At 66.2% G+C, this 109,000-nt stretch carries 111 protein-coding genes; 63 read left to right on the top strand and 48 right to left on the bottom strand.

Annotation, left to right across the window (positions count from 1 at the left end):
• Positions 1 to 99: 99 nt before the first annotated feature.
• The gene (locus tag HZR14_RS01220; protein ID WP_181691040.1) at positions 100 to 1,389 is read right to left on the bottom strand and encodes an amidohydrolase; all 1,290 of its coding nucleotides are present in this window, start codon (positions 1,387 to 1,389) and stop codon (positions 100 to 102) included.
• A 143-nt stretch (positions 1,390 to 1,532) separates the two neighbouring features.
• Between HZR14_RS01220 and HZR14_RS01215 the strand changes: the two genes are divergently transcribed.
• Together HZR14_RS01215 and HZR14_RS01210 are read left to right on the top strand one after the other, a co-directional pair.
• Positions 1,533 to 2,810: a hypothetical protein gene (locus HZR14_RS01215; RefSeq protein ID WP_181691039.1), complete on the top strand. Its 1,278-nt coding sequence runs from the start codon at positions 1,533 to 1,535 to the stop codon at positions 2,808 to 2,810.
• A gap of 137 nt (positions 2,811 to 2,947) precedes the next feature.
• Positions 2,948 to 3,397, top strand: a complete 450-nt coding sequence (locus tag HZR14_RS01210; RefSeq protein WP_181691038.1) for a thioesterase family protein — start codon at positions 2,948 to 2,950, stop codon at positions 3,395 to 3,397.
• A 99-nt stretch (positions 3,398 to 3,496) separates the two neighbouring features.
• Here HZR14_RS01210 and HZR14_RS01205 read toward each other — a convergent pair whose 3' ends face one another.
• The 3 genes from HZR14_RS01205 to HZR14_RS01195 all read right to left on the bottom strand — a co-directional run bounded on the left by HZR14_RS01205 (position 3,497) and on the right by HZR14_RS01195 (position 5,305).
• Complete coding sequence (locus HZR14_RS01205; protein WP_181691037.1) at positions 3,497 to 4,177, bottom strand: DJ-1/PfpI family protein; 681 nt, start codon at positions 4,175 to 4,177, stop codon at positions 3,497 to 3,499.
• Positions 4,178 to 4,311: 134 nt separating this feature from the next.
• Complete coding sequence (locus tag HZR14_RS01200) at positions 4,312 to 4,497, bottom strand: hypothetical protein (protein WP_181691036.1); 186 nt, start codon at positions 4,495 to 4,497, stop codon at positions 4,312 to 4,314.
• A 28-nt stretch (positions 4,498 to 4,525) separates the two neighbouring features.
• Positions 4,526 to 5,305 (bottom strand): enoyl-CoA hydratase/isomerase family protein, encoded by a 780-nt coding sequence (locus tag HZR14_RS01195; RefSeq protein WP_181691035.1) that lies wholly within the window; start codon positions 5,303 to 5,305, stop codon positions 4,526 to 4,528.
• A 483-nt stretch (positions 5,306 to 5,788) separates the two neighbouring features.
• Between HZR14_RS01195 and HZR14_RS01190 the strand changes: the two genes are divergently transcribed.
• Positions 5,789 to 6,748: a formyltetrahydrofolate deformylase gene (locus tag HZR14_RS01190; RefSeq protein WP_181691034.1), complete on the top strand. Its 960-nt coding sequence runs from the start codon at positions 5,789 to 5,791 to the stop codon at positions 6,746 to 6,748.
• An 87-nt stretch (positions 6,749 to 6,835) separates the two neighbouring features.
• On the opposite strand, the gene HZR14_RS01185 is transcribed toward HZR14_RS01190, so the two are convergent.
• From HZR14_RS01185 to HZR14_RS01175, 3 genes are all read right to left on the bottom strand, one after another.
• On the bottom strand, positions 6,836 to 7,009 hold the full coding sequence (locus HZR14_RS01185) for a hypothetical protein (RefSeq protein ID WP_181691033.1): 174 nt from the start codon (positions 7,007 to 7,009) through the stop codon (positions 6,836 to 6,838).
• An 86-nt stretch (positions 7,010 to 7,095) separates the two neighbouring features.
• Entirely contained in the window at positions 7,096 to 7,512 is a 417-nt protein-coding gene (locus tag HZR14_RS01180) for an iron-sulfur cluster assembly scaffold protein (RefSeq protein ID WP_181691032.1), read from the bottom strand.
• Between the two features lie 269 nt (positions 7,513 to 7,781).
• Positions 7,782 to 9,023, bottom strand: a complete 1,242-nt coding sequence (locus HZR14_RS01175) for an aminotransferase class V-fold PLP-dependent enzyme (RefSeq protein ID WP_181691031.1) — start codon at positions 9,021 to 9,023, stop codon at positions 7,782 to 7,784.
• On the opposite strand from HZR14_RS01175, the gene HZR14_RS14545 reads away from it, so the two are divergent.
• On the top strand, positions 9,016 to 9,333 hold the full coding sequence (locus tag HZR14_RS14545) for an ATP-binding protein (RefSeq protein WP_220132391.1): 318 nt from the start codon (positions 9,016 to 9,018) through the stop codon (positions 9,331 to 9,333). The two genes, HZR14_RS01175 and HZR14_RS14545, sit on opposite strands and share 8 nt — an antisense overlap.
• 26 nt (positions 9,334 to 9,359) lie before the next feature.
• Here HZR14_RS14545 and HZR14_RS01165 read toward each other — a convergent pair whose 3' ends face one another.
• From HZR14_RS01165 to HZR14_RS01150, 4 genes are all read right to left on the bottom strand, one after another.
• The gene (locus HZR14_RS01165) at positions 9,360 to 10,421 is read right to left on the bottom strand and encodes a hypothetical protein (protein ID WP_181691029.1); all 1,062 of its coding nucleotides are present in this window, start codon (positions 10,419 to 10,421) and stop codon (positions 9,360 to 9,362) included.
• Positions 10,418 to 11,413 carry a S49 family peptidase gene (locus tag HZR14_RS01160; RefSeq protein WP_181691028.1) on the bottom strand — a complete coding sequence of 332 codons (996 nt, stop codon included), beginning with the start codon at positions 11,411 to 11,413 and terminating at the stop codon, positions 10,418 to 10,420. Before HZR14_RS01160 ends, HZR14_RS01165 begins: the two co-directional genes overlap by 4 nt.
• Positions 11,414 to 11,511: 98 nt before the next feature.
• Positions 11,512 to 11,802: a DUF424 domain-containing protein gene (locus HZR14_RS01155; RefSeq protein ID WP_181691053.1), complete on the bottom strand. Its 291-nt coding sequence runs from the start codon at positions 11,800 to 11,802 to the stop codon at positions 11,512 to 11,514.
• A gap of 5 nt (positions 11,803 to 11,807) precedes the next feature.
• On the bottom strand, positions 11,808 to 12,551 hold the full coding sequence (locus HZR14_RS01150) for a tetratricopeptide repeat protein (protein ID WP_181691027.1): 744 nt from the start codon (positions 12,549 to 12,551) through the stop codon (positions 11,808 to 11,810).
• Positions 12,552 to 12,684: 133 nt separating this feature from the next.
• Here HZR14_RS01150 and HZR14_RS01145 point away from each other — a divergent pair, with 133 nt between their 5' ends.
• From HZR14_RS01145 to HZR14_RS01135, 3 genes are read left to right on the top strand one after another with little or no spacing between them, the layout of a single operon-like run.
• Positions 12,685 to 13,116, top strand: a complete 432-nt coding sequence (locus HZR14_RS01145) for a hypothetical protein (protein ID WP_181691026.1) — start codon at positions 12,685 to 12,687, stop codon at positions 13,114 to 13,116.
• A 25-nt stretch (positions 13,117 to 13,141) separates the two neighbouring features.
• Positions 13,142 to 13,396, top strand: coding sequence for a carotenoid oxygenase family protein (locus tag HZR14_RS01140; RefSeq protein ID WP_181691025.1), 255 nt, complete (start codon positions 13,142 to 13,144; stop codon positions 13,394 to 13,396).
• Positions 13,396 to 13,557 (top strand): hypothetical protein, encoded by a 162-nt coding sequence (locus tag HZR14_RS01135; protein WP_181691024.1) that lies wholly within the window; start codon positions 13,396 to 13,398, stop codon positions 13,555 to 13,557. The genes HZR14_RS01140 and HZR14_RS01135 overlap by 1 nt, the downstream gene beginning before the upstream one ends.
• Before the next feature lie 91 nt (positions 13,558 to 13,648).
• Here HZR14_RS01135 and HZR14_RS14295 read toward each other — a convergent pair whose 3' ends face one another.
• The 4 genes from HZR14_RS14295 to nasA (HZR14_RS01120) all read right to left on the bottom strand — a co-directional run bounded on the left by HZR14_RS14295 (position 13,649) and on the right by nasA (HZR14_RS01120) (position 20,201).
• Positions 13,649 to 13,777, bottom strand: a complete 129-nt coding sequence (locus tag HZR14_RS14295) for a hypothetical protein (protein ID WP_255479131.1) — start codon at positions 13,775 to 13,777, stop codon at positions 13,649 to 13,651.
• Positions 13,778 to 13,939: 162 nt separating this feature from the next.
• A complete protein-coding gene (locus tag HZR14_RS01130) occupies positions 13,940 to 15,310 on the bottom strand; it encodes an MFS transporter (protein WP_370464937.1) in 1,371 nt (456 codons plus the stop codon).
• Between the two features lie 577 nt (positions 15,311 to 15,887).
• Positions 15,888 to 17,996 carry an assimilatory nitrate reductase NasA gene (gene nasA / locus HZR14_RS01125; protein ID WP_181691023.1) on the bottom strand — a complete coding sequence of 703 codons (2,109 nt, stop codon included), beginning with the start codon at positions 17,994 to 17,996 and terminating at the stop codon, positions 15,888 to 15,890.
• An 87-nt stretch (positions 17,997 to 18,083) separates the two neighbouring features.
• Positions 18,084 to 20,201, bottom strand: a complete 2,118-nt coding sequence (gene nasA, locus HZR14_RS01120) for an assimilatory nitrate reductase NasA (protein WP_181691022.1) — start codon at positions 20,199 to 20,201, stop codon at positions 18,084 to 18,086.
• 719 nt (positions 20,202 to 20,920) lie between these two features.
• Between nasA (HZR14_RS01120) and HZR14_RS01115 the strand changes: the two genes are divergently transcribed.
• From HZR14_RS01115 to HZR14_RS01090, 6 genes are all read left to right on the top strand, one after another.
• A complete protein-coding gene (locus HZR14_RS01115; RefSeq protein WP_181691021.1) occupies positions 20,921 to 22,681 on the top strand; it encodes a nitrite/sulfite reductase in 1,761 nt (586 codons plus the stop codon).
• A 118-nt stretch (positions 22,682 to 22,799) separates the two neighbouring features.
• Positions 22,800 to 23,222: a universal stress protein gene (locus tag HZR14_RS01110; protein WP_181691020.1), complete on the top strand. Its 423-nt coding sequence runs from the start codon at positions 22,800 to 22,802 to the stop codon at positions 23,220 to 23,222.
• Between the two features lie 364 nt (positions 23,223 to 23,586).
• Positions 23,587 to 25,638, top strand: a complete 2,052-nt coding sequence (uvrB, locus tag HZR14_RS01105; RefSeq protein ID WP_181691019.1) for an excinuclease ABC subunit UvrB — start codon at positions 23,587 to 23,589, stop codon at positions 25,636 to 25,638.
• A 36-nt stretch (positions 25,639 to 25,674) separates the two neighbouring features.
• The gene (locus HZR14_RS01100) at positions 25,675 to 26,418 is read left to right on the top strand and encodes a hypothetical protein (RefSeq protein ID WP_181691018.1); all 744 of its coding nucleotides are present in this window, start codon (positions 25,675 to 25,677) and stop codon (positions 26,416 to 26,418) included.
• Between the two features lie 121 nt (positions 26,419 to 26,539).
• Entirely contained in the window at positions 26,540 to 26,890 is a 351-nt protein-coding gene (locus tag HZR14_RS01095; RefSeq protein ID WP_181691017.1) for a dihydroneopterin aldolase family protein, read from the top strand.
• Between the two features lie 79 nt (positions 26,891 to 26,969).
• Entirely contained in the window at positions 26,970 to 27,392 is a 423-nt protein-coding gene (locus HZR14_RS01090) for a DUF5790 family protein (RefSeq protein WP_181691016.1), read from the top strand.
• 16 nt (positions 27,393 to 27,408) lie between these two features.
• Here the strand turns inward: HZR14_RS01090 and HZR14_RS01085 are convergent, their stop codons facing one another.
• Complete coding sequence (locus HZR14_RS01085) at positions 27,409 to 28,458, bottom strand: S1C family serine protease (protein WP_181691015.1); 1,050 nt, start codon at positions 28,456 to 28,458, stop codon at positions 27,409 to 27,411.
• Between the two features lie 155 nt (positions 28,459 to 28,613).
• A complete protein-coding gene (locus HZR14_RS01080) occupies positions 28,614 to 29,381 on the bottom strand; it encodes a hypothetical protein (protein WP_181691014.1) in 768 nt (255 codons plus the stop codon).
• A 130-nt stretch (positions 29,382 to 29,511) separates the two neighbouring features.
• Between HZR14_RS01080 and HZR14_RS01075 the strand changes: the two genes are divergently transcribed.
• The 6 genes from HZR14_RS01075 to HZR14_RS01050 all read left to right on the top strand — a co-directional run bounded on the left by HZR14_RS01075 (position 29,512) and on the right by HZR14_RS01050 (position 33,535).
• A complete protein-coding gene (locus HZR14_RS01075) occupies positions 29,512 to 29,799 on the top strand; it encodes a WNWW family protein (RefSeq protein ID WP_181691051.1) in 288 nt (95 codons plus the stop codon).
• A gap of 74 nt (positions 29,800 to 29,873) precedes the next feature.
• Positions 29,874 to 30,305, top strand: coding sequence for a universal stress protein (locus HZR14_RS01070; protein WP_181691013.1), 432 nt, complete (start codon positions 29,874 to 29,876; stop codon positions 30,303 to 30,305).
• A gap of 54 nt (positions 30,306 to 30,359) precedes the next feature.
• Positions 30,360 to 30,545 (top strand): DUF5786 family protein, encoded by a 186-nt coding sequence (locus HZR14_RS01065; RefSeq protein WP_181691012.1) that lies wholly within the window; start codon positions 30,360 to 30,362, stop codon positions 30,543 to 30,545.
• An 81-nt stretch (positions 30,546 to 30,626) separates the two neighbouring features.
• Positions 30,627 to 31,877, top strand: coding sequence for an MBL fold metallo-hydrolase (locus HZR14_RS01060; RefSeq protein ID WP_181691011.1), 1,251 nt, complete (start codon positions 30,627 to 30,629; stop codon positions 31,875 to 31,877).
• A gap of 113 nt (positions 31,878 to 31,990) precedes the next feature.
• Positions 31,991 to 32,560, top strand: coding sequence for a 5' nucleotidase, NT5C type (locus HZR14_RS01055; RefSeq protein ID WP_181691010.1), 570 nt, complete (start codon positions 31,991 to 31,993; stop codon positions 32,558 to 32,560).
• Between the two features lie 147 nt (positions 32,561 to 32,707).
• Positions 32,708 to 33,535: an aldo/keto reductase gene (locus tag HZR14_RS01050; protein WP_181691009.1), complete on the top strand. Its 828-nt coding sequence runs from the start codon at positions 32,708 to 32,710 to the stop codon at positions 33,533 to 33,535.
• Between the two features lie 198 nt (positions 33,536 to 33,733).
• Here the strand turns inward: HZR14_RS01050 and HZR14_RS01045 are convergent, their stop codons facing one another.
• The 3 genes from HZR14_RS01045 to HZR14_RS01035 form a co-directional block, all read right to left on the bottom strand.
• Positions 33,734 to 34,015, bottom strand: a complete 282-nt coding sequence (locus HZR14_RS01045) for a DUF6360 family protein (RefSeq protein WP_181691008.1) — start codon at positions 34,013 to 34,015, stop codon at positions 33,734 to 33,736.
• A gap of 65 nt (positions 34,016 to 34,080) precedes the next feature.
• On the bottom strand, positions 34,081 to 34,950 hold the full coding sequence (locus tag HZR14_RS01040) for an esterase/lipase family protein (RefSeq protein ID WP_181691007.1): 870 nt from the start codon (positions 34,948 to 34,950) through the stop codon (positions 34,081 to 34,083).
• A gap of 155 nt (positions 34,951 to 35,105) precedes the next feature.
• Positions 35,106 to 37,766 carry a valine--tRNA ligase gene (locus HZR14_RS01035; protein ID WP_181691006.1) on the bottom strand — a complete coding sequence of 887 codons (2,661 nt, stop codon included), beginning with the start codon at positions 37,764 to 37,766 and terminating at the stop codon, positions 35,106 to 35,108.
• A gap of 897 nt (positions 37,767 to 38,663) precedes the next feature.
• Here HZR14_RS01035 and HZR14_RS01030 point away from each other — a divergent pair.
• The 4 genes from HZR14_RS01030 to ppk1 all read left to right on the top strand — a co-directional run bounded on the left by HZR14_RS01030 (position 38,664) and on the right by ppk1 (position 44,256).
• Positions 38,664 to 39,416, top strand: coding sequence for an IclR family transcriptional regulator (locus tag HZR14_RS01030; protein WP_181691005.1), 753 nt, complete (start codon positions 38,664 to 38,666; stop codon positions 39,414 to 39,416).
• Between the two features lie 207 nt (positions 39,417 to 39,623).
• A complete protein-coding gene (locus HZR14_RS01025; RefSeq protein WP_370464935.1) occupies positions 39,624 to 40,523 on the top strand; it encodes a ZIP family metal transporter in 900 nt (299 codons plus the stop codon).
• A 237-nt stretch (positions 40,524 to 40,760) separates the two neighbouring features.
• On the top strand, positions 40,761 to 41,468 hold the full coding sequence (locus HZR14_RS01020; protein WP_181691003.1) for a metallophosphoesterase family protein: 708 nt from the start codon (positions 40,761 to 40,763) through the stop codon (positions 41,466 to 41,468).
• Positions 41,469 to 41,691: 223 nt separating this feature from the next.
• Positions 41,692 to 44,256: a polyphosphate kinase 1 gene (gene ppk1, locus HZR14_RS01015; RefSeq protein WP_181691002.1), complete on the top strand. Its 2,565-nt coding sequence runs from the start codon at positions 41,692 to 41,694 to the stop codon at positions 44,254 to 44,256.
• Between the two features lie 73 nt (positions 44,257 to 44,329).
• Here ppk1 and HZR14_RS01010 read toward each other — a convergent pair whose 3' ends face one another.
• From HZR14_RS01010 to HZR14_RS00985, 6 genes are all read right to left on the bottom strand, one after another.
• The gene (locus HZR14_RS01010; protein WP_181691001.1) at positions 44,330 to 45,391 is read right to left on the bottom strand and encodes a sensor histidine kinase; all 1,062 of its coding nucleotides are present in this window, start codon (positions 45,389 to 45,391) and stop codon (positions 44,330 to 44,332) included.
• Positions 45,392 to 45,570: 179 nt separating this feature from the next.
• Entirely contained in the window at positions 45,571 to 46,326 is a 756-nt protein-coding gene (locus tag HZR14_RS01005) for a TOBE domain-containing protein (RefSeq protein WP_181691000.1), read from the bottom strand.
• 111 nt (positions 46,327 to 46,437) lie between these two features.
• Positions 46,438 to 47,202: an amino acid ABC transporter ATP-binding protein gene (locus HZR14_RS01000; RefSeq protein WP_181690999.1), complete on the bottom strand. Its 765-nt coding sequence runs from the start codon at positions 47,200 to 47,202 to the stop codon at positions 46,438 to 46,440.
• Positions 47,199 to 47,918, bottom strand: coding sequence for an ABC transporter permease (locus HZR14_RS00995; RefSeq protein ID WP_181690998.1), 720 nt, complete (start codon positions 47,916 to 47,918; stop codon positions 47,199 to 47,201). The genes HZR14_RS01000 and HZR14_RS00995 overlap by 4 nt, the downstream gene beginning before the upstream one ends.
• 3 nt (positions 47,919 to 47,921) lie before the next feature.
• Complete coding sequence (locus HZR14_RS00990) at positions 47,922 to 48,884, bottom strand: ABC transporter substrate-binding protein (RefSeq protein ID WP_181690997.1); 963 nt, start codon at positions 48,882 to 48,884, stop codon at positions 47,922 to 47,924.
• 550 nt (positions 48,885 to 49,434) lie between these two features.
• Positions 49,435 to 49,716, bottom strand: coding sequence for a helix-turn-helix transcriptional regulator (locus HZR14_RS00985; RefSeq protein WP_181690996.1), 282 nt, complete (start codon positions 49,714 to 49,716; stop codon positions 49,435 to 49,437).
• Positions 49,717 to 50,079: 363 nt separating this feature from the next.
• Here HZR14_RS00985 and HZR14_RS00980 point away from each other — a divergent pair, with 363 nt between their 5' ends.
• The 4 genes from HZR14_RS00980 to HZR14_RS00965 all read left to right on the top strand — a co-directional run bounded on the left by HZR14_RS00980 (position 50,080) and on the right by HZR14_RS00965 (position 53,903).
• Positions 50,080 to 50,397 (top strand): EMC6-like membrane protein, encoded by a 318-nt coding sequence (locus tag HZR14_RS00980; RefSeq protein WP_181690995.1) that lies wholly within the window; start codon positions 50,080 to 50,082, stop codon positions 50,395 to 50,397.
• Positions 50,397 to 52,235, top strand: a complete 1,839-nt coding sequence (locus HZR14_RS00975; protein WP_181690994.1) for a ribosome biogenesis/translation initiation ATPase RLI — start codon at positions 50,397 to 50,399, stop codon at positions 52,233 to 52,235. The genes HZR14_RS00980 and HZR14_RS00975 overlap by 1 nt, the downstream gene beginning before the upstream one ends.
• A gap of 86 nt (positions 52,236 to 52,321) precedes the next feature.
• Positions 52,322 to 52,846, top strand: coding sequence for a Holliday junction resolvase Hjc (gene hjc, locus HZR14_RS00970; protein WP_181690993.1), 525 nt, complete (start codon positions 52,322 to 52,324; stop codon positions 52,844 to 52,846).
• 79 nt (positions 52,847 to 52,925) lie between these two features.
• Entirely contained in the window at positions 52,926 to 53,903 is a 978-nt protein-coding gene (locus HZR14_RS00965; protein ID WP_181690992.1) for an NOG1 family protein, read from the top strand.
• Between the two features lie 39 nt (positions 53,904 to 53,942).
• On the opposite strand, the gene HZR14_RS00960 is transcribed toward HZR14_RS00965, so the two are convergent.
• The gene (locus HZR14_RS00960; protein ID WP_181690991.1) at positions 53,943 to 54,689 is read right to left on the bottom strand and encodes an SIMPL domain-containing protein; all 747 of its coding nucleotides are present in this window, start codon (positions 54,687 to 54,689) and stop codon (positions 53,943 to 53,945) included.
• Between the two features lie 59 nt (positions 54,690 to 54,748).
• A complete protein-coding gene (locus HZR14_RS00955) occupies positions 54,749 to 56,062 on the bottom strand; it encodes a TIGR00341 family protein (protein ID WP_181690990.1) in 1,314 nt (437 codons plus the stop codon).
• Between the two features lie 91 nt (positions 56,063 to 56,153).
• On the opposite strand from HZR14_RS00955, the gene HZR14_RS00950 reads away from it, so the two are divergent.
• Together HZR14_RS00950 and engB are read left to right on the top strand one after the other, a co-directional pair.
• The gene (locus tag HZR14_RS00950) at positions 56,154 to 57,209 is read left to right on the top strand and encodes a hypothetical protein (RefSeq protein WP_181690989.1); all 1,056 of its coding nucleotides are present in this window, start codon (positions 56,154 to 56,156) and stop codon (positions 57,207 to 57,209) included.
• Between the two features lie 144 nt (positions 57,210 to 57,353).
• Positions 57,354 to 57,971 carry a GTP-binding protein EngB gene (gene engB, locus HZR14_RS00945; protein WP_181690988.1) on the top strand — a complete coding sequence of 206 codons (618 nt, stop codon included), beginning with the start codon at positions 57,354 to 57,356 and terminating at the stop codon, positions 57,969 to 57,971.
• 498 nt (positions 57,972 to 58,469) lie between these two features.
• Here the strand turns inward: engB and HZR14_RS00940 are convergent, their stop codons facing one another.
• Positions 58,470 to 58,838 (bottom strand): DCC1-like thiol-disulfide oxidoreductase family protein, encoded by a 369-nt coding sequence (locus HZR14_RS00940; RefSeq protein ID WP_181690987.1) that lies wholly within the window; start codon positions 58,836 to 58,838, stop codon positions 58,470 to 58,472.
• 253 nt (positions 58,839 to 59,091) lie between these two features.
• On the opposite strand from HZR14_RS00940, the gene HZR14_RS00935 reads away from it, so the two are divergent.
• On the top strand, positions 59,092 to 60,105 hold the full coding sequence (locus HZR14_RS00935; protein WP_181690986.1) for an arsenic resistance protein: 1,014 nt from the start codon (positions 59,092 to 59,094) through the stop codon (positions 60,103 to 60,105).
• 76 nt (positions 60,106 to 60,181) lie between these two features.
• On the opposite strand, the gene HZR14_RS00930 is transcribed toward HZR14_RS00935, so the two are convergent.
• Positions 60,182 to 61,471, bottom strand: coding sequence for an MFS transporter (locus tag HZR14_RS00930; protein WP_181690985.1), 1,290 nt, complete (start codon positions 61,469 to 61,471; stop codon positions 60,182 to 60,184).
• Positions 61,472 to 61,675: 204 nt separating this feature from the next.
• Between HZR14_RS00930 and HZR14_RS00925 the strand changes: the two genes are divergently transcribed.
• From HZR14_RS00925 to HZR14_RS00915, 3 genes are all read left to right on the top strand, one after another.
• The gene (locus HZR14_RS00925) at positions 61,676 to 62,002 is read left to right on the top strand and encodes a transcription factor S (RefSeq protein WP_181690984.1); all 327 of its coding nucleotides are present in this window, start codon (positions 61,676 to 61,678) and stop codon (positions 62,000 to 62,002) included.
• A 270-nt stretch (positions 62,003 to 62,272) separates the two neighbouring features.
• Entirely contained in the window at positions 62,273 to 63,502 is a 1,230-nt protein-coding gene (locus tag HZR14_RS00920) for a DUF3179 domain-containing protein (protein WP_181690983.1), read from the top strand.
• On the top strand, positions 63,499 to 64,158 hold the full coding sequence (locus HZR14_RS00915; protein ID WP_255479129.1) for a hypothetical protein: 660 nt from the start codon (positions 63,499 to 63,501) through the stop codon (positions 64,156 to 64,158). Before HZR14_RS00920 ends, HZR14_RS00915 begins: the two co-directional genes overlap by 4 nt.
• A 126-nt stretch (positions 64,159 to 64,284) precedes the next feature.
• Here the strand turns inward: HZR14_RS00915 and HZR14_RS00910 are convergent, their stop codons facing one another.
• The 4 genes from HZR14_RS00910 to HZR14_RS00895 all read right to left on the bottom strand — a co-directional run bounded on the left by HZR14_RS00910 (position 64,285) and on the right by HZR14_RS00895 (position 66,855).
• Complete coding sequence (locus HZR14_RS00910) at positions 64,285 to 65,016, bottom strand: methyltransferase domain-containing protein (RefSeq protein ID WP_370464938.1); 732 nt, start codon at positions 65,014 to 65,016, stop codon at positions 64,285 to 64,287.
• A 134-nt stretch (positions 65,017 to 65,150) separates the two neighbouring features.
• Entirely contained in the window at positions 65,151 to 65,543 is a 393-nt protein-coding gene (locus tag HZR14_RS00905; protein ID WP_181690981.1) for a nascent polypeptide-associated complex protein, read from the bottom strand.
• 274 nt (positions 65,544 to 65,817) lie between these two features.
• Positions 65,818 to 66,306 carry a molybdopterin-dependent oxidoreductase gene (locus HZR14_RS00900; RefSeq protein WP_181690980.1) on the bottom strand — a complete coding sequence of 163 codons (489 nt, stop codon included), beginning with the start codon at positions 66,304 to 66,306 and terminating at the stop codon, positions 65,818 to 65,820.
• A gap of 90 nt (positions 66,307 to 66,396) precedes the next feature.
• Complete coding sequence (locus HZR14_RS00895) at positions 66,397 to 66,855, bottom strand: PUA domain-containing protein (RefSeq protein WP_181690979.1); 459 nt, start codon at positions 66,853 to 66,855, stop codon at positions 66,397 to 66,399.
• A 232-nt stretch (positions 66,856 to 67,087) separates the two neighbouring features.
• Here HZR14_RS00895 and HZR14_RS00890 point away from each other — a divergent pair, with 232 nt between their 5' ends.
• The 3 genes from HZR14_RS00890 (at position 67,088) to HZR14_RS00880 (ending at position 68,974) form a co-directional block, all read left to right on the top strand.
• Entirely contained in the window at positions 67,088 to 67,270 is a 183-nt protein-coding gene (locus tag HZR14_RS00890) for a hypothetical protein (protein WP_181690978.1), read from the top strand.
• Positions 67,271 to 67,421: 151 nt separating this feature from the next.
• Positions 67,422 to 68,414, top strand: a complete 993-nt coding sequence (gene sppA, locus HZR14_RS00885; protein ID WP_181690977.1) for a signal peptide peptidase SppA — start codon at positions 67,422 to 67,424, stop codon at positions 68,412 to 68,414.
• Between the two features lie 134 nt (positions 68,415 to 68,548).
• Positions 68,549 to 68,974, top strand: coding sequence for a truncated hemoglobin (locus HZR14_RS00880; RefSeq protein ID WP_181690976.1), 426 nt, complete (start codon positions 68,549 to 68,551; stop codon positions 68,972 to 68,974).
• Positions 68,975 to 69,155: 181 nt separating this feature from the next.
• On the opposite strand, the gene dnaJ is transcribed toward HZR14_RS00880, so the two are convergent.
• A complete protein-coding gene (gene dnaJ, locus HZR14_RS00875; protein WP_181690975.1) occupies positions 69,156 to 70,298 on the bottom strand; it encodes a molecular chaperone DnaJ in 1,143 nt (380 codons plus the stop codon).
• Positions 70,299 to 70,399: 101 nt separating this feature from the next.
• Here dnaJ and HZR14_RS00870 point away from each other — a divergent pair, with 101 nt between their 5' ends.
• Entirely contained in the window at positions 70,400 to 70,570 is a 171-nt protein-coding gene (locus HZR14_RS00870) for a hypothetical protein (RefSeq protein ID WP_181690974.1), read from the top strand.
• A gap of 136 nt (positions 70,571 to 70,706) precedes the next feature.
• Positions 70,707 to 71,138 carry a universal stress protein gene (locus HZR14_RS00865; protein ID WP_181690973.1) on the top strand — a complete coding sequence of 144 codons (432 nt, stop codon included), beginning with the start codon at positions 70,707 to 70,709 and terminating at the stop codon, positions 71,136 to 71,138.
• A 259-nt stretch (positions 71,139 to 71,397) separates the two neighbouring features.
• Here the strand turns inward: HZR14_RS00865 and HZR14_RS00860 are convergent, their stop codons facing one another.
• Both HZR14_RS00860 and HZR14_RS00855 read right to left on the bottom strand, forming a co-directional pair.
• Positions 71,398 to 72,411, bottom strand: coding sequence for a carbohydrate kinase family protein (locus HZR14_RS00860; protein ID WP_181690972.1), 1,014 nt, complete (start codon positions 72,409 to 72,411; stop codon positions 71,398 to 71,400).
• Positions 72,412 to 72,477: 66 nt separating this feature from the next.
• Positions 72,478 to 72,624, bottom strand: a complete 147-nt coding sequence (locus tag HZR14_RS00855) for a hypothetical protein (protein ID WP_181690971.1) — start codon at positions 72,622 to 72,624, stop codon at positions 72,478 to 72,480.
• Between the two features lie 353 nt (positions 72,625 to 72,977).
• Here HZR14_RS00855 and HZR14_RS14290 point away from each other — a divergent pair, with 353 nt between their 5' ends.
• From HZR14_RS14290 to HZR14_RS00845, 3 genes are all read left to right on the top strand, one after another.
• Positions 72,978 to 73,103, top strand: coding sequence for a hypothetical protein (locus HZR14_RS14290; protein ID WP_255479128.1), 126 nt, complete (start codon positions 72,978 to 72,980; stop codon positions 73,101 to 73,103).
• Positions 73,104 to 73,346: an SHOCT domain-containing protein gene (locus HZR14_RS00850; protein ID WP_255479127.1), complete on the top strand. Its 243-nt coding sequence runs from the start codon at positions 73,104 to 73,106 to the stop codon at positions 73,344 to 73,346. It begins immediately after the preceding gene.
• Between the two features lie 172 nt (positions 73,347 to 73,518).
• The gene (locus HZR14_RS00845; RefSeq protein WP_181690970.1) at positions 73,519 to 73,962 is read left to right on the top strand and encodes a hypothetical protein; all 444 of its coding nucleotides are present in this window, start codon (positions 73,519 to 73,521) and stop codon (positions 73,960 to 73,962) included.
• A 1-nt stretch (position 73,963) separates the two neighbouring features.
• On the opposite strand, the gene HZR14_RS00840 is transcribed toward HZR14_RS00845, so the two are convergent.
• From HZR14_RS00840 to HZR14_RS00815, 6 genes are all read right to left on the bottom strand, one after another.
• The gene (locus tag HZR14_RS00840; RefSeq protein ID WP_181690969.1) at positions 73,964 to 74,665 is read right to left on the bottom strand and encodes a TOBE domain-containing protein; all 702 of its coding nucleotides are present in this window, start codon (positions 74,663 to 74,665) and stop codon (positions 73,964 to 73,966) included.
• A gap of 56 nt (positions 74,666 to 74,721) precedes the next feature.
• A complete protein-coding gene (locus tag HZR14_RS00835) occupies positions 74,722 to 75,630 on the bottom strand; it encodes an ABC transporter permease (RefSeq protein ID WP_370464933.1) in 909 nt (302 codons plus the stop codon).
• Complete coding sequence (locus tag HZR14_RS00830) at positions 75,627 to 76,574, bottom strand: ABC transporter ATP-binding protein (protein WP_181690968.1); 948 nt, start codon at positions 76,572 to 76,574, stop codon at positions 75,627 to 75,629. The genes HZR14_RS00835 and HZR14_RS00830 overlap by 4 nt, the downstream gene beginning before the upstream one ends.
• 90 nt (positions 76,575 to 76,664) lie before the next feature.
• Complete coding sequence (locus HZR14_RS00825; protein ID WP_181690967.1) at positions 76,665 to 76,931, bottom strand: DUF8139 family protein; 267 nt, start codon at positions 76,929 to 76,931, stop codon at positions 76,665 to 76,667.
• Between the two features lie 134 nt (positions 76,932 to 77,065).
• Positions 77,066 to 77,494, bottom strand: coding sequence for a universal stress protein (locus HZR14_RS00820; protein ID WP_181690966.1), 429 nt, complete (start codon positions 77,492 to 77,494; stop codon positions 77,066 to 77,068).
• 121 nt (positions 77,495 to 77,615) lie between these two features.
• Positions 77,616 to 78,683, bottom strand: coding sequence for a zinc-dependent alcohol dehydrogenase family protein (locus tag HZR14_RS00815; protein ID WP_181690965.1), 1,068 nt, complete (start codon positions 78,681 to 78,683; stop codon positions 77,616 to 77,618).
• A gap of 331 nt (positions 78,684 to 79,014) precedes the next feature.
• On the opposite strand from HZR14_RS00815, the gene cbiT reads away from it, so the two are divergent.
• Genes cbiT through HZR14_RS00760 form a run of 11 tightly spaced genes read left to right on the top strand, consistent with a single transcriptional unit; the run spans position 79,015 to position 87,999 of the window.
• Positions 79,015 to 79,554 (top strand): precorrin-6Y C5,15-methyltransferase (decarboxylating) subunit CbiT, encoded by a 540-nt coding sequence (gene cbiT, locus HZR14_RS00810; protein WP_181690964.1) that lies wholly within the window; start codon positions 79,015 to 79,017, stop codon positions 79,552 to 79,554.
• Complete coding sequence (locus HZR14_RS00805; RefSeq protein WP_181690963.1) at positions 79,551 to 80,336, top strand: cobalt-factor II C(20)-methyltransferase; 786 nt, start codon at positions 79,551 to 79,553, stop codon at positions 80,334 to 80,336. The genes cbiT and HZR14_RS00805 overlap by 4 nt, the downstream gene beginning before the upstream one ends.
• Positions 80,329 to 81,300 (top strand): cobalt-precorrin-4/precorrin-4 C(11)-methyltransferase, encoded by a 972-nt coding sequence (locus tag HZR14_RS00800; protein WP_181690962.1) that lies wholly within the window; start codon positions 80,329 to 80,331, stop codon positions 81,298 to 81,300. Before HZR14_RS00805 ends, HZR14_RS00800 begins: the two co-directional genes overlap by 8 nt.
• A 2-nt stretch (positions 81,301 to 81,302) precedes the next feature.
• On the top strand, positions 81,303 to 82,283 hold the full coding sequence (gene cbiG, locus HZR14_RS00795) for a cobalt-precorrin 5A hydrolase (protein WP_181690961.1): 981 nt from the start codon (positions 81,303 to 81,305) through the stop codon (positions 82,281 to 82,283).
• Complete coding sequence (locus tag HZR14_RS00790) at positions 82,283 to 83,227, top strand: precorrin-3B C(17)-methyltransferase (protein ID WP_181690960.1); 945 nt, start codon at positions 82,283 to 82,285, stop codon at positions 83,225 to 83,227. Before cbiG ends, HZR14_RS00790 begins: the two co-directional genes overlap by 1 nt.
• Before the next feature lies 1 nt (position 83,228).
• Complete coding sequence (gene cobJ / locus HZR14_RS00785) at positions 83,229 to 84,200, top strand: precorrin-3B C(17)-methyltransferase (protein ID WP_181690959.1); 972 nt, start codon at positions 83,229 to 83,231, stop codon at positions 84,198 to 84,200.
• The gene (locus tag HZR14_RS00780) at positions 84,200 to 84,439 is read left to right on the top strand and encodes a ferredoxin (protein WP_181690958.1); all 240 of its coding nucleotides are present in this window, start codon (positions 84,200 to 84,202) and stop codon (positions 84,437 to 84,439) included. Before cobJ ends, HZR14_RS00780 begins: the two co-directional genes overlap by 1 nt.
• Entirely contained in the window at positions 84,436 to 85,152 is a 717-nt protein-coding gene (locus tag HZR14_RS00775; RefSeq protein WP_181690957.1) for a cobalamin biosynthesis protein, read from the top strand. The genes HZR14_RS00780 and HZR14_RS00775 overlap by 4 nt, the downstream gene beginning before the upstream one ends.
• Entirely contained in the window at positions 85,152 to 86,339 is a 1,188-nt protein-coding gene (locus HZR14_RS00770) for a CbiX/SirB N-terminal domain-containing protein (RefSeq protein WP_181690956.1), read from the top strand. Before HZR14_RS00775 ends, HZR14_RS00770 begins: the two co-directional genes overlap by 1 nt.
• Positions 86,340 to 86,354: 15 nt before the next feature.
• A complete protein-coding gene (locus tag HZR14_RS00765) occupies positions 86,355 to 86,726 on the top strand; it encodes a DUF3209 family protein (protein ID WP_181690955.1) in 372 nt (123 codons plus the stop codon).
• The gene (locus tag HZR14_RS00760) at positions 86,719 to 87,999 is read left to right on the top strand and encodes a PQQ-binding-like beta-propeller repeat protein (RefSeq protein WP_181690954.1); all 1,281 of its coding nucleotides are present in this window, start codon (positions 86,719 to 86,721) and stop codon (positions 87,997 to 87,999) included. Before HZR14_RS00765 ends, HZR14_RS00760 begins: the two co-directional genes overlap by 8 nt.
• A 97-nt stretch (positions 88,000 to 88,096) precedes the next feature.
• Here HZR14_RS00760 and larE read toward each other — a convergent pair whose 3' ends face one another.
• Positions 88,097 to 89,026: an ATP-dependent sacrificial sulfur transferase LarE gene (gene larE / locus HZR14_RS00755; protein ID WP_181690953.1), complete on the bottom strand. Its 930-nt coding sequence runs from the start codon at positions 89,024 to 89,026 to the stop codon at positions 88,097 to 88,099.
• 249 nt (positions 89,027 to 89,275) lie between these two features.
• On the opposite strand from larE, the gene HZR14_RS00750 reads away from it, so the two are divergent.
• Both HZR14_RS00750 and HZR14_RS00745 read left to right on the top strand, forming a co-directional pair.
• Complete coding sequence (locus HZR14_RS00750) at positions 89,276 to 89,671, top strand: prefoldin subunit beta (RefSeq protein ID WP_181690952.1); 396 nt, start codon at positions 89,276 to 89,278, stop codon at positions 89,669 to 89,671.
• Between the two features lie 10 nt (positions 89,672 to 89,681).
• The gene (locus tag HZR14_RS00745) at positions 89,682 to 90,011 is read left to right on the top strand and encodes a DUF3194 domain-containing protein (RefSeq protein WP_181690951.1); all 330 of its coding nucleotides are present in this window, start codon (positions 89,682 to 89,684) and stop codon (positions 90,009 to 90,011) included.
• 44 nt (positions 90,012 to 90,055) lie between these two features.
• On the opposite strand, the gene HZR14_RS00740 is transcribed toward HZR14_RS00745, so the two are convergent.
• Entirely contained in the window at positions 90,056 to 91,819 is a 1,764-nt protein-coding gene (locus HZR14_RS00740; RefSeq protein WP_181690950.1) for a DUF2070 family protein, read from the bottom strand.
• A 296-nt stretch (positions 91,820 to 92,115) separates the two neighbouring features.
• On the opposite strand from HZR14_RS00740, the gene HZR14_RS00735 reads away from it, so the two are divergent.
• Positions 92,116 to 93,522, top strand: a complete 1,407-nt coding sequence (locus HZR14_RS00735; protein ID WP_181690949.1) for an ATP-binding protein — start codon at positions 92,116 to 92,118, stop codon at positions 93,520 to 93,522.
• Between the two features lie 159 nt (positions 93,523 to 93,681).
• Here HZR14_RS00735 and fer read toward each other — a convergent pair whose 3' ends face one another.
• Positions 93,682 to 94,071 carry a ferredoxin Fer gene (gene fer / locus HZR14_RS00730; RefSeq protein WP_181690948.1) on the bottom strand — a complete coding sequence of 130 codons (390 nt, stop codon included), beginning with the start codon at positions 94,069 to 94,071 and terminating at the stop codon, positions 93,682 to 93,684.
• 208 nt (positions 94,072 to 94,279) lie between these two features.
• Between fer and hisA the strand changes: the two genes are divergently transcribed.
• A complete protein-coding gene (gene hisA, locus HZR14_RS00725; protein WP_181690947.1) occupies positions 94,280 to 94,996 on the top strand; it encodes a 1-(5-phosphoribosyl)-5-[(5-phosphoribosylamino)methylideneamino]imidazole-4-carboxamide isomerase in 717 nt (238 codons plus the stop codon).
• A 25-nt stretch (positions 94,997 to 95,021) separates the two neighbouring features.
• On the opposite strand, the gene HZR14_RS00720 is transcribed toward hisA, so the two are convergent.
• Together HZR14_RS00720 and HZR14_RS00715 are read right to left on the bottom strand one after the other, a co-directional pair.
• Positions 95,022 to 97,007: an aconitate hydratase gene (locus HZR14_RS00720; RefSeq protein ID WP_181690946.1), complete on the bottom strand. Its 1,986-nt coding sequence runs from the start codon at positions 97,005 to 97,007 to the stop codon at positions 95,022 to 95,024.
• Between the two features lie 142 nt (positions 97,008 to 97,149).
• On the bottom strand, positions 97,150 to 97,761 hold the full coding sequence (locus HZR14_RS00715; protein WP_181690945.1) for a translation initiation factor IF-2 subunit beta: 612 nt from the start codon (positions 97,759 to 97,761) through the stop codon (positions 97,150 to 97,152).
• A gap of 126 nt (positions 97,762 to 97,887) precedes the next feature.
• Between HZR14_RS00715 and pheA the strand changes: the two genes are divergently transcribed.
• From pheA to HZR14_RS00680, 7 genes are all read left to right on the top strand, one after another.
• A complete protein-coding gene (pheA, locus tag HZR14_RS00710; protein ID WP_181690944.1) occupies positions 97,888 to 98,691 on the top strand; it encodes a prephenate dehydratase in 804 nt (267 codons plus the stop codon).
• A gap of 284 nt (positions 98,692 to 98,975) precedes the next feature.
• Positions 98,976 to 99,203 (top strand): DNA-directed RNA polymerase subunit H, encoded by a 228-nt coding sequence (locus HZR14_RS00705; RefSeq protein ID WP_181690943.1) that lies wholly within the window; start codon positions 98,976 to 98,978, stop codon positions 99,201 to 99,203.
• A gap of 28 nt (positions 99,204 to 99,231) precedes the next feature.
• Positions 99,232 to 100,797 carry a DNA-directed RNA polymerase subunit B'' gene (locus HZR14_RS00700; protein ID WP_181690942.1) on the top strand — a complete coding sequence of 522 codons (1,566 nt, stop codon included), beginning with the start codon at positions 99,232 to 99,234 and terminating at the stop codon, positions 100,795 to 100,797.
• Between the two features lies 1 nt (position 100,798).
• Positions 100,799 to 102,625, top strand: a complete 1,827-nt coding sequence (rpoB, locus tag HZR14_RS00695; RefSeq protein ID WP_181690941.1) for a DNA-directed RNA polymerase subunit B — start codon at positions 100,799 to 100,801, stop codon at positions 102,623 to 102,625.
• A complete protein-coding gene (locus HZR14_RS00690) occupies positions 102,625 to 105,801 on the top strand; it encodes a DNA-directed RNA polymerase subunit A' (protein ID WP_181690940.1) in 3,177 nt (1,058 codons plus the stop codon). Before rpoB ends, HZR14_RS00690 begins: the two co-directional genes overlap by 1 nt.
• Entirely contained in the window at positions 105,794 to 108,478 is a 2,685-nt protein-coding gene (locus HZR14_RS00685) for a DNA-directed RNA polymerase subunit A'' (RefSeq protein WP_181690939.1), read from the top strand. The genes HZR14_RS00690 and HZR14_RS00685 overlap by 8 nt, the downstream gene beginning before the upstream one ends.
• A 94-nt stretch (positions 108,479 to 108,572) precedes the next feature.
• Positions 108,573 to 108,998 (top strand): NusA-like transcription termination signal-binding factor, encoded by a 426-nt coding sequence (locus HZR14_RS00680; RefSeq protein WP_181690938.1) that lies wholly within the window; start codon positions 108,573 to 108,575, stop codon positions 108,996 to 108,998.
• The last annotated feature ends 2 nt before the right edge of the window (positions 108,999 to 109,000 follow it).

Below are 109,000 nucleotides of genomic sequence, written 5' to 3'. Positions count from 1 at the left end.
GATGGAGCGATACGACCTCCTGCTCGACGTCATGCTCCGGGCGCCGTTTCTCACCGCCAAGTACGCCATGCCGCACATCCGGGCGACCGAGGACGGTACTCATTGGGCCCGCTCGATCAGCGACGTGGCGCGCCGTTCGGCCGCACGTTTGACAGCGGCCTCATCGAGGGTCACCACGTCCCGGTCGCGGACGACGACCTCGCCGTCGACGACGGTATGTCGGACGTCGGAGCCCCGGACGGCGTAGGCGAGGTGGCTGAGGAGGTCGTGTGCCGGCGTGAGGTGCGGCCCGTCGAGGTCGACGACGGCGAGGTCGGCGAGGGCTCCGGGGGCGATCCGCCCCGAATCGAACCCGAGCAGTTCGGCCCCGCCGTCGGTCGCCGCCCGGACGACGTCGGGCGCGGCGACCGCCGCCGCGTCGCCGGTTTCGAGTTTGCCGACCATCGCGGCATCGCGAAGTTCGTCGAAGACGTCGAGGTCGTTGTTCGAGGCCGCGCCGTCGGTTCCGATCCCGACGGGTACGCCCGCCTCGAGCATCGCCTCGACGGGAGCGATCCCGCTCGCGAGTTTCATGTTCGAGGCGGGACAGTGGGCGACGCCGACGCCCCGGTCGGCGAGCAGTTCGATTTCGGCCCCGTCGGTGTGGACGCCGTGAGCGATGAAATCGCCCGGTTCGAGCATGCCGAGGTCGTCGGCGTACTCCAGGGGGCGAACGCCGTGTTCGTCGACGATCGGATCGACCTCGTCGCGGGTCTCGTTGGCGTGATAGTGCAACGGGATCCCTGCATCCCGCGCCCTGGGGACGTACTCTTCGAGCAGAGCGGCGTCGACAGTCGTCAGCGAGTGGGGCATCAACGCGGTTTCGATCCGGCCGCCGGCCACGCCGTCGAGTTCGCGGGCGACCGCGAGCCCCTCCTCGAAGTCCGCCCGCGCGTCGGCCTCGTCCTTGCCGACGGTGACGATCCCGTGGCCGACCCGGGCGCGGAGTCCGGCCTCCGCGAGGGCGGCGGCGGCTTCGGGGACCTCGAAGTACATATCCCCGAGCGTCGTGACGCCGTTCTTCAGGAGTTCGACGGCACCGAGACGGGTTCCGGCGACGATGTCCTCGGTTTCGAGGGCGGCCTCGGTCGGCCAGACGTCCTCTCGAAGCCACGCGTCGAGCGGTTTGTCGTCCGCATAGCCGCGCAACAGGGTCATGGCGGCGTGACAGTGGGCGTTGACGAGGCCGGGGATGACGAGCCCGCCCGCGGCATCGAGGGTCCACTCGCCGCGTGCGGTCGCGCCCACCTCCAGGATACGCCCCGTCTCGCGGTCGGCGAGGACGTCCGCCTCCCGGACAGTCATATCCGGCCGGAGGACCTGCCCGCCGACGATCTGTAGCGTGCTCATGTCGCCGTGTTCGGATCGGGTCGGGTTGAAACTGCCGGGACGGGAGCGTAGCGAGGCGACACGGGCGAGACGGTGGTGCGGCCGGGCGGTCCGGAGCCGATCGCCCGCCGAAGTTTCTTGTCCACGCCACCCGAGAACGGGCCATGGCCACGACGGCGTCACTCTCCGAGCCTCGCGTTCTGGCCCACGCCAAACGCCGCCTGTTTCCGGAGTCCAAGGGGGTTGATACGGACACCTACGCCGTCTGTGACACCCAGTTCGCGACCGAGGAGTGGCTCTCCGGACGGCGGGTCCCGGCGGAGGTCCGCGATCGGCTCGCACCCTTCAACCACGTCCGGGTCGGTTCGGGCTATCCGGACCTCGTGGGGGCCGGCCATCCGGACGGAGAGCTCCTCGCCGTCGAGCGTCTCGGGGATCGGCCCCCGCTCGTCGTCGTCGAGGCGAAGGGGTACACCGAGGCGGGCGGCGTCGACGTCGAACGCGGGATCGTCCAGGCGTACGACCGGCTCAACGGGGCCAACGCCGCCTACGTTGCGGCCCCGGCGGCGGCGGTCTCACAGTCGGCGCGGACGCTCGCGAACGAACTCAACGTCGGCGTACTGGGCGTCGCCGACGATGGTACCGTCGACCCGCTCGAAACCCCCCGCCTCGTCGGCCACCGGAGCGACGACGACGCGACCGCGATCCGGTTCCAGGCGAGCGCCCAGGGCGTCACGGACGATTCCTTCGGGCTCAACCACCCGAAGAACTACCTCGCGTATCCGATCGCGCTCGCACACGCCGGCGGGACGGAGGCGGCGATGCGAGACCACGTCGTCGGAGCCATCGACGACGCCCGCCGGGGGGCGGCCGCACTGGGGTTGATCGAGGTCCGACCCCATCGGACCGACCTCGCGCCGCTGGGAGAGGAGGTGGTCCGGTTCGCGCTGTCGCGGTACGGATCGACCGGCTCCGCGCTCTCCGCCGTCGAGGGCTTTCGGCGCTCCCGAAAGCGGTTCTGCGAACTCGCTCCGGCGTGGGGACAGCTGACCAGACGCGTCGTCTGGGCGTACCCGGCGACCAAACTGCTCGTCGAGGAACTACAGACGATGGCCGACGACGGGATCGGATCACCCTCGCTCGTCGAGTTCGTCGAGTGGCTCTTCGTCCACCATCCGACGTTCACCGTCGAGTTGTTCGTCCGGGGGACGACCGACGCCCGAAGCCGGGTGCTCGACGGGGCGGGCGAACTCCGAGCCGACGCGCTCGGGGACGGAAACGTCTATCACGCCCCGACGGTTTTCCAACTGAAGGCGATGCTGTATCACGCCGGGATCGTGACCGAGCGGGGTGCGGAGCCGAACCGGCTCGATCCGACGGCGGACCGGTGGGCGCTTCGGGAGCCGGTGTCGGCCGTCCGGGGCGATCCGGCGGATGGGTAGCCGGCGGATGGGTAGCCGGCGGCGGATGGGTAGCCGGCGGCGGATGGGTAGCCGGCGGCGGATGGGTAGCCGGCGGCGGATGGGTAGCCGGCGACTCGACCGCCCGGCTTTTTGTGTTCTCGCCCGTGTCGGCCGTCATGGAGGAGGAACTCCCGGAGCCGGGACTCACTGCCGAGCGGACCGTCCGGGTCGAGCCGCGACACGCGACCGTCCTCTTCGGCGAACAGGACGAGCCGCCCGGGTTGCCCGCCGCGACGGATGCGGCCGACGGCGAGGCGGTTTCGGTGTTGGGGACGCCGCAGTTGCTCGCCGAGGTCGAGTTCCTCGGACGCGAGTCGCTGCGTGGACACCTGCCGGCGGGGACCGGTGTCGTCGGTATCGACGCCGAGGTGACCCACCGACGCGCCGTCCCGGTCGGTCAGTCGGTCCGGGTTCGGACCGAGATCGCCGACGTGACGGACCGGACGATCACCGTCGAGGGCGAACTGTCGCGTGCCGACTCGGGTGCCCCGGTCGGTACCGTCCGGAACCGCATGCGCGTAGTGCGACGCGAGGCGTTTTCCGAACGGGTCCGGACGCAAGAGTGACGCCCCGCGCTCGGTGGCGGTCTCGTACTGCCGGCTATCCGTCCGTAACGCCTGTCTCACCCTGGGGTCGCGACTCGCGTGCACCGGGGACAGCCAGTATCAATCGTCGAGGGCGTCGAGGAGCGTGTCGGCGGCGGCCGACGACGAACCGGGACCGCGTGCGGTGATCAGATCGCCGTCGACCGTGACGCTCGTCTCGGCGTCGAGTTCGGCGTCGAAGTTCCCGCCGGCGGCGTTGACCTCGTCTTCGACCCAGTAGGGGAGCTTGCGGCCGCCGAAACAGTCGTTTTCGTCGACGATGCCGTCCTCCCAGGCGTTCGGAAACCCGGTCACGTTGCGGTCCGCCACCAGGAACGAACCGTCCGCCTCGCGGGTGAACGCGAGGATGCCGACGGCGTGACAGACGACGACCGCGAGACCGTCCTCGCCCCCGACGGCGTCGAGCAGGAGCTGGCGGGCGTGTCGGTCCTGGTTGACGTCCCAGACGGTCCCGTGTCCGCCGGGGAAGACAACGGCGTCGTAGTCGGCGGCGTCGGCCCGAGCGAGCGGGATCGGGTCGTTGAGTTCGGGATGGTTCTCGTCGATATCGCAGACCCATTCTGCGAGCCCCTCGCCGACCTCCTCGGGGTCGGCCGAGCGCTCGTCGACGACGGGGGGCGAACCGGTCGGTGTTGCGACCGTCACCACGACGCCGGCGTCCTCCAGCGTCGTCAGCGGCTCGACGCACTCTTCGCCCCAGTAGCCCTCCTCGCTCACGACAAACAGCGCTGTTGTCGACATGTGAGCGGACGTTCGCCGGCGACCCTGAAAAAGCACCGGGCGGCGGCAGGAACGGGATCGAAGCGTGGGAGGTGTTTGTACGGCGGCGGTCGGAGCGCGGGAGACCGTCAGGCACCGACGGCGGCCGCCATCGCTCACGTCGACTGTGCTTTCCCCTCGGAATCGCCGGCGAAGATCGACTGTAGGAGAAACACGACACCAAGTATCATCATCGGGACACCGATCATCGCGCCGACGATCGTGATGGTAAACACCGCGCCGACGGCGACGAGTGCAGCGCCTCTACCGATGAGCCGCTTGCGCTCGGTAAATTCGACCATACGTGTGTTGTACGCCACGGGAGTCAAATCACTTCGTGTTCCGTCGCCCGGCGAAGTCCGGCTCGCGGTCCTCTAAGAACGCTTTCGCGCCTTCGCGGGCGTCATCGCCGGCATAGAGGTGTCCGAGCCCCGTTCGCATCCCGACGCGCTCGCCCGCCGAGCGAAGCGGGGCACCGAGCCACGCTTTCGTCGTCGCCAGCGCCTCCGGTGCGGACTGTTCGAACGCCGCGACGGTTTCGGCGACGATTGCCTCGAGGTTGGCCTCGGGGACTGCCCGAGCGAACAGCCCCCACTCGACGGCGCGTTCGGCGGAGATCTCCCGGCCGACCAACGCGAGCTGTGACGCGCGCTGTCGGCCCACGAGTAACGTGAGCCGTTTCGCCGCATACAACGGGATCGCCCCGATCTGTGTCTCCGGAAGCGCGAACGTTGTCCCCGTCGGGACGATCGTGACGTCCGCCGCCATCAGGAGTTCGAAGCCGCCGCCGTACGCCGAGCCGTTGGCCCACCCGACGACGGGGACGGGTGAGCGCTCGATGGCGTCGAAGCAGTCGGCGAGCGTGTCCGCCAGCGCCCTGGCGTCGCGGTCGTCCTCGATATCGGCCAGCGACCTGATGTCGTCGCCCGAACAGAAGAGTTCCCCCTCGCCGGTGAGGACGACCGCTCGGGCTCCGTCCTCGTCCGCCCGGCGGATGCCGTCGGTAACGGCACGCCACATCTCCGGGGTCATGGCGTTGTAGCGATCGGGGCGTTCGAGCCGGATCGTACTCACCGCGTCGTCGAAGACGTAGCTGACGTTGTCGGTCATGCGGCCGAACGTGCGTCAGCGATCTACAAATAATACTGGTGGACGAAATCAAATGAAACCGACTCACGAGTGATCCGCCGTTCGCTCCGTCGAACGGCGTGATCCTCGTGCGTCGTGTGTACATTCTTTTGTCCGTCAGTATCAGCAAGGCGAGTGCCTCGGGGTCGTACGGAAGACGACGTCTTTCGTGATCACGAGAGACGGAGTCTCTCGAACCACTTGACCCCGAGGCGGTTCACATACCGGTGGTGACACCGAACACCGAGTCCCGGCGTGGCCGTCGGTGGTGCCACCGAACACCGAGTCCTGGCGTGGTCGTCAGCCGTTGTCACGCCGTCGAGGCCACGCGTCGCCCGCCGTGTCGGTGCCGAGCGGTTCGCCCCACGGGGGAGGGGGTCGTCGCTTTTTCGAGTCGCTTTTCATAACCCGCCCCCCAGACGGTAGTATGACTTCGTCCGTCCCGACGCCGCGGAGGTGGCTGCCGTGAGCCGAGAGTACACCGAGATCACCGTCATTGGCGAGGACGACACCGGCCTCATCGCCCGCGTCACGACGCTGCTTTTCGAGCGGGACATCAACATCGAGGACCTCGACCAGGCCGTCCGGGATCAGCTCTTTCGGATGACGATGACCGTCGACACCGACGGGATGAGCTGTACGCGCGAGGAGCTTCGCGAGGCGCTCTCGGAGCTCGGCGACGACCTCGGCGTCGACATCCAGGTCCGGTTCCCCGCCGACCGCGAGACGCGGACGATCGCCGTCCTCGTCACCAAGGAATCACACTGTCTCGAGGCGCTGTTCGAGGCGTGGGCCGACGGGAAACTCGGGGCCGATATCAGCGTCATCATCGGCAATCACGACGACCTCGAGCCGCTGGCCGACCACTACGGCGTCGATTTCCACGACGTCGGCGACGAGAAGGGCTCCCCCGACGAGGAACGGCTGCTCGAACTCCTCGACGAGTACGACACTGATTTGATCGTGTTGGCCCGCTACATGCGGATCTTGAGCCCCAACGTCGTCTTCCGCTATGAGGATCGGATCATCAACATCCATCCCTCGCTTTTGCCCTCGTTCCCCGGCGCGGAGGCCTACCGGCAGGCCAGAGACGAGGGGGTCCGGATCGCGGGCGTGACGGCCCACTACGTGACGACCGACCTCGATCAGGGGCCGATCATTACCCAACGGGCGTTCAACGTGCCGCCCGGAGCTGACGTCGAGGAGATCGAGCACCGCGGCCAGCCGCTGGAGGCGGAGGCGCTCCTGGAAGCCGTTCGACTCCACCTCGATACGGCCGTCTCGGTGTATCACGGTCGGACGGAACTGCGCGGCGACGCGGACGCCGACCGCTACCGCTTCGGGCTGTCCGACGCCGTCGAGGAAACCCTCCCCGACCGCCCCGTCGACGGGCTCGGCGAGGCCGTCTCCGGACACGAGGGCTAAGCACGCGAGGGCAGAGGACGCAAGGGCTAAGCACGCGAGGGCAGAGGACGCAAGGGCTAAGCACGCGAGGGCAGAGGACGCAACGACCTAGCGGAGCTCCCGCAGCGAGCACACCGTATCAGAAATGAGCCACCTGTCCTCGTCGTCCGGGTCCTCGATACAGAGCGCATAGAACGAATCGCGGCCGTCGTCGACGGAGACGTGGTAGCCACTGCTCGTCAGTGAGTCGTCCCGCCGAGGTGCGTGTGCCGATCTGGTCACGGGACGTGTACGCTCCCGAGACGCATGAACCGCCTGGTTTCGACGGGAGCGCTCCGGACCGATAGAACCGTCGGCCCGAAGCCGGGTCACTCGGTGGTCGTCTCTACGGGGTCGGCCTCGCCCTTGTGGATGGCGATCGCGTCCTGTGCTACCTTCTCCGCGAGGACCGCACACTTGATCCGCATCGGGCTGAGTTCGACGCCGAGCATGTCGGCGACGTCGTCTCGATCCATCGCTTCGACCGTTTCGAGTGATTTCCCGTGGAGCTCCCCCGAGAGCATGCTCGCCGAAGCCTGGCTGATCGCACAGCCGTCGCCGACGAAACGCACGCGCTCTATGGTGTCGCCGTCGTCGGCCAGCTCGACGAACATCTTGATGGTGTCCCCACACATCGGATTCTCCCCGACGTGTTCGATGTCCGGATCCTCGAGTTCCCCGTAGTTACGGGGGTTTTTGTAGTGGTCGAGGATCTGCTGTCTGTACATATCGGATCCAAGTCCCATTGTTGTCCGAATGAAGGGGTGTGAAACGCAAAAGCCCACCGGTCACGGGGGTGTGAGACACGACGGACCGCCGTTGGCTGGTCTCGGCGAGCGCCGGCCCGCCACGGATTGAGACCCGGCGAACGCCGCCACGGATTGAGACCCGGCGACGCTGGCATGAACCGCCGGACTGGGGCGTCGATACCGCCGGACTGGGGCGTCTGCCGGACTGAAACCACCTTCCGTCGGGCAGAGCAGCCGTTCCGCCCGACGGTACACGACGACCCCCCTCAGGCAAACAGCTGGCGCGCGTCGTCGACCGCCTCGACGAGCCTGTCGACTTCCGCCCTCGTGTTGTAGACGTAAAAGGAGGCCCGAGCCGAGGCCGCGGTGCCGAGGACGTCGTGGAGTGGCTGTGTACAGTGATCGCCGGCGCGGATCGCCACCGCGCTGTCATTGAGAATGCTCGAGAGGTCGTGGGCGTGGACGCCGTCGAGGTTGAACGCGACCAAGCCGCCGCGGTCGTCGGCGGGCGGACCGTATACCTCGACGTCCGCGTGCTCGCGCAGTCGGTCGTAGGCGTAGGCCGCGAGGTCGGCCTCGTGGCGCTCGATCCGTTCCATGCCGATGTCGTCGAGGTAATCGCAGGCCTCGGCGAGGGCGATCCCCTGACAGATGACGGGCGTGCCGGCCTCGTACTTCCAGGGGAGTTCGTTCCACTTCGAGTCCTCGAAGGTGACCTTCAGGATCATCTCGCCGCCGTAGAGGTACGGCTCCATTTCCTCCAGGATGTGCTGTTTCCCGTAGAGGACGCCGATCCCGGTCGGACCGGCCATCTTGTGCCCCGAAAAGGCGAGGAAGTCGGCGTCGATCGCCTCGACGTCGACCGGGCGGTTCGGCACCGACTGAGCGCCGTCGACGAACACGTAGGCGTCGTGGTCGTGGGCGATGTCGGCCAGTTCGGAGACGGGGTTGATCGTCCCGAGCGTGTTCGAGACGTGGACGACGGACACCATCGCGGTGTCGTCGGTGATCAACTCGCGGGCCGCCTCCATGTCGAGGCGACCCTCGTCGGTGATGGGAACGTACTTGCACTCCGCGCCCGTCCGCTTTGCGATCTGTTGCCAGGTGACGAGCGAGGCGTGATGTTCCATCTCGGTCAACACGACCTCGTCGCCGGGACCGAGTTCGTTGAGCCCCCACGCGTAGGCGACGAGGTTCATCGACTCGGTGGTGTTCTTCGTGAAGACGATCTCCTCCCGGCCGCCGGAGGCACCGATGAACTCCGCGACACGGTCGTGGGCCTCCTCGTAGGCGACCGAGGCCTCCTGGCTCAGCTGGTGGATTCCCCGGTGGACGTTGGCGTTGTACGTGCGGTAGTAGTCGGTGATCGTCTCGACGACCGGCTCGGGCGTGTGGGTCGTGGCCGCGTTGTCGAGATAGACGAGTTGTGTGCCGTCGAACTCCCGTTCGAGGATCGGGAAGTCCTCTCGAATCCGCTCGACATCGAGCGTTTCGGCCTGTTTGCTCATTGACGCCCGTTGGGATCGAAGGCTGGTTACTCCTTCGGTCGGGGAGAGACACGACGGCCCCGGTATCGACTCCGACGACCGCGAGCGGATCTTCGACGTCGGCTACACCGACCACGAGGACGGCACCGGTTTCGGCCTTCCGATCGTCAGACGGATCGCGGACGCACACGGGTGGTCGATCCGGCTGACCGAGGGCTCCGCGGGCGGTGCACGGTTCGAGATCCGCCCCGACGGAGCCGAAGGCCGCTCCGATGGAGACGAAACGACAGGCGGGGACGAAACGACGGACGGCCCCGGAGCGTCGTTATAGGCGGCGATTGGCTGCCTGCAGTGCCATCAGGACGCCGTATCCGGGCCGTCAGTCGGGTCCGCGTCGGACGACGTCTGCGTCGATTCCGAACCGACAGGCGGTCTGGCCCCGCCGTTTCCGGACGTCACCAGCGCGTCGGCCAAGTTTCCGATCAGCACGTCGTTGTCGGCCCGCTGTGCGTTCTCCGGGGAGAGGAAGTCGGCGTCGCCGATCTTGATGACGCCGCCGTTTTCCACCAGCAGGGGCGCGTCGGTCGGCGCACGGCTCGTCGAGAGTTGGCTGCCGTCGATCGGTCGGAACGCCTCCTCGCCGCCCGCGGCCCCGACCGGCGTTGCCGTCGGGAAGACGGCCCGGTCGACACCGTCGGTGAGCGCCGAATCGCCGGCCGGTTCGGCGTACACCCGCTGGTAGTTCAGGTCGTTTTCGGCCAGATTGTAGACGTAACCCGGCTCGGTCGAGACGCCGAGGGTCGAATCGAACGCGGCGGCCCCGGGCTGATCGAACGCCTCGTCGGGGTCCGTCATCGAGACGACCGTCCCGCCACCGTCGACGAACGACTCGATGGCCTCGCGCTCGGCCGCGGAATACTCCGAGTCGAACGTGACGAAGGCGTCCGCCTCCTCGAGTTCGGAGTCGAGCGGTATCTGGGTGCCCTCGGCCCCGTTCTGGTTGGGGGCCGGCCGTGTTGCGCCCGGCCGCGGCGCGGTCGGCTGGCCGGCCGGCGGCGTGTGTACGCGGACCTCGTGACCGTTCTCGATCAGGGCGTTCGCGAGCGGCCGGATGTCGCGGTCTGCGACGTCGGGGCCGCCGAGGCCGAGCAGCGCGAGCGGATTGGCGGGGACGGTGCCGGCGGTCTCGATGCCGGGGTCGACGAGAACGGTTCGGGGCGGCTGGGTGCTCGACATCGTCACGTCGGCCTCACCCGGCGTCCGGTCGTGGGTCAGGTTCTCGTCGGTGAAGTGTTCGTTCTCGATCTCGGGGGCCGGCGCAGCGCCGTCGGTGGCGACGAAGCCGGCGACCGTCGCCGCGAGGACGATCACCGCGAACGTCGCGACGAAGGCGGTCGCAAGCCGTTCGGCGTGGTTCACGCGCCGACACCTCCCGAGGCGGGGGCGGTATCACTCGTCGTGTTCGGATCGGCGGTTCCGGCGGTTCCGGCCTCCCCGTCCACCGGGAGCGATCCCTCGGAGAACCGCTCGACGGTGTCGATGTGGGGGACCGACTCCAGGTGGACGTAGGCGACCCCCATCGGTTCGACGTCGCCGTAGCCGGGGTCGTTCGAGTAGACCGCAAAGACCTGCTCGTCGGTCCGGATCAAGAAGGGAATCCCGCCGTCGGGGCCAGTTTCACGGGTATCGACGCTGTACGATTCGAGTCCCGCTCTCGTTGCGGCCTCGTGGACCGCCTCGGTGAGCGAGCCGATCTCGTCCGCGAACCCGTTCTGGACCGCCTCGGTGCCGAGATAGACGTCGGCGTGGGCGACCTCCTCGCGGGACAGTTCGAACCTGTCGCCGCGTTCGGCCATCATCGCGTTGATGAACGTATCGGCGAGCGTCTGCTGTCTCGCCCATCCCTCGATCTCGTTGCCGCCGGCTTTGTCGGGGCCGCTCGGCCCCTCGACGGGCGGCGACGTCTGTGGTGCCCGGGCGTTCAGCCCGATGCTCCCGACGATCGACGTCGGCAGCACGTAGATGTCGTCGGCGGGTGCCATCGCGTAGTAGCCGCCGGAGGCGCTGATCTCCTGGACGGCCGCGAGGACCGGCATCTGCTCGCTCGTTCGCTGGACGGCTTTGTACATCCGTTCGGAGGCGACGGGTGCGCCGCCGCCCGTGTCGATCTTGAGGACGACGGCCTCGACGGAGCCGTTGTCGCGTATCTCGGCGAGTTCGTTCTCGACGTCGTCCGCGAGGGCCGTGTTGACCGGCCCCTCGATTTCGACGACGGCGACCGTTCCGCTCGGTTCGTTCGCGTTCGCATAGACGATCGGAGCGAACACGGCTCCGATCAGCGCGGCGGCGACCACGACCACGGCGAGTTGGTGCCGCGGCGTGAGAGGGCTGTCGAATCGGTTGGAAGACATTTCCAGGCGTGGCTATGTGTCACAGCCCTTAATAACAGGGGGATCGCGGCGGGGCGGGCGAACGACTCGGACGGGTCCGTACCCGGTCGCGGCGGGCGTCACATCCGGAGGTACTGCGCGTGTAAAGTCCCATCGAGTTCGAGGACGTTCGCCTCGTCGATGAAGCCGGCCTCGATCGCCGTCTCGACGGTCTCGGTCCCGACGAGGTTCGCGACCGACGCCTCGGCGAGACGGGAAGCGACCTCCGCTTCGGTCGCCTCGTCACCGTCATAAAAGTCCGGATCGACCGTCAACGAGAGTTCGCCGTCCTCGAAGGTGTCTCCGAGGACGTCGGCGTCACAGACGGAGAGCAACAGCCCCTCCGGGGTCGAGCGCTCGCGGAGGAGCATCGCCGTCATCGCTCCCGGTCTTCGACGAGTTTCTCCTCGGCCGCCCCACGGAGCTCCTCCGCCTCCTCGGCGAGTTCCTCCGCGCGTTCGTCCTCGCCGAGTTCCTCCAGGGCGCGGGCTTTCTCCTCGAGGACGTCGGCGTTACGGTAGCCGAGCCGGACCGCGTTGTCGAAACAGGAAACGGCGTCCTCGGCGAGCCCCTGTTCGAGCAAGAAGAAGCCGCGGTTGTACCATCCCTGCGGAAAGCGGGGATCGAGTTCGACCGCCCGTTCGGCGTGTTCGAGCGCCTGTTCGCTCTGGCCGGCGTTCCACAGCGCGTACGCGAGGTTCGTCTCCGCGCTCGCGGCGTGTTCGGAGTCGCTGTCGATCCGCAACGCCTCCCGGTAGGCGTCGATCGCCGCCTGGAACTCCTCCATCTCGGCGTGGGCCGCCCCCTTGTTGGTCCAGGCCTCCTGTCGGATGCCGTCGTCATCGGCGAACTGCGCGGCCCGTTCTAGGGCATCGGTCGCCTGCTCGAAGCGCTTGATCCGCATGTACTCGATACCGACGTCGAGTAGCTCCTCGGCGTCGACCGCCTCGGTCGGGATCTGGCGGCGATCGAGCGTGTCCGCGACGACGCGGGAGTCGACCGGGTCGACCATCCCCGGATCGACGTCGAGCTCCGGGGGGTCGAGGTCGAACCCGTCGTAGGGGTCCTCGAACCCCTGTCCCTCGGAGAACTCGTGGTCGGATGGCTCTTCGTCACTCATACCGATCGGTTGGCCGCGAATACGCCTAAGGGTTGCGCTCCGGGCTCCGGCCCACGGCCGAATAGAACACGGAGGCCGAGGGCCGCGACCGCATGGCTTACCCGTCCGCCATTCCAACGGAGACTCACTCGTGATGTCCCCGGGAGAGCCACAGCAGCCGCGGCCGGACGCCGACGACGCCCCGGCGATCCGATGTGAGGCGTGTCGCTCCGCCCTCGACGCCCCCGGACGGGAGGCGGTCGCCTTCCTCCTCTTCGAGGGACTTACCGTCCCCGTCGTCGGCTGTGCGGACCACCTCGAACGGTTCAGAGCCACCTGTGGGTTCGCGACCGAACGGACGGTCGAACTCCTCCAGCATCGTCCGGCCGGCGGCGTCCCGTGCCCGGGATGCCGACTCGCGCCGCACAACCCCCGCCAGCCGGTCGTTCCGATCGACGACGGTGTCGTCGCGGTGCTCGCCTGTTCGACGCACAACACGGAGATCGTAGAGCGGTTCCGGACGGGACGTCGTACCCGCCAACAGCTCACGACCCCGCTGGATCCGCCGGGATCGACCCAGTATTGATACTCGTTCCGTCCCGAACGGGCGTATGGAGGAATCCGCCGGCCCGGGCTTTCGCTCGCTGCGGACGGAGCTCGACGACCACCACCCGAGGGTCGAGGGGTCGATCCCCGAGTGGCTCTCGGGGACGCTCGTCCGCAACGGGCCAGGGCGCTTCGAGGCCGGCGACAGCCGCGTCAACCACTGGTTCGACGGGCTGGCGTTGGTGTTGGGCGCGGTACTGGTCGCGACCGTTCTCACGATCAACGGGATCGTCCTTCGGTTCGGCGGGGGGCGGACCTGATGCAGCGACAACAGCGTCGGGAACGACGGCGGCCACGCGACAACGCCGGCGGCATCGCCCTCTCCGAGGTCCACCACGGGTTCGGGGGGACCGACGTCCTCGAGGACGTCACGCTCACCCTGTGGCCGGGGGAGACCCTCGCGGTGATCGGCCTACTATAGCGTCCCCGACAGGACGGACGCTCCCGGCCGTGGCTTCGGCCCGTTCGCGGGCGGTCTCGACGTCAGCGCGGTCGGAAAAACAGTGTCGTGTTCACGTCTCCTCGGTGTCGCCACAACGGATGCACGTTCCGGCGGGATCGAACTTGCAACCGAGGGTCGCACAGAGCTCGTTCCCGACCGGCGTCTCACCGGCCGCATCGCCGGCGTCACTGTGTACCATACATAGCAATTGGTATCTGTATATAAAAATCCAGCAGTCTCGTCTACGACTCTGGGACGGCCGCTGTGGTGGGTTCTCGGGGGCGAGGGGAGTGGTCGGCCGTCGTTGCCGCTCTCCGGGACGGGGCCGCCCCGGCGCTCGCCGTCGGGACACCGATCCGTATCAGTCGTCGTCCGCACCGACGCCCTCGGCCGTGGTTCTAAACCGGTCGCGGTCGCCGGAGACGAGCCACCCCTCGTCGTTGGCGCGGGCGGCGATCCTCGGCTGAAACGCCCACGCGGTGAGCGCGATGATGGGGATCATCGTTGCCCCGACGACGGCGTAGCCGACGTGGAGGTTCGGCAGGAACGTCGCCGAGAAGACGAGGGGATAGATCGCGCCACCGGAGGAGCCGATTCCGCCCACGATTCCGGCCACCGACCCCGAGTTGTCGGGGAACATCGCCGGCACCTGCGCGAAGATCGCTCCCTCGGCGAACGCACACCCCATCCCGACGAAGAAGCCGGCGACGACGGCGAGATAGACGCTGCCCGACAGCCCAGCCAGGGTCATCACGAACATCGACACCATCACGAACACGAGCGTGGCGAACGTCCACTGGTTTCGGTATTCGCCCTCGAAGTACGGGAGGATATCCCGCTCGGTGCGGGCGACCACGTCGCTGACGTAGCCCCCGATCGGGCGGAGAAGTCCCGCGGCAATCGAGAACGTCGCCGCGAACGTCGCTGCGATCACGACGTCGCCCTGTCCGAACGCCTCCCGGTAGTACGTGCCGAGCCAGCCGTTCATCGCCAGTTCGAGCCCGAACGTCATGACGTACGCGACGGAGAGCACGACGGCCCCGTAGCGGGTGGCGATGAACGTCCACTGGTCCAAACTGACACCGGCCTTGGTCGCCTCGCGTTTGGCCTCGGACCGGGCGGCCCCGCCAAAGACGTAGTAGGTGATCCCGAGCAGGATGGCGACGATGCCCGTATAAAAAAAGGCCGCCCGCCAGTTCGACGACGTGGCCAGAAACGCCGATCCGAAGATCGGGTCGACGTATCCCTCACCGAAGATCCGCGGGAGCGTGAAGTACGCCCCGAGGCCGGCACCGGCGTTGCCGACCCCGGCGAATATTCCCTCGGCGGTCCCGAGGTTCTCCTCGTCGAACCACTCGGCGACGTGCTGGATACCGATCACGAACGTGATACCGGCCAGCGACGCGACGATCCGCGAGGCGGTAAACACCTCGTAGGTCGTCGCGAAGGCGCTGATCACCGCGAAGATCCCGACCAACACGAGGGTGAATCCGCCCGTGACGTCGGCCCCGAATCGGTCGGTCATCGGACCGACGACGATCCGCCCCAGCGGGACGGCGATTATCGCGGCGCTTGCGACGACGCCGAGTTGGGCGACGGAGAGCCCGAACTCCTCGGCGATCTCGCCAGTGAAGGGGGCGAACGAGAACCAGATGACGAATCCGAGGTTGAACATCGCCGTCGCGAGCAACAGGTTCCGGTATTTTCCGTACAACAGGTCCGTCGCCTTCACGCTCGGAGCCCTCCCATCCGTCGGTCCCCGATCGTGTAGGGCCCCCCGACGGGGCCGTTTCGTCCGCCCGCTCCCGGTTTATGTCGCCGGAGGGTGGCCCCGGTACTGTCGGCTTGAAACGGCTCCGCGTCGAACGCAGCGGCCGTTCCGTCCGATGAGAACGCCGTTCCGTCCGATGAGAACGCCGTTCTCGGACCGCCCGAGAACTGACGATCCGACCACCGTTCGGGCGGGGTCGGGATCGATCCGTCCGCCGTTCGCGTCCAAAAACTGCCGAATTTGTTTTTCAACACAGATATACCGAATGCACTGTTGTTTAATAAACTAATTGCTTTGTGTATGGCCATAAATAGTACTGAAAGTTGCTTTTTGTCCAAATACTGTATCCAGCGGCGGCGGATTCCCCCTGCCGAGGGGGAAATTCGAATATCGGATTTTTTATCGCGAAACGGTCGAGGGCCGAGGCCCGCCGTCGGCGCGCCGCCGTCCGGGGCCACGCGTCGCTCCGGTATCGTTCGGGAGAGGGCCTCCGGCCGACCCTTCGACGGCGGCGACGTCCGGATCGAGCGCCGCGAAATCAGGGATCAGGGAGGGACTGTGATCGGCCCCCCCGACCGTCGGCTGTCGCCCCGGTCGGCTCCGACGGCGCACACAGACCGACCGCACACTGTTTGAGGTTCGGTTCGGCGGAGTCGGGGTCGGTGGCCGACAGTGTCAGTTCGTTGATGATGGCGTCGTGTATCGGAAGCCAGACGACCCCCGGCGGGACCGTTTCGGTGGGATCGACGTCGACCGCGACGCGTGAGCGGCGGGACTCGATGACGGTTCGCCCGTGGTCGAACGCCGGGAGGTACTCCCCGACGGTCTTGGGATGCATTCGGGCGGTCGGCAGTCCTCTCTCGTGTCCCCCACTGGTTCGGACGCCGGTGTTGTACGCGTCCGGGCGACGGCCGGTCGTCAGGGTGAGGGGGTACGCCCCGTCGGTGGGCTCCGGGACGCTACGAGGGGTGGCGTTCGAGAAGCGTGCCCGGCCCGAGTCGGTCTCGAACGACCACGCCCCGTCGTCGACGTAGCGATAGCCCGCCTCCGCGTCCCCGGTCGGTGCGGGCCACCGGACCGCCAGTTCCGCGTCGAGTCGGTCGTAGGTGACGCCGGAGACGTCCGCCGTCGTGTCGGCGGTCAGCGCACGGATCTCATCGAAGAGCGACTCGGGGGCCACCGGGACCGACCCGAACAGCCCCGGCTCGATGCGATCGGCGACGGCGGCGATGACGTCGACGTCCTGCCAGACGGTGTCGGGTGGGTCACGAGCCGCGGCAACGCGGGAGATCCGTCGTTCCATGTTCATCACCGTCCCCTCGGATTCGCCCCACGTCGCCGCCGGTAACACCACGTCGGCACACGCAAGCGTCTCCGAGTGGAACGCGTCCTGTACGACGAGGAAAGTATCTTCGAGGGCGTCCTCGACGTAGCCGGCGTCGGGCATCCCCGCGACGGGGTTCGTCGCCACCGTCCAGCAGACGTCGACGTTCCCCCGAGCGAGTTCGTCGATGATGCCGACGAATCCGGGGCCCGTGGAGTCGGGCAGGCGGCCGAGCGGGACGTCCCAGGCGTTCGCCACCGTCTTGCGGTGTGCCGTCGAGGTGAACTCGCGGTAACCGGGCCAGGTACCCGTCGAAGCACACACCCGGTTGCCCATCGAGTTGGCCTGTCCGGTCAACGAGAACGGGCCGCTGCCGGGGCCGAGGTTGCCGGTCGCCAGACAGAGGTCGATGAGCGCCCGCGCCGTTGCGGTGCCCTGGACGCTTTGGTTGACGCCCATCCCCCAGTAGACGATCGTCCGGTCCGCGAACGCGGCCGCCAACTCGGTGATCGTCTCCGTCGGGACGTCTGTGACGTCCGCCGGAACGTCGGCGTCCGGGAGCGTGGCAATCATACGGTCGAATCCCGTGGTGTGGTCCTCGACGAACGACCGGTCGACGTTTCCGGACTCGACGGCGCGAGCGAGGACCGCACGGGCGAGTGCGAGGTCGGTTCCCGGATCGGGCCGGACGTGGACGTCGGCGTCGCCGGCGGTCTCCGTCTCGATTGGATCCACGACGACCAGCTGACCGCCCTCCTGAGCCGCGCTCTCGGCGATCCACTCGTACAGGACGGGGTGAGCAACGGCGGGGTTGGCCCCCCACACGACGTGGGTGTCGGCGGCCGGGACGTCGTCGTAGGTCGGCGGCGGCGCGTCGCTGCCGAACGCCTGCCGGTAGGCCTGTACGGCCGAGGCCGTACACAGCGTCGTGTTCGAATCGTAGTACTGCGTCCCGAAGCCGCCGCGGGCGAGTTTGCCCAGCGCGTAGGCCGCCTCGTTCGTCTGTTGGCCGCTCCCCAACACGGCGACGTTGTCGCTACCGTCCCTGAGCGCCTCGACCAGACGCATCGTCACGACCCCGAGGGCGGTATCCCAGTCCGTCGGCCGCAGTTCTCCACCCCGACGGAGCAACGGCTCGTTCAAACGCTCACCGGCCGGATCGACCGTCTCCCGGACGCCACGGGTACACGTGGTTCCGCCGTTCGTCGGGTGACGGTCGTGGGCGTCGATGTCCGCGACACCACGTCCGTCGTCAGTGCCTTCCTGAAGGAACCCACATCCGACGGCACATCTCATGCAGGTGCTCGGTATACGGTCCGCCATTATGCGGCGGATATCCCGTCCGATACGGCGGGTATCCCGTCCGATACGGCGGTTCCAGTTGCGACTCCGTGATATTCTTGCATCTTGTTACTCGTCGCCAGCCGAGGTATCGTCCCCCATCGGGTGGCTGAACCCGTTGTGGGTGATCGGGGCCGACGCCCGTGGTGGACGGACGTCGACCGCACACTGTTTGAAGTTCGGTTCGTCGGATTCGGGATCGACGGCCGGAATGGTAAGCGCGTTGACTGCCGGATGGTGAATCGGGAGCCAGAGCATCCCCGGCGGAACCCCGGTATCGGGCTGGACCGTCACCCCGACCGAGGCCCGTCGAGAGGCGACGACCGTCCGCCCCCGGTCGAGGGCGTCGGCGTACTCGGTGGCCGTCTCGGGGTGGAGCCGCGCGATCGGGGGCTCATCAGCCGCCCCGCCGCGGGTCCGGACGCCGGTGTTGTACGCGTCTGGCTCCCGGCCGGTGGTCAGCGTGAGGGGATACGTCCCATCGGGCGGTTCCGCGAGGCCGCCGTGCGTCGCCGTCGAGAACCGTGCGCGACCGGAGGGCGTCGGGAACGACCACGCCCCGTCGTCGACGTACCGGTAGCCGCCTTGGGTATCGGTGTCGGGGGCCGGCCACCGGACCGCCAGTTCCGCGTCGAGTCGGTCGTAGGAGATCCCCGAGACGTCCGCCGGCGTGTCGGCCGTCAGTCCGCGCAGTTCCTCGAACACCGAGCGGGGATCGAGCGGCGGTCTCTCGAAGAGGTCGGGGGCGGTCTCGGCTCCGATGGCGGCGATGATGTCGATGTCCTGTCTGATCTTCGAGGGGATGTCCGTGGCCGCACGGACCCGAGAGATCGTCCGTTCCATGTTGGTGACGGTGCCCGCTGATTCGCCCCACGTCGCCGCCGGCAGGACGACGTCCGCCAGTTCCGCGGTCTCGGTCCGGAAGGTGTCCTGAACGACGAGGAAGGTGTCCTCGAGCGTCTCCCGGACGTGATCGGCGTCCGGCATCCCCGCGACGGGGTTCGTCGCCACCGTCCAGCACACCTCGACCGGGCCGTCGGCGATCGCGTCGACGATCCCGACCGGGCCGGGGCCGGGGTCCTCGGGCAGTTGATCCACGGGTACGTCCCAAGCCGCCGCCACGGTCTCCCGGTGATCGGGGTCCGTGAACTCGCGGTGGCCGGGCCAGGTGCCCTTCGAGGAACAGAGCCGCGTCCCCATCGAGTTGGCCTGTCCGGTCAACGAGAACGGGCCGCTGCCGGGGCCGAGGTTGCCGGTCGCCAGACAGAGATCGATGAGCGCCCGCGCCGTTGCGGTGCCCTGGACGCTTTGGTTGACGCCCATCCCCCAGTAGATGAGTGTCGGAGCCGAACACGCCGCCGCGACACGCTCGACGGTGTCGACGGGAACGCCGGCTGTCTCGGCGGCCGCCTCGACGGACGGAAGCGCCCCCGTCAGCGCGTCGACCCCCGTCGTCGCCGTGTTTATAAACTCCCGATCGATCGCCCCCGCCCTGAAGAGATGTGCGAGGACCGCCCGAGCGAGCGCGAGGTCGGTTCCCGGATCGGGTTGGACGTGGACGTCGGCATCGTCGACGGTCCGAGTCTCGACCGGGTCGACGACGATGAGTTCGCTGTCGTCGTCGCCCGCGCTCGCCGCGATCCAGCGGTACAGGACGGGGTGGGCGACGGCGGGGTTGGCCCCCCACACGACGTGGGTCCGCGCTTCGGGAACGTCGTCGTAGGTCGGCGGCGGCGCGTCGCTGCCGAACGCCTGATAGTAGGCCGTGACTGCCGAGGCCATACACAGCGTCGTGTTCGCGTCGTAGTATCGCGTCCCGAAGCCGCCGCGGGCGAGTTTGCCCAGCGCGTAGGCCGCCTCGTTCGTCTGTTGGCCGCTCCCCAACACGGCGACGCCGTTCGGGGTGTCGTCGAGCGCCTCGGCGATCCGCGTTTGGACGACGTCGAGGGCGGTGTCCCAGCTACTCGGGAGGAGCTCGCCGTCCTTCCGGACGAGCGGTCGGTTCAGCCACTCCCCGTCGGGGTTGGCGGTTTCGTTGACGCCACGCTGGCACGCCAGCCCCCGGGAGACCGGGTGGTTCGCGTCGCCGCGCACCGAGTCGAGCCCGTGGCCGCTGTCCGCACCCCGCTGGAGGTGACCGCACCCGACCGCACATCGCATGCACGTCGTCGGCGTCCACTCACTCATCAGGTCCCCCCGTCCGGCCCGACGTCTCCGATCGGATCGACGCTACCGCCCGACGTTTTCGGAGGCCCCAGGGACGGGGGCGGGTCAGTAGTGTCGCCGTCGGGCCACGCCGGTGGGGTACCTCGGGGACAAGCCTCTGGGTACTCGGCCTGTCCCGCCTGTAGGTGTGATATCGCATTGTACAGTATGTTCCAGATATTAGTTCAGTAATTAGTCGTATAATCGTTTCGATACGAGGTGTTTTCGCATATATCACTAAAGATCAGTAGTTAATAGAGACAAAAGTAAAAGTTGTAAAACAAAGGGTGGTAACGGCTGGCGAGCGCGCCCACCCGTCCGCGTACTCGGCGCCTCCGACGTGGTCGGCACGGGCGGCGGTACGCTCGACGTCGCAGAGAACGAACATCCGACGTCGCAGAGAACGAACATCCGACGTCGGCGGAAGCTGTCTTCGCGGAAATAACTCCGCGCCGATGGCGTCGTTGGGGTGTACAGTTTTCCGCGGCTATTCGACGCGAATAAAATTTCTATCTCGAAGGGGCGAAAAATACTCGCGTTTGCGGAGCCGAGTTCCCGGACGTTCGGATCCGGCCACTAGTTATTTATTTATTAAAACGCAAACTATTTTATGATATCCTGCTAAGATAAACCCGTGTTAACCAATCAATCGACAAAATATGTGCCGTCGAACTGTACGGTATTTCCCGAGGTGATTCAGAATGGCGCATAAAAAGGAGGCGTGGAAATCGGAGTTGTACGGCGACGACGTCCGCGAGAAAATCCTCGAGTTCGCCGAGGTGGGCTGGCAGTCGGTCCCCGAAGACGAGCGGGAGAAGTGGTTCTCGCGGTTCAAATTCTGGGGGATCTTCCACCAGCGATCCGGTCAGGAGGGTCACTTCATGATGCGGTTGACGAACGCCAACGGCCGGCTGGAGCCCGGTCAGCTGCGTGCGATCGGCGAGGTCGCCCGCGAATACGCCGAGGGACCGGTATCGAACCCGGAGTTCGGCGACGGCTGGATCGACCTTACGACCCGGCAGTCGATACAGCTCCACTGGATCAGCCTGGAAGACGTCCCCGACATCTGGGAGAAACTGGAGGCCGTCGGCGTGACGACCAGGTCCGCCGGTGGCGACACGATGCGGAACATCTCGGGAAGCCCGGTCGCGGGCAAGGACAAAAACGAGGTCGTCGAGACCCTCCCGCTGCTCGAACGGTTCCAATCGGAGATCCGCGGCGACGACGCCCTCTGCAACATGCCCCGGAAGTTCAACATCAGCGTTTCCGGGACGCCGGAGGGAGGTGCTCAGGACTCCCTCAACGACATCGGACTCGAACCCGCAAAGACGGAGGTCGAAGGCGAGACGGTCACCGGCTTCAACGTCCGCGTCGGGGGCGGCCTCGGGGGCCGCGAGCCGCGGGTCGCCCGACCGCTGGACGTCTTCGTCGAACCGGAGGAGGCCTACGAGGTCGTCCGCGGCTTCGTCGAACTCTACCACGACCACGGGGACCGACAGGTCCGCTCGAAGAACCGCTCGCGCTTTTTCGTCGACGAACACGGGACGGAGTGGATCCGGGAGCTGCTCCAGTCGGAGTACGTCGACTTCGATCTCCGAACCGCGGGCGAGGACGTCCGCGAGGGCTACACCTACAACGCGGGACGGCCCAGCGAGGACGGAAAGATCGACTATACCGGCGTCCACGAACAAAAGAACGGCGAGCGCTACGTCGGATTGAGCGTCGCCGTCGGTCGCCTTCCCGCCGAAGAGGCGATCGAACTGGCCGACCTCGCCGAGGAGTACGGCTCCGGGGAGGTCCGGCTCACGCGGCGACAGAACCCGATCATCGTCGACGTCGACGCCGACCGCGTCGACGAGTTGCTCGCCGAGCCGCTGCTCGCGAAACACCGCCCCGAGGCGAACCCCTTCGTCCGGGGCGCGATGGCCTGTACGGGCACCGAGTTCTGTTCGCTGGCGCTCGTCGAGACGAAAACCCGGATGGCGACGATGCTCCGGTGGCTACGCGACAACGTGGCGTTGCCCGACGACGTCGAACAGCTGAAACTGCACTTTTCGGGCTGTACGGCCGACTGCGGACACGCCAATACGGCCGACATCGGGCTGCTCGGAATGCGGGCGCGCAAGGACGGCGAGATGGTCGAAGCCCTCGACATCGGGGTCGGTGGCGGCGTCGGCGAGGAGCCGTCGTTCGTCGACTACGTCCGACAGCGCGTCCCCGCCGACGAGGTCCCCGGCGCGATTCGGAATCTCGTCGAGGCGTTCGCCGACGGCCGAGCAGACGGCCAGACGTTCCGCCAGTGGGTCGACGCGACGGACTCGGAGACGCTGGCCGAGTACTGTATCCCCGAGGAGACGACCTACGAGGACCCGTGTCTCACGGACGGGAAGCAGTCGTGGTATCCCTTCGCCGAGGCGGAAGCGGACGTCCCGAGCCAGGAGGCCGCGTCCTCGGATGACTGACCGGCGCCCGGGGCGAACGGCCGAGGGGCACACGGCGGAGGGGGCCGTGGGGGCACCCACGGCTCGAACCGGTACCGCACCCCCCGATACAGGAGGGATCGGCGGGGTCCGTCTATAGATGTACGACGACATCCTGTTCCCGACCGACGGCAGCGAGGCCGCGACGGAGACGTTCGAACACGCGGTGAGCCAAGCGCGCGCCTTCGACGCCCGGATCCATCTCCTCTACGTCGTCGACACGACGCACGCCGGTGTCGGCGTGGCCGGTGACACTACCGTCAACTCCCTCCGTAAGGAGGGCGAGCGGGTGCTCCAGGAGTTCGAAGCGAAACTACACGGGGAGGACGTCTCGGTCGTCTCACGGATCGAGGAGGGCGACCCCTACACCGAAATAAAGTCATACAGCGACGGGACGACGGACATGATCGTGATGGGAACGCGGGGGCGAAGCGGCATCGAAAAGTACCTCCTCGGAAGCGTGACCGAGAAGGTCGTTCGGGCGGCCGACGTGCCGGTCGTCACCGTCCGCACGCCGGATTGATACTGGTGGACGAAATCAAATGAAACCGACTCACGAGTGATCCGCCGTTCGCTCCGTCGAACGGCGTGATCCTCGTGCGTCGTGTGTACATTCTTTTGTCCGTCAGTATGAGGCGGCCGTCCCGCCGTCAGGGCGTCGTTCTCACCGCTTTCTCATACTGCCGGCGATACCGACGTCGAGCTGTTCGCGCGACGGTGACGCGGCCGCGTCACGAACGTATCGCCGGCAGTGCCACGCCACGTTCCACCCCGACCTCCTGTTCCACCCCCGCCGACCCGTCGTCGAAGCGGGCACGGCCCGCCCGATCGAAGAGCCGACCGCCGCAAACGCACGGCTCAAGTGCCCGAGTCCCCACTGCCCGACAATGAGCGACAGCGGCCCTCTCCAGCCCGACCGGCCGGATCTCGACCGACCGTTTCGGGTCGACGCACCGTTCGAGCCCGCGGGCGACCAACCCGAGGCGATAGAGGAGCTGGTCGCGGGCTACGGTGCGGGTGCGGAAAAACAGACCCTACTCGGTGTCACCGGCTCGGGAAAGACGAACACCGTCTCGTGGGTGATGGAGGAGCTCCAACAGCCGACGCTCGTGCTCGCACACAACAAGACGCTCGCGGCCCAGCTCTACGAGGAGTTCAGAAGCCTGTTCCCGGACAACGCCGTGGAGTATTTCGTCTCCTATTACGACTACTACCAGCCGGAGGCCTACGTCGAGCGAACCGACACCTACATCGACAAGGACATGTCGATAAACGAGGAGATCGACCGGCTCCGACACTCCGCGACGCGGTCGCTGCTCACGCGAGAGGACGTGATCGTCGTCGCGTCGGTGTCAGCGATCTACGGTCTCGGCGATCCGGGCAACTACGAGGGGATGGCGATGCGGCTCGAACCCGGCGACGATGTGGGCCGGGAGGGCCTCCTCAAGCGGCTCGTCGATCTGAACTACGAGCGCAACGACGTCGACTTCCAGCAGGGTACCTTCCGGGTCCGGGGTGATACCGTCGAGGTCTACCCGATGTACGGTCGCCACGCGCTCCGGGTGGAGTTTTGGGGCGACGAGATCGATCGGATCATGAAAGTCGACGTGTTGAACGGCGAGGTCGTCTCGACCGAACCGGCGGCGCTCGTCCACCCCGCCGAGCACTACTCGATTCCCGAGGAGAAACTCCGGCGTGCGATCGACGAGATCGAGGAGCTAAAAGACCAGCGCGTGGGCTACTTCGAGCGCCAGGGCGACCTCGTGGCCGCCCAGCGCATCGAGGAACGGACGACGTTCGACGTCGAGATGCTCCAGGAGACCGGCTACTGCTCGGGCATCGAGAACTACTCCGTCCACATGTCGGATCGCGAATCGGGGGATCCGCCCTACACCCTTCTCGATTACTTCCCCGACGACTTCCTGACCGTCATCGATGAGTCCCACCAGACGATCCCACAGATCAAGGGCCAATACGAGGGCGACAAATCCCGGAAGGACTCGCTGGTCGAAAACGGGTTCCGGCTGCCGACGGCCTACGACAACCGCCCCCTGACCTTCGAGGAGTTCGAGGACAAGACCGACCGGACGCTGTACGTCTCCGCGACGCCCGGCGACTACGAGCGCGAGCACTCCGAGGCGATCGTCGAACAGATCGTCCGGCCGACCCACCTCCTCGACCCCGAGATCGAGATCTCCCCCGCCGAGGGGCAAATCGAGGACTTGATGGATCGGATCGAGGCGACCCCGGAAGGCGAACGCGTCCTCGTGACGACGCTCACGAAGCGGATGGCCGAAGACCTCACCGAGTACCTGGAGGGTGCGGGCGTCGACGTCGCGTATATGCACGACGAAACGGATACCCTCGAACGCCACGAGCTGATCCGGTCACTCCGGCTCGGTGAGATCCAGGTGCTCGTCGGCATCAACCTCCTCCGGGAGGGCCTGGACATCCCGGAGGTGAGCCTCGTGGCAATCCTCGACGCCGACCAGGAGGGCTTTTTGCGCTCGGAGACGACGCTCGTCCAGACGATGGGCCGGGCCGCCAGAAACGTCAACGGCCGGGTCGTCCTCTACGCCGACGAGACGACCGACTCGATGCGGTCGGCGATCGAGGAGACCCGCCGCCGTCGGGCGATCCAAACCGAATTCAACGGGACCCACGGCCACGAGCCCCGGACGATCGAGAAGGCCGTCGGCGAGACGAACCTCCCCGGTTCGAAGACGGACACCGACGGCGTTTCGGGCGTCGACGCCGATTCGCCCGAGGAGGCCGAAGCGCTCATCGAACGGCTCGATCGTCGGATGAACGAGGCCGCCGACAACCTCGAGTTCGAACTCGCCGCCGATATCCGCGATCGGATCCGCGAACTCAAAGAGACGTTCGAGGCGCTCGATGATCCCGACGACGGGGTCCCGGTACCCGATGAATCCAGCTGAAACGGGTTTTTATACCATCGCGCCGAACCGTTCGGTATGGGCGTCCGGACCTACCTTCGTTCCCCGGTCGCGCTCGCGTGGACGCTCCTCGGAATCGCCGGCGTCGGCACGGTCGTCGCCGCCGGGTGGCGACTGGCCGTCGTCCTCGCTTCGAGTACGGCCATCGCCGATCCGGCGTTCCTCGGCGACCTCGGCGTCGTCGTCCTCGCGGGCGTCGTCGTCGGAACGGTGCTCGCGGTGTCGGCCGCCGTCTGGCTTCCGTGCAGCGCGGCCATCGCCTACGCTGTCGGCCGGCGGCGTCGGGGGCGGCCCGCCTGCCTCGCCGGGACGCTCGACGTCGTTCGCGCCCGATCCGAGCCGCTGTACCGCTGGGCGAAGGTCAACGTCGCCATCGGGCCGATCGCCGATCGGGTGCTTACGGAGAACGACGTCGCCACCGTCGAGGTCGCCGCCGGCTGTGGCGGGTTCGTCGTTCCGGCGATCGTCCTCGATGCCCCGACGCTCCCGTCGGCCGTCGAACGGGCAAACAGGGTCGTTCCGCGTCCCGGTCGACAGCGGATCCAACTGGCCGGAGGCGTCGGGACCGGAGCGGTCACGGCCGCAGCGGGTGGGATCGGAACGGTCGCTGGGGGCGCGCTTCCAGCCGGTGTTGCCCTCCCGCCGGCGTCGGTGCTCGTCGTCGCCGCGCTCGTGGTCGGCCTCGCGGTGACGGCTGCGCTCGACGTCGCCTGGCGGGCCGGCGTGTACGCCGCCGCCCCCGATGACGGCTTCTCGCGGTGATCCGCCGCCGGAGGACGCGCGAGGCGATGCTCCACGGGGCGATGTCGACGGCGTGCCGTGTGGGTCGTGTACGGGGGGCCGAATGGCGAACCGCTTAGTGGCCGCCGGCCGAGGGAGTCGTATGGAGCCGACACCCCCCCAGACGGCCTGTTTCGAGGCCGGAATCAAGTTCGGAAGCCTCTATCACCAGTTCGCGGGCACTCCCGTCTCGCCGGAAAGCGCCGGGAGTCTCGCCCGCGCGATCGAAGCCTCGATCGAGAATCAGCCGTTCTGTACCGGTGTCGACGTCGAGATCCTCGACGACGTACTCGCGGCCGAACTCGCCGGACAGTCGGCCGACTACACCGAACTCACGGGCCGGTTCATGAACGTCGAGATGACGATCGAGCACGAGGACCGTCTCGTCGTCGCCTCGATGGCGATGGACGGCGACTACCCGCGGATGACGCTCGATCGGATCGAGGAACGCTGAGGACGACCGCTGTGGCGCTGTGGAATTTCACTTTCGCTTTGCGGCGTGTTTTTAACCACGGCCGTGCGAAACGTTGTGTATGACACAGGCCACGCTCGATGACGACGACCTGTTCGACGAAGCCGCGGCCGAGATGCGAGAGGACGTCGAATCGAGCCTCGCGGCGGCGGCGGCGGCGCTCCCGGCCTCCGACGACGTCTGGGAGACCGATGCCGACAACACGCTCGGCGTGCTCAACGGGCTGAAGGGTGCGCTCAATACCGGTGATGCCGAGGACAACCTCCGGGACGCAAAAAAGTGGTTCTCCATCGGCAAGGAGGCCGACGCCTTCGAGGACGCCGCCGATCTCGAAGCCGAGATCGCGGACCTCGAGGGGACGCTAGCGGAGATCGAGTCGGCCCACGAGCGGGTGAGTGAACTCACCGCGACGATCCCGGAACTGCGCGGCGCTCTCGAGGAAGCGGAGGCCGACGGCGGCGACGCGGACGGGGCCGACGGATAGACGACGACAGCCCGTCTCAGGGCTCGGGGCGGGCCCCGATACTGACGGTTATCTCCCGCCGTTCGCCGTCGCGGATCACCGTCGCGGGAACCCGATCGCCGGGCGAGAGTTCGAGCGCCAGCGTCGTACCGAGGTCGGCGTTCGAGTCGATGGCGTTCCCGTCTAGGCCGACGATCACGTCACCGCCGACGGGAACCGTCCGGCCGTCGACCACGGTTTCGCCGGTGATCCCGCGGAGTTCCGTCCCGGCGGGGGCGTCCTCGGTCGTCCGGACGACGAGGACACCCCGAGGCTCGTCGAGGTCGTTCGCCTCGGCGATAGCCGGCGTTACCTCGACGAGTCTGATCCCGAGGAAGGGGTGGTCGTAGTTGCCCGTCTCGATGAGTTCCGGGAGCACTCGGCGGGCGAGAAGCGGCGAAACGGCAAACCCGACGCTCGTGCCGGCCCCTGCCACGGCGACACCGGTTACGCGCCCCTCCATCGTGACGATCGGGCCGCCGCTGTTGCCGGGGTCCAATCCGGCGTCGGTCTGGACGGTGTTGGGGATCGAAAACCCGGTCTGTTCGTTCGGTAACGACCGGTTACGGCCGCTTATGATCCCCGAGGAGACGGAGGACTCGAGCCCGAAGGGGCTACCCAACGCGAGCACCTCAGTGCCGACCGCCGGGATCGACTCGACGAACGAGAGCGGGCGGGCGTATCCAGGGACGTCCGTCGAGAGCACCGCGAGATCGGCGTAGACGTCCGTCGCGGTAACGCCTGCCGTCCGCCATTCGCCGTTTTTGAACCGGACGTCGATGGTTTCTGCGTCCCCGACGACGTGTTGGTTCGTGACGACGACGCCATCGTGGACGAACCCCGACCCGCTGCCGGACTCGTCGCCGACGAACGTGACCGAGTCGATCGTCCGTTCGAACGCCGAGGTGTACCGCGAGCCGGAGTCGGGGGCTGTCTCCGCCGGCGGTACGGGATCGGGCGAGTCTCGGACACCAGTCGCACACCCTGCGAGGCCGGCGGCGAGTCCCACCGCACCGGCCAGAAACCGCCGGCGCGTCTGCCGTGTCATAGCTCCGTTAGGAGGGCGTGCGGAAAAGGGTCTTCGGATCCGGATGGGGTTCGTACGGATCAGTGCTGCAACGTATCGGCGAGCGGTGAAGTCGGTCCGACGCTCGGCGGCACGCGATGACATCAGCCCGCGTCAGTCGTCGGTGTTCGCCCGCGTCAGTCGTCGAGGCTCTGTTCGCGCCAGGTCGTCCGGTCGTACATCCGGTCGACTTCACCCTCCTGTTGGCGGATGGCGACGGCGGTGTTGAACAGGAACGCGGCAACGAGCACCGTCCCGACGAGCCAGACGGCCTCGACGACGGCCGCATCGATGGCCGCGACGTTCCTCGCCAGATCGATCATGATGATGGCGACCACACAGAGGATGGCGGGAAGCAGGTGTCGAGTGATGGCGGAAAAGGTCGTTCCCTCGTGGGTCCGCGTCGTCCGGACGGCATAGAAGACAGCCCATACCGATGCCCCGATCCAGCCGATCGCGACGACCGGGCGGGTCCACTCGCCGGCGGCGAAGTAGCTGATCCACCACGCGGCGACGAACCCGGCGATGACGAGTCCATCGACCCACACCGGCAGCAGCCGACTGGACCTCCTCGGACGGTCGGCGTGATACATCGCGCGGATCCCGAGCGCGATAAAGAGGATGAAAAACAGGACCGCGCCCTCGGTGAAGACGGCGAGCCACTCGTAGCCGGTCAGGTCGGTCGCGACCCCGGCGATCCCATAGATGAGGGCGGCCCCGATGCCGATCGCGAGATATCCCCATTCGTACTCGAAGCTCTCGGCGAGGACACGGCGGACGTAGACGCCGAGAAACGCGAGGAGTATCGCTGCCGCAACGGTGATCGAGGTGTGGGCGAGAAGCCTCGTAGCGAGGACCGTCACCGCCGGATCACCGCCGCCGACGAAGGGCGATGTCGTGCTCATACTGCTGATTTGTCGCCGGGACTCATATGTGTTCATTTTCCGCCCTCGGAGCGGACCGATCGGGATCCACCGGACGGCGAAACCGGGGGCTCAAGTCGACCGCCCCGCTAGGCCGTGTGTGAACGACCCAGTGGAGCCCTTCGACGGGGACACCTTCGACGACGAGGCGCTCCTCGCGGGCCTCGAGGCCTTCGGCGGGGACGACGCCGAACGTCGGGCGGTCGCACGCCACGCGCGTGACCTCGCCGACAGCGGCCGCTACGCCGACGACACGGGCGTCGAACTGACGGCCGAGCACGTCGTCGTACAACTGGCCGACGCCCGAGAGGGGACGCCGGTCGACCGCTGGAACTGGTGGATAGGCTCCGTAGAGCTCGCATATGGTGGCTACGCGGAGTTTCGAATCCGCGGGTTCTAATCGGACGGACAGGCCGTTCTCACGGACGTAGACCCTCCCATGTTTTTATTATCTCCGGCCATCTGTGCCAGACCATGACGCAAAACGTACTCGTTCCAGTCGACGACTCCGATCGGGCGATGAAGGCGCTCGAATTCGCGATGGAGAACTATCCGGAGGCGGCGATCACGGCGATATACGTCGTCGATCCGACCGACTTCCCGGCCGGCGGGTTCGAATCCGGTGTGATGACGGACATCGACCAGATGCGTGAAAACGAGAAAAAACACGGCGAAAAGCTCCTCGGGAACGTCCGTGAGCGGGCGACTGAGGCGGGATTCGACGTCGAGACGGTTATCGAGTCGGGCAAACCGTCGAACGCGATCGTCGAATACGCCGACGGGAACGACGTCGATCTGATCACGATCGGGAGCCACGGCCGGACCGGCGCAAGCCGGGTATTGCTCGGTAGCGTCGCCGAGACCGTCGTCCGTCGGGCTCCGGTTCCCGTCACCGTCGTCCGATAGTCCCCGACGTCGACCCCGGGGGCTTTTCCGTCCGGACCCCCTCGATGTAGACATATGGGCTTTGGTAGTTACGACGAATCCGAACAAAAAGACCAGAACGTGGACACGGACGACAGCGAGGCCGTCAACGTCCACGAGAACGACCACGACGGGAGCGTGGAGTTCGAGTTCGACGACGAGGAGTCGCTCATCGACCGACTCCACGACATGAAAGGCGACGGCGCCGACGACGAGAGCTAGAGGGGGTCGGCGTCCCGAACCGACGGCTACAGGCATCCCGAACCGACGGCTACAGGCGTCCCGAACCGGTAGTGTTTCTCAGTGAACATTCAGTTTCTCGGCGGCGCGGGCGAGGTCGGACGCAGCGCGATCCTGATAAACGGGTCGTTGTTGCTCGATTTCGGAATGAAGACGGACGATCCGCCACAGTATCCGGTCGGCGACGTCTCTCCGGACGCGGTCGTCGTCAGCCACGGCCACCTCGATCACGTCGGCGCGATCCCGTCGCTTCTCTCCGGCCGCGATCGGCCCCCGATCCACTGGACACCGCCGACCTACGAGTTGGCCATGACACTGGCTGCGGACACGCTCAAACTCCACGGCGGGACGCCGCTTTGTCCCTTCACCGAGGAGGAACGCCGCCGCGTCACGGAGGTCTCCGAACTCCACGGCTACCGCGAACCCTTCACGGCGGCGGGGCATCGCGTCGAACTCTTCAACGCCGGCCACATCCCCGGCAGCGCCCACGTCCTCGTCGACGACGGCGACACCCGCCTGTTCTATACGGGCGATTTCCACACCGACGACCAGCGTCTCGTCTCCGCCAGCACCGACCGCCCCGACGCCGACGTGGTCATCTGTGAGAGCACTTACGCCGACGTCGAACACGACCCGCGCGAGCGGGTCGAAAAACGGTTCCTCGACAGCGTCCGGACGACGCTCTGGGAGGGCGGCACCGTCGTCGTTCCCGCCTTTGCGATCGGCCGGACACAGGAGCTCATGCTGCTCTGTGCTGCTCACGACATCGACTGCTACGTCGACGGGATGGGCGTCGACGTGACCCGGATGCTCCGCCGGTATCCCGAGTTCCTCAGGGACGCCGACTCGATGGCCGATGCGAAGACGAACGCCCGTACGGTGACGGGACGGGATGGCAAGCGCCGCCGGATCGCCGGGGAGTCGACGGTCATCGTCACGACCGCCGGGATGCTCTCCGGCGGCCCGGCGATGACGTACATCCCCGAGATACACGCGAACCCGATCAACAAGATCTGTTTCTCGGGCTATCAGGTCGAGGGGACGCCCGGCCGCCAACTGCTGGAGACGGGCAGCGCGGAGATCGACGGCCGCCATCTACAGGTAAGCGCCCAACTCGAACGCTACGACTTCTCGGCACACGCCGATCGGGACGGCCTGCGCGCCTTCCTCGGCGCCTACGAGGACACCCCGATCCTCCTCAACCACGGCGACAGCTGCGGGTGGTTCGCCGAGCAACTCCGCGGAGAGGGGTTCGACACGACCGCGCCGGCGCTCGGCGACAGCATCGATGTTCCGCCGGGGCAGCACTCGTAGCCACTCACTCCCCAGTCCGATCCCGGAGACGGGGGGATCCGGACGTCGTCCCCGGGTCGGCTGTCGGCCACCCACACGATGAGTTAAACCGCTCCGGCCCCTACGGACGGGCGATGACCGATCGCCCCCTCGATCCCGGTTCGACGCTGCTCGTCGACCTCGACGGCGTCGTTGCCGAGCAGCTCCCGCGGCTCTGTACGTATCTCCGTCGCGAGTACGACCACGACGTCACGCCCAACGACATCGACCGGTGGTCCTACGAAGTGCCCGGAGCAGAGGGCCACATCGGCGACGTTATCGGCGAGTTGATGCGCGATCACGCCGAGTGGTACTTCGGCGGGATGGACCCCCGGCCGGGCGTTACCGAGACCCTCTCGGCGCTCCGGTCGGAGTACCGAGTCGAGATCGCCACCCACCGGATCCCCGAGACCCACGACGTCTCGAAGGCGTGGCTCGACGACAACGGGATCAGCTACGATGCGTTTCACGACGAGGTGCCACGGAACAAAGGCGCGCTGTCGGGCGATGCGCTCATAGACGACTACCACGGCAACGTCGCCGACGCCCTCTCGGCGGGGAAAGCCGGCTTCCTCATGCGACAGCCCTACAGCGATCCCGGGGCCTGTGATGGCGCACACGTGGTCACGTCGTGGGACGACGTCCGGACGCTGTTCTCGGTTTGATCCCGTCGGAGGGAGGCCCCGACCGGGTCTGTCCGATCGTCCCGTCGGGTCTGTCTGGCAGACCGGTTCCGCACGAGGGGCCGCCCGAACGGCCGAAGCTCTCGCCCCGAACCGCCGCTTTATCCGCCGTCGCGCCGAAGCCGTCACATGGACACGTTCGATATCGGCGGCGAGTTGACGGTCGGCCGGCTCGGTTTCGGCGCGATGCGTATCACCGGCGAGGACATCATCGGCGACCCCGACAGCCCGGAGACAGCACGCGAGGTGCTCCGGCGGGCGGCGGAGCTGATCGATCTGGTCGACACGGCGGACTCCTACGGTCCGGGCGTCAGCGAGCGGCTCATCGGCGACACGCTCGCCCCATACGACGACGTGGTCGTCGCGACGAAGGGCGGACTGCTCCGGAACCGCGACGGCGAGTGGCTCCCGTGCGGCGACCCCGACTACCTCAAAAACGCCGCCCTGTGTAGTCTCGATCGCCTCCGGACCGACCGGATCGACCTCTATCAGCTCCACACGCCCGATCCGGACGTCGATTTCGAGGCCAGCGTAACGGCGCTCGCGGAGCTGAAAGACGACGGGGTGATCGAGCACGTCGGGGTTTCGAACGTCGACGTCGACCAGCTCGACCTCGCCCGCGACCACGTCGAGATTGCGACCGTACAAAACCGCTACAACGTCGCCTATCGCGAGGAGGCGGCCGTCCTCGACGCCTGTGAGGGGTACGGGATCGGCTTCATCCCGTGGTATCCGCTCGCGGCCGGCGACCTCGATTCGGTGGCGGGACTCGCCGAAATCGCCGAGGCGCACGACACGACGGCTCAGGCCGTCGCGCTGGCGTGGCTCCTGGAGCGTTCGCCGGTGACGCTTCCGATCCCCGGAACGTCGAACGTCGAACATCTAGAAGCGAACGTCGCGGCGGCCGACCTCTCGTTGACCGACGAGGAGCTAATACTGGTGGACGAAATCAAATGAAACCGACTCACGAGTGATCCGCCGTTCGCTCCGTCGAACGGCGTGATCCTCGTGCGTCGTGTGTACATTCTTTTGTCCGTCAGTATAAGGTAGCCCGACCCGATACTCCGATCGCCCATTGGACGGGTCCCGGTCCCATCTCGTCACGTCCGGCAGCATCGGTCGGATGCTCGGCGGCCTCCACCACACCGACCGGTATCAATCCTCGGCGGCCTCGACCTTCCCGGCGTGTTTTTCGAGGTCGGCGGCGAGTTCGCGGGCCTCCGCCGGCGAGAGCCGAACCCTGTCGGCGTGGGGGTCGAGTCTCTCCAGTTCGGTGTTGTCGAGTTCGAGCCGTAGGGAGACGTGATCGGGATCCTGTCGGGGACTCGTGACGTTCACGACGGCGTAGGCCTCCTCGGTGAAGCCGTGTCCCTCGGCTTCGCCTTCGAGGAGGTCGAGCGTCGTGTACGCGTTGACCTTCATAATCCGGTCTGCCATACCGACATGGAGGTGGCCGTCGCGTGTAAGCGTGACGGCTGTCAGGACCTGTACGTCGCCTCGGACTACGGCGCAGCGACCTGATGCTGGACGTTGTAGGGGTGGGTCCCGGAGACCCATTTGAAGACGTACTCCAGCGCCCGCTGGTCCCCCCGGACGCCGTCGTGGTCGGTATCGAGGCGGACGTTCGTCGCCCCCTCCAGGACCGGGCTGTCGGGACAGCGCCAAAACAGGGTGTCGTCGGTGCCGCGGAGGGTATAGTAGTCGATGCCACCCGGCGTCTCGTCGGCGTTGAGGCTCGCGAGCGGGTGGCCGGGGATCTCGTCGTAGTCGGCCCGAAGGAACTCGCTTCCGACGTAGGCCCCGCCGCTCAGTCCGGTTTCGGCACACCACGTGCTCAGGACGGTCCCGTGGTTCGCCCCGGCGAGGCCGACGAAGGTACCGACCCACTCGAAACGCCCGCGGCTCGCGAGCCAGTAGCGGAGGCCGGTGACCCCGAGGCTGTGGCCGACGACGTCGACGGCGTCGGCTCCGGTGTGCGCCCGTACGTGTCCGATGAAATCGTCGAGCTGTCGGGCCATCGACTCGTGGGTCGACGTTCCCTCCCGGAAGGTGATCGCCCAGAGGTCGTCGCCGGTGTAGCCCCGCTGGGAAAAAAACGAGACGTGGGGGTTCCAATCACAGGCATCGCGTTGGTTGCCGTGGACGAAGACGACCGGCCGGCGGTCGCTATCGCCGTCGGTTCCGTGGTACGAGTGTCCGCCCCAACCCCCGTAATCCCCCTCACTCGACCACGGAAGCCGACTGTCGTCGGTTCGGTCGTGATCGCAGCCGACCGCACAGCCGTCACGGCTCTGTGCATTCCGGAGTTTCCGGACGCTCCGCAGGATACCCCACGGAACCGACAGCCCCTGGGTTGGTGTACCAACAGACACAATACCGTACCGCACTACCCCTGGGTATTTAAAATCTGGTTTCGTTCGGAACGAAATGTGTGAATAGCGCGCCAGCATCTACCACTGTACAGTCTCGGCGTACTTTCCTTACCGAAAGTATCCCCAACTCGTAACGGACGTCGGGCCCCGTCCGGCTACTCGAAGACCAACACCGTCGCCTCGTCCGCGTCGAGGACGGTGACCGTCTCGCCGCCCTCGGCGCGCTGTTCCTCGACGACGTCGAACATCTCGGGTTCGACGACGACGGACTCGCCGTCGATCTCGAACTCGACGTGGCCGGCGGTGTCGAGTTCCGCCTGTAGCTCGACCGGATCGGCCGACTCCAGGCGATCGACGACCGCGCCGGCCTTCTCGCGGAAGACGGGACCGAGCTCGCTGTGGTCGATATCGACGGCGACGGGGACCAACTCGACGTTCGGCTCCCCCTCCTCGACGTACACGGGGCCGTTGACGGTGTCGGCCAGATCGTACGTATCGAGCGGCCGTTCCTCGCCGAGATACACCTCTATCCGGTCGAGGTCGGCGTTCAGCGGCTTCCCCTCGTCCGATTTCCAGCCGCGGATCGTCGCGGCGATCCCGGCGATCAGCTCGCCTCGGGCCTCGGCGTCCGGGTCGACCTCGCCGATTTCGGGCCAGGCGGCCCCGTGGACGCTGCCTTCCGCCGGGAGGTGGCTCCAGGCTTCCTCGGTGATGAACGGTGCGAACGGCGACAGCATCCGGAGCGACGCGCTCAGGGCGGTATAGAGGGTGAATTCGGCGGCCCGTCGCTCGCCGGGGCGACCCTCGTAGAGTCGGCCCTTTATGAGTTCTAGGTAGTCGTCGGCGAGGTCGTGCCAGACGAACTCGCGGACCCGTCGGAGCGCGCTGTCGAAGCGATACTCGTCCATGTCCGCGGCGACCGCCTCTGCGACCCGGCGACACCTCGAGCGGATCCAGGCGTCGGCGTCCCGGTAGGCGGGGTTCTCGATTTCGGGCGTCGACCCGTCGACGTGCTCGGCGGCGAACTTCGTGATGTTCCACAGCTTCGTCTGGAAACGCGCCGCGGAGGTGACCTCTTTCCACTGGAACTGGATGTCGGTTCCGGGCTGGCCGCCCAGCGCCATCGCCTGCCGGAAGGCGTCCGCGGAGTGTTCCTCGACGACCTCCTCCGGTTGGACGAAGTTCCCGCGGGACTTCGACATCTTGTTGCCGTCGTCGCCGAACACCATTCCGTTTATTAGCGCCTCCTCCCAGGGGATCTCGCCCGTGACAGCCGTCGTCCGGAGGATGGTATAAAACGCCCACGTGCGGATGATGTCGTGGCCCTGTTCGCGCAACTGCACCGGTTCGAAGGACTCCTCGGGCCAGCCGGCGACGTACATCGGCGAGATGGAGGAGTCCATCCACGTGTCCATCACGTCCGTTTCGCCGATCCAGTCGTCGCCGCCGCACTCCGGACACTCGCCGACGGCCGGCTCCGCGGCCGTGGGATCGATCGGAACCTCTTCGGCCCCGGCGATCTCGACGTGGCCGCACTCGGCACACTCCCAGGCGGGGATCGGCGTCGCGAAGACGCGCTGTCTGGAGATCACCCAGTCCCACTCCATTCCCTCTGTCCACTCCTCCAGGCGGGTGTACATGTGTTCGGGGAACCACTCGACCGCCCGGGCGGATTCGAGGATCTCCTCGCGGTTGACCTCGACGAACCACTGCTCTTTCGAGAGGATCTCGATCGGCGTATCGCAGCGCCAACACTGGCCGACGGACTGTTCGGTCGGTTCGGTCTCGGTGAGATATCCCTCCTCGTCGAGCGTCTCCGCGATCTCGACTTTCGCCTCGTCGATCGAGAGTCCCTCGAACTCCCCGGCCAGTTCGTTGAGGCGGCCGTCCTCCGTGAACACCGTTCGGAGACGGAGGTCGTGTTCGATCCACCAGTCGACGTCCTGTTTGTCCCCGAACGTACAGATCATCACCGCGCCGGTCCCAAAGTCGTCGTCGACGTCGTCGTCGGCGATCAACTCGATCGTCTGGCCGAACAGCGGGACCTCGAAAGTATCGCCGATCCGGTCCTCGTAGCGCTCGTCGTCGGGATCGACGGCCATCGAGACACAGGCCGAAAGCAGTTCCGGCCGCGTCGTGGCGATCTCGATGTCCTGCGGCTCCGCCGCGGAGCCAGAGGAGCTTTGCTCCTCGCTGTCGTCGTCGACGCCCTCGAACGTGACGTAGTACAGCGTCCCTTCCCGGTCTTCGTTTTCGACCTCGGCGTCGGCGATCGCGGTCTCACACCTCGGACACCAGTTGACAGGGTGTTCGTCCTGGTAGACGTACCCCGAATCAGCCATCTCGACGAACGACCGCTGGGTCTCGCCCCAGTAGTCGTCGTCCATCGTCCGAAACTCGTGGTCCCAGTCCTGTGAGAACCCGAGCATCAACATCGTCTCCTTCATCGCGCCGATCTGTGAGTCGGTGTGTTCGACGCACCACTCGCGGAACTGCTCGCGGGAGACGTCGGTCCGGTGGATGCCGCGGTTCTCCTCGACTTTTACCTCGGTCGGGAGGCCGTGGCAGTCCCACCCCTGCGGGAAGAGGACGTCGTCGCCCCGCAGACGGTGGTACCGGGCCGCGTAATCCATATAACACCACCCCAGCGCGTTCCCGATGTGGAGATTACCGGTCGGGTACGGCGGCGGGGTATCGATGATGTAATCGGGGCGTTCGTCGGCGTCGTCGTAGCTGTAGACGTCGGAGTCGAGCCACTCGTCGCGCCATTTCCGTTCCGCCTCCTCCGGGTCGTAGCTGTCTGGAACCTCACTCATGATTGGTTTCGCGGAGACCGGCCGGTAGGTGGGACACACGTGCGCGCGGTGAAGAAGGCGCGCGGTCAGGGCCCGCGTACTACAGACCGGATCGCGCTCATACCTCGTCGGTCGGCCGTTCGGCGTAAAAAGCTTCGCTTACGATGTCGGATACCGGGAGGGAAATCGGCGACTCATACGGACTGCCGTCGCTATAGTGATACTGTCGGGTATACCTATAGTACACATCGCAACTATACTGACGGACAAAAGAATGTACACACGACGCACGAGGATCACGCCGCTCGACGGAGCGAACGGCGGATCACTCGTGAGTCGGTTTCATTTGATTTCGTCCACCAGTATACGTACACATCGATCGCACTGCCGGCGTGCAGTCGGGTGTGTACTGTCTTCCAATCTCTACTATAGACACCGGTGAAAAACGAGCCGGGCTGGCGTTCACCGGTGGTTCGTTACGACCGTCCGTATCCGGTCACCGGCGGTTACCGAAACAGCTCGAACAGCCGGTCGACCGGGCGGTTCGCCTTCTGTAGATCGGTGCGTCGGGGGCTGTCCTTCAGTCGCAGCAGTTCGGGGGATTCGGGCTGTTTCTGTGCCATCGAATACAGGTATGGGCCGGACCCGTATTAACGTGTCGGATACTATATGTTTCTCGATGGCGAACGGGTCGGATTCCGACTCCGAACGCTGTAAACGAGAATATAGGGGATATACGCCGCTCGCGTGGATAATTTCCGTGGTATGATATGACCGCCAGCACAAACACCCGAACGACCCGTTTCGCAGGCGTGAACGCGCCGGCGGGCCGTCCCGTCCGATCCGCGCTCACGCCGGGCCGAACCGACGGTTCGAACGTCGAACAACGCTTATAAACGGAGCTATCGAAGGGGCCGTATGGACGACGACCGCGTCCGCGCAACCGAGACCTCGATCCGGATGCTCGAGGGGCTCATCGACCTCGACGGGGAGGCGGGGATCACGGAGCTCGCGACGCATCTCTCGGTCGCGAAGAGTACGGTATACAAACACCTCAATACGCTCGAATCCAGCGGACTGGCCGTCAAACACGGCGACAGATACCGTATCGGGCTTCGAGCACTCGAGTTCGGCGGCTACGCACAGCGGTACGACGGTGTCTACGACACCGCCCGCCCGCAACTCCGGAAGATGGCGGACGAGACGGGCGAGCTCGCAAACCTCATGTTCGAGGAGGATGACTGGGGCGTCTACGTCCACACCTCCAGAGGGGAGAACGCGGTCGAGATCGACACCCAGACCGGCCGACGGGCCTACCTCCACGCGACGGGCCTCGGGAAAGCGATCCTCGCGACGCTCCCCGAAGAGCGGGTCGAGGAGATCATCGATGCCCGTGGACTCCCGGCCGTGACCGAGCACACGATCACCGAACCCCGGGCGTTGTTCGAGGAGCTCGACGAAATCGACGCCACGGGGATCGCCTACGACCGCGAGGAGTGCGTCGAGGGGATGGCCTGCATCGCTCGCCCGCTGTCGACCCCGAGCGAGCGCCCGGCCGCGATCAGCATTACCGGTCCTGTAAGCAGGGTGTCGACGGGCGAGACGGAGGAGTCGATCCGGACCGTCCTCGAGCAGGCGGGCAACGTCATCGAACTCAATCTGACGGGATGACTGGCGGATATCGGCCGAGACAGCCACCGGGGCGCGTTCACGACGGGCAGCCACCGGGGCGCGTTCACGACAGGGAAACGGGCCGCCGAACCTTCTCGGATGCGGCCGGCCGTCGAACGCGACCGTCCTCGTGTTCGTATCGGAGCCAGCGGAGGTCCGTGCTGTAGAAGGCCTTTTCATTACCAAACGTCAACCCCCACTACCCCCGTGGAAAACATCGTCTTTGTCTTCGTCGCCGGACTCATAACCGCGCTAGCGACCGGACTCGGAGCGATCCCGTTCTTTTTCGTCGAGGACTTCAGCGACAGCTGGAACGTGGCGCTGTGGGGGATCGCTTCGGGAATCATGGTCTCGGCGTCGCTTTTCGGGCTCGTCAACGAGGGGCTGGCCTACTCGTCGGGCGACATCCCGACGCTCATGCTCGGCGGGATCCTCGTGGGTATCGTATTGGTCGAGGCCTCGGACCGGATCATCGACGCGGTGGATGTCGGGGGCAACCACCGTGCTCACGGCGGCCACGATAACGGCAGCCACGACAACGCCAGGGACGACGACGGCGGCCACGACGACGAGATCGAGGAGACGCCGCTGGAAGCGGCGGCGTTCGCCGAGGCCGATTTAAAAAAGCTCGTGTTGATCCTCGGGATTCTCACGGTTCATAGCTTTCCCGAAGGTGTCGCGGTCGGGGTATCGTTCGCCGAACTCGGCCTCGACGGCGGCGTCCCGATACTCGGTCTCTCCGTCCCGCTGCTCGCCGTGTTCATGACCGTCGCTATCTCGATTCACAACATCCCCGAAGGGACCGCAATCGCCATCCCGATGCGGGCGATGGGACTTTCGAAGTGGCGAATGGTTGGGGCAGCCGTCTTTTCGAGCCTCCCGCAACCGATCGGAGCGGTCATCTCGTTCGTGTTCGTCACCTGGGCCCGGGAGTTCCTGCCGTTCGGGTTCGGCTTCGCCGCGGGCGCGATGGTGTATCTGGTCGCCACGGAGTTCATTCCGGAGGCGCTCGAAACCGGTGCCGACCTGCCGGGCGGCGGCCGTCGTGAACTGCTCGTCGGCCTCCTTGCGGGCGTCGTGGCGATGGTACCGCTGTTGTACGTCTGATCGAGACTACCGACTGTAGCCGTCTCGTGGCGTCCGTTTCCCGTGGGGATAGTACTCGCACGGACGTGTGTACGTACCGCTATATATTTCTCATATAACCGGTTAAATATCCGATTCGTGTCGATTCATACGGACGACAACGATCCGTCTCGGTCCCCGAGGTCACCGAAATCAGTCCCCGACGACAACAGGTCACCGAAATCAGTCCCCGACGACAACGAACCATACACGCATACGATGCCACCCGAACTCACGCTCAACACGGAGATCGACGCGCCTCATCGACGGATCGATAGTACCGGGTGGAACGATATCTACGTCGTCGGCGACGTCCACGGATGCCGACAGACGCTAGAGCGGCTGCTCGAGCGGCTGGATCCGACGTCGGACGACCTCGTCGTTCTCGTCGGCGACCTCGTGCGGAAAGGCCCGGACAGCAAGGGCGTCATCGATCTCGTCAGGTCGCGCCCGAACGTCCGTACCGTCCGGGGGAACAACGAGCAAAAGCTCATCGACGGGCGCAAATCGATCGATGCCCTCACCGACGAGGACCTCGCCTACCTCGAATCTCTGCCGGCCGTCATCTCCTGGGACGACGTCGCGGTCGTCCACGGGGGGATCGACCACCGGAAACCGGTCGACGAACACACGCTCTCGGAGCTTTTGAACACCCGATCGCTCGCTCCCGAAGGGGGCTACGAACGCCCGTTCTGGTTCGAGACGCGCCGAGAGGGCCCCCGGGTGTTTTTCGGGCACACGGTCCTCGCCGAACCGTTCGAGAGCGAGTACGCCGTCGGTCTCGATACCGGATGCGTCTACGGGGGCCAACTGACCGCCTACGAGTATCGGACCGCGGAGTCGATTACCGTGGACCCGCCGGAGACGTATCTCCCGCGCTCCTCGGACAGCATCGTCGAACCACGGCTCACCGCACCCGAGGGGTGACGTGGGTACCGGCGACCCGTTGGAGCGGCTCTCCGGCCGCTGGCGGTCCATTTTGTTGACCGAGGACGGGCAACGACGACCGACGACACCTAACGATGACCGACGACAGGCATGATGATCGACAGACAACGACGACCGACGACACCTAACGATGACCGACGACAGGTATGATGATTGACAGGCATGATGATCGACAGACAACGATGACCGACGACGGACAACGATGACCGACGAATCGATCGAGATCCCACCCTACGAACCGGCGGACGTCGATCTAACCGACCCGGAGTTGTATCTGAACCGCGAACTGAGCGAACTCGCCTTCCAGCGACGCGTTCTCCGCGAGGTCATAGACGACAGGACCCCGCTGCTCGAACGGGTCCGGTTTCTCTCCATCGTCACGCGGAACCTGGACGAGTTCGTGATGAAGCGCATCGGCGGCCTCAAACAACAGATAGAGGCCGGCGTCACGGAGGAGACGGTCGACGGCAGAACCCCGCTCGAACAGTTCGAAGAGACCCACGAGCAACTCGGGCCGATGCTCCGGAAGCAAGCAGACTGTTATGAGTCGGAACTCCGTCCGGCCCTGGCTCGACACGGCATCGAGATCGTCGGCTACGACCGTCTGGACGCGGGGACTCGATCGTCGCTGCGCGGGTACTTCGAACGGTCGATCAAGCCGACGTTGACGCCGCTATCGTTCGATCCCGCCCACCCCTTCCCGTTTATTTCGAACCGTTCGCTCTCGCTCGCGGTTCTCACCCGCCAGCCGGGGGACGACGATCCGACGTTCACCCGGATCAAGATCCCCCCGAACCGGCCACGGCTGATCGAGATCGACGACGACGCACGGTACGTCCTCGTCGAGGAGCTCATCAGGCACAATCTCGATATCCTGTTGCCGAACGTCGAGATACTCGATACGGCGCTGTTTCGGCTGACGCGCAACGCCGAGGTACGACGAAACGAGGAGGTCGCAGAGGACCTCATCGAGATGATCGAGGACGTCCTCGAACAGCGACGCTTCGCCAGTGCCGTCCGGATGGAGATCGAGTCCGACGCCGACCCACGCGTCCGGGAGACGCTCCGAGAGCAGTTGGATCTCGACGAGCGCGAGGTATACGACCTCGAAGGGCCGATCGACTACCGCGACTTCGCCGCCCTGACCGACCTCGACCGTCCGGAGTTGAAACCCGACGCGTGGACGCCGAAATCGCATCCGCGCCTCCGGGGCGACCGCCGGTTGTCGCTCGACGCAGAGGAGAACGCGGACGGGACCCGAAGTATCTTCGAGCACGTCAGCGAGGACGATATCCTGCTCCATCACCCCTACCACGACTTCGGCGAGACCGTCCAGCGGTTTCTCACCGAGGCGGCCAACGACCCGGACGTGCTGGCGGTGAAGGCGGCGATCTACCGAACCGCGAGCGACTCGCAGGTCATCCAGTCGCTCATCGAGGCCGCCGAGAACGGAAAACAAGTCGCGGTGATGGTCGAACTGAAAGCGCGCTTCGACGAGCAGAACAACCTCGAGTGGGTCCGTCGCCTGGAGGAAAACGGCATCCACGTCGCCTACGGCACCATCGGGCTGAAAACGCACACCAAGACCGCTCTCGTCGTCCGCGAGGAGGGCGACGACGTCAACCTCTACTCGCACGTCGGCACCGGAAACTACCACTCCGAGACGGCCAAGGGGTACGTCGATCTCGGGCTGTTGACCGCCGACCGGGATATCGGGCAGGACCTCGTGACTCTTTTCAACTCCTTTACCGGGCCGGGGCTCGACGAACGGTTCCGGAAACTGCTCGTCGCGCCGGTGACGATGCGCGAGGAGTTCACCCGATGCATCCGCCGGGAGGCGCTACACGCCCAGGCCGGTCGTCCGGCGCGCATCGTCGCGAAAATCAACGGCCTCGAGGATCCAGCGATCGTCGAAGAGCTGTATCGCGCGTCGATGGCCGGAGTCGAGATCGATCTCATCGTCCGTGACATCTGTCGGCTCCGGCCGGGACTCGACGGGATCAGCGAGAACGTCTCGGTCCACTCGGTCGTGGGCCGGTTTCTCGAACACTCCCGGATATTCTACTTCGAGAACGGCGCTCGGGCGGCGGATCCGATCGCCGATTCGACGGCGGACGCGGCCCTCGATTCCGCGGCAACCGATACCGACGCCGACGCGGCGGCGGCGGACGCCGACGGTGGACGTCCGGAATACTACGTCGGGAGCGCAGACTGGATGACCCGCAACCTCGACAGTCGTGTCGAGGCGGTCACCCCCGTCGAGGACCACGATCTCCGTCGGCAGTTGAAGTTCAACCTCGAGTTGATTCTCGCGGACAACAGGCGGCGCTGGACGATGAACGCCGACGGGAGCTACGATCAACGACAGCCCGACGACGACCCCGTCATCGACACCCAGGCGGTCCTGATGGATGAAACACGAAGCGCCGTCGACCGCGAGGGCTACGACGTGGGGGTCGCCGCCGACGTCTCCGTCGACAGCGGCATCGTCGTCGACGCGTCCCCGGACGTGGGGGCGGACCGAGAGCAACCCACACCGGAGCCGGACGGGCACGCGTCGTCGTCGGATGCGGTACCGACCCACGACGACGGGCAGCGTGCTGAAGACGTATTCCAGCAGTACGACGAGCGCTGGTATCGACCGGAGAGCGATACCTACGAGTTCGTGATCCGTACTCCCGACGGCGATCGCCGATATCTGAAGACGCGCTCCGGGGCCGAAACGGCGCTGAAACGGCTTTACGACGGGAAAATAGACGAAACGTAGGCGGGGAGTGACACGCGTGCCGTCCGTCGTCCGGGCGTCTTCGGGGGGCGAAACGGTGAACCCTCAGGTCGTCTCACGGCTGTGTCGTCTTTTCGTCGGGCGGCACGTCCGGCGGCAAATAAAAACGGACGACGTTTCCACGGGGGCCGGATCTTTCGAACGCCACCTCGCCCCCGAGCGATTCCACGCACCATTTCATCACGAACAGGCCGATCCCCGAGCCGTGTGACGTGCTCGTGGCCATGCTCGGATCGGACAGTGCGTCGAGCTCGGCGTCGGATATCGCGGGATTTTCGTCGACGATACGGATCTCGACGCGTCCGGTATTCGGCGAGGGACCGACGCTGACGTCGACGGTCGGGGCCGAAACGTCAGCGTGAACGACGGCGTTGTCCAACGCGTGAGTGAGGGCGTTGGTGAACGCGTCGTCGACGTTGATCCACATCGCCGCCCGCTCGGTGACGGTGATCTCCGCACTCGGGTGCTTTTCTTCGATATCGTCGGCCACGGCCCGCACCGCCGTCGTTGCGTGTTTCCTGACGCGCCGGTCGACGGTCCCCGAGACCGCCTGTCGGATCTCTTTGACCGATTCGGCCATCCCACCGAGTTTCTCCGCGCTCCGCCGGATGGTTTCGCCGGCCTTCCGGGTGCTTGCGGCGTCGGGATTGGAGCCGACGGCGTCCGCATTGCCGGCGATGATGGTCGCCTCGTTTCGCAGATTGTGTCTGAGAACGCGCCAGAACAGCTCCGCTCTATGGTGTGTGTCGTAATACTCGGTTATGTCCTGTATCTCCGCGTAGACGTACTCCGGGCCACAGAACGGCTGTCGTGAGAGGTGGATCCGTATCCAGATGAGCTCCCCATCGGAACGCTTTGCCCGCCAGACGAACTGCTGTGGATCGCCCGCAGCGCTGGCCTGGAGCCGAGATTTGAACTCGGGGGCGGCGTACGAATAGGTGTTTGCGGTGTACTCCTCGACCGAGAGGTCGCGGAGTTCCTCGAGGGGATATTTCAGTATCGTCCCCAGCCAGGTGTTCGCATCCCGGATCGTTCCGGTCTCGGCCTCGTACAGCGCGGTTCCGACGTGGAGCGTGTCGTACTCGGACGGCAACGTGACTCGTTTCTCGGTCGCCATCGATGGTCGTCCGTCGATACGGTGCCACCTGTGGCTTGCTAATACCGATATATATCCCTCCGGTCGGCTCATACTGACGAACAAAAGAATGTACACACGACGCACGAGGATCACGCCGTTCGACGGAGCGAACGGCGGATCACTCGTGAGTCGGTTTCATTTGATTTCGTCCACCAGTATCAGTAGTCGATCGCCGTCGCCCGCGTCGCCGTGGTCTTGAACGACGCGACGACGTCCGCCCCCGGTTCGATGCCGAGGCGGCGGCGGCTCTCCCGCGTTATCAACACCAGAAGCGACGCGTCGGTGCCCACGTCGACCCCGACGCGGACGATCGATTCGCCCGACTCAACGTCGGCGACGCTTCCGGGGAGGCGGTTCCGGGCGCTCGTCGCCCCGCCGTCGGGTGCGTCGGCGGGACGATACAGCGTGACCGCGTCGGCCTGGACGCTCACCTGTACCTCCGTGCCGACGTCGAGTTCCGCCGGCCCGCCCCCGGACGCTCCCCCCTCGCTCCCCCCGTCTCCGTTCGCGAGCACCCGGTCAACGAGCAGCGCTCGAACCACCCCGGCGTCCGTCTCGACCGACCCGAACTCGCCCTCGCGGTCGCGTATCTCCCCGGACAGGACCGATTCGGGGACCGCCGCCGTCTCCGAGAGCGTCGCCCGCAGGCGGTCGAACCGGGCGAGAAGCGTCTCGGCGTCGGCGGTGAGTCGGCTCCCCCCGCCGTCCGCGCCGCCGCGCTGGCGCTCGACCAGCGGCCCGAACCCCTCCTCCAACGCCGCGACGCGGTTCAAGGCTCGCGCCCGGGAGCGCCCGAGCGCCTCGGCCGCACCCTGGACCGACCCGTGTGCCCCGATCGAGCGGAGCAACTCGGCGTCGGCCGCCCCGAACGTCACGTCGCCGGCCCGCAAGCGCGCTTCGACACCGACGTTCATGCCGTACCTCGGCCGACGGGGCACAAAAACCGTTGTGTTCGTTCCGGCGGCCACCGGGGCCGATCGGCCCGACGCCCCGACGACGCGGCGACACCGACCCCGATCCCCGGATCAATACACCAGTTCGCCGGAGATGAACTTCCGCGTCCGGTCGTCCGTCGGGTCCTCGAACACCCGCTCCGTGGGACCGATCTCACTGAACCCGTCCCCGAGGAGTACCCCCACCCGGTCCGCGATCCGCTCGGCCTGATGCATGTCGTGGGTCGCGACCACGACACCGATGCCGCGCTCGCGGGCCGTCCCGATAGCGTCCTCGATCAACCCCGTGTTCCGGGGGTCGAGATCCGACGTCGGCTCGTCGAGCATGAGGTACTTGGGGTCGTACGCCAGCGCCCGCGCGAACGAGACCCGCTGCGCCTCGCCCCCCGAGAGCGAGTCGGCGTCCTGTTCGAGGCTGTCGTCGAGGTCCACGACCTCGAGGGCCTCCTCGACTGCCTCGGACGTCCCGTTCGATCCGAGCACCGACCGAAACTGGCTCCGAAGCCGCTCGCGCCACGACTCGCGGACCCGCAGGCCGTACTCGACGTTCCGGACGACCGAGGCGTCGAAGAGGCTCGCCTCCTGGAACACCATGCCGATGCGCCGACGGAGCGCCAGCCGCTCGCTCTCGCCCACCGACCACACCGCCCGCCCGTCCAACTCGGTCGTCCCCGAACTCGGCCGGACGAACAGCGCGAGCACCCGCAGCAGCGTCGTCTTCCCGACGCCCGAGGGGCCGATGATCGCGAGCACCTCCCCGGGGTCGACGGACATCGAGAGGTCCTCGAGTACGGGTCCGTCCCCGTAGGTGTGCGAGACGTTCGAGAGGCGTATCATCGGCCCATCCCCCCGGTGTCTCCGAGTCGGACGACGACGGCGTTGACGAGCAGTACGATCGCGACCAGCACCGCCCCGAGCACCATCGCGGTCTCGTACCGCCCCTGACGGGCCTCGAGTTGGACCGCGGTCGTCAGGGTCCGCGTCTTCGAGATCCCGTCGGAACTCGTGATGTTCCCGCCGACGATGAGCACGGAGCCGACCTCGCTGATCGCGCGCCCGAACCCCGCGAGCACCGCCGTTGCGATCCCGTAGCGCGCCTCCTTGATGACGACCAGCGCCACGTCGAGGCGGGTCCCCCCGAGGACCCGGGCCGCGTCGCGGACGTTTCCCTCCACGCCGGTGACGGCCGCGAGGCTGATCGCCGTGATCGGCGGCGTCGCGAGCACGAACTGCGACATGATCATCGCCTCCTTCGTGAAGATCAACTCCAGGGAGCCGAGCGGTCCCTGGTTCGAGACGGCGAACAGGACGAGCAGGCCGACGACCACGCTCGGAAACCCCATCCCGGTGTTGATGACCGACTTCACGAACTGCTTGCCGCGGAAGTCGACGAACCCCATCACGATGGCGACCGGAACGCTGACAAGCGTGCTCAGCGACACCGCGATGACGCTCACGTACAGCGAGACGTAGACGATACTCGAGACGTACCCCTCTCTGAACGGCGAGTCGAGCAGCGCCGGCAGCAGATCTACGGCTGGGTCGAGCGCCACGTTCTATTCGCCGCCGTTCCAGCCGTCGGGGACGTACTGCTGGAAGTCGGGGTTCTCGGAGACCGCCTCGGGGAAGAACAGCTGTTCGCCGTCGGATTCGTACTCCGAAATCATCTCCTGGACTCCCGGACTGGTGACCCAGCCGATGTAGGCCATCGCGAGGTCGTAGTTGGCGTCGTCGTGGACGCCCGGGTTGACGGCCATGACGCCGTAGGGGTTCGCGAGGACCTCCGGCCCGTCCTCGATCGGGCCCTGCACCAGAACGGTGAGACCGATCTCCGAGCGCTGGGAAATGAAGGTGCCCCGGTCCGAGAGCGTGTACGCGCCCTGTTGATTAGCGTTGTTCAGCGCCTCGCCCATCCCGCCGCCGATCTCCTGGTACCAGTCGCCGCCCGGATCGGTGCCGGCGGCCTCCCACAGGTTGCGTTCTTTGGTGTGCGTCCCCGAGTTGTCCCCCCGCGAGACGAACGCCGCCTCCGCGTCCGCGATCGCGGTGAGCGCCTCGGTCGCCGACCCCATCCCCTCGATGCCCGCCGGATCGTCCGTCGGGCCGACGATGACGAAGTCGTTGAACATCAAATCGCGGCGGTTGACCCCGTAGCCGTTGCGCATGAACTCGTCCTCGAGGCCGCGGGCGTGGACCATCACGACGTCGCAGTCCCCGTTGCGGGCCGTCTCGAGGGCCGCTCCGGTCCCCTGTGCGACCGCGTCGACCGAGACGCCGTACATCTCCTCGAAGTCGGGGTGGATCGCGTCAAGCAGCCCCGTGTCGTAGGTGCTCGTCGTCGTGGTGAGCGTCAGCGTCTCGCCGGCGACGCCGGGTCCGTCGTCGCTGGCATCGGCGTCGCCGGCCCCCGCCGAACTGCTGGAGCCGACGGAGACGGGCGTCCCCCCGAGACACCCGGCCGCGCCGGCGAGCGCGCCCGCGCCGACAGCCGCGACGAACCGCCTTCGTTGTATCGACATGGAAACACCGATGGGTCGATCTCTATTATATTTTGTGCCGCCCGGGTAACTGGTATCGCCAACGCCCCCGTCGCATCACGATCCGCTTCGATCCGCGCCACCGGGTGGCGATCCCGTCTTCGCGACGCTAGGGGTCGCTGTCGCCCTCCGTCGGATCCGAGGCGCTCGCCGACGTGGTGGCGGATCTGACGGCTCCGTCACGGCACTAGCCGAAACCGCCTAGCCGACGCGCTCCCGTCGCATCGGCCGGCCTGGGGGCGTCCGAACGGCCCCGCTACAGAAGCGTGGGTTCTTAGGGGTGAAGCGAGAACGGCCGGTGGTGGCGGTGACGACAGTTACCCCCTCTGAGCCCCTTGTGATGAGGGTTTTTTCCGAGCCACCGTTCACCGATGCCGAGCGACGGCACCGGCCAAGAGAACCGGGCGGACGCCCCGGTATCGCGCTGTCGGTCGCTCGGGTACTCGCGCGGAACACGCCGTCGCCGGACGGGCCGCACCCGTCGCTGCCGTGGGCGTTGCGATCGGAGCGAAAAGCGGACGACGGGGACCGTTCAGTCGTCGGAGGCCGCCGCCTCGCCGGCGCCGTCGACGGCCGCCTCGCCGGTGTCAGTCAGTTCGTACAGGTTCTGTCTCGCGTCAGCGAAATAGACGTCCTCCGAGACGATTTCGATGTCCTCGAGCCGTTCGAGCGCGTACCGGACGGTCCGCGCCGAGAGCATCGACTCCTCGACGATGCTCTTTTGCGTCATCGCGCCGTTGTACTCGAGAACCTTGTAAACGAGTTTCGCGCTGGGTGGAAGGTCGGTGAGTGCTTCCCCATCAGAATCGGCCATCTCTACCGTAAAAGAGGGGAGCCACAGGTATAAACGTTGATCCAAACATGGAAGGTACGCGGCCGAACGGGGCGTGAGGACCCGCCTATAGTGGACATCGCAACTATGTACACATCGATCGCACTGCCGCCGTGCGGTCGAGTGTGTCTTGTCTTCCGATCCCTACTATAGACCGAAACCGAGGTGTCCACGGACGTCATCCAGCCGGCGCGTTCCGCCGGACGTCATCCAGCCGGCGCGTTCCGCCGGACGTCATCCAGCCGGCGCGTTCCGCCGGACGTCGCCGGTTCACGCTTTTCCTCCCGCCGAGACCGTCGCCCCGGGAACGAACCGCTTTTGACGACGGATGGCACAAGGGTAACTATGGCAACCGATACGGTCGAACGCCGGACCGCACACGTCCGTGGCGTCACCGTCACGGCGATCGCGTGTCTGGCCGGTGTCGCCGCCGCCCTCATCTCGGCGGCCGTCGCCGACGGTGCCGGGGACACCCTCGCCGTCTACGTCCTCGCGAGCGCCGTCATCGTGCAGTTTCCGATCCACCGGCTCATCGAGACGGCCGGGATCGAACTGGACACCGATGATTTCGGGGTGAAGGACTATCTCTACGTCGCCTTCATGACGTTCGCGCTCTGGTTCGTCTGTTGGGCAATTTTGCTCACGACCGGGGCGAGCGTCTGATGGCCGACGACAGCATCGCCGTCGTCGATCTGGACCGCTGTCAGCCCGACCGGTGTAACTACGAGTGTGCGAACTTCTGTCCGCCGAACCGGACCGGCGAGGAGTGTATCGTCACCCGCGAGGAACGCCACGACGAGGGCGAACATTACGCCGGTGGTGCCGACCAGATCTCGATTTCGGAGGAGCTGTGTCTCGGCGAGACCTGCGGCATCTGCGTCGAGAAGTGCCCTTTCGATGCGATCGAGATCATCAACCTCCCGCAGGAACTCGACGAGGAGCCAACCCACCGCTACGGCGAGAACAGTTTCGCGCTGTACGGCCTTCCGGCCCCCGAGGAGGGACGCGTGACGGGGATTCTCGGCCCCAACGGGATCGGGAAGACGACCGCCGTCCACGTCCTCGCCGACGAGATCACGCCGAACCTCGGCCGCTTCGGGGACGAACCGGACTGGGAGGACGTCCTCGAGGAATACCGTGGGACCGCCCTCCAGGAGTACCTCGAGGACCTCCAGGAGAACGAGGTGACGGTCGCCCGCAAACCGCAGTACGTCGATAAGATACCCGACACCTTCGAGGGAAAGACGAGCGAGCTACTCTCCAGCGTGGACGAACGCGGTGCCGCCGCCGAACTCACGGAGCGCCTCGGGATCGCCTCGGTCGTCGACCAGCCGATCGATACGCTCTCCGGCGGCGAACTTCAGCGGGTCGCCCTCGCGGCGACGCTGGTGCGGGACGCCGACTTTTATTTCCTCGATGAGATCACGCCGTACCTCGACATCGGCCAACGCGTCACGGCGGCACGGCTCATCCAGGAGCTGTCGGCCGACGACCGTTCGATGCTCGTCGTCGAACACGACCTCGCCGTACTCGATCTGCTCGCCGACGCCCTACACGTCGCCTACGGTGAGCCGGGCGTCTTCGGCGTCGTCACGCCGCCGAAATCGACGAAAGGCGGCATCAACGAGTATCTCAGCGGCTACCTCGAAAACGAGAACATGCGCATCCGCCCGGGGGCGATCGAGTTCCAAGAACACGCCCCTCGGGTCGAAAGCTACGCCGAGACGCTCGTCGAGTATCCCGCCATGCGGAAGTCCTACGGCGAGGGGGAGTTCAGCCTCGAAATCGACGCCGGCGAGATCAAACACAACGAGGTGCTCGGTATCGTCGGCCCCAACGGGATCGGCAAGTCGACGTTCGCGAAACTGCTCGCCGGGCGGCTCGAGCCCGACGAGGGGAGCTTCGACGCCCGCCTCGATATCTCGTATAAGCCCCAGTACGTCGAGATCGACCAGCCGATGCGGGTCGACGCGTTCCTCAGTTCGATCACCGACGACTTCGGCAGTTCCTACTGGAACACCGAGATCGCGGGTCCGCTCCAGCTCGATCGGATCATGGAACAGGACCTGACGGACCTCTCCGGCGGCGAGCGTCAACGCGTTGCGATCGCCGCGTGTCTCTCGAGGGAGGCCGACCTGTATCTCCTCGACGAACCCTCCGCGCACCTCGACGTCGAACAGCGCGTGCTCGCGACGCGGGCCATCCGCCGCTACACCGAGACACACGACAAGACGGCGATGGTCATCGACCACGATATCTACATGATCGATCTGCTCTCGGATCGCCTGCAGGTCTTCGAGGGGACCCCCGCCGAGCACGGCCACGCCGGCCGGCCGATGGGGATGCGTGAGGGAATGAATACCTTCCTTTCGAACCTCGACGTGACGTTCCGCCGCGACGAACGGACCGGCCGCCCCCGGATCAACAAGCCCGGCTCCCAAAAGGACCGCGAGCAAAAAAAGGCCGGCGAGTACTACTACGCGCCGACGGACGCGAACTGATCGCCACAACGACGCGCCGACCGGCACAGCCGCTACAGTCGCCGCCGACCGCCCTATTTAAATCGCTCCGATCCCCAGAGCCGCCAATGGCGAACCCGAACGCGAAGGGCGACCGCCGCGAGCGCGAACTCGTCACGGCACTCGACGAGGCCGGGTTTGCGGTGATGCGCGCACCGGCCTCCGGCAGCGCGACCGAGCGCGAACTCCCGGACGTGCTCGCCGGCGACGGCGGGACGTTCTACGCGATCGAGGCGAAGTCCTCCGCCGGCGACCCGATCTACCTCTCGGGCGAGGAGATCGAGGCGCTCGTCTACTTCGCGCGGAACTTCGGCGCGAACCCCCGCGTCGGCGTCCGCTTCGACCGCGAGGACTGGTACTTCTTCCACCCCGGCGATCTCTACGAGACCCCCGGCGGAAACTACCGGGTCAAAAAGGAGACCGCCCTCGCCGACGGGACCGATTTCGCGGAGTTCACCGGCGACTCGAAAAAGGTGACGTTGGACGAGATCGCCGCTGACGACGAGGACGATGGGGACGAGGACACCCGCGAGATCCTCGGCGCGCTCGAACGCGGCGACATCTCCGTCGACGACGCCGTCGAGATGCTGTAACCGCCCGGACTTTCGGGGCCCGAACGCCCGTCTCGGCGGGAGACACGCCGTTTATACGTGACGGCGCACAAACGGGGGTATGCACTTCGAAGACCTTCCGACGACGCCCCGGTCGGAGGAGTTGGTCGACAAGGCGTTCTCTCGGGCGGCGCGTGCGGGGCGGGCGAAACAGGGCAAAGAAGCCCAGGAGTCGATGCTGCAGACGGCCGCGAACATCCTCTCGGATAACCTCGGCAACGTCGTCACGTCGTGGCCGGATTTCGACGTCGTCGACCCGTTTTATTACGAACTCGCCGACGCGACGCTCGCCGACACCGACGTCGAAGGCGTCGACCGGCTCAGACAGCACCTCTCCGAGGTGATGTGGGCCTCCCGGCAGACGGACGAACTGAAGCGGGAGTACCACGGCCGGATCAGAAACGCCGACAAGGACACCGCCCGGAAACTCCGCAAGCAGGCGTTCGCCCGCCTTGCCGACGTCACAGAGCAGGTCGAAGACGACCTCATCGCGGTCGGCGAGGCCCGAGACGCGCTCAAGACGCTCCCCGACATCCGTGCCGACGAACCCGCGATCGTCGTCGCCGGCTACCCGAACGTCGGCAAGTCCTCCTTCGTCAACCGGATGACGAACGCCACGAACGAGACGGCGGCCTACCCGTATACGACTACCCGACTCAGCGTCGGTCACCTCGAACGCGACCACGTCCGGTACCAACTGGTCGATACACCCGGATTGCTCGACCGGCCCGCCGAGGACCGAAACGCGATCGAATCACAGGCCGTCTCGGCGCTGACGCACCTGGCGGACGCCGTCCTCTTCGTGCTCGACGCCAGCGGGGAGTGCGGGTATCCCCTCGACGACCAACTCGAACTGCTCGACGACGTCGAGTCGACGTTCGAGGTCCCCGTCCTCGTCGTCTGCAACAAGGCCGATCGCTCGACCGACGCCGACGCCGACCACTATATGAGCGTCGAGACGGGCGAGGGGGTCGAAGCGGTGCTCGAAGCGACGGTCGACGCCGTCGGCTACGAACCGGAGTTGCCCTTCGAGGAGTAGCGGCCCTTCAGCGTCCGATCGGGGTATCGGTATCGGGGATCAACCGCCCGTCGCGTTGTAGGTTACTTCGACCGCGTACTCCACGGAGACGTCGCCGGTCTCGACGTTCGTGTCAGCCGATTCCGGCTCCGGCGTCGCCATTGCGGCCCCTTCGTAACGAACCGGGCTGAAGTTCCGCTGGGTCGCGTCGACGCTTGCGACGCTCGTCACGTGGAGGTCGCCGTTCCTCGCGATGGCGTCGGCCTGCATTCGGGCGTCCGACATCGCGTTGGCGATCGCTTCCTCGCGGAGGTCGGTCCGGACGACCTCCGAGAGAGTGAACTCGATACCTTCGACTTCGACGTCGGCGTCGGCAGTCGCATCGATGACCTCTCCGACGCGGTCGGGGTCATCGAGGGTCACCTCGAACCCGTGGACGCCACGGTACGCCGGCACCTCGTCCTCCTCGCGGGGCGGGACTCTGGGCGATCGGACCCGGTAGTGCATCGTCTCGTAGTCGTCGTCAGTGAGGCCGATCCCGTCGAGGTTCGTCCGAAGCGCGTCGGCATCGGTCGCGAGTTCCCGACGGACCGCGTCCGGGTCGTCGCCCTCGGCGACGGCGCGGACCCGGACGACCGCCCGATCCGGCGGCGCATCCGCCCCGCCGGTCGCATCGACCGAGACGGTTCGGTCCGCAGCGTCGTCGGGTGACTGTGCGCCGATCGGCGAGACGACCGCGACGCCGACGAGCGTCATCGCCAGCAGGGACACGAGAACGACCAGTACCGCGATTGCTGTCCGTTGCATACGCGGATCGACCGCGGGAGCGATCATATACGCGACGGAACGTCAAACGGCCGTTTGAGTCATCCGTCTCCGCCGCCGCTGCTCCGTTCGATCTCGACGTAGAGGATCCGAACGTCCGTCTCGATCCCGTATCCCTCGGAGAGCCGGGTCTCGATCCCGTCCGCGAGGCTCCCACGGGGGGCGTCGGGCGGGACGCCGACCGTGCCGACGACCACGCTCGGCCGCCGGAGGAGGAAGTGCTCGGTCTCCGTTCGGACCTCGAGTTCGACGAGTTCGTATCCCGAGTACTCCGGCTCTTCGAGTTCCGTCGCCACGCCCTCCCGGATGTCCTGTTCGGTGTTCGCGGCCTGATAGGAGTCGTAGGTGACGCCGCCGAGAAACACCGATAACAACGCGATAGCGGCGACGAGGACGGCGACCCGTTTCAGCGTCGCGGTTTTCGCCCGATCGTGTCTGAAGAACTGTTCGGGGCGGTAGCCGCCGTACCAAAGAACGACGAGGGCCGCGAGGTTGATCGAGAGGACGTTAACCGCCACGAGGACTGCCGACCCGACCGCGAGGGCCGGCTCGCCGTAGGCGATCCCGATCCCGACCGTCGCGGCCGGCGGAATCAACGCGACGGCGATCATGACGCCGACGAGCGCGGTCGAGACGCCCGTCATCAGGCTCACCGCCCCGGCGATACCGGCTCCCAACGCGACGGCGAGCGAGAGAACGCTCGGCGAGAGTCGCTCTGCGACCTCCGACAGCGAGAGCGGGTCCAGCCCCGGCGGGACGAGGTTCGTCACCCGGACGAAGGCCGCGAACAGCGTCGCCGAGGCGATAGCGAGGGCGACTCCGAACACCTGGAGGCCGATCCCCCGCCGGAACAGCTCCCCGTTGTCGATGACGCTGCCCACGGCGGCGGACATCGCGGGGCCGATAAGCGGCGCGATAACCATGGAACCGACGACCGTCGCGGGCGAATCGAGGAGGAGTCCCGCGGTCGCGATCACCGCCGAGACGACCGTCATGATCACGTACGTCGGCAGTGCGGAGGCGAGTTCCTCGGCTCTGGATTCGAGTTCCTGCCTCGCGATCCGCTCCTCGCTCTCTTCTTTTTCGGCATAGGCTTCGGTGAGCGCATCGAACCGGTCCGATTCGACCGTTTCAGCCTTCAACACGACGGTGTAAGCCTCCCGTTCGAGGCCGGCTTCCCGCAACGTCTCCAAGACCGGCTCGACGGCGTTCGTCGGCAGCGGAAAGTACGCGACTGCAGTGTACTCCCGGCCGCTGGACTCGTCGGTGACGACGTAGTCGATCCCCTCGTCGTCGAGGAGTTCGAGGACGGTTTCGCGCTTCCCGGTCGGGATCGTCACCTGGACGAGTCGCACGCCGGGACCTCTCGGGGCGCATGAATAAACCCAACTGTTCGCGGGACCGTCCGGCACAACGGCTACGTACCAGGGGACCCAGCCGTTCGGTATGCCGATCGAGTTCGAGCGATCCGTCGACGAAGCGCGGCTCAAAAGCCCCCTCGAGGCGTTCGAGACGGTGACCGAGACGGTCGAACACCGGTGGGATCCACTGACCGATCGGAAGGCCCGTATCGTCCCGGACGTGTTTCCGGATCCCGAGGGCGGAGCGGAAACGCACTCCAAGGGCGAAACGGGGGCGGCTCTCGACGCCCTCGTCGGCGACAGCGAGGGCTGCTTTTTTTGTCCGGACAGCATTGAAACGGCGACGCCCGAGTATCCCGACACTGTCGGCGGCGGCCGGACGATGCGGGGGGAGGCGACCGCGTTTCCGAACCTCTTTCCGTACGCGAAACACGCCAACGTCGTCGTACTGACCGAAGAGCACTTCCGGCCGATGACCGACCTCGGCCCGGAGCGACTCGCCGACGGCCTCGCCTGCGGGCTCGAGTACGTCCGTTCAGTCCGCGACCACGAAGGCTCGCGGCTCGCGTCGATCAACATGAACTTCCTGCGTTCGTCGGGCGGCAGCGTCTTTCATCCCCACATGCAGGTGATCGCGGACGACCACGGCACCGACCGGCAGGCCCGGATTCTCCGCCGTGAGCGCGAATACGACGACGAACACGACAGCCGCTACTGGTCCGATCTGCTCGAACACGAACGGTCCGGGGACCGATACGTCGGCCGGACCGGTGGCGTCGAGTGGGTCGCGCCGTTCGCGCCGCTCGGGCAGTTCCACGTCGCCGGTGTCCTCGATCCGGACGCAATCGGGGGCGACGACGGTGTTCTCTCTCCGGATGCCGAACTCCTCGACGACCTCGCCGTCGGGATCGACGGCGTCCTCGAATACTACGCCGACCGCGGGCTCAACGCGTTTAACTTCGGGTTGCGGTTCGCCCCCGACGACCCCGCCTCCACGCCCGTTCTGGACATCGTCGCCCGCGCGCCGTTCGAAGCGTACTACGTGAACGACGCCTTCTACGCGCAGACGGTCCACCGCGAGGGCGTCGTCGACGTCGCCCCGGAGGTGTACGCGTCGGCGGTCGCCGAACACGTCGAATAGCGTGGGCCGATTCCCCACAGCGTCCGCACACACAGAACGTCTCTCGGACGTATTGCACAGAACGTCTCTCGGACGTATTGCACAGAACGTCTCCCGGGGCGCATCGACCGGGCGGCTTATCCCCGCCACCGGCAAACGGTGGGTATGTTCGAGACGCGCCCCGACCGCGACGCCGAGGTCGTCCTCGTCGGGCGGTCGAACGTCGGCAAGTCGACCCTGATGCGTGAGATCACGGGACACAACGTCGACACCGGGGGCAGCCCCGGCGTCACGAAAAAACCGAACCACTACGACTGGACGTCCGAGGACTTCGTGGTCTCCGATCTCCCGGGCTTCGGGTTCATGGCCGGCGTCCCCGAGGACGTTCGTGAACGGATCAAAACCGACGTGGTCCGCTACGTCGAGGCCAACGCCGAGAAGATCATCGTCGGTGTCCTCGTCGTCGACGGGAAGGCGGCCATCGACATCATCGACCGCCACTCGGGCCCCGACGAGATCCCCCACGACGTCGAACTGTTCGGGTTCTTCCAGGAACTCGACGTCCCCGTCGTCGTCGCGGTCAACAAGATGGACAAAGTCGACGACCGCGACGAACGACTGGACGCGCTCGCCGAACGGCTCGGCCTCTATCCACCCTGGCAGCAGTTCGACGATATCCTCGCCCCGATCTCGGCGAAACGCGGGTCGATCGGGCCGCTCAACGAGGCCGTCAGACACCACCTCCACGAGGCCGGCCGCGACGACCTGTTCAAGTTCTTTTAACTGGAATTAGGCGCTAATACTGTCGGACGTAACTACTTGAATCGAAAATCTCTGAGCGTCGTGTCACAGTACGGTTTCGTCTATCTGAACGATTCATACTGGTGGACGAAATCAAATGAAACCGACTCACGAGTGATCCGCCGTTCGCTCCGTCGAACGGCGTGATCCTCGTGCGTCGTGTGTACATTCTTTTGTCCGTCAGTATCAGGTATTCACGAAATTACGTCCGACAGTATAAGTCCCCTTCCTCAAGGAGCCGTTCGAAAATCGGAGATTTTCGTGATCACGAGAGACTACGTCTCTCGGACGACAACGCAGGGAGCAAAGCGACCGAGTAGCGTTAACGAGAGCAAGCTCTCGTTCGCACGTCAGAAATCGGAGATTTCTGAGGACGCAGTAGGGAGGGGATACAGCGTTCACGAGAGCTTTGCTCTCGCGCGCGAACGAGACGCTCTGCGTCTCGTCAACGCCGCACGATTATATTCGGCCAGGTCCTGGTCAGCTCTCGGGTCGGTCCTTCGAGACGAACAGCCCCCAGAGGTCGCGTCGGTCCGCCACCTCCCGGTAGAGTCGCTCTCGGAGCCGTTTGTAGTCCTCGAACTGGCGGAGGAACCGCGCGAGTTCGTCCGATCCGGGCGGGACGTCGGCCCGGGCGAACGCGCGCTCGGCGGCGGCACCGCAGGAGTAGACCGCATCGTCGGTCAGCAGATGAACACACGATTCGAAGCCATCGGGGAGCCGCTCGCGCTGTTCGCCGGTGAGATCACCGAAGCCCGTTGCCTCCAGGTTCGTCCGCTGGGCGAAGTAGTCGGCCCACCACGTACAGAAGCCACAGTCGTCGTCATAGACGAGGACGTCGGCGCTCATGACCGACAGTTCGGGCGGGGGATTGATATGTATCTCGGGTGCGAGGTCGGCCGGTTCGTGGGCGAACGCGGCGGGGTGGGGACGCCGAAACGGAACAGGAGAAACTCGCTGGAACGGAACAGGAGAAACTCGCCGAAACGGAACCGAAGGGGTCCCCGCGATGAGCGTAACATTTTATATTGTGTAGTGATCGCAATACTATTATGTACTACCGCGTACGGACTACCTTCCTCCCCGATCGGGGTGACACCGAATGATCTCCCGAGCGCTCAAGAGCATACAACAGAACCTCATATACGTCGTCGTCGGATCACTCGCTGCCGGCCTCGTCGTCGGACAGTTCATGGGTTCCGGGGCACAGAGTCGGCTCCGGATGGCGGTCGTCCCGGTGCTTTTCGTCATGATCTACCCGATGATGATCAACATCGACCTGCGGGAGATACTCTCCGTCCGCGAACACGTCGGCCCCGTCGGCGCGAGTCTGGTCGTGAACTTCGGGATCGCGCCGCTCGTCGCCGTCGGACTCGCCCGGCTCTTCTTCTCCGGCGCGCCCGCGTACGCGATCGGGCTGTATCTGATCGCGCTCATCCCGACGTCGGGGATGACGGCCGCCTGGACCGGCCTCGCCGGCGGCGATCTGGAGGCGGCACTCGTCGCGATCGCGGTCAACCTCGTCGCGGCCGTGTTCGTCCTCCCCGTGTATCTGTCCGCGCTCGTCGGCGGCGATGTCGGCTTCGATCCCAACGCGCTCTATCGTCAGTTGGCGATCGTCGTCGCCATCCCGATGGTGGCCGGAAATCTGACCCGGCGGCTGCTCCTCCGTCGTTACGGCGAGGCGGGATTCAAGCGGCTCAAACCCACGTTCGGCGGCGTCTCATCCTTCGGCGTGATGCTCATCGTCTTCATCGCGATGGCGATCCGCTCGGAGCACATCCTGGCCGACCCGATCGCCTCGGTGGTCACGATCGTCCCGCTCGTCGTCTTCTATGCGATCGTCCTCGCGATCGGTGCCGGCATCGGGCGGCTGTTGTTGTCGGAATCGCAGTCCGTCGCACTCGTGTATGCGACGAGCATGCGAAATCTCTCGATCGCGTTGGCGATCGCGGCCGCTCCCGGCTTCCCGCCCGCGGAATCCGTACTCCCCATCGCGCTCGCCTATCTCGTCCAGCCACCGCTCGGAGCGGTCTACATGCAGTATCGTCGTGACGTTATCGGGGAAGGCCGGACGCTTCCCGGTGTCGTTCGGGGCGTTCTCAGCGGCCCCTGACGGCGACGGTCGGAGGTCGGAGACGACACCCGGAGGTCGGCTCGGGAGCGAAGACGGGAGGTCGGCGCTACCGTCGTCACCCGTTCCGGCGCAGGGACGGTATCGGCGAGACGGCTCCCTCCAACGTCTCTTCGACCTGCGTGGCGACGAGAGCGAGCGCGGCGAGAGCCAACACCGCTCCGAGGGCGAAGGGGACAACGAAGCCGTACCCGAAGAGAACGCCCGAAGCCAGTGGTCCGATGGCCGTCCCGAACCCGAACGCCATCGTCAGCACCGACAGCGTCGTCCCGGACTCGCCCTCCAGGGCGAGGTCGCCCGCGACCGCGAGCGACGGGGCAAACACCATCGCGACGGACACGCCGTGTACGAGCCGGGCGACGAGCATCGCCGACGAGGAAGTGACGAGTCCCTGCGTCAACACCGCGGGTACGAGGAGGGCGAGCCCCCAGACGAGAAACGGCTTGCGGCCGATCCGATCGGCCGCCCGCCCGATCGGCACCTGCAGCGCGACGTTCGCGATGACGACTGCGGAAAACTGGACGCCGAACCACGTCGGCCCCTGGTCGAGTCTCGCGTTGATCGGGTCCTGAAGCGTCGCGAACAGCGCGATCGACGTCGCCATGAAAAACGTCCCCACCCCGAGGACGAACACGGGATCGAGGAGGTGCCCGTCGTCGCCGAGGACCGCGATCGAGAGGTTCCCCCCCGCCTCGGCGGCCGACATCGGCGGCTCCGTTATGAGCACCGTCACCAACACGAAGCTCACGAGCGCCCCGGCGACCGCGATGCCGAAGGCGGCGTCGAACCCCGAAAGGACCCCGCCGAACGGAAGCGTGTAGGGACCGGCCTGAATCACGAGGCCGGCAACGACCGGGCCGAAGCCGAAGCCGATGAGCCGAAACGTGTTGAACACGCCGAAGTTGCCGCCGCGTTCGGCGTCGCTTCGAGCCAGGTCGTTGACCAGGGCGATCGTCGTCGGGATGACGAACGCGCCACCGAGCCCCTGCAGCGCCCGCACGACGAGCAACGCCTCGTAGCTCTCGACGAGGGCGTAGGCGACGCTCGTGACCGCGAGGACGACCAGCCCGAAGAGGATGTATACTTTGCGTCGGCCGGTCCGGTCGGAGAGCCGCCCGGTAAACGGCTGGGCGAAACTGTTCAGAAAGCCAAAAAGCGACAGCGCAACGCCGATCAACAGTTCGAGCGTTATCGGGATTCCGAGCACCGAGGCTCCCTCGAAGCCGGGGAGCGCGAGCTCGCCGCTGGCGATGTACAGCGGTAACACGATGATGAGAAACGAGTTCGCGACCGCGTCGGCCATCCTGGCCAACGCCAGTACGACGACTCTTCGATCGGTTCCGAACATCCGTCTCCGTCGAACGAAGGGACGATCCACGCATCACAGTTTCGGAACGGAGCCCACGCCGAAGCGGCGCGGGTCTGCGGACGGCACCGAACCCCGCCGGGTGAACTACCCCACCCTACTCGCTCACGGTTAGCGCCGTTCGCTCCTTGAGGACGGGGACTTAGCCTGCAAAAGTTAAATACGCGGTCGGACCACATCCATGGTATGGAATTCTGCGACGAGTGCGGATCGATGATGCACAATCAAGAGGGGGTGTGGGTGTGTGGCTCCTGTGACTTCGAGAAGGCCCGCGACACCGACAGCGAGACGGATATGGTCACGACGGAGGGCCAAGACACCGACAGCGGTCCCGTTGATATGTCCGACGTCGACGACGCGGAGATCGGCCCGACGACGACGGTGAAGTGCCCGAACTGCGGCCACGACCGGGCACGCTACGAAATGAAACAGATCCGGGCCGCCGACGAGTCCGAAACGCGGTTTTTCACCTGCGTCGAGTGCGATCAAAAGTGGCGAGAGGACGACCACTGAGACGGGTCGGCGTCCCGACGGATCGGCGGCCGGGGTCGGTGCTCGCCGAGGTCAGTGCTTGCCGGGACACGGCGAAGACAGCCCGTAATAGTCGTCCCCGCTCTCGTATACGCGGCCGCGCAGCCGGGTACCTGATGCCGCCCTGGATCGTGTTGAGCTTTCGTTTCCCCAGCGTGATCGTGTTGAGCGCCTTTTTTCCCCAGCGTGTGTCACGCGTACACGATCGCTCCGCCCTTATATCGACTGCCCGTCTGTGTTTTATGCGAACAGATGTCACACACTCGCCGTCGGTTCATAACTGCGCTTGCGGCCGTGACGGCGGGATCGAGCGCCGGGTGTCTCGGCCGTCCGGATCGGCCGTCGGCCGACGACGGCCCCGACGGGGAACCGGTCGTCGACCTCGGCGTCCCGTGTACGGACTCGGGCGGCTCCGTCGACCTCTCCGGTGGGCGTCCGGCAGCGGCGTTCGACGGCACCCGGGCGACGCCCGAGGCGACGTACGCGGACGGCGACCTCCCGCTCCGGGGGACGCCGCTTCACCTGGGCCACGAACGGAGTGCCCTCGTCGACGGCGACATGAGCGGTGGCGTCGGCCACGACGGCATTCCGTCGATCGACGACCCCCGCTTCGCCCGGGCCGGTGACGTCGAACTTCCCGGCTGTGCGCGGGTCTTCGGCGTCGCGTTGGGGGGCGACGTTCGGGCGTATCCACAACGCGTGCTCGTCCACCACGAGATCGTCAACGACGTCGTCGGCGGGGAGCCGGTCGCGGTGACGTACTGCCCACTGACCGGGACCGCCCAGGGGTTCTACCGCGGTGGGACCGAGTTCGGCGTCTCCGGCCGCCTCGTCAACTCGAATCTCATCATGTGGGATCGAGCCAGGGACGTCCGTTGGCCACAGATCGCGGCCACGGGGATCGAAGTCGGTGGACAACGCGACACCGACGGCGCAGATCGGCACCTCGGGCAGTCGCTCCGCGAGTTCCGGGTCGTCTGGACGACCTGGCGGCGCTGGAGCGACCGACACCCGGAGACGCTCGTATTGACGGAGGGGACGGATGCGGCACGGAACTACAATCGGGACCCATACGGCTCCTACGAGCCGCCCGTCTCCGGCCACTACTCGACGGAGGCCGGAAGACAGCCCAACTTCCCGCTTTTGGCCTACGACAGCGCCGAATCCAAGCGGGTCGTCGTCGGCGCGCGGACGGGGGCGGGCGCGGTCGCCTTCGACAAGCGGACGCTGATGGAGTCGTCAGTGCTGACGGGAACCCTCGGCGACGCGCCGGTCGTCGCGGTCGCCGACGAGGGGATAACCACAGGATACGTCTACGCCAACCCGGAGGGTCTCCCCGTCGAACGCGACGGCGATGCGTACGCGATCGACGGGACGTCCGCACCGCCAGATGGCCTTCCGCTCGATCGACTCCCCGCGTTCGATGCTATGTGGTTCGCGTGGCACGGCTTCTATCCAAACACCGGACGGGTCGAAATATGACGACGCCGACCGACGGACGGACGGAAACCGGCCCGGAAGCGCCGACCCCCCGGACCGCGCCGATCACCTGGATTCGAAGCCTGTTCGCCCGAACCGGCGTGGCCGTCCGCGGCGCGTTGCGGCGACGCGATGGCCGGGCGACCCTGCTCCTCGTGGCGGGGCTGTATTCGCTCACGTACCTCTGGGCGCTGCGGGACCTGACCGCGACCGGCCCCGGCGGCCTCGACGTCTTCGTCGTCTCCGAGCCGATCACGACCGCGTTAACTCCTCTCTCGCCGTTTCTCTTCGAGGCCGTCGCTCGAATCGAGGCCGGACCGATCGTCTATCTGTTCCGGCCGGTCAACGTCGCGCTCGGCGTCGGGCTGGGGCTTCTCGTCGGCGTGACGCTCGCCGTTTCGGTCGTCTCCTGGCGCGGACCGGACGCTTGCCGGATCGGGGCCGGTGCGGGGGCTACGGCCGGCGTCCCGGGGCTCCTCTCCGGGTTCGCCTGCTGTGGCCCGCAACTGCTCGTCGTCATCGGGCTGCAGGCCTCCGCGGGGCTCGTAGCCGCGATGCAGTGGATGGTGCCGCTCGCGGTCGCGTCGCTTCTCGGTACGCTGCTCTGGGTCGGCAGTCGGGTCCGGCTCGATCCCGACTATAGTAGACATCGCAACTAGTTACACATCGACCGCACGGCCGCCGTGCGGTCGAGTATGTATTGTCTTTCGATCTCTACTATAGCGGGGGGACGAATCCGGATCGGCCGGTGGTGGCGTGAGAGATCCGGGTTGGCCCGGGGGCGATCACCCGACGTCGGGGAGAAACCGGGCGAAGACGAGATACCCCGTGTGGCCGACGCCGGCCGTCGAGGGCCGCGAGCCGCGGTCGTCGAAGTCCATCCGCCGCTGGATCGTCTCTAGGGTCTCGATTTCGGCGAGCCCGGCCGACCTGGCGGCCTCGACGCACTCGCGGGCCGACTCGACGAACGGCGAGTAGACGGCGATAAAGCCGCCGGAAGCCAACAGATCATCGGCCCGTCCGACGACGGCGGCCGCGTCGCCGGTGTCCAGTGTGAGCAGGTCGTACCCCCCTTCGAGTTCGTCGAGTTCGTCGGTCAGATCGCCCGTTCGGACGTCGACGAGGTCGGAGACGCCCGCAGTCGACATGTTCTCGCGGGCGACCTCGGCGAACTCGGGGTCGCGCTCGTAGGTCGTCACGCCGACGCCGAGACGGCCGAGATACGCCGCGAGAACGCCGGTTCCGGTCCCGGCGTCGAGGGTTCGATCGCCCGAGGCGACGCCCGTATGCCCGATCACGAGTCCGATGTCCCGGGGCATCATCGGCGCGCCGGTGCGTTCGAGGTGGTCGAACAGGTCCGGGCCGCGGAGTCGCCGCACCTCGAAGGCCTCGTCCAGATGCGTCTCGACGACCGTCCCGGGCGTCACGTCCTCGGGGAGTTCGAGGACGCCCAGATCCGTCTCCTGGGTCTCACCCGGCGCGAGCAAGAACGCGCGGGACCCGCGGACGGCAAGCACGCGGCTCTCGGGATCCGCCGATTCGGGATCCGCCGATTCGGGATCCGCTGATTCGGAGTCCGCCGATTCGGAGTCCGCCGATTCGGAGTCCGCCGATTCGGAGTCCGCCGTGGTCCCGTCGGAGCTCTCACCCGTCACTCGAGTTTCTGGACGGCCGCGGCGAGGTCGCCGGTCTCCTCGAGGGCCTCGCGGGCCCGTTCTTCGGACGCCCCGGTTCGCATCGCGACGATCTCGACGTCGTCCTCGTCGAATCCGCTTTCGACGGCGGTCTCCCCACCGGTGTCGGCCTCGGCGTCCGGGGACGTGCTCCCCTCGCCGCGCGGGCGGGTATCGGGCTCGCCGACGATCTGGTAGGTCTGCTCGCCTTGGGCGTCCATCCGCTGGACGTCGGCGTCGTGAAAGACGAGTTCCTCCTCCGGCGTGCGGATTATGACCTCCTCGGCGTCGATATCCTCGAGGTCGATTCCCATCTGATTCATCATCTGCTTCATTTTGCGCGGGTTCAACCCGCCGCCTCCTCCGAACATATCCCCATCGAGGGGCCGACGGCGCAAAAAGCCTGATGTTCTTTCCGCGGTGTAGGGCCTCGTGGGACAGTCTCGGTCGTTCCGTTCGGTCCTTCGGTGGCATCCCCATCGAGTCGGCCGTCGTGGAGACCGTCGGAAAACAACGAGGGACTCCGAACCCAGCGCCGATAGGGATACCGGGGCGTGACACTCCCCGTCTCACGACGGGAGACGACCCCGAGGTTCCCAGACCGGCGCACGCGGTGCGGGTCTGGCGTTCACCGCGGGGCGGACGTCACGGACGCTCCGTTCGCGGTGTCTCTCCGGGCAACAGCTCCTCGTAGGCCGCGGGATCGGCGGACCCCGAGAGCCGTGTGCCCTCGATGGTGGCGACGCGGCGGACGAGCCGTGTCCCCGAAAGCGACGGCGAGACGAGCCGCGGGAGCCCCTCCGGGGAGAACTCGGTATCGAGTCGGTCGACGGCGAGGATCCCCTCGACCGCGTCCGCGACCGGGACACAGACGCGGAACCCGTCCTCCGATTCGACGAGGAGGTGTGTCGCGTCGGGATCGATATCCCCGAGGACCTCGACGAGTTCGATACCCCGCCAGTGGCCCTCGATCGGTTCGCCGCTGCCACAGCGCGTCTCACAGGCGAGATCGACGAGACCGAACCGTTCGATCGCCGCGCCGAGATCGATATCGACGTCACCACCGACGGCCGTTCGATCGAGCCGGGAAACGAGTTCGTCAGCGGGTCCGTCGGCGGGGTGTCGGGAGGTCATGTCAGGAACCATCGCCGGCCACGATAATATACTCGGGCCTCGATATCCGCGGATGATATCGTGTGGCGGGAGCCCGAGGCCGGATGTTCGCTACGCCGGCCGGCCGTTTCGAACCTTGACGGCCATGCCGGTATCGAAATCGGCCATCGCGTCCGCCGAGAGCTCCGCCCGCCCGACGGCGATGAGTTCGCCGCGCTCGTGTTCGACGATGACCTCGTCGCCCGGTCGGACCTGCGGATCGACGTGTCGGACGAACTTCGCGAAGACGTTTCGCTCCTCGCGGACGAACGGCTCGCTGTCGTCGCCGACGACGACGCGGTACGCCGGGGACGAAAGCGCCGATTGCAGCCGACGTCCGCCGGCGATGCCGAGCGTGAACCGGCCGTCGGTCCCGTAGGAGACGACCCGCTCTCCGTCGGCGAGGATCTGCTGTGGGCGGCCGGATCCGGTCCGCTGGATGACGACGTCACCGTCGAAGAGCGCCCGCCCGGCCCCGGCCCCGAACTGGTAGTCGGCGACCGTCCGGAGCGCGTCGATGTCGCTTGCCATACCCGATCGTACGCCGGGGGGCGAATACGCCTTTCGACCCGGACGCCACAGCGGGTTCCTCGGGCGAGGCCGCGAACACCTCCGATCGCCCCGTATCCCCCGGACCGCCGTCCCACATCCCCCGGACCGCCGTCCCACATCCTCCGGATTGCCGTCCCACATCCTCCAAAGCGTTCGCATCGTCCGGATGGTTTCCACAGCACTTATGGTATCAAACTACCGAGTCGGCGGTATGCCAACAGGTACGCAGAAGCTCGTTCTCGGGGCGATCGCGCTCGGCGTCGGCAGCGTCCTCATCTTCGCTTCGGGGCTTCTCGGCTCGCCCGTCCCCGGCATCGCCGCCGCCGTAGCAGCCGTCGCGATGACCGCCGGGACGTTACTGATCGGGCTTTCCGAGGAAGGCGTCGGGGTCTGATCGCCCCCGGCGTGTCCGTGCCACCCAGCGCGGTCGCAGCCCCGGGTACGTCGCCGATCGGGGTCTCAAGCACTCCACCGGCCGGGGCCTCAAGCACTCCACCGGCCGGGGCCTCAAGCACTTAACAGGGCTCGGACCGTTGTCGAACTCGATGGACGGATTCAAGACCGTTGGACGTCTCGGAATCGGACTCGGAGCGGTCGCGATCGCGGCCGCCATCGGCTGGGTTTTGTTCGTTGAGATACCGAACGGGACGGCCGAACTGCTCGGCGTCGTACTCGCCGTCGTCGTGGCCATCGGGGGCCTCCGCATCGGTGGCGCGTTCGGACGGAGCGTCTTCCCCGGTTACAACGCCGCGGAGGTCGCGATCGAGGGGCCGATCACCCGCGACGGCGGGGGGGCGGTCCCCTCGCCCGGCTCGGCCGGAGCCGACGACGTCGTCGAACTGATCGAACGGGCGGACGACGATGACAACGCCGACGCGCTCGTACTCAAATTGAACACCCCGGGCGGAGCGGTCGTCCCGAGCGACGACATCCGTCTCGCGGCGAAGGCCTTCGACGGTCCGACGGTGGCGTACGCGACCGACGTCTGCGCCAGCGGCGGTTACTGGATCGCGAGCGGCTGTGACGAGCTGTGGGCACGAGAAGGGAGTATCGTCGGCTCCATCGGCGTCCGGGGGTCGCGGGTGACCGCCACCGAGTTGCTGGAGAAGGTCGGCCTGAAGTACGAACAGTTGACGGCGGGCGAGTACAAGGAGGCGGGCGCACCGTTCAACGATCTCTCCGACGAGGAGCGAGAGTACCTCCAGGGGATCGTCGACGACTACTACGACCAGTTCGTCGAGACCGTCGCCGAGGAACGGGGGACGGATGCCGACGCCCTCAGGGAGACCGAAGCGAAGGTCTTTCTCGGCGAGGAGGCCACGGAGCGGGGGCTCGTCGACGCCCTCGGGACGCGAGAGGACGTCGAGACGCGCCTGGAAGAGCGACTCGGTAGCGACGTCGAAATCAAAGAACTCGAGCCTTCGATCGGGATCACAGCGCGGCTTCGAGGCGGGGCCGAGGGCGTCGCCTACGCTTTCGGGGCCGGAATCGCCGCCCGATTCGGCGATCCGGGCGGCGAGTTCGACGTTCGGTTCTGATACTGGCGGTCACCGTTCGGTACGTACCGTCGGCTCTCTCCGGGCCGGTATCGCCCACGTGAGGAGCCCCGACAGCCCCGCTCGGCGGCCGGGAGGACACAACCGTTTTATTCGGATGTACAGAACGCTCCGATATGACCGAGACGACTCTGTACGACCGACTCGGCGGGCGCGAGGGGATACGCGCCGTCGTCGACGAGTTCTACGACCGACTGGTGGCCGACGAGAAACTGGGGCCGTTCTTCGAGACGGCCGATCTGGAGTCACTTCAGCGGACGCAGACGGATTTCCTCTGTGAGGCGGCCGGCGGGCCGGAGACGTACGACGCCGCACCCGTCCGGGAGGCTCACCTCCACGTCCCGCTTACGCCCGCCCACGTCGAGCGGGCGGTCGGCATCCTCGAGGAGAGTCTCGACGAGTTCGACGTTCCGGACGAGGACGCACGGACTGTCGTCGAAGCGGTGGCGAAATACGAGGCGGAGCTGCTGGCGCGACCCGATGGGGACGGTGGCGGCGACGAGAACGGAGCACGCAGTGAGGGCGGAACCGGGGCGCGCTGATAGGGATCGGTGTCCCGACGGAGCGGTCCGCATGATTCGACACCCTGAGTCCGGCATATTCGACACCCTGAGTCCGGCATATTCAACACCCTGACTCGGTGTACCTCGCCCACGTACGCCAGACGCGGAACAGCTCACTCGATCGTGGCGGCCCCCACCGTAATCGGGCCGGTGTCGTCGATCAGAAGCTCTGTTTTAGTTTCTCGAAGAAGCCCTGCTCGACGTCGATGTCCTCGCCGCCTGCCTCGGCGAACGCTTCTAGGGCCTCGCGTTGCTCCTCGTTGAGGGCTTCCGGCGTAACGATCCGGACCTGGACGTACATGTCGCCGTAGCCACGACGCTGCAGTCGGGGCATTCCCTTGCCCTGCAGGCGGAACGTCTCGCCACTTTGGGTCCCGGCCGGGACGTCCATCTCGACGGTACCGTCGAGGGTCGGCACTTCGACGGTGTCGCCGAAGACCGCCTGTGGGAACGAAACCGGGTGACGCCGCCGGAGATCGTCGCCGTCGCGCTCGAACAGTTCGTGGTCGTCGATCCGTATCTCGACCAGGAGATCGCCGTTCGGGCCGCCGTTCTCGCCGGGGGCCCCCTCACGTTCCATCCGGAGCGTCTGGCCCTCCCGGATGCCCGCGGGCACTTCGACCTGCAGCGTCGCCTCGTTCCGGACCTGTCCGTCACCGCGGCACGTCGAACACGTCTCCGAGTGGATCGTTCCCTCGCCGCCACACTGCGAGCAGGTCTCGGTCTGTTGGACGCGTCCGAGCGGCGTCTGTCGCACCGTCGTCCGCTGTCCCTGACCGTTACACGCCGAGCAGGTGCGTGAGTCGGCGTCGGGTGGGTGGCCCGCACCGTCACAGTCCGGACAGCGCTCGGGACGGGTAACGGTTAGCTGTTTCGTGACGCCCTCGTAGGCGTCCCCCAGATCGATCCGGAGCCGGGTTTTGAGATCCGAGCCCTGCCGGGGGCCGGACCGCGACCGGGAGCCGCCACCGCCGAAGAACTGCTCGAAGATGTCGTTCATTCCGCCCATACCGCCGGCACCACCCATCCCGCCCATGCCGCCGGCACCGCGGTCGGCATCGGTCGCGCCGCGCTTTTCGGCTTCCGCGAAGCGCTCGTGGCCCATCTGGTCGTACATCCGGCGCTTTTCGTCGTCCAAGAGCACCTCCTTTGCTTTCTTTACTTTCTTGAACTTCTCGTCAGCGTTCGGATCGTCGGAGACGTCCGGGTGGTACTCGGCGGCCTTCTTTCGATACGCCTGTTTGATCTCGTCTTCGCCCGCGTCACGGGAGACGCCGAGTGCCGAGTAGAAGTCCTCGCTCATTCGTTACCGTGTCTAGACGGTTGAGACACTTGAAAAGAACGGGTCGCGACTCCCGGCCGCGGACGCGTCACGGTTATGACGGACGACGCTGTAGCCCGCACATGGAAGACACCGTAACGCCGGTCACGTCGAAGGAGACGTCCGTCGGCAACAAACTCCTCGATCTCGTCATCGGGATCGGCGCGATGGCGCTTTTGTTGCCGGCTGCCCCGTTGTTGCTCGTGTTGTGGCTTTGGGACCGGCTCCGAAACGAGCCGTCGGACGACGGGTGAACCGCCTCGGAACGGTCGAAGCGAAACCCGCACCGTTCACAGCAGTCGTCGGATCGGTCTCTCCGACGTACGCTCGGGCATCCGATCGCCGAATTCCACGGGTCCCTTTTATCATCGGTGCCCGCTATCTACGCGTATGTACGATGACGTCCTGTTCCCGACCGACGGCAGCGAGGGCGCAGCCGCGGCGCTCGGGCACGCTATCGACCACGCGCTGACGTACGAGGCGACGCTACACGTCCTCTATGTCATCGAGGAGACCGCCCCCACCGTCGAGACCGGAACCCCGGAGCTTCTGGAGGAGCTCGAACAGGAGGGTGAACGGATACTCGAGGACACCCGGGCCGAAGCGAAGGCCGCGGGCCTCGAATCGATCCGGGGATCGATCGCCGGGGGAGCGCCGTACCGACGGATTCTGGACTACGTCGACGAGCACGACGTCGATCTGGTCGTGATGGGGACACACGGTCGGCGCGGGGTCGATCGGTACCTGCTCGGGAGTGTCGCCGAGAAAGTCGTTCGAACCGCGACGTGTCCAGTTATGACGGTGCGGGCGGACGAGGACTGACGCTGCCGGCTGTTACTTCCTGACGATATTCGTCATCCCGAGTGGCGGGATCCTCGACAGACGTACGGCTGGCAGTATGAGACGGATCGGTCCAACGGATCACCGACGAGCGCTATAGTGAACATCGCAACTATTCACACGTCGATCGCACTGCCGCCGTGCGGTCGAGTGTGTATCGTCTTCCGGTCTCTACTATAGATCCGATCGGCGCTCGACCGGCCGATCTCTCGCGTCACGGACCGGCGGCCGATCTCTCGCGTCACGGACCGGCGGCCGGCCGTTCCTCGACGAGGCGTGCGACGTCGGCGGCGGTGCCGGTCTCCCCCGACTCGACGTAGTACGTCGCACAGGCGTTCGCACACGCCAGCGCGACGTCCCAGTCCCACCCACACGCCAGCGCGTGGGTCAACGCCCCGCTGAACCGATCGCCGCCCCCGGTGTGGCGCTCGGGGCTGAGAGCGCGGTAGTTCTCGACGCGCGTCCGCCCGTCGCCCGCCGCGACGGCGGCCTCGTCGCGAGCGTGCATGACGGCGGCCGTGATGCCCGTCGCCTCCCGGATCGCAGCGAGGCGTTCGATGTCGGACTCGAAGGCCCCGAGGGGATCGGCCGTCGCCCGGACCTCCTCCCGGTTCCCGTTGTAAACCACGTCGAACGTATTCTGTAGGGCGGCGAGTGCGTCGTGTAACGCCTCCATCCTGTCGGGGCTGTTGCCGACCACGTCTCCCGGATCGAACACGAACGGAACCCGTCCCGCCTCCTCGGTCCCCAGCCGATGAAACGCGGCCTCTAAGCCGGACGCGGACGTCCAGTTGCTACAACAGACCGCGTCGCTGTGGAGTACGTCCGGGAGACCGCCGACGCGTCGTATCTCCTCCAGCGTCCAGTCCGTGAGCGCCGAGTCGTCGACGAACATGACGTCCCTGTCGGCGAACTCGAGGACGTAGACAGTCGAGGGATCACCCATCGAAACCGTCTCGAACGGTAGCGGCTCGAAGACGGGGTCCTCAAGGTGGCCATAACAGGTCACGTCCCCGCCAAGCCCGTGGAGCTGTTTCGCGGCGTTGACCGCCTGCCCGCCAGGTTCTGTCGTCTCGACGTGAAACCCGAAGGAGCTTCGGTCGCCGAGGATCCCGCGGGCGAACGACGCCCGTGTCTCGAGCGCTTCAGCGCCGCCGGAGACCGAACAGTAGTGGTCGATGCTCCCGTCCGGGAGCGTCGTGACCGTCGGCGAGTCCGAGGTCGCAAGATGCCGCGGGAGCCGATCGTAGGGCATGATGCCGTCTATCCGTACTCCTCGGAGACCGGGTGAAACGGTTACGGTTCGAACCGGTCCGAGCCGTCACCGCTTACGGGCCGTCCGAGCACAGTCGGTACACAGGCCGGTTCCGGCGTCGTAGTGGGTCTTACAGACGAGCGCTCCACATCGGGAGCACTGGTGTTCGGCGGGCGCTGCCTCACAGATCTGACAGAGTGTTTCGACGCTCATGGGTTTCAATCGGATCGGAACTGGCGACAGACCGAACCGTGTCGGATCGGGGCCGATCGACCGTGGCCGGGACGACCGGCCCCGGCCGTGGCCACGGGGGACAGGGGCGGCGGGCGCCCTCGCATTCGCTCCGCCAGCTCACACTGACAGTGTTTTCCACGCATACATATATACGGCGGGACGGGGGCGGGCCGTATCGTGGCGACGTCCCCGGCCGAGGCGCCGATTCGTCGACGTTCGGCGGGCGGACGAGGTCGACGTTCGGCGGGCGAACGTTCAAATAAAGGGGGGAAACTACATTCAACGGCGAGCTCGTACCGCCCGGTGTGGGCGGAGCCCACGGAGGAAGACATATGTCCAACGACACGAACGAAACGCGGTTCATCACGGTCGCCCTCATCGTCGTCGGCGTCTTGGTTCTGCTCCCGATGTTCGCTATGGGCCTCGGGATGATGGGAACCGGACCGATGATGGGTTAAATGGGAGGCCACGGCGCGTGGGACAGCACAGCCGGATCGGGCTGGATCCCGCTGATCGGTATCGGCATGCAGTTCGCGTTCCTCGCCGCCATCCTCGCTGCGGGGTATCTCGTCTTTCGGGCGGTCACGGCGGACCGCGATTCGGACCCGGCGCTGGAGGAACTCCGTCTCGCCTACGCGCACGGTGAACTGACCGACGACGAGTACGAGACGCGGCGTGAGGTCCTCGAAGAGGGTTCGTGATCCGCCGGTGTGATGCTTCCCCGCTACCGCGGCCACGGTTCCGGCCGGGACCGACACCGACGGAGCCGGTCCCGGGATCGACGTCGCGTGGACGAATAACCGCCGCGACCGACGCGTGCGTCCGCGTCTCGGAGCCGGAAACGGTATGATCCGTTCGACCGTATGAGCGCCCATGGGTGAGTTTACGCTGTACGTACAGCTACTCGAGGACGAGCTATCGGACGGCATCGAGGAGGTGTTGGACCCGTATGTCGAGGCCTACGAGTCGGTCAGCTACGAACAGTCGAACATCGACGCCGACGAGCGCGCCGGCGTCCTCGTCCCGGAAAGAGCGCTCGGTATCGACGAGATCGAAGCGTTCGCCGAGATCTTCAAAGAACTCGACGGCGATCCGGCCGTCCACGACCTGAGCCTGTGGGGTCCCGGATCGACCCGGTTCCCCATCCGGGCGTACCACCACGCGCTCCAGAACCTCTCGGATCCCGACCGATACCAGTTCCACGCGCTCGACAACCGGGAGACGCTGGTTATCTGTGATACCCCCGGGGACCTCCGGCAGGCGAAAAGCGACATCGGGTCGGCCGGACTCGTCACCGGCGGCGGCGCAAAGTTCTAGCTCACCGCCGCGTCTCGCGGACGAGCCGCGTAGCGGTCGCCTTCCAGGTGAGGACGACCGCATGGCCCGCCGTCACGCCGAGTTTGATCGCGCTCTCGTCGGTGATCAACGCCCGGAACGCCGTCCCATCGACGTCGACGCGGATGGTATGGACGGTCTCCCCCGGGTCGGTCCCCGACACTCGCCCCTCAAAGCGGTTTCGGGCGCTCGTCGACCCCGGTTCGGGATCGCCGTCGGGGGCGTGGACCGTCACCGCATCCGCGCCGACGCGTACCTGGACAGCCTCGTCGGTGGCCAATCCGTCGTGGAGGCCGCGCACGGGGCCGATCGGCGTCTCCACGTCGGCTAGCTCCCCCGATACCCCGGTAACGGTGCCGTCGAGTACGGTTTCCGGGACTCCAGCCGTCGCGGTCAGAGCGGCCTGCAGCCGGCCGTATCGATCGAGAAGCCCAGTTCCGTTGTCCGTCACCCGGCTCCCGCCGCCGCCTTCGCCCCCACGGCGTCGTTCGACCAACTCGCCGAAGGCCGCCTCGAGCGCCTCGATCCGGGAGAGCGCTCGCGCGCGAGAACGACCGAGCTCCGAAGCGGCCTTCGCGACCGAGCCGTGTCGGGCGATCGCCCGGAGCAAGGCCGCGTCCCGCGCGTCGAACTCGGCGTCGTCCTCGATGAGTGCCGCCCGTCCGCGTCCGTCCGGATCGTCCATCGTCCGTTCGGTGTTCCCGGCGGGTCATTTAACGCTTGCGACCGCGTCGGGGCCCCTCAGTCGATCAGTCCGTATCCCCTCTTAAACAGATAGACGTCGAGCGCGACGACGGCGGCCGTGAATCCGCTCAGGACGCCTAACGAGACGAGGGGGTCGACCTCCTGATACCCCAAGAAGCCGTACCGAACGCCATTGACCATGTATACCATCGGATTTACGAGCGAGAGCGTCCGGTACAGCGGCGGGAGGATCTCCAAGGAGTAAAACACCGCGCCGAAGAACACCAGCGGCCGGAGGATGAACTGGGTCATCACGGTCAGATCGTCGAAGTCGTTCGCGACCAGCCCGCCGATGACGCCAAGGGAGGCGAAAAGCAGCGGTACGACGATCATGAACGCGGCCAGATAGACCGGCTCGGCGATCGGCACCGGGGTGAACACGAGGCCGATCCCGACGATGATGAGCCCGACGGTAATCCCCCGCAGGGCGGCCGCGAGGATGTACGCGAGTACCATCGACGTGTACGACAACGGGGACGTGAGCGTCTCGTGAATGTACTCGTTCCATCGGCCGTGGAAGATCGAGAACGAGGCGTTTTCGAAGGCGTTCGAGATCGCGCCGAGCACCACCAAGCCGGGCAGCAAGAAGACGATGTAATCAAAGCCCGCGACGTCCTCGATCCGCTGGCCCAACACGACGCCGAAGACGGCGAAATACAGTACGTTCGTGATCGCCGGCGGCAAGAACGTGTTCGTGGGGCGTCGGACGAACCGCAGTATCTCCCGGCGGAGCAGCGAGCGAAAGCCGACACCGAAGACGCCATTTCCGCCCCGAGAATCGACCGCTCGCGTGGGGGTCTCCCGGCCGTCCCCCGTGTTCGATGCTCGATGTTCCCCGGTATTCGATGCTCGACGCTCCCCCGGATTCGATGCTCGACGCTCCCCCGGATTCGAATCCGCGCTCACTGGATCACCCCCATCGGCTCGGCGGCCTCGTCGGTCCGGGTCATATCGACGAAGACCTCCTCTAAGGAGGCCCGCCGGATGTCGAGATCGAGCACGTCGTAGCCCTCGTATTCGAGTTCCCGAAGCAGATCGGGTGCGACCGTACCGCCGCCCTGCGCGGTGACGACGAGCGTCGACCCCTCTAGTCGCGTCTCGACGACCCCCTCGACGTCGAGAGCCGGGACGGCCGCCGGGCGCTCCGAGAGGGTGAGATGTACCTGATCGGTGCCGCGGGACCGGAGTTCGTCCGGGGTCGACACCTCGACGATCCGGCCCGAATCGACGATCGCGACCCGGTCACAGAGCCGTTCGGCCTCCTCGATGTAGTGAGTCGTAAGCAGGATCGTCGTCCCGCCGGCGTTGAGCCGTTCGATGACGCGCCACAGGTCCCGCCGTAACTGGACGTCGACGCCCGCCGTCGGCTCGTCGAGGATGAGCAGTTCCGGCTCGGTCACGAGCGCGCGCGCGAGTAGGAATCGCCGTTTCATTCCGCCGGAGAGCCAATCGAAGCGCGTGTCGCGTTTCTCCCAGATACCGACCGTCTTCAGCGCCTCCTCGGCGCGGCGTTCGGCCTCCCCCTGCGGGACGCCGTGGTAGCCGGCCTTGTGTTCGAGCACCTCGTGGATCGGGAAGAACCGATCGACGTTGAACTCCTGTGGCGCGAGCCCGATCCGGTCGCGGGCCTGGCGGTATTCGCCTTCGACGTCGAAGCCGAACACCTCCGCCGTCCCGCCGTCCTTTCGGACGAGCCCGACGAGGACGTTGATGAAAGTGGTCTTGCCCGCGCCGTTGGGGCCGAGCAGTCCGAAGAACTCCCCTCGATCGACCTCGAAGGTCAGCCCGTCGAGCGCCTGTACGTCGCCGTAGGCCTTCCGGAGGCCGTCAGTCCGTATTGCGGGATCCATACACGACCGTAGGTCAGGGACGCGGTTAAGCGGCGTGAAACGGGGCAGGACGGGAGGTATTGGGAGACGTACGGCTCACGTGCGCGCGGCTTACGCGCGCTCTCCGGCCGGGACCAGGTCCTGGTGTCGGAAGACGACCGGCAGCGTCTCGGCGCTTTCCGCGTCCTCGAGGCGGTAGGACGCGTGGTCCATCTCCCGGCCGTCGTCGTCCGCGTCGGGGTCGGGATCCGGTCGGTCGGCGAAGACGTGGCGGACGCGACAGACGGTGCCTTCGAAATCGCTCTCGGCGCCATCGGCGGCGAGTTGGACCCGGACGTGGTCGCCGACGTCGTAGGGCTCGGTCGGGATGTCGGTCATTTTCGTCCCCGTCTTCGAGGCCGGCGGCTTAATGCGTTGGGTCGCGCGTACGGCGATCCCTCGTCCTGACGGTGGGACTCCACCCCCGAAAAGCGCTGGACCGTGGGTGGTGAGCCGGCGTCGGGCCGGTGGGCCTACACCGTAAACACGGGACAGTGTGCCGTTCGCAACACCCGGTCGGCGACGCTTCCGATGTAGGGCGTCTCCGAACTACCCCTGCCGTGTTTGCCCATCACGATGAGATCGGCGTCGACCTCGTCGGCGTAGTCGACGACTTCCTCGTGGGGAGTTCCCCTGCAGTAGGCCCTCACCGCGTCCAAGCGCTGTTTTTCGGCCCGTTCGACCAGCTCATCCAGCTCCGCCGTCGCCTCTTTTTCGGCTTCCTCCAGCGCGAGTTCGTAGTTCGACAGCGCCGGTGTCTTGCCGTATCGGGACTCGTCGATGACTCGTATGAAATACACGTCGGCGTCGTTATCGTTTGCGATCCCGAGCCCGTGTTCGATACCCCGCTCGGCCGCCTTGCTTCCGTCGGTTGGAATCAGAATCGTCTCGTAGTCGGCCATACGGACGAGGCTGACGGAGGGCTACTACTAACATATGTCGGAACATATCACGTTCATAGAAGACGACACTGGCGAGTCGATCGCGGCAGCGGAAAAAAGTCGTGACGTGGACGCGGCGGATCTAGCTACTGAAGTCGTTACAGACCGGGATGCCGAGCGTGTCGTAGTCGCTCATCGCGGCCAGTTCGTCGGGCACGGCGTGGAGGTCGACTTTCTTTTCGACCAGCGCCGTCGGATTGAGCTTTCCGGACTCGATCATGTCCAGCATCTCGCTGTATCGGGATGGCTGGAGACCGAGCGACCCTTTGAACTCGATCTCCTTGGCGACGATGTCGTCGGTCGGCAGCGATACCATCCCCTCCTCCTCGGAGGTGGTCAGTCCGATCTGGACGTGCGTGCCGCCCTTCTTGAGGCTGTTGACGGCGTTCTGGCAGGTCGTCGCGATACCCAGCGCGTCGGCGGAGACGTCCGCCCCGCCGTTGGTGATATCGTGGACCTCTTTGACCGCGTCGTCTACCTCCGTCGCGTTGACCGTCTCGACCGCGCCGAGCTCCTCGGCTTTCTCCAGTTTGTCGTCCATCAGGTCGACGCCGATGACGTTGGCGCCGAGGGCGTTCGCGATGTGGACCGCCGACAGGCCGATGCCGCCACAGCCGTGGATGACGACGTCGTCGCCGGCGTTGACGGGTGCTCTGTGGGCCATCGCGTGGAACGACGTCATGAACCGACAGCCACAGCCGGCGGCGGCCTCGGCGTCGATACTGTCTGGGAGCGGAATCGCGTTGGTGTCCGCGTTGGGGATGTGGACCTCCTCGGCGAACGCTCCCGGGGCTTGGTTCATGAACCCGAGACCGACGTGGTTCTCACAGATGTTCTCGCGACCGTTCCGGCACAGGTCGCAATCGCCGCAGGCGAAGTTGAACGGGATCGCGATTTCTTGACCCTCCTCGACGTTTTCGACGTCCTCGCCGACGGAGACGATGCGTCCGGTTGGCTCGTGGCCGAGAATGTGCGGCGGGTCGGGCCGGTAGCCGAACCAGTCCCAGTCACCCTGCCAGCAGTGCCAGTCGGACCGACAGACACCACAGCCGATGACCTCGGCGACGGCACCGTCGGGGTCCGGTTCCGGGCGTTCGACGTCTTGTACCTCCAGGGGCTCCTCGAACTCCTCCAGTAGTACTGCTTGCATTGCGAACCCACGTACCAAGGGTCTTGTATTAAAATTTGTGCAAAATCCCGCCTCCGAGATGTAAAATTCACCCACTTGTTGGTAAGGTAGACTATTCAGTAATATACACTAATATATTCATGCCTGTTTTTGTTAATCGAGGGTCGGCCGTGAGCCGCCCCGGCCTGCTCCGCCCGTAGACACCAACACGGCACAGCCGGCCCAGTGCCGCCAGTCCTCACGACGCACCCGGACCCGCCGCGACGCTCGGTATCCTCCCGTCCCGGCTCATAAATTTCACTTGTGCTAAAACAACCACAATTGTTTTGTCGGTCGCTCCGGTTGTACACCCATGGCACGCACAGCGCTTCCACACGATGCGAAGGCCGGTCCGACGAAGCCGGAGGTCCGGTCCGTCACGCTCGGCAAGCTCGAGTTGGACGACGGCGACCACTTCGTCGAAGTCGGCTCCTGTACCGGCGCGGTGACGATCGAAGCCGCCCGCCGGGCCGGCCGTGTGACGGCCCTCGAACGCAAGCCCGAGCGCCTCGAGGCGACTCGAAAGAACCTCGCGGCCAACGGCGTCGAGGCCGTCGAGTTGATCGAGGGGGAGGCCCCCGAGGCGCTGCCCGACGACGCCGACGCGCTCTTTTTGGGCGGCTCGCGCAACTACGTCGGCGTCCTCGATCACGCCGTCGAGACCGGCGTCGACCGCGTCGTTATGAACGTCTCGCGGCTCGAGGTCGCAGGCGACGCCGTCCGGGCGTTCCGCGAGCGGGACCTCTTCGAGGAGGTCGTCCAACTGCAGGTCTCGACGGGCTACGAACTCGCGGGCGCGACGAGTTTCGACTCGGACAATCCGGTCTACGTCATCGCCGGAGGCGCCACATGACGCTGTACGGCGTGGGCCTCGGCCCCGGAGACGCCGATCTCATCACGGTCAAAGGCCGCGAGACGCTCGAATCGGCCGACGTCGTCTATACGCCCGGCCGGCTCTCGCGGAGCGTCGCGACCGAGTACGTCGACGACGGGCAGTTGGGCGATCTCGACTTCCCGATGACGAGAGACGAGGACGAACTCCGGACGGCCTGGAAGGCCGCCGCTGCGGAGATCGCCCCGACCGCGGCCGAGGGCACCGCCGCCTTCGTCACGCTGGGCGATCCCAACGTCTACTCGACGTTCGGCCACCTGCGTCGGACCCTCGATCGGTTCCATCCCGACGTCGAGGTGGAGACGGTCCCCGGTGTCTCGACGGTGACGGCCTTTGCGACCGCCTTCGGCGTCGAGATCACCGCCGGGTCCGAACTCGTCCTCCGTGAGGCCGCACGCGGGGCCGCTCCCGTCGGTCCCGATCGGCTCGTCCTCTTCAAAGTGACCGACGTCCCGACGACCCACGAGAAGCTGATCGAGGCGGGCTACGACGTGACCTACGGCCGACGGCTGTTCATGAACGGCCACGAGACGATCGTCACGGAGGAGCCGACCCGCCTCGACGAGCGCGATTACTACACCGTCGCCTACGCCGAGAAACCCGACACCGGTGAGGCCCCCGCGACGGCGGCCTTCGGGAGCGAGACGGAGACAGACGGCGGGCGGGTCGCCGCCCAACTCGCCGCCGCCGAGTCGGCCGGCGACGGCGAGGCCTACCGGGACTCGGAGGGAACCGATGACTGAAGCCGACGACGGCACCGACGACGAACCCTCCCCGGATCCCCAGACGGCGATCGACGCCCAGCGCGAGCGACACGCCCACGAGCGCGACGAGCGCGTCTACGAACACACCGCGGGCGACGAGCGCGAGGGGATCCCCTTTATCGGCGCGGGACCGGGCCACCCCCGCCTGTTGACCGTCGCCGGCAGGGAGGCACTCGAAGCCGCGGACCTCGTCGTTCACGCCGGCTCGCTCGTCAACAGCGAGGTGCTCGACGCCTACTGCGCCCACGCCGAGTTGGTCAACAGCGTCGGCAAGGACCTCGAAGAGCTGGTCCCCCTGATGCGCGAGGCCTACGAGGACGGCCGGACGGTCGTCCGTCTCCACAGCGGCGATCCGGCGATCTACGGTGCCGCCCTCGAACAGATGGACGCCTTAGAGCACGAGGGCGTGCCGACGTATCTCGTCCCCGGCGTCACCTCCGCGTTCGCGGCGAGCGCGACGCTGCGGACCCAGCTCACGCTCAACGAGACGGCCAACCACGTCGCGTTCACCCGGCCGCAGGGCAAGACCCTCGAGGCCGAGGACGACCACATCGCCGAGTTCGTCGGGATGGGCGACGTGACGACCTGTATCTACCTCGGCACCCACGCCGTCGCCGACACGATGGACCGCCTCGTCGAGTCGGGGGTCGACCCCGACACGCCCGTCTCGGTCGTCTATCACGCCTCCTGGCCCGACGAGGACATCATCGAGGGGACGGTCGGCGACATCGGCGAAAAGGTCGACGAGGCCGGCTACCGTGCCTCCGCGATGGTGTTGATCGGCGATGCCGCCGCCGGGGCGGGCTACGAGCGATCCTACCTGTACGGCGGGTGGGCCAGCGGGGACCGGGGGACGGACGAGTCCGCCGGGTCCGAACCGAGCCGAACCGACGGCGACACCGAAACCGAAACCGAAACCGAGAGCCCCTCGGACGACGACTGACAATGAGCACCGATACGAACGCGGACGACGGAAGCGACGACTCGGACGGGCACTGCTCGACGCCGGACTCCGACGGCGAGGTCGCCGAGGAGATCGCGATCGTGAGCTTCGAGCGCAAACTGCCCGTCGCCGAGGAAATCAAGGACGAACTGGCCGACGACTACGAGTCGATCGAGATCCTGGAGTACCACGGCGACGTCTTCGCCGAGCACTGGGGCGAGTACGACTGCTTCGTCGGCCTCATGGCCTCCGGGATCGCGATGCGGAAGACCGCCGGGCTGCTCGACGACAAGTGGGACGATCCCGCGGTCGTCGTGGTCGACGAGGAACTGACGTGGGCGATCCCGCTGACCGGTGGCCACCACGGCGCGAACCAGGTCGCATACGATCTCTCGAAACTCGGCGCCGTCCCGGCGATGACGACCGCCAGCGAGGCCGCGGGCAAACAGGGGATCGAATCGAAGGCGAAGGCTTTGGACGCCCACGTCGTCAACGGCGATTCGACGGTCGCGACGAACCTCGCCGTCCTGAACGACGAAATCGGGCCAGTCGAGCGCCTCGACGGCCCCCGTGCCGTGTTGGTCGGCGGCGACGTGACCGTCATGAAACGCAACGACGGGGGCGTCGTGTTGGGGACCGGCACCGTCAGCGGCGTCAAAAAAGAGCAGGTACTCGACGCCTGGGATGCGGCGCTCGGCGACCTCGACCTCGGCGTTTCGGACGTGGAGTTCGTCGCCACCGCCACCCGAAAGGAGGGTGAGGAGGGGCTCTACGAGGCCGCCCAGGAGATCGGCGCGGGGGTCGTGTTGTTCGAAAAGGAGACGCTGCTCGATCACGAGGGGCCGACGCCCTCCCGGGCGAAGGAGCTGATCGGCTGGCCGGGGATCGCCGAGGCATCGGCGATCGCGGGCGGGCGCGAACACGAACTGCTCAGGGAGAAAGAGCGCTTCGACGACGCGGTGACCGTGGCGGTGGGACGGTAATGTCCGACGAGTCGGACCCGCCGGCGGGCTACGGCACCCTCTACGTCGTCGGGATCGGTCCCGGCCTGCCGCACGCGATGACCCGACGCGCAACGGACGTGATCGAGACGGCCGACTGCGTCATCGCCTCGAACCTCTATCAGGAGTTCCTTCGAAAGGACGGGACGATCCCGCCGAAACGCGCGGCCGGTGACGGCGAGGCGACAGCGGACGGCGGCGGGACAGCGGCCGACGTGGCCGGGCCGACAGCCGAGGCTCGCCCCGAATCGTGGTCCGACGGGGCCGTGCTGACCCGTCCTGACGGGACGGACCAAGAGCTCGTCCGCTCCTCGATGGGCCGACAGGTCGAACTGACACAGGAGGCGTTCGAGCGCGTCCGGGCCGGCCAGGACGTCGCACACGTCTCCGGCGGCGACCCGAACGTCTACGGGAAGAGCGATCTCGTCTTCTTGATGGCCGACGAGGAGGACGCGACGGACGTCCCCATCGAGATCGTCCCGGGCGTGACGGCGGCGCTGGGCGGGGCGGCGAACCTCGGTGCCCCGCTGTCGAACGACTTCTGTACGATCTCGCTGTCGGATAAGTGGCGCGGCTGGGACGAGATCGAGGAGAAACTGCGGGCGGCGGCGATTTCGGGGTTCGTCATCGTCCTGTATAACTGCTGGCGCGACCACGAGCGCGCGATCGACGTGATCCGTGAGGAGCGCAGCGACGACGTGTCCGTAGCGATCTTCAACGACGCCGGCCGCGGCGAGGACGGCCGCAACCTCGAAGACGAGACACACACGATCACGACACTCGGGGAGACCGACGAGCACGCCGACGAGGTCGGCGGAATGGGGACCTCGATCCTCATCGGGACCGCGGACAGCCACGAGTGGGCGAACGATTACCAACACTTCCTCGTGACGCCGCGCGGCGGCCGCGAGGTGGAGGACTTCTGAGATGAGCACTGATGACACCACGGAGACGGCGGAGGCATCGACCGAAACTGACGCGGCGGCGAAAGCCGACACCGAGTCGAACTGCGGCGGCTCGACCGATGCCGAGTCGAACTGCGGCGGCTCGACCGATTCCGAGTCGAACTGCGGCGGCTCGACCGACGAGGAGGAGGTCGGCGCGAGCGCGGACGACTTCGATGCGGAGCCCGGAACGCTCGTCACGGTCGGTCTCGGCCCCGGAAAGCCGGAGGGGATGACCGCGCGGGCGAAGGGCGCTCTCGCCAACGCCGACCACATCGTCGGCTATCGGACCTACGTCGACTTGCTGCCCGACGAGATCACGGCGGACGCCGAGGACATCTACTCGACGCCGATGTGCGGCGAGGTCTCACGGACGGAGGAGGCGATCGACCGGACGCTCGCGGGCAACGACGTCGCGATCATCGGCTCCGGCGACCCCAACGTCTACGCGCTGTCGGGACTGGCGCTGGAGATCCTCGAATCGAAGGGCGGGAGCGCCGAGGCAGTCGACTTCGAGGTCGTCCCCGGCGTCCCTGCCGCCCAGTCCTGTGGGGCGCGTCTCGGCGCGCCGCTCGTCAACGACACCGTCTCCGTGTCCCTGTCGGATCACCTCACCCCGATGGAGGACATCGAATCGCGGCTCGAAGCCGTCGCACCGGAGGGGTTCACGATCGCGATTTATAACCCCTGGAGCCGCAAGCGTCGGGAGAACTTCCAGACGTGCTGTGAGATCCTCTTGGCACACCGCGATCCGGGGACGCCGGTCGGCATCGTCCACGGCGCTTCCCGCGACGACGAGGCGACGATGATCACGGACCTCGGGACGCTGCCCGACCTCGGCGAGGAGGAGATCATCGACATGACGACGACGATCATCGTCGGCAACGAGGACACCTACGTCTGGGAGGACCGGATGGTGACGCCCCGTGGCTACGAGACGAAATACGACTACTGATGGCGACGAAATACCAAATCACGGTCGATCTGAACGCGTGTGACGGGGTCTTCGCCTGCCTCGTCCGCGACGATCGCTTCGAGGAGGCCGAGGACGGACTGGTGACGCTGGCGGGGAGCCGACGTGACGGCGAGGAACTGACCGCCATCTTCGAGGACGACCGACTGTCCGAGGCCGAGGATGCCGCCGCCGCCTGCCCGACGGACGCGATCACGGTTCGGGAGGTGTCCAGCCCATGAACGTCGATACGGATCCGGAGGCCGACACGGACCCCGGCGTCGACACGGCGACACCGACCGACCTCCTCGATGCCCACCCCGAGACGGCGTACTTCTGGGGCCGCGTCGTCGGCGACGGCGAGGCCACTGCCCGCGGTGTCGCGGTTCGGACGACCGACGAGGCCGCGGCCGGCCGGCTGGCGGCGATCGCCGGATCCGAGGACGTCGATCACCGCACCACGGAGCGCCAGTACGCCCACGACACCTCGATCACCCGCAGTGAGGACCGCTATACGGTCCGGGTACACGGCCCGATCGGCGACCGGGCGGCCGCGGCGCTCGGCCTCCCCCTCGAGGGGGACGCGGGCGGTTACCGGCTCGATGTCCTCGCCGAGTACGACCGTCACCTCGTTCGGGGGCTGCTCGAGGGCTGTGGCACCGTCTGTTTCAAGTCCGCTGCCGGCACGGTCGGGATCTCGTTCGTTCACGACGACCGGACGGCCCTCGAACGGATCGCGGGGCTGCTCGATTCGGCCGGCGTGGACGCGCCCGGCGGCGATATCTCGGAGACGTCTTCGGGGGGGTATTGGTTCGGCCTCGACGACGAGGCGGCCCCGGCGTTCGGCGAATGGGTCTACTCCGGAACGGACGAGGGGACACGCGATCCCGCACTGTTCGCCCCGAGTCGCCGTCGGAAACTCCGGCGAAGCATCGAGGAGGCGGAGGGATACTGATGCTCGACGCCGAAGCCGTCGTCCTGGCCGGACACGGATCGCGCCGGGAGCGCTCGAACGAACAGGTCCGCGAACTCGCCGCGGGGCTGGAGGGCCGCCTCGGCCTCCCCGCTGCCGCCGGGTTCATCGAACTCGCCGAGCCGTCGATCGGCGAGGCGATCGGCGCGCTCGTCCCCTCGGCGTCGGACGTGACGGTGCTCCCGTTGTCGCTGTTCGCGGCCAGCCACGTCAAATCGGACGTCCCGCTCGTGGTCAACGAGGCGAGAGCCGAGCACGACGCGACCCTGCACAACGGCCGACATCTCGGCGTCCACCCCTCGATCGTCGAGTTGCTCGACGACCGGGCGGCAGCCGTCGAGGACACCCTCGGCGTCGACCGCGCCGACGACGACGTTCTGGTCGTCCTGTGTGCCCGCGGCTCCTCGGACCCCGATTCGAACGGCGACGTCCACAAACTCGCGCGCCTGTTGTACGAGGGTCGCGGGTTCGTCGACGTCGAAGCCGCGTTTATCGGCGTGACCGAACCGCTGCTCGAAGACGCCTTACACACCGTCTCGAAGCGCCGTCCCGACGCGGTCGTCGTCCTCCCGTATATGCTCGGCGACGGCGTATTGGCCGGGCGGATCCGCGATCGAACGGCCGAGTTCGACGAGGCGTATCCCTACGCAGTCGCCGGGTGCGGCGACCCGCTCGGAACGGACGATCGGCTCCTCGACGTCCTGGCGGATCGCTTCGAGGAGGCACGCACGGGCGACGTATCGATGTCCTGTGACACCTGCAAGTACAAAGTCGAGATGGACGGCTTCGAGGACGATGTCGGCGGCGCGCGTGCGGCGCTGCGCGCGATGACCCATCAAGCCGCCCACGCCGACCGCTCGGCGGTCGACTCGGAACCGCACGTCCACGACGCCCCCGACAAACACGTCGCGGTCTGTACGAACCGGACCTGCGCGGCCCAGGGGGCCGCGACGGTACTCGAGCGGCTTCGGCAGGCGACGAGCGAGGCGGACGTCGACGCCCGGATCACCCGGTCGTCGTGTCTCGACCGCTGCGGTGAGGGTCCGAACGTCGCCGTCTACCCCGACGGCGTCTGGTACGGCTCCGTCTCACCCGAGGACGCCGACCGGCTCGCAACGTCGCTTGCGGAGGACCGCATCGTATCGGAATTAGTCGACCAGACGTTGTAAGACTCGACCCCAACCATGACTTGTCACGAAATCGAAGCACTCCGACTCGGTCTGATGAACAGCCTCGGCGTCGGCGACGACGCCACGAGAAAACACGCCCGCGACGAGATCGGCGAGGAACCCGAACCCCACATCGAGGCGCTCGCCGACGCCGAGAGCCTCGCGGCCTGCAAGCGACACCTCGATACCGCCCTCGTCGAGCTCGAATCCGAGGTCGCCGCGACCGACGACGACGCGCCGGGCTATGACTACCTCCGTGGCCGACTCGTCGCGGTTCGGGACGCGGAGGCCGCCCTCGATCGCCTTCTGGACCACGGTGGCGGGGTCCTCGACGACCTCGGAGAGATCCACCACGCCCTCCACGAGACGTTCCCGGTCGATGAGTGACGGCGACGACCGGTCGCCCCCGGAATCCGACGACCGCCGCCCGCTCGGACCCGAGAGAGAGCGCCCACGCCGGATCGGCCTCGGCGACGTCGACCCCTGTGGGTCCCGGCAGGCAGGCCGGCGTTCGGGCCTCACGCTGACCGACGCCGGTCCCGTCGTCGGCCTCGCGAACGGCTCGGTCCGGGCGTTCTCCAGGGACGGGACCGAGCGCTGGCGACTCGGCGGCGACGGGAGCGCGATCACGCTCGTGCCGTTTTCGGACGGCGTCCTCGTCGGCGAACGATCGAAGCGAGGGGGAATCAGGCTCCTCGACAAGGGGGGCGAGCGCTGGCGACACGACGCTGCCGACGCCCTCGGCGGCCCGACGAAGGAGACGCGCTTTTTTCTGCCGATGGTCGTCGATGCGGCCGTCGACGGGGAGGTGGCCTACGTCGCCGCCCGCCGTTATGAGCGTCGCGACGGCGGACAGGCCTTCGGGAGTTCGGTGTACGCTATCGGGGCCGACGGCGACGTTCGGTGGCGCTACGACGCCGACGCGTCGCCGGTCGCGCTCGAACCGCTCGGCCGCGGCGTTGCCGTGGCGTACAACCGCTGTCCGGGCGGCCACGACGACGGACTGGTCGTCCTCGGTGCGGACGGGACCGAACGCTGGACGTGGGACCCCGACCGGGACTCGACCCGGCGGGTCGGCGACGTGGCGGCGATCGACGACAGCGTCGTCGTCACGAGTCACGCCGACTACCGCGGCTATCGGCTCGACGGGGGCACCGTCGAGTGGCGAGTCGATCTCGGGACGCCACGGCCCGACGGCGACGAGGTGTATACCTACCCCAACCACGTCGCTACCGGCGGTTCGGGAGTCGTCTTCGTAACCGGCAACTCGTTCCCGAGCGAGGGCCGCGCGACCGACGAGCGACACCCGAACGAGCAGTCGGCGTTCGGGTACGCGCCGGACGGCGAACGACGTTGGCGCGCCGAGACCGGCGGCTTCTGCCATGAGATCGCGGTCGATGCCGACCGTGTCCTCGTGCCGGTCGCCCAGCACGTCCGCGATCGGGACCCCTCGGTCCACGGCTTTCGGCTGTTCGACGTGGCCGAAGGCCTCCTCGATTCGGGCCGGCGGGCGGGCGTTTGCACGGCGGCCGAAATCGCGGGTGACCGATGCGTACTCGTCGAGGAACCGATCAGATACCACGACCGCAACGGAGGGGCGGCCACCGACGACGCCGAGAGCGCCGATGGCGCATACACGCTGTGGCAGTGGCGGCGGTGAGACCTGTCGTCACCGTCGTACGGACTGTCGTCGGCTGGTACCGGCCACTGCCCGCACCGTGCCGGCGGTGACCGCCACATCGGGACAGCGATCCGTCTTAGTCCTCCGGCGTCGGGTACTCCGTTCCGAGCACGCGCTCGGCGTCGGGAGCGCCGCCGTCGCTCGCCCCGCTCCCCGCGTTCCCCGACCCGTCCACCGCGTTCCCCGACCCGTCCTCGGCTTCGTCCGCCGGCGAGACGCTGCCGGTCCGGTAGCCCGCCAGATCCAGGGTCACGTGGTCGAAGCCGACGTCATCGAGGTGGGCTCTGACCGCCGCGGCGAAGTCGGGATCGAGCGCGCGCTCCAGTTCGTCCGTACCGACCTCGATGCGGGCCAATCCGTCGTGGTCGCGGACGCGGAACTGCTCGAAGCCCCACGTCCGAAGCAGTGTCTCGGCCGTCTCGACCCGGCTCAGCCGCTCTTCGGTGACTTCGAGCCCCGTGGGAATACGCGAGGAGAGACACGCCATCGAGGGTTTTTCCGCGACCGAGAGACCGTACGCTCTGGCGATCTCACGGACCTCGGGCTTTTCGATGTCGGCCTCCAAAAGCGGCGAGTAGGCGTTCAACTCCTCGACAGCCCGGAGGCCGGGGCGGTGGCCCTCACCCGGATCGGAGGCGTTCGTCCCGTCACAGACCGTCTCGATCCCGAGTTCCCGGGCGGTCTCGAACATCGTTCCGAGCCGCATCGACCGGCAGTGATAACAGCGGTCGTCGTCGTTCGCCGCGAAGGCGTCGCTTTCGAGTTCCGAAAACGAGACGATCTCGTGGCGGATGCCGATCTCCGCGGCGACCCGTCTCGCGTCCTCGAGTTCGGCGGCCGGGAGCGTCTCGCTTTTCGCGGTACAGGCGACGGCCCGCTCGCCGAGTGCCTCCTCGGCGAGCGCGGCGACGACGGCCGAGTCAACCCCGCCCGAGAAGGCGACGAGCACGCCGTCGAACTCCCGGAGGTCCCCGAGTGCGACGTCGCGTTTGGCCTCGACGTTCATACCAGCCTCTCGGGATGGCCGTAGAAAAGCCCGGCGGGACCGCGTGGGGGTGGTGACAAAAGAGTACAGCGGTGACAAAGAACACAGCGGTGAGAAAAACACAGCGGTGACAAGGAGTACGGCGTTCCGTGCGGGTTCTCGCCGTAAGTCGGGGGACAACAGCCCCCCATGGATCTTCCCGTGAGCCCTCCATTTTTCCGTCCGATCGAAAAGTGGGGGTTTTTCAGTCCTGAAACCGACGTACGGGGTATGCAGGGTAACCTTCCGCCGGAGGCCCAAGAGAAGATCGAGGAACTCCAAGACCTCCAGGAGACCGCACAGCAGGTCGCACAACAAAAACAGCAGGCCGAGACACAGCTTCAGGAGTCGGAGACGGCACTGGAGACCCTCGACGAGATCGAGGGCGAGGCCGAGATGTACCGCGAGGTCGGCGAACTCCTCATCGAGACGGAGTACGACGAGGCCTACGACGACCTCGAGGAGAAGATCGACAGCCTCGAGGTCCGTGTCGAGACGCTAAGCAAACAAGAAGAGCGCGTCCAAGATCAGTTCGAGAGCCTCCAAGAGGAGCTTCAAAAGATGCTGCAGGGCGGCGCGGGCGGCGGTCCGATGGGTCCCGGTGGCCCCGGAGCCGGCGGCGCATAGAGGCGACACCGTGACCGACACACCGACCCCGGACGGCGGCGCAGAGCCGACGGACGAAAACGCGGAGCCGACGGACGAAAACGCGGAGCCGACGGACGAAAACGCGGAGCCGACGGACGAGGCGGTCGTCGAGGCCGCCTCCGATGCCGCCGAAGGGGTCGTCCTCTCGCGATACAAACAGTCCGAAGTGACCGACCTGGACGTGACCGTCCGGTTCGAGGATGGCGTCCTCGAGGTCGACGTCTATCTCAACGCCCCGAACGATCCCGATCCCGAGGCGGTCGCAAACGAGGCGGTCGAAGCGGCCGAGGCCGCCGTCGACGAACTGTTTGAGCGCTGAGACGGCGACGGTCCGCGTGGGTCACCGCCGTCGTTTTTATTTTTTTACGTCAACACGAACACGAGGAGGCTGACCGCCGTCGCGGCACCGACGATCGCCGCCAGGAGCACCCCACCCATCCCGATCATGGCGTTCGCCGTCGCCGCGAGCGACTCGGTCCGGTCGTCGCCGAAGACGGTCACCTCGGCGCGTTCGGTCGCCATCCCGGCCTCGACGGGGTCGACGTCGGCGATCGCCTCGTCGACGAGCGCCCTGACGGCGTCGACGAGTCGGTCGGGGTCGATCGCCGCGCCGACCTGGTTTGTCGCCTCGACCGTGTTGACGACGTGGGTATCCGTCGTCATCACCTCGGCGTTGTCGGCGTCGATCGCCGCGAGGAGCCGTTCTCTGAGCCCCGGTTCCATGTTGTTGCCGTCGATCACCACGTAGGCCGTCCGGTGGCCACAGACCTCGAAGACGGCGGCGCGGATACCGAGCGGGCCGATTCCGTCGGTAGGGGTCCACTCGGTCCCGTCCCGTGCGACGCCGACCGACAGCGCCCCCCGGTCGGCGTCCCCGAGCCGCTCGGAGAGCCGTCCGGCAGCCCCGATCATATCGAACGATCGGGAGGAACCGGGGGCGACGCGGTCAGTAACACCCCCCGAAAGCCCGTCGTTGCAGTTGTGTGCGTCGACGAGCATGACCTCCTCCGTGCCGGCGGTCCGGGCCTCGGCGGCGACAGAAAGCCCCACCGAGAAGGCGACGTCGTCGGCCGGTTCGGGCGCGTGGGTGCCGACGAGCAGCCGGTCCTCACCGATCGCCTGTCCGAGAAACGTCGACCCGCCCTCGGTTTCACGGCGGCTCACGGTCGCACTCCGGGTGTATTCGATGCGGTCCGCAGCGTCCGCGGCGGCATCGAGGAGCGTCCCGACCTCGCGTTCGGAGACGAGGTTGAAATCGTGGCCCGCCGTCGCGTGTGGGGGGAAGGCGACACCGTCGGTCGCGGTCGCGATCCGCTCGGGGAGGTTACCGCCGCCGATGTCGCCGATCGGGCCGGGGTGAACCATCGGCACCACGAAGCGGGCCTTTTGGGTCCCGTCGAGGCGACGGACCGAGAGTACCGTGACCGGAACGACCGCCCGCTCGCCGACCTGCTCGAAGAACGTCTCGAGTTCGCGCGAGCCCTCGGCGACGTGGCCGACGAACCCGCGGACGAAATCCAACACCGAGACGTCGAGGCTCCGCCGCCAGGGCCGGTCGATCGCGAAAACGAAGAGCGAGACGCCCGCCGCGTAGACGCCACAGAGCGCGAGCAAGAGGACGTAGTCCGTGGCCCCATCGTAGACGGTAACGGCTCCGGCGGCGACGACGGTCTGAATGCTCGCCGGGACCGCCGCGGCCGGAAGCGACCGCCGGGAGACGGCGATGATGACGAACAACCGGAGCGCGAATATCGAGGCGAGCGCGACGAGGAGCGCGTCGAGGACGAACGACTGGCCGAACCCGCCGATCGCCGCGAGCGCCGCGGCGACGACGAGGACGGCGACGACGATCAACTCACAGAGAAACGCCAACAGGGCCGACCGGTTGTAGGTGAACTGCCCGCCGAGGCGTCTGTCGATCGGCGCGGTGAGAAACGCCGCGACGAGGGTCGGAACGCCGATATACATCATCCCGAGATAGGCGTCGTCGAGGAAGAACCCGGACTCGAAGGCGGCGACGCCGACGGCGGCGGCGACCAACAGGGTGAAAAACAGGCTCGCAGACCAATCCGGCGCCCGGAAGACGAACCGCGATAGCGCCGCCAGGTCGCCCTGCGACCGAGTCATTGTGGGTGGAACGGCGGTCGGTCGGTTAACTGCCTCGGTCCGTCGGCTTCTCCCGACGTCTCTCGCCCAGGTCGGAGGGGCGACCCTCGAAGAGAGACGAACGTCCGGAGTGGGGACATCGTTCCTCGGGGCGCGGTCGCGTTACCCCTGCCCTCTCGGGACGTCCAGCGACTGGCGAGAACGAACCGACCGTCTTCTACCTAAAGTTCCGTTGTTCCAACTACCGTAGTTTGAGCTACGATAGTTTGAGCTACGCTATCTGCACTTTTTATGTGCTGGTGGTTCAAAGGTGGGGTATGCCTGCGTTCGTGAACCGAGAACAAGAACTCGACAGACTCCACGATTTATACGACAGTGACTCTGCGGAGTTGAGCGTCGTCTACGGACGTCGGCGGATGGGCAAGACAGCGCTCGTTGTCAAATCCATCGAAAACCGTGAAGACGCGGTGTACCATCAAGCTGCACATGGGACAACGGAGCAGCAACTCGACTCCTTCATCGCTGATGCTGCAACGGTGTTCCCGGGAGTCAATCGAATTCGGAAAGACTGGGAGAACGTTCTCACGTACCTCGCTGAACAGGATGCGATCGTAATCCTCGACGAGTTCCCGTACCTCGTGGACGAAAACGAAGCGCTCCCCTCCCTCATCCAGCGGATCTGGGATCACGAAGTCGCTGATACGGCTGCGACCTTCGTGTTGACTGGCTCGGCGATCGGGATGATACACAAAATCGCGCTCGACGGGAGTTCACCGCTGTACGGTCGAATCTCGAAACGGCCGAACGGAAAACTCGAAATCGGCCCGCTACCGTTCGCTGCCGCGATGGAGTTCTTCCCGAACTACGCGCCGGCTGAGCAGGTGATCGCGTACGGCGTGTTCGGGGGGACGCCGGAGTACCTCCGTGCTGTGGACGACACGCAGTCACCCCAGGGAAACATTACGGAAACCTTGCTTCTCCGTGATGGCGGCCTCCACGAGGAGCCCGAGGACGTCCTGTACCGGGAACTGGACGAGGTGGATCGGTATTTCGCCGTTCTGAAAGCGATGGCGGAGGGAAACCACAAGCGAAACGAGATCATCCAGGCTGCTGGTATCAACGCCAACAGCGCGAGTTACTACCTCTCCCGCCTGCGGGAACTCCAGATAATCGAGCAGGAGTACCCAGTCACCGTTGACCCCACCCGGAGTCGGAACAGCCGATATCGAATCCGGGACCAACTGTTCGCGTTCTGGTTCCGGTTCGTGCACGGTCGCTCGTCTCGGTACGAAGTGTTCGGGGCGGATGCGTACGACGAACTGGTCGAACCACATCTTCCGGACTTCGTCAGTTCGTCGTTCGAACGACTCTGTCAGCGGGCAGTTCTCTACGAGTACGGAGACGTGTACACGTTCACGGAATCCCCGGGTCGGTGGTGGGACACCGACGGACGCGAGATCGATATCGTGGCCCCGACGAACGGCGACACGCTACTGGTCGGGGAAGCGAAATTCCAGCAGCAACCGATGGGGTACGATGTTCTCGCCCAGCTTGAACAGGAGGCACCCGAAATCGAGTGGTCGCCGACCGACGGCGACGTGAACTACGAGTACGCACTGTTCAGCCGAAGCGGGTTCGTGTCGTCACTGGAGGAAGCAGCCGAGGAGCGGGACGGCCTCGGTCTGTTCACAGTTGACGGCGTCGTTGAAACACTGTCCGAATAGTCCGAACGAAACCCGAAAACACAGATCTGTTCTGAACGCAGTTGGTGCTGAAGAGAAAACGGTCAGGAGGGAGCTAGTTCAGGCCGGAAACAGCTGGTCCGAACTGTCGCTACCCCTCGAAGGGACCGCATCTGTTTAACGAGCGTTTTACGCTGTTAATTAGATGACGCGGTTCTGGAGGTAGTCCAGGTGTTTCGCGTTGTAGACGATCTTGACCTCGTCGGCGGCCGGGCTCCCGATACAGGTCAGTCGGACCATTTTGTCTTCGACCTCCTCGTCGGAGAGGATCTGCTGCATGTCCATGTCGATCTCGCCCTCCTTGACGATGGCCGCGCAGTTCGCACACGCGCCGGCACGGCACGAGAAGGGCCAATCGTAGCCCTGGGCCTCGGCCGCTTCGAGGATGTATTCGCCCTCGGCGACGTCGAGTTCGCCGTAGTCCTCGCCCTCGAGGCCGGCGTCGGCGGCGTTCTCGAAGAGGTCGTCGTCGTCCATTTCCCAGCCGTGGTCGTCCAGCACTTCGTAGTTGAGGTATTCTACAGTTGGCATCAGTGGGTAGATTAACACCCGGGTATGTTGAAGCTTGCTGTTATCGAACCGGACAAACCGGGGAGATGAGGGAGGATTTCCGACCGTCGAAAACTCCCCGAGACCGGGCCGAACCGGCCGTCCGGGACGGGCCGGGCGATCGGCCGTTACCGGCCCGCCGTCGGCACCAACGGGTACGTTTTTGTCACCGCAGCGTGCCCACGTAGCTGTGTTCCCTTCATTCGAAGTCATCCCGGCGGTGGACATGCAGGACGGACAGGTCGTCCAGCTCGTCGGCGGCGAGCGCGGCACCGAAAAGACCTACGGCGATCCGATCGAGGCGGCCGAACGGTGGGTCGAGGCGGGGGCTCGGACGCTCCACCTCGTCGACCTCGACGGAGCCTTCGGGGGCGAGCGGGCCAACGCCGCCGCCGTCGAGGCGATCGTCGAGGCCGTCGACGTCGACGTCCAACTCGGCGGCGGTATCCGAACCGCCGACGACGCGATCGAGCTCCTCGACGCCGGCGTCGACCGCGTCATTTTGGGCACGGCGGCCGTCGAGACCCCGGAGATCGTCGGCGAGATCAGTGCCGTATACCACGAGAGCGTACTGGTGAGCCTCGACGCGAAGGGCGGTGAGGTCGTCGTTTCCGGGTGGACAGAGGGGACGGGACTCGATCCCGCCGAGGCGGCCGCCCGGTACGAGGCCGAGGGTGCCGGCGGGATCCTCTTTACCGACGTCGACGTCGAGGGACAACTCGACGGCGTCCGCAGCGATCCGGTCGAACGGATCGTCGACGCGGTTGATATCCCCGTCGTGGCCAGCGGCGGCGTCTCGACGCTCGAAGACGTGCGGACGCTGCGGGCACTCGGGGCGTCGGCAGTCGTCGTCGGGACGGCGCTCTACGAGGGGCGGTTCAGCCTCGACGCGGCGATAGACGTATAAAAAAGTCGGCGCTCGGAGACCGGGGTTAGTCGTCGGCGGGTGCCGCGTCGCCGCCGGAGTCGGCCTGTTTTTTCGTGTGCGAGAGCTTGCCGCCGTCGGCGAGGATCTGTCGTTCTCGCTCGGAGGCGTCGAGCTCCGCGGTGAGTTCCCACTCGTCGTTGATCCGGACGGTGAACTCCTCTTGGCCGGAGCGGACGGCGTCTTCGACGTCGTCGACGATCTCGATGTCGTCGCCCTGCTCGATGTTCTCGTAGTCGGCCTCGTCGATCTCGAGCGGGATGAGACCGAAGTTGAAGAGGTTCGCGCGGTGGATCCGGGCGAAGCTCTGTGCGAGGACGCCCTCGACGCCGAGATACATCGGGCACAGGGCCGCGTGCTCACGCGAGGAGCCCTGGCCGTAGTTCTCGCCGGCAACGAGGAAGCCGCCGTCGCTGTCGAGTGCGCGCTGGGCGAAGTCCTCGTCGACGCGAGAGAGCGTGAACTCCGAGAGCTTCGGGATGTTCGAGCGGTACATCAGGATGTCCTGGGTCGCCGGGATGATGTGGTCCGTCGTGATGTTGTCCTCCATCTTCAGGAGGGCAGGACCGTCGATGTCGGCACCCATCTCGTCTTTGAGCGGGACGTCGCCGATGTTCGGGCCCTTGATGAGTTCGTCGTCGACGGCCTCGTCGGGCGAGATGATGTCGGGGTCCTCTTGGCCCATTCCGTCGCTGTATTTCGTGCCCATCTCGAACTCGGGTGCCTCGAGGTCGCCGAACTCCTCGGCGAGGTCCCGGGGGTCGACGATCTCGCCGGCGATCGCCGCCGCGGCGGCGACCTCGGGCGAGCACAGGTAGACGTTGTCGTCCTCGATGCCGGAGCGGCCCTCGAAGTTGCGGTTGAACGTCCGCAGCGAGACCGAATTCGAACCGGGGACGTGGCCGATGCCGATGCAGGCACCACACGTCGCCTCGGAGAAGTTGACGCCGGCCGCCATCATCTCGGCGGTCCAGCCCTCGCGGGCGAGCATCTCGGAGGCCTGTTTGGAACCGGGGGCGACGATCATCTCGGTCTTTTTGTCGACGGTGCGGCCTTCGAGCATCTTCGCGGCCGGGAGGATATCCTCGTAAGCGCCGTTCGTACAGGAGCCGATGATTGTCTGTTCGACGTCCGTGCCGGCGACCTCGTCGACCGGAACGACCTTGTCGGGCATCGACGGGCACGCGATGAGCGGTTCGAGATCCGAGAGGTCGACTTCGATGGTGTCGGCGTACTCGGCGTCCTCGTCGGGGCCGATCTCGACGTAGTCGTCCTCGCGGCCGATCCGCGAGAGCCAGTCTTTCGTTCTCTCGTCGGTCGGGAAGATAGAGGAGGTCGCGCCGAGTTCCGTACCGAGGTTCGTGATCGTCGTGCGCTCGGGGACGGTCAACGACTCGACGCCGGGACCGGTGTACTCGAAAATCTTGCCGACGCCGCCCTTGACGGTGAGTTCGCCGAGCAGGTGCAACGCGACGTCCTTCGCGGTCGCCCACTCGGGGAGTTCACCCTCGAGGTGGACGTTGACGACTTCCGGCATCTCGATGTAGTAGGCACCGCCACCCATCGCGACGGAGACGTCGAGGCCACCGGAGCCGATGGCGAGTTCGCCGAGGCCGCCGGGCGTCGGCGTGTGACTATCGGAGCCGAGCAGCGTCTTGCCGGGCGCGGCGAAGTTCTCCTTGTGGACGTTGTGACAGATACCGTTGCCGGGGCGGCTATAATAGGCCCCGAACTTCCCCGCGGCGCTGCGGAGGAAGCGGTGGTCGTCCGTGTTTTTGAAGTCGAACTGGTAGGTCTGGTGGTCACAGTACTGCGCGGCGAGTTCGGTCTGGACTTCGTCCAGCCCGAGCGCCTCGAACTGCAGCCACACGAGCGTCCCGGTCGTGTCCTGTGTGAGTACCTGGTCGATCTCGATACCGATCTCCTCGCCGGTCTCGAGTTCCCCTTCGACGAGGTGATCGTCGAGAATCTTCTCGGTGAGTGTCTGTCCCATATCGTGTACAAATGGACTGTCCATAGATATAAATCCGGCGAGTTTCGCCCCGGGTCGGTCGTTTTGGCGGCCCCGAGATAAGACAATTGTCCGGTTTTGTCCGCAAACTGGAGTATATAATGAACGAACGTTTAGGAACCGGTCAGGCGAGCCGCGAGAAGGCGAGGTTGCCGCTCGTACTTTCGACGTAGATGTCGACGACATCGCCCTCTTCGGCCCCCGGAACGAAGATCGTGTAGTCGCCGCGGTGGGCGACCCCGTCGCCCTTGCGGCCGGTGTCGGTCACTTTCACCGTGTAGGTGTTGCCGGCTTCGACGTCGTCTTCGCTCTGTTGGGTGTCGCTTGTCCGCTTGCTCTTCGAGACGGGGCGGAACGCACCGCAGGCGTCACACCGAAGCATGAGGGTGCGGTTCTCCTGGACGAGACGGGTGTCCGGTAGGCCACACTCACTACAGTGGACGTACTCCTCCGTGTAATCGTCGATCACGCGCTCGAAATCGCGGTCGTCGAAGTTCCCGTTGTACCGGCCGACGCCCTCGGAGAGCTTTCCGGAGGTCGCAAGCGTCTGCTGGACGAATCGGTGGACGTGGTCCGTCTCGCGGTTCAACGCGTCCGCGACCGCATCGAGGTTCGTAAACCGCGTGAAGGCACCGTCGGCTTGCGCGACGGCGTCGGGGACCGAGAGCCGGTCGCCCGAGGATCCGATATCGGGGACGGCGTCCAGCGCCCGGTCGAGGCTGGCTTCGTATTCCATACGTTCGAGAGGGGCGTGATGCCTAAATGCGTTCCGAGACGCTGTGGGGACGGTCACATCCCGTGACCCGGACGGCTGCGATACGCACCCAACGCCTTTTTAATTCGGCCGGACTACCGGGGAGCGATGAGAGCCCTCACGCTCGGTCCGGAAGGTACGTACTCACATCGTGCGGCGAAATCAGTCACCGACGACATCGAGTTCGTCGAGTCGGTCACGGGGATCGTCGAGGGGGTCGCCGGCGGCGAGTACGAACGCGGCGTCGTCCCGATCGAAAACAGCATCGAGGGGTCGGTCACCGAGTCGCTCGACGCCCTCGCAGACCGGAACGTCGCCGTCGTTCGCGAGATCGTCACGCCGATCCAACACGCGTTGCTCGCACAGACCGGCGAGTTCGAGACCGTCGCCAGCCACCCCCAGGCGCTCGCACAGTGTCGGGACTTCCTGAGCGAGGAGTTCCCCAGCGCGAAGACGGAGGCGGTCGCCTCGACGGCCCGCGGGGTCGAACGCGCCCGGGAGGACCCGACAGTGGCGGCGATCGGACACCCGGCGACGGCGGGAAGCGACCTGCAGGTACTCGCGCGGGACATCCAGGACAGCACGTCGAACGCGACCCGGTTCGTCGTCCTGGCGCCCGAGACCGAACGCTCCGACGTCGGCGGCAAGAGCACGGTGATCGTCTACCCGAACACGAACTTCCCCGGCCTCCTCCTCGAGATGCTCGAGCCGTTCGCCGAACGGGACATCAACCTCTCGCGGGTCGAATCGAGGCCGAGCGGGGATCGCCTCGGCGACTACGTCTTCCATCTGGACTTCGCGGCCGGCCTCTACGAGGAGCGCGCACAGGAAGCCGTCGACGAGTTACGCGACATCGCGGACAACGGGTGGGTTCGCGTGCTCGGGTCCTACGACACGGAGCACGTGTTGTGACCGTCGACGACACGGAGCACGTGTTGTGACCGCCGGCGGCCGGGACAGACCGACCCAGTCGTCGACACCCAACGCGCTCCGCTGCTCGCGTCCCGCCATCGCCACATCGACACAAGGGTTTTTGAGTAATGGCGACGAACGACGGTGTAACGAGCAGTTTTCGGCCCGCACTGGAGGCGGGGCCGGGTAGCCACCGCCGTCCGATTTAACAACGCTTAAATCCTCCCCGATTATAGCACGCTGTAGTATCTCGTGACAGCTTCTTTCCCCGGCCAGCCCAACTCATGGTAGACGTAAGCCAACACAACCTGGTTCCGGAGCATACGGTTCTCGACCGAGACGCCGTCGAGGACGTGCTCACGGAGTACGACATCGGACGCACAGACCTACCGAAGATACAGCGCCGCGACGCCGCACTGCCCGAGGACGCCGAGGTCGGCGACGTGGTGAAGATCGTCCGTGACTCCCGGACGACGGACGAAGCGGTCGTGTATCGACTGGTGGTAGAATGAACGAAACCACACGCCGACCGGTGACAGCATGAACAGACAGGACCGACGCGCGATCTCGCGGGAGTACTTCTCGCGTGAACGGCTCGCGGAGCATCACTTTCGATCGTTCAACAACTTCCTCGATCGTGGCATGCAGCGGGTCGTCGAGGAGAAAGAGTCGATCGACACGGACATCGGCGACAAGGAGGGCCAAGAGCCCGTCAGGGTCGACCTCTCGAACGTCCGGGTCGTAACGCCCCGGGTCAGGGAGGCCGACGGGTCCGAGGAGCTGCTCTATCCGCAGGAGGCCCGCCTCCGGAACATCACCTACTCCGCCCCCGTCTTCATGGAGATGTCCATCGTCCGTGGCGGCGAGGAGGAAGAAGAACACGTCGTCGATCAGGCCGAAACGAAGGTCGGCCGGATGCCAATAATGGTCGGCTCGAACAAGTGCAACATCGCCGACTTCAGCGACGAGGAGCTCATCGAGATCGGGGAGGACCCCGCCGACCCCGGCGGCTACTTCATCGTCAACGGCTCCGAGCGCGTGCTGATGACGAGCGAGGACCTCGCGCCGAACAAGATCCTCGCCGAGTACGACACCAAATACGGCGACGAGATCCAGATCGCAAAGACGTTCTCCCAGCGTCGCGGCTACCGCGCGCTGGTGTTGTGTGAACGGAACCGAAGCGGCATCCTGGAGGTGTCTTTCCCCTCCGTCTCGGGCAGCATCAACTTCGTGACGCTCGTCCGTGCGCTCGGGCTCGAATCCGACGAGGAGATCGTCCACCGCGTGAGCGAGGATCCCGAGATCGTGAAGTTCATGCTCGAGAACCTGGAGGCCGCCGAGGTCGGCTCGACCGCGGAGGCCATCGAGACGCTTGGCCAGCGCGTCGCCGCCGGCCAGGGCAAGAACTACCAGCTCAAGCGCGCGAACTACGTCATCGACCGGTATCTGTTGCCCCACCTCCACGAGGAGGGCGTCGAGGACGAGGAGACACGGACGAACAAGGCGGTGTATCTCTGCCGGATGGCCGAAGCGTGCTTCGAGTTGGCGCTCGAACGCCGCGAATCCGACGACAAGGACCACTACGCGAACAAGCGCCTGAAGGTCTCGGGCGACCTGATGAAGGACCTGTTCCGGACGGCGCTGAACAAACTTGCACGCGACGTGAAGTATCAGCTCGAACGGGCGAACATGCGGAACCGACAGCTCGCCGTGAGCACGGTCGTCCGCTCCGACGTCCTCACCGAACGGCTCGAACACCCGATCGCGACGGGCAACTGGGTCGGCGGCCGATCCGGCGTCTCCCAACTCGTCGATCGGACCGACTACATGGGCGTCCTCTCGCACCTCCGGCGGCTCCGGTCGCCGCTTTCGCGATCGCAGCCGCACTTCGAAGCGCGGGATCTCCACGCGACCCAGTGGGGTCGTATCTGTCCCTCCGAGACGCCGGAAGGGCCGAACTGCGGGCTGGTGAAGAACTTCGCACAGTCGATGGAACTGTCCCAGAACGTCGACGACGAGCGCGAACTGAAGCGCGAACTCGCGTCGATGGGCGTCGAGGGCATTCCGGGAATCGAGACGGTCGAAACACATACGGCGGACGACTAATATGAGCCAGGGACGAGAAGCCAAAGTGTACGTAAACGGGAGCCTCATCGGCACCCATCCGGACCCGCACAGACTCGCAAACGACATCCGTGAATCGCGCCGCCGCGGCGAGATCGACGAGATGGTGAACGTCTCGGTCAGAGACCGGACCGACGAGGTCATCGTCAACGCCGACGCCGGCCGCGCTCGCCGCCCCCTCATCGTCATCGAGGACGGCGAGCCGATCATGAGCGACGAGGAACTCGAAGCCGTCAAAGACGGCGACCTCGAGTTCGAATCGCTCGTCGATCGCGGCTACATCGAGTTCATCGACGCCGAAGAAGAAGAGGACATCTACGTCGCCATCGACGAAGACGACCTCACCGCCGATCATACCCACCTCGAGATCGATCCCCAGCTGATGTTCGGGATTGGCGCGGGGATGATCCCCTACCCCGAACACAACGCCTCCCCCCGTATCACGATGGGATCGGGGATGATCAAGCAGTCGCTCGGGCTGCCGAGCGCCAACTACCGGATCCGACCCGACACCCGACAGCACCTGCTGCACTACCCGCAGCTGTCGATCGTCAAAACCCAGACGACCGAACAGATCGGCTACGACGATCGGCCGGCGGCGCAGAACTTCGTCGTCGCGGTCATGAGCTACGAGGGGTTCAACATCGAGGACGCCCTCGTGATGAACAAAGCCAGCGTCGAGCGCGCGCTCGCACGGTCGCACTTCTTCCGGACCTACGAGGGCGAGGAACGCCGGTATCCGGGCGGCCAGGAGGACCGCTTCGAAATTCCCGGCGAGGACATCCGGGGCGCACGGGGCGAGGAGGCCTACACCCACCTCGACGAGGACGGCCTCGTCAATCCCGAGACCGACGTCGGCGAAAACGACGTGTTGCTCGGGAAGACGTCGCCGCCGCGCTTTTTGGAGGAGCCCGACGACATGGGCGGTCTCAGCCCCCAGAAACGCCGCGAAACCTCCGTGACGATGCGCTCCGGCGAATCCGGCGTCGTCGACACCGTCACGCTCATGGAGGGCGAGGACGGCTCGAAGCTCTCGAAGGTGAAGGTCCGCGACGAGCGGATCCCCGAGTTGGGGGACAAGTTCGCCTCCCGACACGGTCAAAAGGGCGTCGTCGGTCACCTCGCCCCACAGGAGGACATGCCGTTCACTCAGGAGGGCCTCGTGCCGGACCTCGTGTTGAATCCGCACGCGCTGCCCTCCCGGATGACGGTCGGCCACATCCTCGAGATGCTCGGCGGCAAGGTCGGCTCCCTGGAGGGTCGCCGCGTCGACGGGACGCCGTTCCAGGGCGAAAACGAGGACGAACTGCGCGATGCGCTCGTCGACCGCGGCTATAAATCCAACGGCAAGGAGATCATGTACTCGGGCGTCACCGGGGAGAAGATCGAGGCCGAAATATTCGTCGGCGTCATCTTCTACCAGAAGCTCTATCACATGGTCTCGAACAAACTGCACGCCCGCTCGCGCGGACCCGTACAGGTGTTGACGAGACAGCCGACCGAGGGCCGCGCCCGCGAGGGTGGTCTCCGGATCGGTGAGATGGAACGGGACGTGTTCATCGGCCACGGGGCGGCAATGACGCTGAAAGAACGTCTGCTCGACGAATCCGACCGCGAGGAGATCTACGTCTGCGGGCAGTGCGGGATGAGCGCCGTCGAAAACGTCGAACAGCGCCGGGTGTACTGTCCGAACTGCGACGAGGAGACGGACGTCCACGAAGTCGAGATGAGCTACGCGTTCAAACTGTTGCTCGACGAAATGAAGGCGCTCGGTATCGCCCCGCGAATCGAACTGGAGGACGCAGTATAATGCAAGGACAAACCCCAAAGGAGATCGGAACGCTGAGTTTCGGGCTGATGGATCCCGAAGAGTACCGGAACATGTCGGCCACGAAGATCATCACGGCCGACACGTACGACGACGACGGGTTCCCGATCGACATGGGGCTCATGGATCCCCGATTGGGCGTCATCGATCCCGGCCTGGAGTGTAAGACGTGTGGGAAACACTCGGGGTCGTGTAACGGCCACTTCGGCCACATCGAACTCGCGGCCCCCGTCGTCCACGTCGGCCACGCCAAACTGATCCGCCGACTGCTCCGCGGGACCTGTCGCAACTGCGGCCGACTGACGCTTGCGGATCCCTCGGACCGGGAGTACCGTCGCGAGTTCTTCAAAGAGCGCGAGGACACGCCCCCCCGAACGTGGTTCGTCTCCCCGGAGGACGCCCGAAAGGCCCAAGAGAAAGCCGAGCAGGCGGCCGAACGGAAGCGCGAGCAGTTCCTCGAACAGCTCGAGCGAACCCGGGACCTCGGCGAGGATCCCTCCGACGTGCTGAAGGCGGGCATCCGACAGGCCCGGGACGCCGACTACTGTCCGTACTGTACGGAGGACGACGGCTACCGCAAGGGATACCCGACGGCCCAATACGACGTCAGCCACGAGAAACCCTCGACGTATCTCGAACAGGGACCGGTGCCGGACTCCGACGTGCGGGACCTCCTCGCCGAATCCCTCGAGGGGGGCGAGGGCGACACCGAGATCGAACTCGATGAGCTCGTCGAGGCGGTCAACGACGTCGTCGCGAGGTGGGGCGGTGAAGAACGGCTCACCGTCGCGGACATCAGCCGCCTGATGAGCGGACAGGGTCCCGGCGACAGCGAACGGATCGGCCGCGAACACGTCTCGTTGCTCCAGATCGCCGGCGAGGTGATGTCCTCGGACGGTGCCTTCGGCGGCCGCTTCGAGAACGCGCCGGCACCGGATTTCCTCGTCTCCTACAGCGGCGACAAGCTGATGCCGAGCAACATCCGTGACCGCTTTGAGGCGATCCCCGACGAGGACATCGAGACGCTCGGGATCAATTCGGACCGGTCGAGACCCGAGTGGACGATCCTGACGGTGCTGCCGGTGCCGCCGGTCACGGCGCGCCCGTCGATCACGCTGGACAACGGCCAGCGCTCGGAGGACGACCTCACACACAAACTGGTCGACATCATCCGAATCAACCAGCGCTTCATGGAGAACCGCGAGGCGGGTGCGCCGCAGCTCATCATCGAGGACCTCTGGGAGCTGTTGCAGTACCACGTCACCACGTTCATGGACAACGAGATCTCCGGGACGCCGCCGGCGCGACACCGCTCCGGTCGACCTCTCAAGACCCTCAGCCAGCGGCTGAAGGGCAAGGAGGGCCGGTTCCGTGGCTCGCTGTCGGGCAAGCGCGTGAACTTCTCCGCCCGAACCGTCATCTCGCCGGACCCGACGCTCTCTTTGAACGAGGTCGGTGTGCCGGACCGGGTCGCAAGCGAGATGACCCAGACGATGAACGTCAACGAGCGGAACCTCCAGGACGCCCGCCGCTACGTCTCGAACGGGCCAGAAATGCACCCGGGGGCGAACTACGTCAAGCGGCCGGACGGTCGCCGGCTGAAGGTGACCGAGAAGAACTGCGAGGAGCTTTCAGAGAAGATCCAACCCGGCTGGGAGGTCGCCCGCCATCTCATCGACGGCGACATCGTCATCTTCAACCGACAGCCCTCGCTGCACCGGATGAGTATCATGGCCCACGAGGTCGTCGTGATGCCGTACAAGACGTTCCGACTCAACACGACGGTCTGTCCGCCGTACAACGCCGACTTCGACGGCGACGAGATGAACATGCACGCGCTGCAAAACGAGGAGGCCCGCGCGGAGGCCCGCGTCCTCATGCGCGTCCAAGAGCAGATCCTCAGCCCGCGCTTCGGCGAGAACATCATCGGCGCGATCCAGGATCACATCTCGGGGCTGTACCTGTTGACCCACGAGAACCCGCGGTTCAACGAAACCCAGGCGCTCGATCTGCTCCGCGCGACGAGCATCGACGGTCTGCCCGAGGCGGACGGCGCCGAGGACAACGTCGAGTACTGGACCGGTCGGAGCCTCTTTTCGGAGCTGCTCCCGGACGGCCTCGATCTCACCTTTACCTCCTCGGCGGGTGACGACGTGACGATCGAGGACGGCCAGCTCACCGACGGAACGGTCGACGAGGACGCCGTCGGTGCCTTCGGCGGCGAGGTCGTCGATACGATCTGTAAGGTCTACGGTAACACCCGTGCACGCGTCTTCGTCAACGAGGTCGCGACGCTCGCGATGCGGTCGATCATGCACTTCGGGTTCTCGATCGGGATCGACGACGAGTCCATCGAGCGGGAGGCCGAAGAGCAGATCTCCGAGGCGATCGGCAACGCCAACGAGCGCGTCGAGACGCTCATCGAGACCTACCGGAACGGCGAACTCGAGTCGCTCCCCGGCCGGACCGTCGATGAGACCCTCGAAATGAAGATCATGCAGACGCTCGGAAAGGCCCGCGACTCCGCGGGTGACATCGCCGACGACCACTTCGGCGACGACAACCCCGCCGTCGTGATGGCCCAATCCGGCGCGCGTGGATCGATGCTCAACCTGACTCAGATGGCCGGCTGTGTCGGCCAGCAGGCGGTTCGGGGCGAGCGGATCAACCGTGGCTACGAGGACCGAACGCTCAGCCACTTCAAGCCGAACGACCTCTCGGCGGACGCCCACGGCTTCGTCGAGAACTCCTATCGAAACGGCCTGACACCGCGGGAGTTCTTCTTCCACGCGATGGGTGGCCGCGAGGGGCTGGTCGATACGGCAGTTCGGACCTCGAAGTCCGGATACCTCCAGCGGCGGCTGATCAACGCGCTCTCGGAGCTCGAAGCCCAATACGACGGGACCGTGCGTGACACCTCCGATACGGTCGTGCAGTTCGAGTTCGGCGAGGACGGCACCTCGCCCGTTCAGGTCTCCTCGAAGCGGGACTTCGAGATCGACGTCGAGGGGATCGCAGACCGCGTCATCAACGAGGAGTTCGACTCGCCGGCCGAACGCGAGGAGTTCCTCGGTATCGAGGAGCCGTCGACGAACATCTCCGAGCACGGCGAGTCGTGGCGGACGGCTTCGGGTACGGAGGTGGAATCTGATGACTGAGATCACCGACGCGGTCGAGTCGATCGTCGAGGGAAGCGACCTCCCGCGACGGCTGAAGGACGACCTCTACGAGACGATCCAGGTCCGCGAGGACATGACCGAAGGGCAAATCGAGGACCTCGTCTACGGCGTCGAGTCGAAATACCTCGAAAACCGAGTCAACCCACTCGATCCGGTCGGCACGGTCTCCGCACAGAGCATCGGGGAGCCCGGAACGCAGATGAGCGTTCCGGCCGACGAGCGCGTCCTCGTCCGCCGGAACGGTACAACCGACGTGACTGAAATCGGCCGACTCGTCGACTCCCTGATGGAGGGTCGTGAGACACGGACTGTCGACGACCACGAGGTCGCGCTCGCTCCGGAAGGACTCGAAGCCCCGAGCCTCGCGCGTGACGAGACGGTCGAGTGGAAACCGGTCGAGGAGATCAGCCGACACGAAACTCCCGACGAACTGCTCCGATTCGAGCTAGAATCGGGCCGTTCTATCCGGGCGACGAAAGCACACTCGTTCGTGACGCGGACGGATAACGAAATAATCCCAGTTTCCGGTGACGAACTCGAGGCCGGTGATTGGCTCCCGGTCGTCTCCTCGATCGATGGCTCCAATACCGATTCTGTCGACCTACGCGAGTATCTCCCGACAAGCGACTATTGGTACACGTCGGCCCTTACCGATGGCGGCGTGGAAGCTGTTCCGGGCGGCCCGGATCAGCTCCGGAACAAACGTGCTGCCCTTGAATCGGGCAGTATAGACGATCATGCTGTGTATCCGGTACAGGGAACCGTCGGTCTCCCGGAACAGCTCCCGCTCGATGAAGGAACGGGATTCTTTATCGGTGCGTGGCTCGCGGAAGGGTCACTAGCGGATCATTACGTATCTATCTCGAGTATCGATCCGGAGTTCCAGTCACAGGTACGTGAGTTCGCTGATCGGTTCGACCTCTCTGTGAACGAATACCGAAACGAAAGTGGGTTCGCGACCGGATACGATATCCGTCTCAACGGGACTATTCTCGCTGATTTCCTCCGTGCTGCTTGCACGGACGGGAATGAAAAAGTGGTCCCTGGGTTTATTTTCGGGTCGAACGATGCGTTCGTAGCGGGAGTACTTCGTGGGTACTTCAGCGGCGATGGGAACGTCGGAAAAGCCGCAGTACGCTCCAGCTCGACGAGCGAACGGCTTACAGCCGGAATCGCACTACTACTTTCGCGCTTCGATATATATGCGACACTCGCTGAACAGGATGGGTCCCGGACGTTGCGGGTCCCAAAGAAGCACGTCTCCCGGTTCGACGACTGTATCGGTATGGTTGGAGATCGGGGATCGGAACTCGAAACGCTGGCCGACTCAATCGATTCGGACGGCCCCGATACGACGGATCAGATTCCGAACTTCGGTGAGGCCCTTGAGTCGGTTGCTGATGACGCAGGGATCCCGAAACGTCAAATAAACAGCGCGACGAAGCGGCAGCGGATCGGCCGCAACCGTCTCACCCGACTGGTCGCGGAGGCCGAAGACGAAATCAGCGAGGGATCCCCAGAGCTTGACGCCCTTCGGCAGGCTGTGTGCGGCGACGTCGTCTGGGATCGAATCGAGTCCATCGAAACGGTCGAAAGCGACCACGAGCACGTCTACGACTTCTCAGTCGAGGGGTTGGAGACGTTCACGACCGCCGAGGGCGTCGTGACACACAACACGATGAACACGTTCCACTACGCGGGCGTCGCCGAAATCGACGTCACGCAGGGGCTGCCCCGACTCATCGAGTTGGTCGACGCACGGAAAACCCCCGACACGCCGATGATGACGGTTCACCTCGACGGCGTGTACGCGGCGGACCGCGACCGCGCCCACGAGGTGGTCTGGGAGATCGAGGCGACGAAGATCCTCGCGTTGGGCGACGTCTCGACGAACGTCGCGGACATGCTGGTACAGATCGACCTCAACGAGGAGACGCTCGACGAGCGGTGGCCGACGGTCGGCAGCATCGACGACATCGCCGGCCGGATCGCGGGGACGATCGAGTCCGAGTTGGGGGTCGAAACGGACCGGCCGTCGGAAACGGTCATTCAGTTCGGCCCCGAGGAGCCCTCCTACCGACAGCTGCTCCAGCTCGTCGAGGAGCTCCGGGAGATCGTCTTCAAGGGGATCGAGGAGATCAGCCGGGTCGTCATCCGAAAGGAAGAACTCGATACCGGCGAGGAGTTCGTCCTCTACACGGAGGGGTCGAACCTGAAGAAGGTCCTCGATATCGAGGGCGTCGACGCCTCGCGGACGACGTGTAACAACATCCACGAGATTCACAGCAACCTCGGGATCGAGGCCGCTCGCGAGGCGATCATCGAGGAGACGATGAACACGCTCGAAGAGCAGGGCCTCGACGACGTGAACATCCGACACCTCATGCTCGTCGCCGACATCATGACGAACAACGGCGACATCGAGTCGATCGGCCGTCACGGCATCTCCGGGAACAAGGACTCGGTGCTCGCGCGTGCGGCCTTCGAGGTGACGGTCAACCACCTGCTCGATGCGGCCATCCACGGCGAGGTCGACGACCTCGATGGCGTCACGGAGAACGTCATCGTCGGCAAGCCGATCAAACTCGGGACCGGCGACGTCGACCTGCGGATGGGTGCCAGCCAGGGCGGCGCTGGCTCCTCGGCGGACGACTGATACCGTCTGACGTCCCATTACGGGGTCTCTACGCCCCGTCGGTGGGACGCTTGGCCCGCTCGCATCACTCCGACGACGACCCATTCACTTACCCATGCCCATCACTCTCTCGGACGAAGCCAGACGTTACATCGCGTTGTTCGACGAGGAGACGGACGTCCCGGCGATCGACTGTCTCGTCGATGACGACTTCGACCGGATCGCCTTCGTCGTTCCCACGGGGACGATGGGGCAGGCGATCGGCCCCGGCGGCAAACACGTTCGACGCGTCGAATCGGCGCTCGGACGCGACGTAACGGTGATAGAGAACGCCGATACGGCCGAGGATTTCGTCGCCAACGCGCTCGCCCCGGCGGCGGTGTACAACGTCACGATAAGCGAAAACGACACCACAGTCGCCTACGCCGAAGTCGATGCCGACGACCGCGGCGTCGCGATCGGCAAGGACGGCCGCCGAATCGCGCTCGCCCGGCGGCTTGCGAAACGCCACTTCGACATCGACGGGATCGAGTTGACCTGATA

The sequence above is a fragment of the Natronomonas salinimetallica genome (genome assembly GCF_013839515.1).
In the GTDB taxonomy this organism is placed as follows: domain Archaea; phylum Halobacteriota; class Halobacteria; order Halobacteriales; family Haloarculaceae; genus Natronomonas.
Note: the sequence above shows the minus strand (reverse complement) of the source record. Positions and strands in the feature narration are given on the sequence as shown.

What these genes read in the sequence shown, in the direction of transcription:
- HZR14_RS01220 (WP_181691040.1), bottom strand. Translation starts at nt 1,389, where the DNA reads ATGAGCACGCTACAGATCGTCGGCGGGCAGGTCCTCCGGCCGGATATG.
- HZR14_RS01215 (WP_181691039.1), top strand. Translation starts at nt 1,533, where the DNA reads ATGGCCACGACGGCGTCACTCTCCGAGCCTCGCGTTCTGGCCCACGCC.
- HZR14_RS01210 (WP_181691038.1), top strand. Translation starts at nt 2,948, where the DNA reads ATGGAGGAGGAACTCCCGGAGCCGGGACTCACTGCCGAGCGGACCGTC.
- HZR14_RS01205 (WP_181691037.1), bottom strand. Translation starts at nt 4,177, where the DNA reads ATGTCGACAACAGCGCTGTTTGTCGTGAGCGAGGAGGGCTACTGGGGC.
- HZR14_RS01200 (WP_181691036.1), bottom strand. Translation starts at nt 4,497, where the DNA reads ATGGTCGAATTTACCGAGCGCAAGCGGCTCATCGGTAGAGGCGCTGCA.
- HZR14_RS01195 (WP_181691035.1), bottom strand. Translation starts at nt 5,305, where the DNA reads ATGACCGACAACGTCAGCTACGTCTTCGACGACGCGGTGAGTACGATC.
- HZR14_RS01180 (WP_181691032.1), bottom strand. Translation starts at nt 7,512, where the DNA reads ATGGGACTTGGATCCGATATGTACAGACAGCAGATCCTCGACCACTAC.
- HZR14_RS01175 (WP_181691031.1), bottom strand. Translation starts at nt 9,023, where the DNA reads ATGAGCAAACAGGCCGAAACGCTCGATGTCGAGCGGATTCGAGAGGAC.
- HZR14_RS01160 (WP_181691028.1), bottom strand. Translation starts at nt 11,413, where the DNA reads ATGTCTTCCAACCGATTCGACAGCCCTCTCACGCCGCGGCACCAACTC.
- HZR14_RS01155 (WP_181691053.1), bottom strand. Translation starts at nt 11,802, where the DNA reads ATGCTCCTCCGCGAGCGCTCGACCCCGGAGGGGCTGTTGCTCTCCGTC.
- HZR14_RS01150 (WP_181691027.1), bottom strand. Translation starts at nt 12,551, where the DNA reads ATGAGTGACGAAGAGCCATCCGACCACGAGTTCTCCGAGGGACAGGGG.
- HZR14_RS01145 (WP_181691026.1), top strand. Translation starts at nt 12,685, where the DNA reads ATGTCCCCGGGAGAGCCACAGCAGCCGCGGCCGGACGCCGACGACGCC.
- HZR14_RS01140 (WP_181691025.1), top strand. Translation starts at nt 13,142, where the DNA reads ATGGAGGAATCCGCCGGCCCGGGCTTTCGCTCGCTGCGGACGGAGCTC.
- HZR14_RS01135 (WP_181691024.1), top strand. Translation starts at nt 13,396, where the DNA reads ATGCAGCGACAACAGCGTCGGGAACGACGGCGGCCACGCGACAACGCC.
- HZR14_RS14295 (WP_255479131.1), bottom strand. Translation starts at nt 13,777, where the DNA reads ATGGTACACAGTGACGCCGGCGATGCGGCCGGTGAGACGCCGGTCGGG.
- nasA (WP_181691023.1), bottom strand. Translation starts at nt 17,996, where the DNA reads ATGGCGGACCGTATACCGAGCACCTGCATGAGATGTGCCGTCGGATGT.
- nasA (WP_181691022.1), bottom strand. Translation starts at nt 20,201, where the DNA reads ATGAGTGAGTGGACGCCGACGACGTGCATGCGATGTGCGGTCGGGTGC.
- HZR14_RS01115 (WP_181691021.1), top strand. Translation starts at nt 20,921, where the DNA reads ATGGCGCATAAAAAGGAGGCGTGGAAATCGGAGTTGTACGGCGACGAC.
- HZR14_RS01110 (WP_181691020.1), top strand. Translation starts at nt 22,800, where the DNA reads ATGTACGACGACATCCTGTTCCCGACCGACGGCAGCGAGGCCGCGACG.
- uvrB (WP_181691019.1), top strand. Translation starts at nt 23,587, where the DNA reads ATGAGCGACAGCGGCCCTCTCCAGCCCGACCGGCCGGATCTCGACCGA.
- HZR14_RS01100 (WP_181691018.1), top strand. Translation starts at nt 25,675, where the DNA reads ATGGGCGTCCGGACCTACCTTCGTTCCCCGGTCGCGCTCGCGTGGACG.
- HZR14_RS01095 (WP_181691017.1), top strand. Translation starts at nt 26,540, where the DNA reads ATGGAGCCGACACCCCCCCAGACGGCCTGTTTCGAGGCCGGAATCAAG.
- HZR14_RS01090 (WP_181691016.1), top strand. Translation starts at nt 26,970, where the DNA reads ATGACACAGGCCACGCTCGATGACGACGACCTGTTCGACGAAGCCGCG.
- HZR14_RS01085 (WP_181691015.1), bottom strand. Translation starts at nt 28,458, where the DNA reads ATGACACGGCAGACGCGCCGGCGGTTTCTGGCCGGTGCGGTGGGACTC.
- HZR14_RS01080 (WP_181691014.1), bottom strand. Translation starts at nt 29,381, where the DNA reads ATGAGCACGACATCGCCCTTCGTCGGCGGCGGTGATCCGGCGGTGACG.
- HZR14_RS01070 (WP_181691013.1), top strand. Translation starts at nt 29,874, where the DNA reads ATGACGCAAAACGTACTCGTTCCAGTCGACGACTCCGATCGGGCGATG.
- HZR14_RS01065 (WP_181691012.1), top strand. Translation starts at nt 30,360, where the DNA reads ATGGGCTTTGGTAGTTACGACGAATCCGAACAAAAAGACCAGAACGTG.
- HZR14_RS01055 (WP_181691010.1), top strand. Translation starts at nt 31,991, where the DNA reads ATGACCGATCGCCCCCTCGATCCCGGTTCGACGCTGCTCGTCGACCTC.
- HZR14_RS01050 (WP_181691009.1), top strand. Translation starts at nt 32,708, where the DNA reads ATGGACACGTTCGATATCGGCGGCGAGTTGACGGTCGGCCGGCTCGGT.
- HZR14_RS01045 (WP_181691008.1), bottom strand. Translation starts at nt 34,015, where the DNA reads ATGGCAGACCGGATTATGAAGGTCAACGCGTACACGACGCTCGACCTC.
- HZR14_RS01035 (WP_181691006.1), bottom strand. Translation starts at nt 37,766, where the DNA reads ATGAGTGAGGTTCCAGACAGCTACGACCCGGAGGAGGCGGAACGGAAA.
- HZR14_RS01030 (WP_181691005.1), top strand. Translation starts at nt 38,664, where the DNA reads ATGGACGACGACCGCGTCCGCGCAACCGAGACCTCGATCCGGATGCTC.
- HZR14_RS01020 (WP_181691003.1), top strand. Translation starts at nt 40,761, where the DNA reads ATGCCACCCGAACTCACGCTCAACACGGAGATCGACGCGCCTCATCGA.
- ppk1 (WP_181691002.1), top strand. Translation starts at nt 41,692, where the DNA reads ATGACCGACGAATCGATCGAGATCCCACCCTACGAACCGGCGGACGTC.
- HZR14_RS01010 (WP_181691001.1), bottom strand. Translation starts at nt 45,391, where the DNA reads ATGGCGACCGAGAAACGAGTCACGTTGCCGTCCGAGTACGACACGCTC.
- HZR14_RS01005 (WP_181691000.1), bottom strand. Translation starts at nt 46,326, where the DNA reads ATGAACGTCGGTGTCGAAGCGCGCTTGCGGGCCGGCGACGTGACGTTC.
- HZR14_RS01000 (WP_181690999.1), bottom strand. Translation starts at nt 47,202, where the DNA reads ATGATACGCCTCTCGAACGTCTCGCACACCTACGGGGACGGACCCGTA.
- HZR14_RS00990 (WP_181690997.1), bottom strand. Translation starts at nt 48,884, where the DNA reads ATGTCGATACAACGAAGGCGGTTCGTCGCGGCTGTCGGCGCGGGCGCG.
- HZR14_RS00985 (WP_181690996.1), bottom strand. Translation starts at nt 49,716, where the DNA reads ATGGCCGATTCTGATGGGGAAGCACTCACCGACCTTCCACCCAGCGCG.
- HZR14_RS00980 (WP_181690995.1), top strand. Translation starts at nt 50,080, where the DNA reads ATGGCAACCGATACGGTCGAACGCCGGACCGCACACGTCCGTGGCGTC.
- HZR14_RS00975 (WP_181690994.1), top strand. Translation starts at nt 50,397, where the DNA reads ATGGCCGACGACAGCATCGCCGTCGTCGATCTGGACCGCTGTCAGCCC.
- hjc (WP_181690993.1), top strand. Translation starts at nt 52,322, where the DNA reads ATGGCGAACCCGAACGCGAAGGGCGACCGCCGCGAGCGCGAACTCGTC.
- HZR14_RS00965 (WP_181690992.1), top strand. Translation starts at nt 52,926, where the DNA reads ATGCACTTCGAAGACCTTCCGACGACGCCCCGGTCGGAGGAGTTGGTC.
- HZR14_RS00960 (WP_181690991.1), bottom strand. Translation starts at nt 54,689, where the DNA reads ATGCAACGGACAGCAATCGCGGTACTGGTCGTTCTCGTGTCCCTGCTG.
- HZR14_RS00950 (WP_181690989.1), top strand. Translation starts at nt 56,154, where the DNA reads ATGCCGATCGAGTTCGAGCGATCCGTCGACGAAGCGCGGCTCAAAAGC.
- engB (WP_181690988.1), top strand. Translation starts at nt 57,354, where the DNA reads ATGTTCGAGACGCGCCCCGACCGCGACGCCGAGGTCGTCCTCGTCGGG.
- HZR14_RS00940 (WP_181690987.1), bottom strand. Translation starts at nt 58,838, where the DNA reads ATGAGCGCCGACGTCCTCGTCTATGACGACGACTGTGGCTTCTGTACG.
- HZR14_RS00935 (WP_181690986.1), top strand. Translation starts at nt 59,092, where the DNA reads ATGATCTCCCGAGCGCTCAAGAGCATACAACAGAACCTCATATACGTC.
- HZR14_RS00930 (WP_181690985.1), bottom strand. Translation starts at nt 61,471, where the DNA reads ATGTTCGGAACCGATCGAAGAGTCGTCGTACTGGCGTTGGCCAGGATG.
- HZR14_RS00925 (WP_181690984.1), top strand. Translation starts at nt 61,676, where the DNA reads ATGGAATTCTGCGACGAGTGCGGATCGATGATGCACAATCAAGAGGGG.
- HZR14_RS00920 (WP_181690983.1), top strand. Translation starts at nt 62,273, where the DNA reads ATGTCACACACTCGCCGTCGGTTCATAACTGCGCTTGCGGCCGTGACG.
- HZR14_RS00915 (WP_255479129.1), top strand. Translation starts at nt 63,499, where the DNA reads ATGACGACGCCGACCGACGGACGGACGGAAACCGGCCCGGAAGCGCCG.
- HZR14_RS00905 (WP_181690981.1), bottom strand. Translation starts at nt 65,543, where the DNA reads ATGTTCGGAGGAGGCGGCGGGTTGAACCCGCGCAAAATGAAGCAGATG.
- HZR14_RS00900 (WP_181690980.1), bottom strand. Translation starts at nt 66,306, where the DNA reads ATGACCTCCCGACACCCCGCCGACGGACCCGCTGACGAACTCGTTTCC.
- HZR14_RS00895 (WP_181690979.1), bottom strand. Translation starts at nt 66,855, where the DNA reads ATGGCAAGCGACATCGACGCGCTCCGGACGGTCGCCGACTACCAGTTC.
- HZR14_RS00890 (WP_181690978.1), top strand. Translation starts at nt 67,088, where the DNA reads ATGCCAACAGGTACGCAGAAGCTCGTTCTCGGGGCGATCGCGCTCGGC.
- sppA (WP_181690977.1), top strand. Translation starts at nt 67,422, where the DNA reads ATGGACGGATTCAAGACCGTTGGACGTCTCGGAATCGGACTCGGAGCG.
- HZR14_RS00880 (WP_181690976.1), top strand. Translation starts at nt 68,549, where the DNA reads ATGACCGAGACGACTCTGTACGACCGACTCGGCGGGCGCGAGGGGATA.
- dnaJ (WP_181690975.1), bottom strand. Translation starts at nt 70,298, where the DNA reads ATGAGCGAGGACTTCTACTCGGCACTCGGCGTCTCCCGTGACGCGGGC.
- HZR14_RS00870 (WP_181690974.1), top strand. Translation starts at nt 70,400, where the DNA reads ATGGAAGACACCGTAACGCCGGTCACGTCGAAGGAGACGTCCGTCGGC.
- HZR14_RS00865 (WP_181690973.1), top strand. Translation starts at nt 70,707, where the DNA reads ATGTACGATGACGTCCTGTTCCCGACCGACGGCAGCGAGGGCGCAGCC.
- HZR14_RS00860 (WP_181690972.1), bottom strand. Translation starts at nt 72,411, where the DNA reads ATGCCCTACGATCGGCTCCCGCGGCATCTTGCGACCTCGGACTCGCCG.
- HZR14_RS00855 (WP_181690971.1), bottom strand. Translation starts at nt 72,624, where the DNA reads ATGAGCGTCGAAACACTCTGTCAGATCTGTGAGGCAGCGCCCGCCGAA.
- HZR14_RS14290 (WP_255479128.1), top strand. Translation starts at nt 72,978, where the DNA reads ATGTCCAACGACACGAACGAAACGCGGTTCATCACGGTCGCCCTCATC.
- HZR14_RS00850 (WP_255479127.1), top strand. Translation starts at nt 73,104, where the DNA reads ATGGGAGGCCACGGCGCGTGGGACAGCACAGCCGGATCGGGCTGGATC.
- HZR14_RS00845 (WP_181690970.1), top strand. Translation starts at nt 73,519, where the DNA reads ATGGGTGAGTTTACGCTGTACGTACAGCTACTCGAGGACGAGCTATCG.
- HZR14_RS00840 (WP_181690969.1), bottom strand. Translation starts at nt 74,665, where the DNA reads ATGGACGATCCGGACGGACGCGGACGGGCGGCACTCATCGAGGACGAC.
- HZR14_RS00830 (WP_181690968.1), bottom strand. Translation starts at nt 76,574, where the DNA reads ATGGATCCCGCAATACGGACTGACGGCCTCCGGAAGGCCTACGGCGAC.
- HZR14_RS00825 (WP_181690967.1), bottom strand. Translation starts at nt 76,931, where the DNA reads ATGACCGACATCCCGACCGAGCCCTACGACGTCGGCGACCACGTCCGG.
- HZR14_RS00820 (WP_181690966.1), bottom strand. Translation starts at nt 77,494, where the DNA reads ATGGCCGACTACGAGACGATTCTGATTCCAACCGACGGAAGCAAGGCG.
- HZR14_RS00815 (WP_181690965.1), bottom strand. Translation starts at nt 78,683, where the DNA reads ATGCAAGCAGTACTACTGGAGGAGTTCGAGGAGCCCCTGGAGGTACAA.
- cbiT (WP_181690964.1), top strand. Translation starts at nt 79,015, where the DNA reads ATGGCACGCACAGCGCTTCCACACGATGCGAAGGCCGGTCCGACGAAG.
- HZR14_RS00805 (WP_181690963.1), top strand. Translation starts at nt 79,551, where the DNA reads ATGACGCTGTACGGCGTGGGCCTCGGCCCCGGAGACGCCGATCTCATC.
- HZR14_RS00800 (WP_181690962.1), top strand. Translation starts at nt 80,329, where the DNA reads ATGACTGAAGCCGACGACGGCACCGACGACGAACCCTCCCCGGATCCC.
- cbiG (WP_181690961.1), top strand. Translation starts at nt 81,303, where the DNA reads ATGAGCACCGATACGAACGCGGACGACGGAAGCGACGACTCGGACGGG.
- HZR14_RS00790 (WP_181690960.1), top strand. Translation starts at nt 82,283, where the DNA reads ATGTCCGACGAGTCGGACCCGCCGGCGGGCTACGGCACCCTCTACGTC.
- cobJ (WP_181690959.1), top strand. Translation starts at nt 83,229, where the DNA reads ATGAGCACTGATGACACCACGGAGACGGCGGAGGCATCGACCGAAACT.
- HZR14_RS00780 (WP_181690958.1), top strand. Translation starts at nt 84,200, where the DNA reads ATGGCGACGAAATACCAAATCACGGTCGATCTGAACGCGTGTGACGGG.
- HZR14_RS00775 (WP_181690957.1), top strand. Translation starts at nt 84,436, where the DNA reads ATGAACGTCGATACGGATCCGGAGGCCGACACGGACCCCGGCGTCGAC.
- HZR14_RS00770 (WP_181690956.1), top strand. Translation starts at nt 85,152, where the DNA reads ATGCTCGACGCCGAAGCCGTCGTCCTGGCCGGACACGGATCGCGCCGG.
- HZR14_RS00765 (WP_181690955.1), top strand. Translation starts at nt 86,355, where the DNA reads ATGACTTGTCACGAAATCGAAGCACTCCGACTCGGTCTGATGAACAGC.
- HZR14_RS00760 (WP_181690954.1), top strand. Translation starts at nt 86,719, where the DNA reads ATGAGTGACGGCGACGACCGGTCGCCCCCGGAATCCGACGACCGCCGC.
- larE (WP_181690953.1), bottom strand. Translation starts at nt 89,026, where the DNA reads ATGAACGTCGAGGCCAAACGCGACGTCGCACTCGGGGACCTCCGGGAG.
- HZR14_RS00750 (WP_181690952.1), top strand. Translation starts at nt 89,276, where the DNA reads ATGCAGGGTAACCTTCCGCCGGAGGCCCAAGAGAAGATCGAGGAACTC.
- HZR14_RS00740 (WP_181690950.1), bottom strand. Translation starts at nt 91,819, where the DNA reads ATGACTCGGTCGCAGGGCGACCTGGCGGCGCTATCGCGGTTCGTCTTC.
- HZR14_RS00735 (WP_181690949.1), top strand. Translation starts at nt 92,116, where the DNA reads ATGCCTGCGTTCGTGAACCGAGAACAAGAACTCGACAGACTCCACGAT.
- fer (WP_181690948.1), bottom strand. Translation starts at nt 94,071, where the DNA reads ATGCCAACTGTAGAATACCTCAACTACGAAGTGCTGGACGACCACGGC.
- HZR14_RS00720 (WP_181690946.1), bottom strand. Translation starts at nt 97,007, where the DNA reads ATGGGACAGACACTCACCGAGAAGATTCTCGACGATCACCTCGTCGAA.
- HZR14_RS00715 (WP_181690945.1), bottom strand. Translation starts at nt 97,761, where the DNA reads ATGGAATACGAAGCCAGCCTCGACCGGGCGCTGGACGCCGTCCCCGAT.
- pheA (WP_181690944.1), top strand. Translation starts at nt 97,888, where the DNA reads ATGAGAGCCCTCACGCTCGGTCCGGAAGGTACGTACTCACATCGTGCG.
- HZR14_RS00705 (WP_181690943.1), top strand. Translation starts at nt 98,976, where the DNA reads ATGGTAGACGTAAGCCAACACAACCTGGTTCCGGAGCATACGGTTCTC.
- HZR14_RS00700 (WP_181690942.1), top strand. Translation starts at nt 99,232, where the DNA reads ATGAACAGACAGGACCGACGCGCGATCTCGCGGGAGTACTTCTCGCGT.
- rpoB (WP_181690941.1), top strand. Translation starts at nt 100,799, where the DNA reads ATGAGCCAGGGACGAGAAGCCAAAGTGTACGTAAACGGGAGCCTCATC.
- HZR14_RS00690 (WP_181690940.1), top strand. Translation starts at nt 102,625, where the DNA reads ATGCAAGGACAAACCCCAAAGGAGATCGGAACGCTGAGTTTCGGGCTG.
- HZR14_RS00685 (WP_181690939.1), top strand. Translation starts at nt 105,794, where the DNA reads ATGACTGAGATCACCGACGCGGTCGAGTCGATCGTCGAGGGAAGCGAC.
- HZR14_RS00680 (WP_181690938.1), top strand. Translation starts at nt 108,573, where the DNA reads ATGCCCATCACTCTCTCGGACGAAGCCAGACGTTACATCGCGTTGTTC.